The sequence below is a fragment of the Leisingera sp. NJS204 genome (genome assembly GCF_004123675.1).
Lineage (GTDB): Bacteria > Pseudomonadota > Alphaproteobacteria > Rhodobacterales > Rhodobacteraceae > Leisingera.
On sequence record NZ_CP035417.1, the window covers coordinates 2178907 to 2292728 of the forward strand.

Consider the following 113822-nt stretch of genomic DNA (forward strand, 5'->3'; position numbering starts at 1 on the left):
GCAGGTCCGCGATCAACGAAGCAAGCACCACGGGTTTCACCCTCATGGTCAACTTTTCAATCATGGGGTATGAGCACTTTGAATGTTCCTTCCACGAAAAATGGAAGGAACAGTATGACCGGGAAAACTACTTCCTTCATGACCCTGTATTCAATTGGGCACTGAAGAACGAAGGCGCCATACGCTGGTCGGCCATTCAGCTGCCCGATCCTCTGCAGATACTCGAAAAGTCTCAGCGGTATGACTTGGTGTTTGGCGCTGCCTTTGCGGCTCTGACGGGATCAAAAAGATCGATGGTGTTTGTTTCCCGGCAGGACAGGGAGCTTTCGGATACCGAGATGCGCAGGCTGAGCATGGTTGTCACGGAGTTTTTTGACTCGCTGCTTCCCCCCCCGTCCCTTTCCGGGAAAGAACTGGAGATGCTGCGTCTGCATATCCAGCAGGAGATGTCTTATGATGAGATCGCCGAGCAGTTCACGCTTTCTCTATCAGCAGTGAAAACCAGCTTTCTGCGGATGCGGCAAAAGTTCGGCTGCAAGTCCACCGCGCGGCTCGCCTATCTGGCCAAAGAGCGCAACCTGTTTGGGGTAGAGCCGCCCTAACCTGTTGACCGGAATCAATAAATAATCCGGAGACCGTTTCAGAACGAACAATGCAGATTTCCAGGAATTTCACCAAAGCTGCCGCTCTCGTATATCACAGGATCCGGCACCTTGGAGTCGATCCTGCCGCCCGCTGTAATGAGAACAGGCCAAGCAAAGGCAGCTATCCAAGACGGCCCAGCCACACCGGAACATAGTAAGAATAAATTCAAGGGTATAAAACATAGCGCAGAACACTCGGCGCGCTAAGTTTGTAAAAATTCATCTGTAAAATCAAATTGGTGCGGGTGAAGGGACTCGAACCCCCACGCCATAGGCGCCAGAACCTAAATCTGGTGCGTCTACCAATTCCGCCACACCCGCACGCACACAAAATGCTTTGTGTGACGCGGTGACTATCAAAGGACAGCGGCGGATGCGAGCGGAAAACGCGTCCTCGGGCGCCATGTGCAAAACAGCAACAATCCGTCCGCATAATTGCAACAATGAACAGGCTTTCGCCGGAAAAGGCTGGGCCTGGAATCCGGTTCTGGCATAGATTCACAAAAAAGTCTGAGGCAGACAGAGCGAGTAACAACATGAAACCGTTTGGTAATGCGGCATTACGCGCGCAATTGGCGATGCGCGGCCAAGCACAGCCCCGGCGCCTGTATCAGGGCAGCCAGAACATCAGCCTGCTGCGCGGCACCCTGGTACTGACCCGCGAGGGCGAGCGCGCAGCGGAAGAAGTTAAAGCAGGCGGCAGCCTCATCACCCGCACCCAGGGCATGGCCCGGGTAGAAGCGGTCCGCACCCGCCGCGCCATGCTGCAAGCCGTATGCATTTCTGCCGGATCGCTTGGCGACACCCGCGCAGACAGCGACTTGACCGTCCCTTGGGACCAGCGGATCCTTGTCCGTGATTGGCGTGCCAAGGCAATGTTCGGCCAGCCGCAGGCAGTGGTGCCGGCCTATGAGCTGGTGGATGGCGAATTCATCCGTGATCTGGGTCTGCAGATGATGGATCTGACGATCCTGGAGTTTTCCCGCCCGCATGTGATTTATGCAGGCGGGTTGGAACTGGCCGCGGCCGCCGCACCGGACGAAGATCTGCGCCCGGCGGCCTGAGCCGGAGCGTTACAGCCCCAGCCTGCGGAACACCGCGGGGACCTGCTCTGGCAGGTCCTCGGCAATCAGTCCGGGGCCGAATTCCAGCGCGCATTCCACATGGACATAGGCGGCAGTTTCGGCGGCCTGCATTGGAGAGAACCCGCGCGCCATCAGCCCGGTGATGAAACCTGCCAGCACATCGCCCGACCCGGCGGTGGCCAGCCAGGGCGCGGAACGTTCGTAATGGGCTGAGTTGACCGAGCAGCGGCCGTCCGGCGCGGCAATCACCGTATCCGGCCCCTTGAACAACACCACGCAGCCCGCGCGTTTTGCCGCATCCCGGGTCGCATCGACCTTGGAATAGGCCGGGCCTGCGACGGCAGGCGCATTCAGCTTTTCCGCGAGGTCCGGGAACAGCCTGGCAAATTCGCCTCCATGCGGGGTGATCACACAGTCTTCATGCAAAGCCTCAAACAGCACCTCCGGCTTCATCTCGAACCGGGTAAGCGCATCTGCATCCAGCACGGTTGCCCGTTTTTCCTTCAATGTGGCGAACACCATCGCCTGCGTATCCGCGCCGCGCCCCATACCGGGACCAAGGCAAATAGCGCTGAGCCGTTCGTCTTCCATCAGCTCCACCAGCCCATGTGCTCCGTCGATCTGGCGCAGCATGATGGCGGTGAGATTGGCAGCATTTTCAAACATCGCCGAGCGCGGTGAGCCGACAGTGACCAGCCCGGCCCCGATCCGCAAGGCTCCGCGGGCGGCCAGCCGCGCGGCGCCGGTTTTGCCATGGCCGCCGGAGAGGACGAGGGCGTGGCCGTGGGAATACTTGTGCTCTTCTCTATTTTTGGGCAGTAAATCTGACCGCCGGTGATCTACGAGGTTTACAAAACCCTCGCCGCTCGTCCCGCCGCACTCATTCATTCCAAGGAAATCATCTTGCTTGGCCAGAAAGCCCTTCCTGGCTTCAAACCCGGCCAGCCCAATATCTACAGTGCGCAGGCTCCCGCAGTAACCCGGCCCATCGTCAACGAAATGCCCAATACGGGGTCTATGGAAAGTGACTGTAAGCCAGCTCCAGTTACCACCATATTCCAGGCACAAAGCACGGCCACTGTTCAAGCAAAGACCCGTTGGCGCATCAACCGCTACCATCCGGTTCAAAGTTCTGCCCTCGGTGTATAGTTTGGTCAGCGGCTCAAGGACAGAACTGTCCGGTGCACGCGACAATCCGGAGCCAAAAATTGCATCCACGAAAAGGCTCCCTTCCGCGTTACCTACAGCTTCCATACTCCACGGCTGTACAGTGCCCGCAGCCAAACGCTCATAATTCACCTTCGCGTCCGGCGGCAGCTTGTCCGGGTCTCCATACAGAAACACCTCCACGTCCCAGCCGCGCTCCTTCAGCAACCGGGCGACCACAAACCCATCGCCGCCATTATTGCCAGGCCCGCACAGCACCACGGTCCGCAGCGGTTTTTCATCTTTCTCCAAATACTCCGGGGAGTGCGAGGGGCCGGCCCCTCGCCCGCTTTCAACAGGCTCCGCAAGTTCCGGCCACTCCTCAAAGATGGCCTCAACCACCCCCTGACCGGCCCGCTCCATCAGTTCAAGGCCTGTCACTTCGCCGGTTGCGATGGCGGCCTGTTCGATGGCCCGCATCTGGGCGGCGGTCAGCAGTTCGGTCATTTCGTCTTCTTTCCCGATTCAATTTTGCGCAATCCTTGGGCGCAGCGCTTAATTTTTAGGCGGTGACGATCAAATCCTGGCCACAATTGCCGCAGCTGCAGCCTCGCGCATTGCTGCCTTCATTTAGAAGTGAAATGACACCCTCAACAAGCTTGCGAGGAGCCATTCCGATGAAAAAGATCGAAGCCATCATCAAGCCTTTTAAACTGGATGAGGTGAAGGAAGCGTTGCAGGACGTCGGCGTGCAAGGCCTTTCAGTGATCGAGGTCAAAGGCTTTGGCCGTCAGAAGGGCCACACCGAGCTGTACCGCGGTGCTGAATATGTGGTCGACTTCCTGCCCAAGGTGAAGGTGGAAGTGGTGCTGGACGACGATCAGGTCGACCAGGCGATCGAGGCCATCGTCGATGCCGCCAAGACCGACAAGATCGGCGACGGCAAGATTTTTGTCTCGCCCGTCGAGCAAGCTATTCGCATCCGCACCGGCGAAACCGGCCCGGACGCATTGTAAGTTAACAGCAAATCTCCAAGACATCTCTAAAGAAGGACTAAGGGAATGAGCGTAGACGCAGTTCTCAAGACTCTCCGTGAAGACGACGTCGCCTATGTCGACATCCGTTTCACCGACGTGCGCGGCCGCCTGCAGCACGTGACCGTGGACGTGGACCTGGTCGACGAAGACTTCCTCGAAGAAGGCTTCATGTTCGACGGCTCCTCGATCGCCGGCTGGAAGTCGATTGAAAACTCCGACATGAAACTGATGGCCGACACCACGTCCGCCTATATCGATCCGTTTTATGCCGAGAAAACCCTCTGCATCCATTGCTCGATTGTTGAGCCCGACACCGGCGAAGCCTATGAGCGCGACCCGCGCGGCACCGCCCAGAAGGCTGAAGCCTACCTGAAGTCCTCCGGCATCGGCGATGTGGCCTATATGGGCCCCGAAGCGGAATTCTTCCTGTTCGACGACGTGCGTTACTCCAACACCATCAACAAGGTGTCCTATGAGGTCGACGCAACCGACGGCTCCTGGAACACCGACGCCGAGTTTGAGATGGGCAACATGGGCCACCGCCCGGGCCTGAAGGGCGGCTACTTCCCGGTCAACCCGACCGACGAAGCGCAGGATCTGCGTTCGGAAATGCTCTCGACCATGAAGCGTCTGGGCATGAAGGTCGACAAGCACCACCACGAGGTTGCCTCCTGCCAGCACGAGCTGGGCCTGATCTTTGACAGCCTGACCAAGCAGGCAGACGAGCTGCAGAAGTACAAATACGTGATCCACAACGTGGCGCACGCCTATGGCAAATCGGCAACCTTCATGCCGAAGCCGATCTATGGCGACAACGGCTCCGGCATGCACGTGAACATGTCGATCTGGAAAGACGGCAAGCCGCTGTTTGCAGGCGACAAATATGCTGATCTCAGCCAGGAAGCGCTGTATTTCATCGGCGGCATCCTGAAGCATTCCAAGACCCTGAATGCCTTCACCAACCCGTCCACCAACTCCTACAAGCGCCTGATCCCGGGCTTTGAGGCCCCGGTTCTGCGCGCCTACTCTGCCCGCAACCGTTCCGGCTGCGTGCGGATCCCGTGGACCGAAAGCCCGAAAGCCAAGCGCGTCGAGGCCCGCTTCCCCGATCCGGCGGCAAACCCCTACCTGTGCTTTGCAGCACTGCTGATGGCCGGCCTGGACGGCATCCGCAATAAGATCGATCCCGGCGAAGCCATGGACAAGAACCTGTACGATCTGCCGGCCGAAGAGCTGGAAGGCATCCCGACCGTCTGCGGCAGCTTGCGCGAAGCGGTTGACGCGCTGGCCGCCGACCACGACTTCCTGCTGCAGGGCGACGTGTTCACCAAAGATCAGATCGACGGCTATATCGAGCTGAAAATGGAAGAAGTGCACAAGTATGAGCACACACCCCATCCCGTCGAATTCGGCATGTACTACAGCTGCTAAGCTGCACAGCCGTGACTTTGAAAGGGCGTCCTTCGGGGCGCCCTTTTACTGTTTCATGAGCGTGCTCAGTGGATCGGGGTTTTCCTCCGCCCCGCGCTTCTGGCGGCAGTGCTGCTTTTTCTTGCTCTTGTATTGCGGCTGCTGTATCCCGGCCCGCTCCCGCCTGTGAAAGGAGCCTTTTCCATGACTGCCCCCAACACCCTTGGTATCGACTTTGGCACCTCCAATTCGGCGGCGGGGATTGCCGTGGCCGGCCGGCCCTGGCTGGTTGAGATGGAACCTGGCGAGCAGACCCTGCCCACCGCTGTGTTCTTTGACGAGGACAGCCGCAGCATGCGGATCGGCCACAGCGCCACGCGGGCGCTGATCAACGGTGACGAGGGGCGCTTCATGCGCGCCTTGAAAAGCCTGCTGGGCACACCGCTGCTGCATGAGGAACGGCGGCTGGGCGGCGAGCGGATCAGTTTCGGCACCCTTATCGCCCGCTTTCTGGCCGAGATGAAGCAGCGGGCCGAGACGGCGACGCATATGGAATTCACCCATGCGCTGTCCGGCCGGCCGGTACGGTTTCATTCCAAGGACGAGGACCGCAATATCCAGGCCGAAAAGGACCTGCGCGCCTGTTACCTGGAGGCAGGCTTTCAGGACGTGCTGTTCCTGTTTGAGCCGGAAGCCGCCCTGCGCGCTGCAGCACCTGCGCCGGGCTGCGGGCTGATTGTCGATATCGGCGGCGGCACCTCGGACTTCACCGCCTTTGAACAGGACGCAAACGGCGCCACCCGCATCCTGGCTTCGCATGGGGTGCGGCTGGGCGGCACTGATTTTGACCGGCAGCTGAGCATCCACCATGTCATGCCGCTGCTGGGGCGCGGCAGCCAGATCCGCAACAGCTTTGGCGGCGGCACCCTGCCTGCGCCGAACCGGCTGTTCAACGATCTGGCCACCTGGCAGATGATTCCTTTCCTTTACAGTCCGGAAAGCCGCCGCGCCGCCAAGGATCTGGCCGCCAATGCGGTTGAGCCGGACAGGCTGGCCCGGCTGGTTGACGTGCTGGAAGATGAGCTGGGCCACGAGCTGGCCTTTGCGGTTGAGCGTGGCAAGATCCAGGCCAACACGGCAGGCGGCGCGGCGGCGATTGATCTTAAGCTGCTGCAGCGCGGCCTGTCCGTACCGCTGCCCGCCGCAGAAATGAACCAGACACTGGCAGAACAGACCGCTGCCATCGGGGCCTGCGCTGCCGAGACTCTGGCGCAGGCCGGTCTTCCTGCAGCCAGCGTGGACCGGATCGTGCTGGTCGGCGGCTCTTCGCTGCTGGGGGCGGTTCAGGCGCAAATGCGCAGCATCTGTTCAAACGCCCGCGTTGAAACAGGAAATGCCATGACAGCGGTGGCGGACGGGCTTGCCCTGGCCGCCGGAACAGCCTTTGCTTAGGTAAATGGGAACCATGCACGGCTTTTCCCGTTAGACACGCGCGGCCAGCACGTTAGGCTGAAGGCTACGAGCCACATTTGAGAGATTCTTTCATGCGCCGCCTGCTGGCCCCTGCCCTGATTTCCGCCCTGCTAGCTTCCCCTGCCCTGGCCGCGCCTTGCGGCAATACCTCATCCGGGTTTGACGCCTGGAAGCGGGACTTCCAGAACGAGGCCAAGCGCGCAGGTGTGCGTAAGGCGGGGCTGCAGGCGCTTGCGGCCGCGCAATATGCCCGCCGCACCATTTCTGCTGACCGCAACCAGAAGAGCTTCAAATACTCGCTGGAGAAATTCATGCAGATCCGCGGCTCGGCAACCATCGTGGCGCAGGGCCGCAAGCGAAAGGCGCGCAACCCGGACTTCTATGCCGCACTTGAGCGTAAGTACGGCGTGCCCGCCGGCGTTCTGATTGCAATCCACGGGATGGAGACCGCGTTCGGCAACTATATGGGCGACAGCCAGGTGGTTTCCGCCATCGTGACGCTGACCTATGATTGCCGCCGCTCCGATTTTTTCCGTCCGCATGCGCTGGGGGCGCTGAAGCTGGTGGACCAGGGCGCCATCACCCCGGCCACGCTGGGCGCCAAGCACGGCGAGCTGGGCCATACCCAGTTCCTGCCCGGCAATGCGCTGCAATACGGGGTGGACTGGGACGGCAACGGGCGGGTGGATTTCTACAATATGGGGGATGCGATGGCCTCCACCGCCAATTACCTGCGCCAAAAAGGCTGGAAGCCCGGCAAGGGATACCAGCAGGGCGAGCCGAACTACCGGGTTCTGAAGCAATGGAACGCCGCAACTGTTTATCAGCAATCGCTTGCAATCATGGGGCGGCAGATCGACGGCTAAGCCGCAACCAGGCAAATATCAGGCAAGGTTGCTGCCCGCTCCTTTGGCTGTTTTGCGGCTGCCTTCTTGACCGCCAGGAACAGTGAAGATGATTCCCGCGTCATTGTAGGCTCTAGGGCATCAATGTGTCCGCCGGCCGCCGCAATTGGGCCGTAATCCAGCCATCCAAATCGAGCCCCTCGAATTAAATCAATTAAAAACAAGAGCTTCAACAACACCCTGTTTCCTGCAACTCTGTTCACGCTGTTTCGCAGGACGCCGTGTTTTCCGCCCCACTTTCAACTCGTTCAAATTTTATCCTTCTTTTATCGGCACCCTGAATGGAGGATCCGGACGGTGGCAGAAAAAGTGCAGTATACAGGCAGGCTCGGACTGGAGGCCCGCGATACCGGGACCCTTTCAGCAGCGGTTTCGGCTGTTGTGGACACGCTCGAGGATTTCGGCCATCCGGCAGAAACAATTGAGGCGCGGGCAGAAAATACAGCCAAAATTCAATGTGACCATTACCTGGTGACTGTACGGTTGCGCAGGGTTCCATTGCGGCGCGCCAGCCGGCTGACAAACGCGATGCTGCAGCCCGCGGCACTGCTGGAACTTTCGCTGACGCCCGCCTTTCCCGATTATTGCGATCAGGAGATTTCGGAACTGTTTCTGGCCGAAATGCTGCGGCGGCTGCTTCCTGCTGTTGAGGCAACTTCGGTTGAATGGCTCGAATCCGATGTGGCGCTGACGTGCGAGCAGTTCCTGAGCGTGTTCGAACCCAATCCGGAAAACAGTCTGCAAGCCACACCCGAGCCAGCCGAAACCCGGCGGGAACACCCCGCTCCTGTCAGGCTGCGCGGCCGGGCATGTTTCACTCCGGTTGATCAAGCTGCGCTGGCTCTTGATGCCCACTGCGATCAGGCGTTCCAAGCCGTCAGGCTTACCCAAAGTGAACCAGAAGAAATCCAGAAAGCAGATCTCGCTCAGGCCAGGGCCCGCAAACCGGAACAGGCTCAAGGCCCCTACCGCGGCTGGGCGCATCAACTCAGGTCGACGGCGATTGCGGCTTTCAGCATTGCGGGCACCCGCCGGTTGCGTTTCATCAGCCATCTTATGCTTCTGACAGCATTGCTGCTGTATATGGAAAGTGCCGGAATGGTGCAGGCTGCCCGCCCGCTGGTGCCTTAAGCCCTGTGTTTGAACACGGGCCGCCACGTTTGGTCCCCCCCCTTCACGGTTCACATTGTCCGATACCCAAGGGTCAGAAACGACTGTAGAACCCGTCGTTTTCTGCAGCGCTTCCGCCAGTAGACGGCTGCACACTGGACAAACCTGTGCAGCGACGGAGGCCACGCATGAACGAGCATTACCGCGACATCCGCAAAATTGATCCAACCCGCGGCGCCAATCTGGGCGACAACACCCCGAACAACAATGACCGGGTTGAGATCGGACCGACCCAGCTGGCTTTTGGCGAATGGGCCGAGGCCGGATTGCAGCTGCCCGATTTGCAGGCAATGCGCAAATTCCGCTGGGAGCGGCTGACCCGTTTCATCAACGACCGCGGCTATGCCGGCCTTCTGGTGTTTGACCCGCTGAACATCCGCTATGCCACCGACAGCACCAACATGCAGCTGTGGAACACCCATAACCCGTTCCGCGCCCTGCTGATCTGCGCTGACGGCTATATGGTGCTGTGGGATTACAAACAGTCGCCGTTTCTCAGCGAATTCAACCCTCTAGTGCGCGAACAGCGCGCTGGCGCCGACCTGTTTTATTTCGACCGCGGCGACAAGGTGGATGTGGCGGCCGACGTGTTCTCCAATGAGGTGCGCAAACTGCTGGAGGAACACAGCGGCAGTAACAAGCGCCTGGCAGTGGACAAGGTCATGCTGCACGGGCTGCGCGCGCTGGAGGCGCAAGGCCTGGAGATCCTCCCCGGCGAAGAGCTGACCGAAAAATGCCGCGCGGTGAAAGGCCCGGACGAGATCCTGGCGATGCGCTGCGCCCATCACGCCTGCGAAACCGCTGTGGCGGAGATGGAGAAGTTCGCCCGTGAAAATGTGCCCGGCGGCAATATCTCGGAAGACGACGTCTGGGCGGTGCTGCACGCGGAAAACATCCGCCGCGGCGGCGAGTGGATCGAAACCCGGCTGCTGGCCTCAGGCCCGCGCACCAACCCGTGGTTCCAGGAATGCGGCCCCCGCATCATCCAGAACAACGAGATGATCAGTTTCGACACCGATCTGGTCGGCTCTTACGGCATTTGCATCGACATCTCCCGCAGCTGGTGGATCGGCGATCAGAAGCCGCGGGCAGATATGGTCTATGCCATGCAGCACGGGGTCGAACACATCCGCCATAACATGGAGATGCTGAAGCCCGGCGTGAACATCCAGGAGCTGTCACGCGGCTGCCATGTGCTGGATGCGCAGTTCCAAAAGCAGAAATACGGCTGCATGATGCACGGCGTCGGCCTGTGCGATGAATGGCCGCTGGTTGCTTATCCGGACCAGATGGTCGAGGGCGCCTTTGACTATGACCTGGAACCGGGCATGGTGCTGTGTGTCGAGGCGCTGATCTCCCCCGAGGGCGGCGATTTCTCGATTAAGCTGGAAGATCAGGTTCTGATCACCGAAGACGGCTACGAGAACCTGACCAAATATCCGTTCGACAAGGCACTTATGGGGGAAGCCTGACCTGAACCGCCGGCCCCGCCTGTACAGGTGGGGCCGGGATATCCTGCGGCGCCGTCAGGCGCCTCCGCTTAAGAACAGCGCGAGCTTTTCACGCAGCACCAGTACACCGGGCGTCTCCGTCACCTCATGCAGCCGGTTCAGCGGCACCCAGGCCAGTGCATGGGATTCCCCGCTCACTGCAAAATCCCCTGCCTCTGCTTGAAACAAGTACCGAACGTCATAATGCAGATGCTCGCAGTCCTGCGCATTTTCCGGGATTGCGTGAATGTCCACATCAAACACCTGATCAGACAGCGGCTTGATCCGCGGCAGCCCGCTTTCCTCATAGGCTTCTTTCAACGCCACAAAAGCCGCATCTGCAATGCCGTCGCAATGGCCGCCCAACTGCAACCAGCGATCCAGCTTCCGGTGATGGGTCAGCAGAACGCATTTCATGTCCGGTGACAGCACAAAGGCGGAACCGGTAACATGACCTGTCTCAGGGTTACGGCCAAAGGCCTGAGGTTCACTTTCGCAAAAGGACCGCAACTGCCGCCACATTTCCCTGTCGCGTGCCGTTTGAGGCGTGTAAATGCCAATTCCGGCCAGACTTAATGCACTCATCTGCCTTCACCTTCACGTGACGTTGCGGGCCGCCGCCTTGTTCCTGTGCCAACGAGCGCTCAATCTAAACGGAACACCCAACAAAGGCCACGCCCATGCCCGCTGAACGCATCTCCTTCCCCGGCCATGCCGGAAACACCCTTGCTGCCCGCCTCGACCTGCCTGAGGGACCGGTGCTTGCAACGGCGCTGTTTGCCCATTGCTTTACCTGTTCCAAGGATATTCCGGCCGCGCGGCGGATTGCCGGACGGCTGGCGGCGATGGGGATCGCGGTGCTGCGGTTCGACTTTACCGGTTTGGGGCATTCCGAAGGGGAATTCGAAAACACCTCCTTCAGCTCCAATGTCGCGGACCTGATCATGGCGGCGCAGTATTTGGCCTCGCGCGGCATGGCGCCTTCTTTGCTTATCGGCCATTCGCTGGGCGGCGCGGCGGTGCTGCGGGCACGGGCAGGCATCCCGTCTGTCAAAGGCGTGGTGACACTGGGCGCGCCGTTTGATCCCGGCCATGTCTCGCACCACTTCGACGCTGCCTTGCCCGAGATAGAGGCCAAAGGCCGTGCTGAAGTCTGCCTGGGCGGGCGGCCTTTTGTCATTGGCAGGGAATTCGTCGACGATATCAACGCCGAAGCGCTGGAGCCTGCAATTACCGGCCTCAAGGCTGCACTGCTGGTGCTGCATGCCCCGCGGGATGAAACAGTAAGCATCGACAATGCCGCCTCGATCTTTACCGCGGCCAAACACCCCAAAAGCTTTGTCACCCTGGATGATGCCGATCACCTGATCACCCGTGCTGCGGATGCGGAATATGCCGCCGAAGTGATTGCCGCCTGGGCCGGGCGCTATGTCAGAATGGCCCCGCCCGCGCCGCCGCCCGGTGCCCCCGAAGGCATCCTGCGGGTGACCGAGGCGGACCCGGAGGGATTCCTGCAGGATGTGCAATCCGGTCCCTATCACCACACCTTTGCAGATGAGCCATTGGCCTATGGCGGCACCAATCGCGGCATGTCGCCTTACGGCTTCGTGGCGGCGGGGCTGGGCGCCTGCACCTCGATGACGCTGCGGATGTATGCCCGCCGCAAGGGCTGGCCGTTGGAGGGGATCAGCGTCGATGTCAGCCATGACAAGGTGCATGCTCAGGATGCTCAGCCGACGGGACCCGCCAAAATCGATCAGTTCACCCGTGTGATCCACCTTTGCGGCCCTTTGAGCGGGGAACAGCGGGCCAAGCTGATGGAGATTGCAGACAGATGCCCGGTGCACCGGACATTGGAGAGCGGCGCCAAGGTGGTGACGCATCTGGAGACCACACCCCAGGCGGCTACCGCGTAACTTCAATACTCCCGGATCTCCCGTGCCCGGCCCCTGCAGGAAACCTGCAACGGCAGCGGCCTTGGGCCCGGCGCCGCGCCTTGGCGCGGCGCCGGGCCCAACTGCGGCAGGCCTTCGCCTGAAGGCCGCAGCGCAGGCGGGAGACCTCCCTTGCCGTTATTCAGAGTAGCGGCCAGTGGTGATGTCACCGCTTTCATCCACAAACCGCAATGCCGTTCCATCGCTTTCCAAAACAAAACAGGCCCACAGGTCCGACGGCGGCCAGGTGGAGCAGTATTTGCCGTCCCGCACGCCCCAGTATCCCCAGCTGTCATGGCCGGCATTGTACAACGTCCGTCCCGACGCCCGGAATTCCTGCCAGGCGCCGCTGCCATAGGTCAGCTTGCGCCCTTCCAATGCTGCCTGCACGTCCTCTGCGCTCAACGCCCGCCATTCCGCCGCCGCAAGCGGCGAAACGGTCAATGATACCGCAATCATCAGGGCAATGTGCCTCATGTCCGTCTCCCAGCCTTGCTGTCACGCCTTACCTGATCTAATAGGCCCGGCATCTGCTGCACAATCACATAAAGGTGCTTTCGCCCATGATCCCGCGCTATGCCCGCCCTGAAATGGTCGCCATCTGGTCGCCCGAAACCAAATTCAAGATCTGGTACGAGATCGAGGCCCATGCCTGCGAAGCCATGGCCAACCTCGGCGTGATCCCGCGCGAAAACGCTGACGCCGTGTGGAAAGCCAAGGACGTCGAATTCGACGTCGCCCGCATTGACGAGATTGAAGCTGTCACCAAACATGACGTCATCGCCTTCCTCACCCACCTGGCTGAGCATGTCGGCGCTGAGGAAGCCCGTTTTGTGCATCAGGGCATGACTTCGTCGGATGTGCTGGACACTTGCCTGAACGTGCAGCTGGTGCGTGCTGCCGATATTCTGCTGGACGGCATGGACAAGCTGCTGGCGGCGCTGAAGAAACGTGCGCTGGAGCATAAGAACACCGTGCGCGTCGGCCGCAGCCACGGCATCCACGCCGAGCCCACCACCATGGGCCTGACCTTTGCCCGTTTCTATGCCGAGATGGACCGCAACAAGAACCGCCTGGAAAAAGCCCGCTGGGAAGTCGCCACCGGCGCAATCTCCGGCGCGGTCGGCACCTTTGCCAATGTTGACCCCGCGGTTGAGGATCACGTCTGCGAGCAGCTGGGCCTGCGGCCTGAGCCGATCTCGACCCAGGTGATCCCGCGCGACCGCCACGCGATGTTCTTTGCTACCCTCGGCGTCATTGCGTCGTCGATCGAAAACGTTGCCGTGGAAATCCGCCACATGCAGCGCACCGAGGTGCTGGAGGGTGCCGAATTCTTCTCGATGGGCCAGAAAGGCTCGTCGGCGATGCCGCACAAGAAAAACCCGGTGCTGACCGAGAATCTGACCGGCCTGGCGCGCCTGGTCCGCATGACTGTGATCCCGGCGATGGAGAACGTGGCGCTGTGGCACGAGCGGGACATCTCGCACTCCTCGGTCGAGCGCGGCATCGGCCCGGATGCGACTGTCACCCTCGACTTTGCCCTGAACCGCCTGGCCGGTGTTGTCGACAAGATGCTGGTGTTCCCGGAAAACATGCTGGACAACATGAACAAATACCCCGGCCTGGTGATGTCGCAACGCGTTCTTCTGGCGTTGACCCAGGCAGGCGTCAGCCGCGAAGATGCCTATTCCATGGTGCAGCGCAACGCCTTGAAAGTCTGGGAAGACCGTGTTGATTTCCGTGAATTGCTGCTGGCGGATGCCGATGTGGTTGCGGCGCTCGGCGAAGAAGCGATCAACGAGAAGTTCGACATGGGCTATCACACCAAACATGTCGACACGATCTTCCGCCGAGTGTTCGGCGAATAAGCTGCAACCGCTTGCGAGCATCTGCGCCCCGCCCTTGGCGGGGCGCTTTTCATTCAGCATTCATGAAAGGCGTGCTACAAGTTTTACGAATGCACAAACGTCCTTAATCATCCGAAGAAATTCTGACGCTCCTATTCGCCGATTTTGACGAAACGCTTGTACGCAACTGCATTGACGAATTCTCTGCCGCAACCAGTATCAGGGATGCATTTTCCATATCTTGCTTGGACCGGTCAGCCACCTTCGGCAGTGAACGCATGGTGTTCACCCTTGTTCGATCCAAAGGGAAACCCCTTGTTCTAAAGCTGGACCTGGCTGAAGGAACCAAGAGACTAATCTAAAAGTACCAAGTCATTGGAAAGCTCAGCGGCCATTTTGAATCCGGGTCCCAGGCCGCGTTAGTCAAGCCGGCTTATCTATCGCCAACAGGCCGCTTTCAGCCACGGGGATTTTCATGGCGGCAATCTGGTGCTGGGACGCGGTGTAAGCTACGGTCTGGATTTTACTGAAGCCTGCACAAAACTTGCCGTCTACGACATTGTCGACTTCCTTAAAATGAATGTATTTCTGCCAGCAGAACCTTCCGAAGTCGGCGCCTGCGGGATCAGAAACCAATCAAATGAAATGTTTATAAAGAAATACCGTCAGAAAGTGAACTCCGGATTTCTGACCTGTGCATTGCGGGGCCGGCTACTGATCGAGTGGGCGAAAATCTCCCGTGAAGCCTTTGAACGCAGTGCATTCATGCGCAAGAAGTTCGCCTTCCTGGAAAGGCGCCTCTCTATCGCCTTTGCGCAGCCTCTTGAGGGATGACTATTTTCATCTCCCGCAGTTTTGATGTGAATAAATTGGCGGGCCCGCGGGTTGTAAGGGTACATTGATCACGACTTTATGCATCAGGAGATGACGACATGCGTTATTTTGCTCTCGCCGCTGCCTTGACCCTGCCGATGACGGCTTATGCCGCAGGCGGCAATGACTGGAACCCGCCGAAACCTTCCGAGACCACCAAGACCTGCAAGGGCAAGCGGATCTGGGACCCAAACAAGAAGCGCTGCGTGCGGCCCAAGAAGTCGTCCCTGAACCAGCAGGACCTGCTGAATGCAGCGCGCGAGCTGGCCTATGCGGGCCGCCAGCAGGATGCACAGGCAGTGCTGAGCGCCGCGCCGGACCAGCAGGATACCCTGGTGCTGACTTATTGGGGTTTCACCCACCGCAAACTGGGCAATTTGGAATTGGCGCAGGCCTATTACGATCAGGCGCTTGAACAGGATCCGGATAACATACTTGCCCGCTCCTATATGGGCCAAGGCCTTGTGAAACAGGGGAGATACGGCGCGGCCCTGATACAGTGGAAAGAGATCAAGGCACGGGGCGGTGATGGCACCTGGGCCGAAGCTTCGCTGCGCAACGCTTTGGAAACAGGTGCAACTTTCAGCTACTAGCTTCAGTCTTTCTTTACGGCTTGCGGCCTATCCTGCCCTCGATGATCAAGAAGAATCTTTGGTAGGGTGCGAGAATGCCTCAAGACAATTTGCTGGCGCTTCCAATGGCTTCAGGCGGGCCGGATCTGGGCGGGTTCGGTGCCCCGGCCCCTCTGGGCGGCGGGGGCAGCAGCGGGCTGAGCGGCAAGGCAAAGGCCGCAATTATCGTCCGGCTGCTGTTGAATGAAGGCGCAGAAATCCCGCTGGAGGAGCTGCCGGACGACTTGCAGCTGGAGCTGACCCAGCAGATGGGCAAGATGAGCATTGTCGATCGCGATACGCTGAATACGGTGGTCGGCGAATTTGCCGATCTGCTGGACAACGTTGGCCTGCATTTCCCCAATGGCCTGGCCGGTGCGCTGAATGCGATGCAAGGCAAGATCAGCCGCCACACCCACAGCCGTCTGCGCAAGGAAGCCGGTGTGCGCCAGTTCGGTGACCCATGGGAGCGCTTGAAACAGCTGCCGCCCGAAGATCTGGCCGGTCTGGCCGAGGCGGAAAGCACCGAAGTGGCCGCGGTTTTGCTGTCCAAGCTGGACACCGCCAAGGCGGCGCAAATGCTGGTTCATCTGCCCGGCCCGATTGCCCGCCGCATCACCTATGCCGTCAGCCACACCGCCAATGTGACGCCCGACACCGTGGACCGGATCGGCCTGTCGCTTGCCGCCCAGGTCGAAGCCCGGCCCGATCTCGCCTTTGATGAGACTCCGGGGCAGCGTCTTGGCGGCATTCTGACCGAAGCGGCGGCCGCCAAACGTGATGAAGTGCTGACAGCGCTGGATGAAGAAGATGAGGATTTTGCCATCAAGGTGCGCAAAGCGATCTTCACCTATGCGCTGATCGGTGAACGGATGCAGCCGATCGACGTGCCCAAGCTGATGCGGGTGCTGTCGCAGCCGGATCTGGTCACTGCCATGGCCTTTGCCACCGACGAGGAAGACGTGGCAACCAACGAATTCCTGCTCAAGAACATGTCCAGCCGGATGGCAGACAATATCCGCGAGGAAGTGGGCGAGCGCGGCAAGGTCAAGCGCAGCGATGGCGAGGCGGCGTTCAGCATGATCATCTCGGCGATGCGCGATTTGGTGGCAACAGGCGAAATTGATCTGAAATCCGACGAGGATGAGGAGGACGGCGGTTAAGATCCGCCACTTACACCGGGACGGCAGGCGCGCAGGCCAATCTGCCCGCGCCTGCGAGCGGCTTGTACCTGCCGGTCCGGCTGCGTATGATGCGGGCTTCCGGGCGCATTCCCGCGCCGCAGCCACCCAGATGCCATGCCCGTAGATCCTTCCGAGCTCTCCACCTGGAGCCATGTCAAATATTATGGCAGCAACCTGTTTCTGCGCGGGCTGCTGGTTGGCACCCGGCTGATCCCCTATGGGTTGAGAGTGCCGATGATGGGCCGGCTGGTCACGGCCATGGGCCGCCTGGCCGGATTTCACAAACGGGTGCGCAGCAATCTGGATCTTGTCAGCCCCGAACTGGCGGAAATTGATCCCCGCGCGCTGTACCGGGACGTCAGCGATAATGCGGGCCGGATGATAGCCGAAATCTATGCCGGCGCCCCTTTTCACGACCGCGCCAGGGCTGCCCCCATTACCGGCCCTGGCCTGAAAGCGCTGGAAGAGGCCCGCGCAGAAGGACGACCGGTTCTGCTGGCAACGGCGCATTTCGGCAACTACGATGCCGCCCGCACGGCACTGTTTGCCCGCGGTTTCGAGATGGGGGCGCTTTACCGCCGGATGGCCAACCCTTATTTCAATGACCATTACGTGGCGGCCATCAAGGGCAACGGCGAGCCCCTGTTCGAACAGGGAAAGCGCGGCATGGTCGAGCTGGTCCGGCACCTGAAAAAGGGCGGCATCGCCGCCATCGTCACCGACCTGCACGCTCAGGGCGGCGAATTGATCGACTTCTTCGGCAAGCCTGCGGTCACCTCCACCGTGCCGGCCGAACTGGCACTGAAATTCGGCGCTGCTGTGATCCCTGTTTACGCAGTGCGGCAGGACAACGGTCTGGACTTCGAGATCGTGATGAGCGCCGAGATCCCGCATTCCGATCCGCTCACCATGACCAAATCCCTCAGCGCGGATCTGGAAGCCATCGTGCGCAAGCACACCGGCCAATGGTTCTGGATCCACCGCCGCTGGAAACCCTATGTGCCGCTGCCAAAACCCGGCAGGAAGGCAAATCCCGAGGCGGGCTGATCCAGGCGGCTATTCGGCGCGGGCAGCGGCAATGATACGGCCATAGGACGCCTCTTGCACCACGACGGCAGCAGGCTGGCGGCCTGGCACCGGGACTGTCAGTTCCAGATCCCCTGCCCCGTCCCATTCCGCAGCAATCTGCCAGTCATCCACCACATTGGCATAGCTCAAGGTCTTACCGGCCAATTCACCGCGGGTGATATTGACGGTCCGTTCTGGCGTATAGCGCACCAGCTGCACCAGCAGCCTCGCCTCCCCCATCTGTGCCCGTGGCTGCAACCGGATCACCAGTTCCTCCCCGTTCCGCTCAACCGACAGCGTGACCGGGCGCGGATGGGATTGGTGTTTGCCGATGGCATCGGCCACCTTCATTGCATCGGCGCCAACCACATCATCCTGACCCATGATGATCATTTGCGGCGTGTAGATCATCCTGCGGCCGCCCGCATGCGCATAGCCCTTTTGCCGCTTGGTATGGGACGGCTTGGCAAATTGATCCTTCCAGCCGATGTAATCCCAGTAATCGACGTGCAGCGCCAGCGGCAGCACATCGTCGCGCGCTGCCAGCTCATGCAGCAGTGCATCGGCCGGCGGGCAGGACGAACACCCTTGCGACGTATAAAGCTCCACCACCACAGGTTCCGCGGCAGATTGGCCGTATACCGGCAGGGCCAGGCCCCACGCTGCAATGATCGACGCCAGAAGTTTCATGAATCGCCCGCTTCGTTTGTTAGGCTTCTGGTCTAAAGATGTGCCTGCAAATACGCCAATCAATCATTTTTGAGCCGGGTTTGAACGAAGCAGGCCCGTTGCACCGCAAAAAATGTGTACTATCGCATACAAATGTGCCCCCTGCGGCGATTGGGCTATTGAATGCTTAATCTTCCTCATGCATTTAGCAGGCAGCGAATTCCCCGATTTCAAATCCTTGAGGGAGGCCAAACATGCCTATCACCGTCGGACAAGACAATGCCAAAGCGCGCAAAACGCTCAGCGTCAACGGCAAGTCGATCTCTTTTTACTCCATCCCCGCAGCCACCGAAGCAGGCTTTGGTGATTTCTCCAAGCTGCCCGCCGCGCTGAAGGTGGTGCTGGAAAACATGCTGCGCTTTGAGGATGGCGGCTTTTCGGTCTCCACCGACGACATCAAGGCCTTTGCCGAATGGGGCGCCAATGGCGGCAAGAACCCCCGCGAAATCGCCTACCGCCCTGCCCGCGTGCTGATGCAGGACTTCACCGGCGTTCCCGCCGTTGTCGACCTGGCCGCCATGCGCGACGGCATCGTCGGCCTGAAAGGCTCCGCCGCCAAGATCAACCCGCTTGTGCCAGTTGACCTGGTCATCGACCACTCGGTGATGATCGACGAGTTCGGCAACCCGCGCGCGTTCCAGATGAACGTCGACCGCGAGTATGAGCGCAACATGGAGCGCTATCAGTTCCTGAAATGGGGTCAGAACGCGTTCAACAACTTCCGCGTTGTGCCGCCGGGCACCGGCATCTGCCACCAGGTGAACCTGGAGTATCTGGCCCAGACTGTCTGGACCGATACAGACCAGAACGGCGAGGAAGTCGCCTATCCGGATACCCTGGTCGGCACCGACTCCCACACCACCATGGTCAACGGCGCCGCGGTGCTGGGCTGGGGCGTTGGCGGCATTGAGGCTGAGGCCGCGATGCTGGGCCAGCCGATTTCTATGCTGATCCCCGAAGTCATCGGCTTTGAGCTGACCGGCCAGATGGTTGAAGGCACCACCGGCACCGACCTGGTGCTGAAGGTGGTGGAAATGCTGCGCGCCAAGGGCGTAGTTGGCAAGTTTGTCGAGTTCTACGGCACCGGCCTGGACCGTCTGCCGCTCGCAGACCGCGCCACCATCGCCAACATGGCGCCGGAATACGGCGCCACCTGCGGCTTCTTCCCGATCGACGACGAAACCCTTCGCTACCTGCGCAACACCGGCCGTGATGAGGACCGCATCGCGCTGGTCGAAGCCTACGCCAAGGAGAACGGTTTCTGGCGCGGCGCAGATTATGCACCGGTCTACACCGACACCCTGTCGCTGGACATGAGCAGCATCGTTCCGGCAATCTCCGGCCCGAAACGCCCGCAGGACTATGTGCCGCTGACCAACGCCAAGGCTGCTTTCCGCCAGGAGATGGAAGAGACCTTCAAACGTCCGATGGGCAAGGAAGTCGCCGTCAAAGGCGAAGACTACACCATGGAATCGGGCAAGGTTGTGATTGCTTCGATCACCTCCTGCACCAACACTTCGAACCCTTATGTGATGATCGGCGCAGGCCTGGTCGCGCGCAAGGCAGCCGCCCTGGGCCTGGACCGCAAGCCCTGGGTCAAAACCTCGCTGGCACCGGGTTCGCAGGTCGTGTCCGCCTATCTGGAGGCCGCAGGCCTGCAAGAGGATCTGGACAAGATCGGTTTCAACCTGGTGGGCTACGGCTGCACCACCTGCATCGGCAACTCCGGTCCGATCCAGCAGGAACTGTCGGAAGCCATCGCCGAGGGCGATCTGGTGGCAACCTCGGTGCTGTCCGGCAACCGCAACTTTGAGGGCCGCATTTCGCCCGACGTGCGCGCCAACTACCTGGCCTCGCCGCCGCTGGTGGTGGCCTATGCGCTGGCCGGCACCATGGACATCAACCTGGCGTCCGACCCGATTGCACAGGACAAGGATGGCAACGACGTCTACCTGAAAGACATCTGGCCCTCGACCCAGGAAGTTGCGGAACTGGTTGAGCAAACCGTCACCCGCGAGGCGTTCCTGTCGAAATACGCCGATGTCTTCAAGGGCGACGAGAAGTGGCAGGCGGTCGAGACCACTGACGCGGAAACCTATGACTGGCCCGCAGCCTCGACCTATATCCAGAACCCGCCCTACTTCCAGGGCATGGGCACCGAGCCGGGCACCATCTCGAACATCGAGGGTGCCAAGGTTCTGGCGGTTCTGGGCGACATGGTCACCACCGACCACATCTCGCCCGCGGGCTCCTTTGCCACCACCACCCCGGCGGGCCAGTATCTGCTGGAGCGCCAGGTGCAACCGCGCGAGTTCAACTCCTACGGTTCGCGCCGCGGCAACCACGAGATCATGATGCGCGGCACCTTTGCCAACATCCGCATCAAGAACGAGATGCTGGCCAAAGAAGACGGCAGTGCTGTTGAGGGCGGCTACACCAAAGGCCCCGATGGCAAACAGACCTCGATCTTTGATGCCTCGATGGCGCATCAGGAAGCAGGCACACCGCTGGTGGTGTTCGGCGGCGAACAGTACGGCGCGGGCTCCTCGCGCGACTGGGCGGCCAAAGGCACCGCTCTCTTGGGTGTCAAGGCTGTGATCGCCGAAAGCTTTGAGCGTATCCACCGCTCCAACCTGGTTGGCATGGGGGTGATCCCGTTTGAATTCACCGGCGGCGACAGCCGCAAATCGCTGGGCCTGACAGGCGAGGAAACCGTCTCGATCTCCGGGCTGGACACCATCCAGCCGCTGCAGGACGTGCCCTGTGCGATCACCATGGCGGACGGTTCAGTGAAAGAGATCACCCTGAAGTGCCGCATCGATACCGCACCCGAGATCGAATACATCGAACACGGTGGCGTGCTGCACTATGTGCTGCGGAACCTGGCCAAGTCGTAAGACACCAAGTTAAGCGAAAATGTGAAAGGGCGCCCCGCCGGGCGCCCTTCTTTAGTCAGCGTTGCTGCAGACAGTCCCGTCCCGGCTACGGGGCGATGGTGCTGCTCAGGATCTCTGCAATCGTTCCATCTGCCTGCAGTTCGGAAGTCGCCCGGTTGAACACATCCAAATAGGCATCTGCGCCAGCACTCCGCGACAGGCCAAAGTGCGAATAAGTGCTGGAAATCGGAGTGGCAACAGACGCAATTCTGTCCTGCCAGCCGTTTTGCACGACGTGGTAGCGTCCGACCGCATCATCAATTGCGATAAGATCCAGTTGATCAAAAAGCAGCATTTGCATCAGGCCTTCCACATCGCCGCCGCGAACGATCCGGTTGTTGTTTTCAAAGGCGCGTTCCATCTCCTGATCAATGACGCTGCCGTTCACCATCCCCAGCCGCAGCCGGGAAATCCGCGCATATCCCTCGTCAAGATCCAGCCCTTGCGGATAGCGCTCGCGGTTGTACCAGAATGTGTTGGCCTGCAGAAACGCCGGGCCAGTGAAGGCCAGATAAGAAGCGCGGCCGGCTGATTTAAACAATGGGAGGATGCCGTCGATTTCTCCGGCTTTTGCCCGCGCCTGGCAACGCTGCCAGGGCAGCAGAACAACCACAGCCCTTAGCCCGTCAATCCGGTCCGTCACGGCCTCCAGCAGCTTGACCTTCAACCCGCCGTCGGGAATGCCGCCGGATCCCAGCGTGTAGGGCGGATAGGGATCATAGCAGAAGGTCAGCACAGAGTCGGCACGCGCAGTGTCAGCCAACCCGCTAAGGGCAGCAAAGCATGCCAGCAGCACTTTGACGAACCCAGTCGGCTTTTCCACTCTTCTGGCCTTTTCCATACGGGCGGTATTCAGCTTGGCGGGATTGCAAATTACCGCTCCCGCTTGCCTCATTCTTCCGACCTATCCCACAGTAAAATGAAAGAACCTGTAATGGCATTGCCAGCGATCTTCCGAATTGGCGCATGAACAACCAAAGCGATACTTCCCTGACGTCAATACCTGCTATACCGCCCGGTTCAGCTGTGTAAACATTATGCGTGAATACACCTTTTACCCCTCGCGACACTCCTTGATTGACCGGGCCCAATATCATGAAAGAAGCTGTAATAGCAGTCGTTTACCCGGATGTGGACACATTTGACGAACACGTTGAGGCAGTTCTGGAAATGCTTCCGGAAACGAGGCGTTTTCCTGGCTGCATAGAAGCCCATGCCGGCATTAACCGCGCGCGTTTTGAAATTGCCGTTTTCCACCTATGGGAGTCGAATGACCATTTGGAGCGCTATTTGGTCTGGCGTGCCGACCGCGGCGATTTGGACGCCCGCAGCGCCACCATGCGGCGGGAGCAGGACTTCCGGACTTTTTCGGTGCCATGAGACCCCGGCCTTCGTATTGAAAGCACGGCATGGCACCCGCGCCGCCGGGTTCTGCCTTTCATTGCACATTGGCTGTTCGCAATCTGCAGATTGTCTTGGACGGACACCTTGGAAAAAGTGGTGGCATGAAACATACAGACAGCATCACAGGCTATCACGCCCACATCTACTTTGACGAAAACACCGTTTCGCAGGCCCGCGCTCTTTGCCAGCGTGCTGCCGAACTCTTCGGGGCAGAAATGGGGCGCATGCATGAAAAACCCGTCGGACCGCATCCCAAATGGTCCTGCCAGCTGGCGGCCGGCCCGGAGCAGTTTGCCACGTTGCTGCCCTGGCTGGCATTGAACCGCGATGGGCTGATTGTCTTTGCCCACCCGGAAACAGGCGACGCCCTGGCGGATCATCGGGATCACGCGATCTGGCTGGGAACAGGCCTAGCGCTGGATCTTAGCATTTTCGGCTGATGCTTGCGTAAATTTACCGGAAATTTCCAGTTGCCCGTCAAGCTGACCCAGCCCGCTGAACATGGAGCGTTTCGTGACGGAAGCCGTAATCATTCAACTGCACCCGCTGCCCGGTAAATACACTGAGCTGACAGTTCTTGTGAAAAAGATGGTGGAGGCGGCTCGCGGTTTTCCGGAATGCCAACAAGCCGAAACCCTGCTCGCCCCGGACCGGGACGAGATTTCGGTCTTTCAAAGATGGACTAGCGCGGAGGCGTTCAGCGAGTATCTGATTTGGCGTTCCAGGCAGGAAGACCTAAAGCTTGCCTTTGCGCTGTCGTCGAAGGAACCTGATCTCCGCAGCTTCACCCTGCATGATCCTGGCTAAGGTGCTGCCGCATGTTTACTGACCTGCCGCCTTTTCCATCGCCGGGCGCAGGGTGTTTTCGATCACCCGCTGGGTAATCGGTCCGGCCCAACGCAGCACGATCTTGCCTTCGCCGTCCACCACATAGGTTTCCGGCACGCCGTACACGCCCCAATCGATCCCCAAACGGCCCTTTTCGTCGCGGCCAATCGCTGCGTAAGGGTCGCCCAGCTCGTTCAAAAAGGCCTCGGCATTGGCCAGCTGGTCCTTGTAGTTGATGCCGTAAACCGGGATGCCCTCGTTGGACAGCGCTTCCAGGTTCGGATGCTCGGCCCGGCAGGGCGCGCACCAGCTTGCCCAGTAATTCACCAGCTTCACACTGCCATCGCGCAGGGTTTCGTCTGTGAACATCTCCTTGCCAGGAAAATCGTCCAGCGCTAGCGGTGGCGCGGGCTGGCCTTCACGCGCGGACGGCAGGCTGTTGGGGTCTTCGCGGAACATGCCAACCAGGGCAAGGCCGACAAAACCAGCAAACACAATACCGGGGACCGCCATCAGCGGTGAGATCTTAGCCATTGCGCTTCATCCGGGTTTCAAGGGTTTCCATTTCCCGGCGCACCTTGCGGCCGCGCAGGATTGTCAGCACCACCAGCGCCAGCAGCAGCAGCAGCGAGGCACCATAGGCCGACAGCACCGTTTCGGCGTATTTTCCAAGATCGGGCATCAGGCCTCCAGCCGTTCGCGCGCCATCAATGCCTTGATGCGGCGGGCGCGGATTTCAGTTCCGGTGCGGTAGAACACCAGCGCAAGGAACAACAGCACAAAGCCGCCCATGCAGACATAAAGCGGATTGGAGAACGCATCAGCCACGTTTTCCTTTTCGTCAAGCGACAGCGACGCCCCCTGATGCAGCCCCTGATTCCAAAAGTTCACCGCATAGCGGCTGAGCACGGCAAAGACCGACCCGACCAGGCACAGGATCGAGGTGAGGTCCGCGGCGGTGTCGGGATTGTCGATCGCCTCCCACAGGGCGATATAGCCGAGATAGAACAGGAACAGCACCAAAAAGGACGTGAGGCGCGGATCCCAGGCCCACCAGGTGCCCCACATCGGCTGACCCCAGATCGCACCGGTGACCAGCGCGATAACCGTCATTACGATACCCACGGGCGCCGCAGCACGGGCGGCCAGCGCGCTGACGTGATGGCGGCGGATCACCCAGACGAGCGAGGTGACCAGCATCATGAACCAGGCATTAATCGCCATTAGCGCTGCAGGCACATGCAGGAAGATGATCTTGACGGTGGAGCCTTGGCGGTAATCGTCAGGCGTGAAGAAAAAGCCCCAGATCAGCCCCGCGCTGATCAGCACGGCAGAACTGATCCACAAGACCGGCATCACCTTTTCGGTGGTGGTCAGGAACTTCTTCGGGTTGGCGTATTCCCAGATCGACATGTTGGCTATTTAGCTCTTGTTCTCGGGTTTCTCAATTCACGGCTCGTTGAAACCGCCTAACGCAAATTGACGCGCAGGACAGCGGCGCTGGCAAAGGGCAGCAAGGCGATGGAGGCGGCGGAGATGCCGGCAAGCAGCAGCATCGGTGTTTGGACAGCCATGCCTTCAGCCCCGCGGCGGGCCACTTCGGACCCGAAGATCAGCGTCGGCACGTACAGCGGCATCACTAACAGAGACATCAGCAGCCCGCCGCGTTTCAGCCCCACGGTCAGGGCGGCACCAAAGGTGCCAATGACGGACAGTGCAGGCGTGCCCAGCAACAGGGAAACCACCAGCCATTGAAAGCCTTGGACCGGCAGGTTCAGCAGCACCCCCAGCACCGGTGCGGCCATCACCAGCGGCAGGCCGGTGGTAATCCAATGCGCCAGCGCCTTGATCGTCACGGTGCTTTCCAGCGGCAAGGGTGCTGTGGCCAGCAGGTCGAGCGAGCCGTCCTCCCAATCCAGCGCCAGCAGCCGGTCAAGGGACAAGAGGCAGGCCAGCAGCGCGCCAAGCCACAGAACACCCGGTGCGATTTTGGACAGCAGGTCCGATTGCGGGCCAACGGAAAACGGCACCATCACGGTCACGATCAGAAAAAACGCAAGGCCCAGGCCAAAGCCGCCGCCGGCCCGGAAGGCCAGCCGCAGATCCCGTATCAGCAGCGCAATCACAGAAAGCCTCCGTCAAAGTCATCCAGCGCCAGCGGTTTGGCCTTATAGGGGCCGGCATCCAGCACCCCGGCCTCCAGCCCCAGATCGATGTGGGTGGCAATCAGCGCGGAGCCGCCCTGCCCCAGATGCATCCGCACGGCGGCCGCGAACATCGCAACCGAGGCTTTGTCCAAACTCACCGTTGGTTCATCCATGATCCAGATCGGGCGGCCTGTTACCAGCATCCTGCTCAGGCCCAGGCGGCGTTTCTGCCCCGCAGACAAGGCGCCCGCTTGCCGGTCGCGCAGGGCTTGCAGGTCAAACCCGTCCAGCGCCTGCTCAATCCCGTTGCGGCCAAAAACACTGGCCCAAAATGTCAGATTTTCTGCCACCGTCAGTGTCGGTTTCAGCCCGTCGGAATGGGCGGCATAGGCGATCTGATCCTCGGCGCCGTCCACCCGCCCCTTCAGCGGCGGCTGCAGCCCGGCGACGGTGCGCAGCAGCGTTGTCTTGCCGATGCCATTGGGGCCGCGCAGGATCAGCGCCTTGCCGGGATCCAGCGAAAAGCTCAGGCCCTCCAGCACCGGGATACCGCCGCGCGCCACGCTCAGATCCGTCACAGTCAATGTCATGAAGTTCGCTTATCCCGTTATGCCCGCGCATCAAAAGACCAATCATCCGCATCCCGCTTTGCGGCAGGTCAAATACATCTTCAGAAAATCAGACCGCCAGCGCCGCCATGGCAATCCTGCGCCCCTCGGACAGCAGCACATTATAGGTGCGGCAGGCGGCGGGCGAGTTCATTATCTCAACCCCCAGCCCTGCCTCTTCCAGCGCTTTGCGCAAATCTGCCGGAATATGCGCGATTTCCGCGCCGGTGCCGATGAACAGCACGTCGGCCTCCCCCGCCAGTGCCAGCAGCGGCCCGGTATCCGCATAACCGCCCCAGGCCGCGGTGCCTGCTGCCGATGTCAGCACCGCCCCCTGATGAACCTGCCCGCCGATGCGGAAGAAGCCTGCGCCATAGCCATCAATCGGCTGCGCGTCGGAAAAACTCACTTCATTCAAGCGCATATGGGGGGTCCTTTCAGTCAAACACCGGGAGGCTGGATAACACGGCCAGCGCAATCACGGAATAGGAGGCAAAGCGATAGAGCTTCTCCAGTTTGGGATCAAACAGCGCCTTGCCGGTCAGCGTGGTCACAACATAGGGGATGCCCAGCAGCGCGGCCAGGATCACCGCCTGCAGGCTGGCCAGCCCGCCAAAGATCAGGTTGACCGCAATCACCACATCAAGGGCTGCCAGAAACACGATTGTATTGGCCCTGACCCGCGCCACGTCACGCACATTGGCAAGGTAGAAGACGATGATCACCGGCCCTGTCAGACCGGTCATGCCGCCGACCATGCCAGCCGCCCCGCCGATGCCGAAACGGCCCGGCCAGCCCAGCCGCCCCTGCCAGCGCCAGCCGGAAACAACTGCCGCCAGCGTCACCCCGATCACCGCCGCCGCCAGCCAGCGCAGTGTCAGCGGATCCAGTTGCGACATGACCCACAGACCAGCGGGCACGGTGACAGCTGCGGCCATTGCCAGCGCGCCGACTTCGGCCTTGTCGGCCTTGCTCCAGGCCTGCGGGAACAGGGTGATGGTGGAGAACACCCCCATCAGCACCATCAAAAACACCACATCCGCAGATGGCAGGAATTGTGCGCCGACGGGGACAAAAATCATCGCGGTGCCAAAACCAGTGAAGCCGCGGACTAATCCCGCGGCTCCAATAGTCAGCAAAAGCCAGACCAGCCCCGGCGTGGCCAGGGCTGCCTGAAAGGCCTCAAGCATCGATGTTCGAGAACTGATTGCCGGTGGTGTTTGCCTGTTTCGACCAGTCGCGCTTCACCCCCAGTTTCAGCAGGATGGTGGAAGCCACAAACACCGACGAATAGGTCCCGACCAGCACACCCCAGATCATCGCAAAGACAAAGCCGCGGATCACGTCGCCGCCCAGCACATAAAGCGAAATCAGCGCCAGCAAGGTGGTGACCGAGGTCATCACCGTCCGGCTGAGGGTCTCGTTGATCGAGATGTTCAGAACCTCGGCCAGATCCTTCTTCTTGTAGCGGCGCAGGTTCTCGCGCACCCGGTCGAACACAACCACCGTATCGTTCAGCGAATAGCCGACGATGGTCAGCAGTGCCGCGATGATGGCCAGGTCGAACTTGATCTGCAGCTCCGAGAACACACCGATGGTCAGCACCACGTCATGCACCAGCGCTGCCACCGCGCCGAGAGCGAACTGCCACTCGAACCGCAGCCAGATGTAGACAAGCACGGCGCCGATAGCGAGCGCCACCGCGTAAATCGCCGTGGTGATCAGCTCACCCGAGACTTTGGGACCAACGGATTCGACGGACACAAACTTGATGCCCGGTGCCACCGCGTCCAGCGAAACCTTCAGCGTCTCGACCATATCGCCCGAGATCGCCTCGCCGTCGTCCTGTGCCTGGATGCGGATCATGGCGACGTGCTGGTCTTCTTCGAATGTCGGGTCGAACACCTCGGTGATCGACACATCCCCCAGCCCCAGCGGCGAAAGGGCATCACGGTAAGCGCCCACATCCACGGATTCAGACGCTTCGGTCCGGATGGTGGTACCGCCGCGGAAGTCGATACCGAAGTTCAGCCCCTGCAGCAGGAAAGACGCAAACCCCACCACCATCATCAAGGCAGAGATGCCCAGCCACAGCTTGGCGCGTTTGAAGAAATCGAATGAGGTCTTCTGAGGAACAAGTCTTAACCGCATATCACACCTCAATCGTTTTCGGACGGCGCCGTTCAAACCACATGATGATCATCAGCCGGGTGACAAAGATCGCGGTGAAAACCGAGGTCAGAATGCCCAGCCCCAGGGTGATCGCAAAACCGCGCACCGGGCCGGAGCCCATGGCGAATAGGATCACCGCGGTGATGAATGTGGTGATGTTGGCGTCAAGAATGGCGCTCAGCGCCTTGGAGTAGCCTTCGTCAATCGCCTTGGCCGGGCCGCGGCCCGCCTTCAGCTCTTCGCGGATGCGTTCAAAGATCAGCACGTTGGCGTCCACCGCCATGCCGACGGTCAGAACGATACCGGCGATGCCCGGCAGTGTCAGGGTGCCGCCGATAAGGCTGAGCATACCAAAGATCAGCGCGATGTTCAGGATCAGCGCCACATTGGCAAACAGACCGAACAGCCCATAGCTGAGGCCCATGAACACCAGCACCGCGATAAAGGCCACGATGGTGGCGATCTTGCCCGCATCAATGCTGTCCTGGCCCAGCTCGGGGCCAATGGTGCGTTCTTCCAGGAACTCCAAGCCTGCCGGCAGTGCGCCTGCACGCAGCAGAACCGCAAGGTTGGTGCTTTCTTCGATGGTGAAATTGCCGGTGATGATGCCCGAGCCGCCCGGGATGTGCGACTGGATCACCGGAGCAGAGACCACCTCGTCATCCAGCACGATCGCAAAGGGGGAGCCGATGTTTTCGGCGGTGTAGTCACCGAACCGGCGCGCACCCGAGGTGTTGAAGCGGAACGTCACCGCAGGCCGGCCGTTCTGGTCGAACGAGGGCTGCGCATCCACCAGGTCCTCGCCGGTCACAACCGCAGCGGCTTCGATAGTGTAGTAAATGCCGCTTTCATCCAGTGACGGGATGATCTTATTGCCGATCCCCGGTGCAGCACCGGCATCGCTGCCACGGCCCGCAACCGGGTTGAAAGTCAGCTGCGCGGTTGTGCCGATAATCGCCTTCAGTTCCGAAGCAGAACCAATCCCCGGCACCTGGATCAGGATGCGGTCGGCGCCCTGGCGCTGAATAGTCGGCTCGCGGGTTCCCACCTCGTCGATCCGGCGGCGCACGATCTCCAGCGCCTGGCGCACGGTGCGGTCGTCCGAGGCGATCTTCTCCGCCTCGCTCAAGCGCACCACAAGGATATCGGCTTGGGCGGAAACCTCAATGTCGTTGGCGCCTACACCGGTCAGTGTGGTAATCGGATTGGCCAGCTCGCGCACCGCTTCCAGCGCCCGGGCCATGCCTTCGGGCTTGGTGATTTTCACCCGAATCTCATCCGCCTGCCCCGGCTGGCGGCGGAACGTGCCAACAGTGCCGCGCTCGGGCCGCAGCGCATCACGCACCTCCGGCCACAACGCATCCATCCGCGCCTCGTAGACGTCGCTGACCTGCACTTCGGCCAGCAGATGCGCGCCGCCGCGCAGGTCGAGACCCAGGTTCACCAGTCCGGACGGCAGATAAGACGGCCATTGGCCCGCTGTTTCCAGCCGATCCGGCGTCTCGCCCTTGGCGATGATATCAGCCGCGGCGTCGTTAGCCTGTTCAACGCGGGTGTAAAATCCGTTTGGCAGGGCAAGCATCAGGCCGGCCGCGCACACCAGCCAGATCAGCACCCTCTTCCAGAGATCAATTTGCAGCATTGCCCTGCCTTTTCAGTTTGTTAGAGGTCTAAGCTTACGACACAGGGTCGGTTTTGCTCAGCACCTGGGCAATGGTCGCCTTGATGACGCGCACTTTCACACCATCGGCGATTTCAACTTCAATCTCGCCGTCTTCCTTGACCTTGGACACCTTGCCGATCAAACCGCCCTGGGTCACCACCTGGTCACGCACCCGCAGCTGGTCGACCATCTTCTGATGTTCTTTCACCTTCTTCTGCTGCGGCCGGATCAGCAGGAAGTACATGATCGCGAAGATCAGGATAAGCGGGAGAAATTGGGCGATTGCGCCACTGTCCATGGGATTTTCCTTCTGTCAAAGCGGCATGAGGTTTCACGCCGGAATTTTGCAGCGGAACCTATGCGCTGGGGGGAAGGGTTGCAAGGCTGCCGCAAAGCAAAAGCGCAGCCGGGATAGGCCGTTGCAGGATTGCGTGGATGCCGCGCCGGGAAAGGCCGTCCAATCCGCTTGCCTGTGCCCGGCATCCCCAAGTTGCACATAGACCGCGCGCGCCCCTTCCCCTTTGTTCACCCTTGCGTCATAGGATGGGCCTACTGATTCAAACCACGACCCAACGCTAGGAGAGACTCTCATGCATGACATCCGCGCTATCCGCGAAAACCCTGCCGCATTCGACGCCGCTGTGGCGCGGCGCGGGGATGCGGGCGTGTCATCCGAGATCCTGGCGCTGGACGAGGCGCGGCGCGCCAAAATCCAGGCCGCAGAGGCCGCCCAGGCCCAGCAGAACAAGGCCTCCAAAGAAGTCGGCGCCGCCAAGGGCCGCGGCGATGAAGCCGAGTTTGAACGCCTGCGCGCACTGGTGGCCGAAAAGAAGGCCGAAGTGGCAGTGATGAACACCGAGGCCAAGGAGTTGGATCAGCAGCTGACCGATATGCTGATGACCATCCCGAACCTGGCCTTCGATGAGGTGCCGCTGGGCGAAGATGAAGACGACAACGTCGAAATCCGCCGCTGGGGAGACCCAAAGGAACTCGGTTTCGACGCCAAGGAGCATTTCGAAATCGAAGGCGTGAAGCCCGGCATGGATTTCGAGACCGCGGCCAAACTCTCGGGCAGCCGCTTTGTGGTGCTGTCGGGTGCGGTTGCCCGTATTCACCGCGCGCTGGCACAGTTCATGATCAACACCCATGTGGACGAGAACGGCCTGACGGAAACCTGGACCCCGGTTCTGGTGCGCGAAGAGATGATGTACGGCACCGGCCAGCTGCCCAAGTTCGGCGAGGACAGCTACAAGACCACCAACGGCTGGTGGCTGGTTCCGACTGCCGAGGTCACGCTGACCAATATCGTCAATGGCATGACGGTCGAGGAAGGCTACCTGCCGCGCCGCTATGTGGCGCACACCCAGTGTTTCCGCTCTGAGGCGGGTTCGGCCGGCAAAGACACCTCCGGCATGCTGCGCCAGCACCAGTTCGAGAAGGTCGAAATGGTCTCGGTCACGCATCCGGACAAAAGCGGTGAAGAGCATGAGCGCATGACCCGCTGCGCCGAAAACATCCTGGAGCGGCTGGGCCTGCCCTATCGCACCATTGTTTTGTGCACTGGCGACATGGGCTTCGGCGCCAGCAAGACTCACGACATCGAAGTCTGGGTGCCCGGCCAGAAAACCTACCGCGAAATTTCTTCGGTGTCGGTCTGCGGTGACTTCCAGGCCCGCCGGATGAATGCGCGCTTCAAGCCCGGAGATGGCGGCAAGCCGCAATTTGTGCACACACTGAACGGCTCCGGCCTGGCGGTGGGCCGTTGCCTGATCGCAGTGCTGGAGAACGGCCAGCAGGCCGACGGTTCTGTGAAGCTGCCCGAGGTGCTGGCCCCTTATCTGGGCGGCAAGCTGACCCTGACCGCGGATGGCGCACTGGCCTGATCCAAACGCCCGCACAAAGCAGAAACCGGCTCCCAAAAGGCGCCGGTTTTTTAATATACTCAACGCCTTGAGGCTATTTCTTCACCTTTTTCCTGCCGGCACCTTTGGCGGCAAGAATAGCCTGGGCCTTTTCCTTTTCTTTCTCGATGGCCTTTTTCGCTTTCGCTTTGACCTTCTTGGCCTTCTGCTTGGCTTTTATTCTTGCCGCTGCAAACTCCACCGCCAGCTGCGCCGCTTTCCGCTTGGCTTTACGGGCCTTGGCCTGCGCCTTGGCGGCCTTATCCTCCGCTGCCCGGCGCGCGGCCTCGGCGGCTTCCAGCTGGGCGTTCAGTTCACCCTGCAACTTATCAGAAGCCTTACCTTCCGAAGATCTGACCACTTTCTTGTCTGGAATCTTTCCGCTCACGAACCGGTTCTCCTTGTATTTAGGCACGCAAGGCCCGGCAGCTGAAGCCGTCAAAGCCTTGGCAGCCTCCAGCAGTACCACCGCAGGTCTGGTTACGATACCCGTGATGCTGTGCAGCAGCAGTTTCCCCGCGCGGGCCAGACCAGATGAAAATGGGCCGTCAGTACTGGCTGCGCCCCCTTAAAGCAGAGCCCCCCTCAGCCCGGGAAGGGTACCAGGCATTTTTTGTCCTCATCCCACAGCTTCAGCGTCAGCGCCCGCACTGCTTCGCCAAATTTAATCCGGCGCAGCCCCAGTTCCGGTGGCAGGCTGTAATGGCACTGGCGCAGCCGGTAGGACGGGATCCGGGCATTGTAGTGGTGAATGTCATGCAGGGTGATATTGGCCACCGCCATGTCGAAGATCCAGCCGAAATCCAGGCAGGAGGACCCCTGCAGCGCCGCCACCTGCGGGTTCAGGTCCGGGCGGCGGTCCCAATAGGTGTCCTCAAAATTATGCTGCAGGTAGACTAGGAACACCCCGATCATGCCGCCCAGGAACGAGAACGCCAGCCAGACCCAGATGCCGGTTATCCCTGCTGCCCGGTACAGCAGCGCCAGCATGGCCACGATCACCAGATTATGCAGGACCACCCCCAGCGCCCCAAACCGCCGGGTGTTCTTGGGCCAGCGATAACGGATGAAGTAGGTGAATGCCGCACCCAGCGGCACCAGCACAAACGGATTGCGGTACAGACGGTAGGCCAACCGGTCCCAGACCCCTGCCTTGGCCCATTCCCGTACGGTCATGGTGTGGATCTCACCCGTCTCCCGGTGTTCCAGATTGCCGATGTTGGAATGGTGCAGGTTGTGGTTCTGCTTCATCACCTCGAACGGCGCAAAGGTGAAGGGTGACAGCACATGGCCGGCAATCTCGTTCTGGATCCGGGTTTCAAACAGGGAATGATGCCCAGTGTCATGCTGCAGTACATACAGCCGCACTGCGGCAAAGGCAAAAACCACACCTGCCGGCAGCATCGCAAACCACTGGTCCGCATAGGCGATGGCCACGGTAAGCGCCGCAAAGTAGACCGCAAATGTTCCAAAATAGCTGAGCGACGCCAGCCGGTTGTCCTGTTGTGTGAATTGACGCGTATGTGTCCTCAGATCCATGAACCCGTCCCTAAAGCCGATGCGTGACAGCTGTGCAAAACGCGCATCCCGTCCAAAGTAAATTTCCAGATAACTCCGCCTTGTGCAAAAACAAGGTTACCACCGGATAATCCATTCAACTTGAAAGGTATCAATCTGCAGCTGCGAAGAAAACACAGAGCAGCGAAGCCCCGCATGAGGCAGGCAAAAGGCCGCTCAGCCCCGCGCAACGCAAAAGCGCCGCCCGTCAGGGCGGCGCCGGGCCCAACAGGCCTAGGTATTTTTTGGAAATGCCGCAGGCTGGGCGGGAGCGCCCTGCCCTAGCTGGATCCGCCGCCGCGCTTATTCAAATGCTTGGCCAAAGCGCCGGCATTCTTGGCGCGCTTGCCCTTGTAGGGGTTCTTGTCGCCCTGGCCGCGCATATACAACCGGATCGGGGTGCCGGGCATATCGAAATCTTCACGCAGGCCGTTGACCAGATACCGGTTATAGCTTTCCGGCAGCTTGTCGGGATGCGAGCACATCACCACAAACCCCGGCGGGCGGCTTTTGGCCTGGGTCATGTAACGCAGCTTGATCCGCTTGCCCTGCGGCGCTGGCGGCGGGTGCTGTTCCAGCATGCCAACCAGCCAGCGGTTCAGCGCCGCGGTCGGCACCCGGCGGTTCCACACAGTATAGGCGCGCATGATCGCGTCATGCAGCCGGTCCAGCCCTTTGCCTGTCTTGGCCGAAACCGTCACCAAAGGCGCGCCGCGCAGCTGCGGCAGCAGGCGGCCGAAGGCTTCCTTCAGATCGCGCAGCTTTTCCTGCTTGTTGTCTTCGATGTCCCATTTGTTGACTGCAACCACAACCGAGCGGCCCTCGCGCTCGGCCAGGTCGGCAATCCGCAGGTCCTGCTGCTCGAACGGGATATCCGCATCCAGCAGCACCACCACAACTTCGGCGAACTTCACCGCGCGCAGGCCATCGGACACAGACAGCTTTTCCAGCTTTTCCTGCACCTTGGCCTTCTTGCGCATGCCGGCAGTGTCAAACACCCGCATCGGCACGCCGTTCCAGTTCATCCGCAGCGAGATCGCATCGCGGGTGATGCCGGCCTCGGGTCCGGTCAGCAGCCGGTCCTCGCCCAGGATCTTGTTGATCAGCGTCGACTTGCCGGCGTTGGGGCGGCCCACAACAGCAACCTGCAGCGGCTTGGCATCGGTCGGCTCGGGGATGCTCTCGACCTCGTCCTCACCGATTTCCTCGTCCAGCACCACATCGGTGACCGGCGAATGATCCACCGCCTCGGATTCAAACTTCTCTGCCAGCGGCATCAGGACCGAATACAGATCCGGCATCCCTTCACCATGTTCCCCGGACAAGCGCAAGGGCTCGCCCAGACCAAGGCTGTAGGCCTCCAGAACACCGGCTTCGGCGGCATTGCCTTCGGCCTTGTTGGCGACCAGGATCACGTGGGCGGATTTGCGGCGCAGGATGTCGGCAAACAGCTCATCCGTCGGTGTCACGCCGGTGCGCGCGTCGATCATGAACATGCAGATATCGGCCATATCCACCGCCCGCTCGGTCAGGCGGCGCATGCGGCCCTCGAGCGAGTTGTCAGTGGCATCCTCCAGACCCGCGGTATCAATCACCGTGAACCGCAAATCGCCCAGCCGCGCCTCGCCCTCGCGCAAATCGCGCGTGACACCCGGCTGGTCGTCGACCAGAGCCAGTTTTTTGCCCACTAGGCGGTTGAACAGGGTGGACTTGCCCACATTGGGACGGCCCACGATGGCGAGGGTAAAGGACATCAGACCAGCTTTCTGCGATTCAGACGCGGCTCATAACGCATCCGGGCGGCATCCGCCACCCGGAAACACGGATCAGCGGTATGCCAGCAATTCACCCTTGGAGGAAACCACGTAAAGCGTCCGCCCTGCAACAACCGGTGCGGTGGTGGCGCCGCCCGGCACTTCAATGGTTCGGGTCAGGCTGCCGTCCTGCGGGTTGAAGAACCGCAGCAGGCCGTCGTTGGAGGCGACAATGATCTGCCCGCCCGCCAGAACGGGGCCGTAATGCACATGGATCCGGCCGCGCTTGCCGGGCTTGTCCTTCAGAAACCCAGGCAGATCCACTGCCCAGACCACCTCGCCGCTGCCGCCGTCCAGACGCAGCAGCCGGTTCTGGTCGCTGACCTGGAACAGGCTGCCGCCCGCGGGCCATGCGGTTCCAGAGGCACCTTCGTGCGCGGTCCACAGCCGGTCACCGGAGTTCAGATCGATCGCAACGGTGCGGCCCGAGTTGTTGCCTGCGTAAAGGCGCTTGCCCGAAACCACCGGTGCACCGGTCACATCGCTGATCCGCGATAGGGTCTGACCCGTGCGCTGACCGGAGACGGACGCGCTCCAGCGCCGCAGACCGCCGCGGCGGAAAGTGGCGATCAGATCGCCGGACCCAAAGGCAAAAACCGCCAGATCGTTGGTCACCACAGGCGCAGGCGCGCCAAGGATGTTCGACGCCGAGGGCGAGGCTTCGATCTGCCAGGCAATGCGGCCGTCCTTGGTTTTGACCGCCCAGCCGGTGTCATCGCCAGCCACCAGATAGACCAGTCCGCCGCTGACCCGCGGCTGGCCGGATCCGGTGGCGTCCAGCTCCTGGCGCCAGATCAGGCTGCCGTCGGCGGCGTTCAACGCCGTCAGCACGCCATAGCCCGAGGAGATGTAGAGCACGCCATCGTCATAGGCCAAACCGCCACCGGTTGCCTGGCCCTCGTCATCTGCTGCCGGGATCAGCGTGCTGCGCCACAACACCTGGCCCTGCTGCGATACCGCCGAGACCTGTGCTGCGCTGTCCAGCGCGTAAATGCGCCCGCCGCCGACAACCGGCGTTGCGGTGATACGCTGGCGCCGCCCATCGCCGTCTCCGATGGACGCGGACCAGATCCGCTGCGGCGCGGCCGACAGCGCCGGATGCGATGTGCGGGTGGCCTCGGCGCCATGGCCCTGGGCCCAGCTTGCATTTGCCACCTGTTTGGGCAAGGAAATCGCGCGGGATTGATTAACCACCTCAATTGCGGCCTCTGGACGGATGTCCTCGCGTTCGCCGCGCAGGATGATCTCCTCCTCGGAACAGGCGGCCAGAATTGCCACCGCTGCGGTGCCGCACAAAAATGCCCGTGCCCGGGAGAAAGTTCTGTTTTTTGTCATTGCCCTGCCCTGTCTGCCGTTCGTGTTCCGCAAGTTCCCATCCGCGGAGCGCCTTACCCCTCAGGCGCAGAGGCATCCTCAACGGAGCCGCCAAGCGCCACAATCACCTGAGTTGCCCGTTCTTTCAAGTCCGCACTCACAGCCGCATCCGCCGCAATCCCGCGAAGCCGGGTGATTGCGGCAGCGCTGTTGCCCTCTTCAATCTCCAAAAGCGCCAGCTGTTCCGAGGCCAGCAGTGCCAGCGGCGCGCCCGGCTGGGCCAGCGCCTCATATTGCAGGCGGCGGTCGTCGGCGCTCAGGGTTCCGGACTGCAGGGCCAGCGCCTTAAAGCTGGCAATATGGCGGTAAATCAGCGGCAGTTCGCCATTGACCGCCACGGCTTCCAGCCGCGCCACGGCCTCAGCGGTGTTACCCGCGTCCGCCAGCGCACCGGCTTCAAGCATCTTCAGAATAGCCGCGCCGCCTGCGGTTTCGGCTGAAACCGCAGCCAGCGCTTCGGACCGGCTGCCGCTGCCGTCAATCTCCAGCGCCGCGGTGATCGCATCCCCCAGCGCTTCGGCCGCCGCCTGGTCCTGTGCTTTGCTGTACTCACGGAACGCCGCGCCGCCGACGATCAGCACCACCACAGCACCGCCGATCCAGCCGTAGCGTTTCAGCATCAGGAAAAGCCGGTCACGGCGGACCTCTTCGGTCACCTCGTCGATAAAGCTGTCGGTATCGCTCATGAAAAGCCCCTGATATGCGCCGCCCGGACGTTCCGCCCGAACCGGTATTGAATGCGTTGCGCCCCTCTTAACCCGGCTCAAAGCCCAAGCCAAGTGGCCCGTTTGCACCAGAAACGCCGGCAATTACGCCAGAAAAGCAAGAAATGTGAACTAAACCACTTAGTTTAGAATGGACATCTCCTATATCAGGCTTATCCATACGCGCGACTCCCGTTGTGAGCAGGCCCCGCCGTATTCTGGCTATGGCTCATTTTGCACCCGGGACCAGACAAGAAACAGGAAGACCCGATATGCGTATCATTCCGATGCTGACTGCAGTGGCTGTGACGGCCGGCCTCTATCTGGTGGTGATTGAGCGCGACGATCTGATGGCCTTCGCCCGGGGCGAGAATGCACCGGAGGCAGCCGAGGCCGAAACCGGCATTGATGACGGCCAGGCGCTGACCCAGGCCGCGGACACGCGCGTTGGCGTGGTGGCGCTGCAAAGCAAGGCGCGCACCATTGGCAGCGCGGTCATCCTGCGCGGCCAGACCCAGGCAATCCGCCAGGTCGAAGTCCGGGCCGAAATCACCTCGACTGTGATTTCCGAACCTCTGCGCAAAGGGTCGCATGTTAAGAAGGGCGACCTCTTGTGCGAACTGGACCCCGGCACCCGCCCGGCCATGCTGCTGCAGGCGCAGGCCCAGCTGAAAGAAGCCCGGATCAACCTGACCGCCTCCTCTAAGCTGTCCCAGGGCGGATACGCTTCGGAAACCCGGCTGGCTTCCTCCGAGGCCGCAGAGCGGACGGCACTGGCTGCCGTAGCTACCGCAGAAAAAGAACTCAGCCATCTGACCATCACCGCGCCGTTTGACGGTCTGCTGGAAAGCGACACCGCCGAGCTGGGCAGCCTGCTGCAGCCTGGCAGCCTGTGCGGGACCGTGATCCAGCTCGACACCATCAAGCTGGTTGGCTACGTGCCCGAGGCCGAGGTGAACAAAGTGACCCTGGGCGCCACGGCAGGCGCCGAGCTGGCAACCGGCCAGCAGGTGCAAGGGGAAGTCACATTCCTCAGCCGTTCTGCCGACCCGAACACCCGCACGTTTGAGGTGGAAATCACCGTTCCCAACCCGGATCTCAGCATCCGGGACGGCCAAACGGCGGATATCGCGATTTCTTCGGCCGGCCGGCTTGCGCATAAGCTGCCGCAATCGGCGCTGACGCTGAACAACGAAGGCAAGCTGGGTGTGCGTGTTGTCGGGTCCGACAGCACCGTGGTATTCTACCCCGTGCAACTGCTCAGGGATGAGGCCGACGGCGTTTGGCTCGGCGGCCTGCCCGAAACCGCGGATGTAATCGTGGTGGGGCAGGATTTTGTGACCGAAGGCGTCGCCGTGGCGGCCACCTACCGGGAGACTGAACAGTGATTGGCATTGTCGATTGGGCTGCCGGCCGTGCCCGGATGGTCCTGGCCTTTATAGCAATCTCGCTGCTTGTCGGCGGCGTCGCCTATTCAATGCTGCCCAAAGAGGGCGAGCCGGACATCGAAATCCCCGCCCTGTTCATCTCAGTCCCATTCCCCGGCATTTCCGCCGAAGATTCCGAATCCCTGATGGTCAAGGTGATGGAGACCGAGCTGGCCGATCTCGACGGGCTGGACAAGATGACCTCAACCGCCGCCGAGGGTTATGCCGGTGTGGCGCTGGAGTTTGATTTCGGCTGGGACAAGACCGCGATCATGGCCGACGTGCGCGACGCCATGGACAAGGCCGAGGCAGAGTTTCCCGAAGGCGCCGAGAAATACTCGATCACCGAGATCAACTTCTCGGAATTCCCGATCGTCATCGTGAACCTGACCGGCGCCGTTCCGGAACGCACGATGGCGCGCATTGCCAAGGACTTGCAGGACGATCTTGAAGCGCTGGACGCCGTGCTGGAGGCCGGGATCGCAGGCAACCGCGACGAAATGGTCGAGGTGCTGATCGACCCGCTGCGGCTGGAGGCCTATAACGTCACAGCACTTGAGCTGATCAATGTTGTCCAGAACAACAACCAGCTGATTGCGGCGGGTGAAGTGGAAACCGCACAGGGCACTTTTGCGGTCAAGATCCCCTCCTCGTTCGACGAAGTGAAGGATATCTATCAGCTGCCGGTCAAAACCAACGGCGACCGTGTGGTAACCCTTGGGGAGCTGGCGCAGATCAATTTCACCTTCGAGGACCGGGTCGGCACTGCCCGGTTCAACGGCGGCGACACCGTGGCGCTGCAGGTGGTCAAGCGCAAGGGCTACAACGTTATCGACACCGTCAACCTGGTGAAAGAGACGCTGGAAGCCTCCAAATCCAAATGGCCGCCGGAACTGCAGGCCGCGGTTGAAGTCGGCACCTCCAACGACCAAAGCCGCGTTGTCGGCTCGATGGTCAGCCAGCTTGAAGGCTCGGTTCTGACCGCCGTGGCGCTGGTGATGATCGTTGTTCTGTCCGCACTTGGCAGCCGCGCAGCACTGCTGGTCGGCTTTGCGATCCCGACCTCGTTCCTCTTGTGCTTTGCCTTCCTGGCGCTGATGGGCGTCACCATTTCCAACATGGTGATGTTCGGCCTGATCCTGGCCGTGGGCATGCTGGTGGATGGCGCCATTGTCATCGTGGAATACGCCGACAAGCGCATTAAGGAAGGCACCGGCCCGATGCACGCCTATGTCGAGGCGGCGCAGCGGATGTTCTGGCCGGTGGTGTCTTCCACCGCGACCACGCTCTGTGCCTTTTTGCCCCTGCTGTTCTGGCCTGGTGTGCCCGGTGAATTCATGGGCATGCTGCCGGTTACCATGATCTTCGTGCTATCTGCCTCGCTGGTGGTGGCGCTGATCTACCTGCCTGTCATGGGCGGTGTCACCGGCCGCATCAGCCGCACGTTTGAGGGCGCCTCCCGCGCCTTGCGCATGGTCGCGCCCTGGTGGCTGCGCGCCGCCTTGGTGCCGGTGGCCATGTGGGGAATGTTTGCAGGCGCCATGCAGATGCTGAACCCGTCCTACCTTCTGGGCGGCGGAGCCGGCGGATTGGGCGGCGTGCTGTTTGGCGGGCTGGTCTTTACGCTTGCCTCCTTTGCCGCCTCCATCACCCTGAGTGCGGTCAAGATCGAGCGCGAGCAGAAAGAGGTTACCCCCGGTTACCACCACACGCCTTTCGGCCATGTGATCAAATTCATCGCCGGCAACCCGGTAATGCCCATCGTGACCATCGCCGTGGTGGCATTTTCCATCATGACGGTGTTCAAAACCTTTGGCGAAAACAACCTCGGCGTTGAATTCTTCGTGGATTCGGAACCGGAGCAAGCCACCGCCTACGTCCGCGCCCGCGGCAACATCTCGTTGCTGGAAAAGGACGAAATGGTCCGCGCCGCCGAAGACATCATCCTGCAGCACCACGCGGTGATCAACGTCTTTTCCTTTGCCGGCGACGGCGGGTTGAACACCGACAGCTCCGGTGCGCAGCTGCCGCCCGACACCATCGGCCAGGTCCAGTTCGAGATCATCCCCTGGGAAGACCGCCCCACCGACAGCGAGCCGCTGGACGGCTGGTTCGGCGGATTGCTGAGCAAGTATCTGGGTTTTGAAAAGGAACTCATTGCCGAGGAATACGACGGCAACACGGTTCTGGATGAGCTGAACGCCGAAATGGTCAAGCTGCCCGGGTTCGAAGTTGAGGTCCGCGCTCTGGCGCAAGGTCCGGCCTCCGGCAAACCAGTGCACCTGCGCCTGCGCGGTGACGGCTGGGAGGATCTGACTTCCGCCACCCTGGCCGCACGGGCGCACTTTGAAAACACTCCCGGACTGATCCTGATCGAAGACAGCCTGCCGCTGCCCGGCATTGACTGGCAGATCGACGTCGATGTGACAAAGGCCGGCCGCTACGGCGCCGATGTGGCAACCGTTGGCGCGATGGTGCAGCTTGTGACACGCGGCGTGCTGCTGGGTGACATGCGGATGGACAGCTCGGACGAAGAAATCGACATCCGCGTCCGCCTGCCGGAGCAGGACCGGGTGCTGTCAACGCTCGATAACCTCAAGGTCCGCACTGCCGACGGGCTGGTGCCGCTGTCCAATTTCATCACCCGCCAGCCGGTGCCGAAACTGGCCCAGATCAACCGCATCGGCCAAGAGCGCTATTATGACGTGAAGGCCGACGTGGACGCGGGTCTGAGCAAGGCCGTGATCGAAGATCCGGATACCGGCGAAATGACCCGCTTGGCGCTGCTCAAGGACCTGCCCGAAGGCACGCAGGCTACCGGAGAAACCATCGTCTCGCCCAACGGCAAGATCCTGCAGCTGGTCCAGCTGACGGGTGCCGAAAGCCTCGAGGCGCTGAAGGCAGCACTTGAGGATGGTGCCAGGGTCAGCCCGGTGAACCCGAACGAGCGGATCGCCGTGATTACCGAGTGGCTGGAAAGCGACCCGCTGCCGCGCGGTATCGGCTGGGAATGGACCGGCGACCAGGAGGAGCAGGAGGAGTCCGGCGCCTTCCTGTCCAAGGCGTTTGCCGGCGCGCTGGCGCTGATGTTCGTGATCCTGCTGGCCCAGTTCAACAGCTTCTACAACGCGGCGCTGGTGCTGCTGGCGGTGGTTCTGTCCACTACTGGCGTGCTGATCGGCATGATGGTGATGCAGCAGCCGTTCTCGATCATCATGACCGGCACCGGCATCGTGGCGCTGGCGGGGATTGTGGTGAACAACAACATCGTGCTGATCGACACCTATCAGGAGTTCGCCCAGCAGATGCCGCGGATCGAGGCGATCATCCGCACCGCCGAGGCGCGTATCCGCCCGGTGCTGCTGACCACCATCACCACGATGGCCGGCCTCACCCCGATGATGTTCGGCGTCAGCCTGGACTTCATCGACGGCGGCTACTCGATCGACAGCCCCACTGCGCTGTGGTGGAAACAGCTGGCAACCGCTGTGGTATTCGGCCTGGGCATCGCCACGGTGCTGACCTTGGTGGTCACCCCCTCGCTGCTGGCCATCCGGGTGTGGTTCGCCACCTACATGCGCGCCTTGGGCCGGGCGCTGTCGCGGATCACCCGCGGCCGCTCCAGCCGCATCGCGCAGGACTCGCGCCTGTTCAAAAAGGCGCGCCAGCTGCCGACGACGGAAATCCAGTGGGTCGAAAGCGCGCCCCCCGAAACGCTTGAAGCCCAAGCGGAGGAGGGAGAACCCGAACCGCCCGCACCGCAGGGCCGCCTGCGCGCAGCCGAATAACCGGCCGCAAAAAAAGCCCCGCTCCGGCGGGGCTTTTCTTTGCAGCAGCCGGGGCGCGCCCACCCATTGCCTGGATCAGTCGGTAAAGGTGTATTCACCCAGATCACACAGATCGAGACCAAAGTCTTCTGCTTCGGATCCATCATCAAAGCTGCCGCGGATGTCGTAGACGCAGGTGGTTGCACCGTCGGCAATCACCACACCGATCTCATAACCAGGCGCCAGATAGCCGCCATCCATCAGATTGTCTTCCCAATCGCTGGAAGACGCCGGGGATACATTGAACTCAACCAAATCGGCGCTGCTGTCATTGATCAGCAGGAATTCCAGGTCCTCGGCAAAGGCAGGAGCCTGAAAAGCCAGGAGGGCAGCCGCGGCGGCGGCAGGTAGAAGGGTCTTCATCTGATTGTCCTTTCGATCAGGTCAGCCGGCGCCCGTGCCGCTGATCCCGGAATGACAGCACTTTAGGTACGTCGCTTTACCGGTCAATGGGGAAAGCTGCTTACGGCTTCCCCAGCGTAAACTTCTGCCTGGCAAGGCCGCGGCGCTGTTCACGGTTCCGCAGGAAAGTTATGCATATTCTGCCGGTAGACGAGGATAAGTCCCGGAAGGCAGCACATGGCACGGCAACTTGATCTCCGGAAAGGGTTCGCCTGGGCCGCGGCCCTGTTGTTTCTCACCGCCGGCACCTGTCCCGGACAACCGGATGCGCGCGGGCTGCAGCCATCCGCGGTCATAGCTCCGGACGGCAAGGAGGCCCGCTCGACAGCGCTGATCATCACCGGCGCCGAAGGCTGGAGCAAAGAGCTGGCCGCCCGGGCGCAGCGCCTGTCGGACATGCATACCCTGGTTATCGGCGTGGACGGGCGGGCGCTGCTGTCGCAGGCGGACGGGGATTGTGCTGCTGCCGCACCGCTTTTGTCCGGCCTTTCCCGCCGCACCCAGCAGCAGCTGGGCGCCCTGGCCCGCACTCCGGTTCTGTCCGGCTATGGCGAGGGCGCGGCCATCGCCCTCCACGCCGCAGGCGCCGCACCCAACAGCTTCAAGGGGCTGGTCACCGTGCACTTCGACGTGTCCCCTGTGCTTTGCGCAGGCAATGCGCTGACAGACGCACAGGCGGGAAAAGCCCCGGTGCGATGGTTGGACATCGCGCCGCCGGGAACCATCTCCGCCGCCAGCGGTATTGCCGGCGCCACTGTGGTCGATCCAAAATCCGATCCGCGCCGCGCGTTTTATCAAAGCTACCTGCGCCTTGCTGGCACCGATCACGCCTTTGACACGCAGACCGCCGCCGCAGGCTCCGGCTTGGACGGTCTGCCTCTTACTATTCACCAGGATGCGGATGCGCCTGCCAGCGGCACCTACGCCATCTTTCTGTCCGGCGACGGCGGCTGGGCCAATTTTGACGAACAGGTGTCCGACCGGCTGGCAGCACGGGGCATTCCGGTGGCCGGCATCTCCAGCCTGCGTTACATGTGGCAGGAGAAACGCCCGGAACAGATCGCCGCGGATCTTGTCCGCATAGACGCACATTACCGCACTGTATTCGGGCGGGACAAGCTGCTGCTGCTGGGGTTCTCGCTTGGCGCCAACACCCTGCCCTTCGCCGCCGCTGAGCTGCCGGAGCGTTTCCGGGCACGGCTGGCAGGTGTCGGCCTGATTGCGCCGGAGACGCACACCGGTTTTGAAATCGTTGTTGGCGGCTGGCTGGGCCGGAAGACCGGCTCGGTTGAGGTGGCCCCGGCCATTGACGCCTTGGCCGCCAGCCTGCCGCCCGAGCGGATTTTATGCCTGTATGGCCGCAAAGAGACCGTCAGCGCCTGCCCGGCTTCCAGCCTGCCTGGGCGGCAGCAGGTGGTATTTGAGGGCGGCCACCATCTAGGTCATGACCACGCCCGCATCGTTCGCACCCTTTCAGTACTTGCCGGGACTGGCAACTAGGCGCCAGATTGGCCCGGCCTGCTGCGGTTTGGCCAATGGAACAGTTGCAGCCAGACTTCCATCGGAAAGCGTCTGTTTAGCTGCAGAAACCTCGTCCCTCCCGCAGTTCACAAAATCTTATTCCCCACATGCCATAGGTGTATTAAAGCGGAATCGCATCCCGCTTTGCGTGTTTTTTTGTTGAGGAAATGAAATGTCATTACGATCGCAAATCCTGGCACTTATCGCTATCCCATTCATCGCGCTCGCCGGTATCGGAAGCTTTAAGGCTCTGTCGGATTGGGACCGTTACCAAAGTGCGCAATCCTCGCGGTCACAGACCAGCGAATCCGTTGCATTGATGAAGGTCATCCACTTCCTGCAGGTTGAGCGCGGCCTGTCCGCAGTTTATCTGTCCTCGGACAACCAATCCGGTGCAGCTGACCTGAACAGCACCAGAGCCGAGGTGGACGGGGCGGCGCAAAATGTGCCGCAGACAGCAGCCTCCACGCTGAAGCATTTGGAGCAACTTGCCGCACTGCGTGACTCCGTCACCGCTCAAACATTGACACCGGGTCAGATGGGCGCGCGCTATTCCGCAATGATTGCCAGCCTTCTGCGGGATACCAGCGCACAGCTGCTGCAAATGAAGAACGCACAAGTGGTGCAATACAGCGCCGGCCTGGTCAGCCTGGCCTACGCCAAGGAAGCTGCAGGCCAGCAACGGGCTGCGGGGGCATCCGGCTTTGGCGCGGGCAGTTTCAATTTGAACCTCTACCGCTGGTTCACCGAAACCACAGCAGTGGAGAAACAGCTTCTCGACATCGCAAACCTTGCCTTTGACGGGTTGATGCCGGAGCTGGGTATCCGTGGGGGCCTGGAGGCAACCGGGCTGCCAGGCATCCGCACCGAAGTTCTGGATGCAGGCCCGGGCAACCCGGCACCAGGGTACACGTCGCAAAACTGGTTTGACCGGGCAACCCGCTGGGTCAGCTCTCTCAGGGATGTGGAAAACACTGTCACCGGTGCAATGATTGCCCTCACAGTTGAGGAAGCAAGCAATGCCCGCCAGGCGCTGATCCTCACCCTGGTTGCGGTCGCCGTGTCGCTGGTTGTCAGCGGCACCATCGGTCTGCGCCTGATCATGGCCTTCACCAAGCAGTTCGGCGCCCTGCAGGCCGACCTGGACAGACTCTCCCGCAAGGAGTTTGATTTTGAGCCGGCGTATCTGCAGTCCAAGACCGAAGTCGGCAAGCTCAGCCGCGCAATGGAACAAACCCGTGCTGCGCTGGCGGAAGGCGAAGACAAACTCGCCTCCATCGAGGCCAGCCGCATTGCCGACCGCGGTGCCGTCGTCGGCAAGCTTGAAGACAATCTCGCCCGCCTCTCCAACCGCGATCTCGAATGCACCATCGTCGAGGCGTTCCCGGAAGAATATGATCAGCTGCGCCAAAGCTTCAACACCACAGTGTCAACGCTGAAGGAAACCATCACACAGGTGATCTCGGCCACCAGCAGCATCCACAACGGCGCAACCGAAATCAGCACCGCCTCGGATGATTTGTCGAACCGCACAGAAAGCCAGGCCGCCACGCTGGAAGAAACCGCTGCCGCGCTGGAACAGCTGACCTCTTCGGTAAAATCCTCAGCCGAGGGTGCCCGCGACGTCGAGAACACGATGCAGGAAGCCCGCCAGGAGGCCGAAGGCAGCAGCGAAGTGGTGCGAAACGCGGTTGCCGCAATGAACGAGATCGAGCAGTCGTCGGTCAAGATCTCACAGATCATCTCGGTCATCGACGATATCGCTTTCCAGACCAATCTTCTGGCCCTGAATGCAGGTGTCGAGGCCGCCCGAGCCGGGGAAGCCGGCAAGGGTTTTGCCGTTGTCGCGTCCGAAGTCCGGGCTTTGGCTCAGCGCTCTGCTGATGCGGCAACCGAAATCAAGACACTGATCGGCGACAGCTCCAAACATGTGAAACAAGGGGTCGATCTGGTTGGTGAAACCGGCGTGGCGCTGACCAGCATCGTGGACCGCGTCAACACTGTTTCGGAACTGGTGTCCAACATTGCCGAAGGCGCTGCCGAGCAGTCGACCGGCCTGAGCGAGATCAACACCGGCGTCAGTCAGCTGGATCAAGTCACCCAGCAAAATGCCGCCATGGTGGAAGAAGCCACCGCTGCCGGCCACTTGCTGCACACCGATGCGGGTAAGCTGGCAGAGGTTGTGGCTCAATTCAAAATTGCCGGACTGGCCGCCCCGGCCGCGCCCAGCACATTCGCAGACACGGCGCCGGCAGGTCCCAGCGCACATGGTGAAGATATCGAATTCGATTCAGCAGTTCCGATGCCTGCCAAAGCAGCAAACGCAAGCTGGGACGATTTCTAGGTCCGGTTTTACACTGCACGAAACAGGAAAGGCCGGTTGCTGAACCGGCCTTTTTCCATGAGCGATTTGCCTTCGCTGCCCTGTCCGCAGCTTGCCGTCAGGCCGTGTCCTTTTCCGCCTGCTGGCGCTGCCACAGCCGGGCATAGCGGCCATCCTGCGCCAGCAGTTCGTCATGCGTGCCGGTCTCGGAAATTTCCCCCTGTTCCAGCACCACAATCCGGTCCGCTTCAGCAATGGTTGACAGGCGGTGGGCAATGGTGATCACCGTGCGCCCCTGCCCGGCCCGCGCCAGCGCTTCCTTGATCTCCTGCTCTGTGTCGGTGTCCAGCGCCGAGGTTGCCTCGTCCAGCAGCAGCACCGGCGGGTTCTTCAGCAATGTGCGGGCAATGCCAACCCGCTGCTTTTCGCCGCCCGACAGTTTCAGTCCGCGCTCACCAACCTGGGTGCCGTAACCCTCTGGCAGGGCTGCGATGAAGTCATGGATTTGCGCGTCGCGCGCCGCTTGCTCCACGTCGGCCTGAGTGGCCCCGTCGCGGCCATAGGCGATGTTGTAACGGATCGTGTCGTTGAACAGTACGGTGTCCTGCGGCACCACACCAATCGCGTGGTGCAGGCTTTTCTGACTTACATCCCGCACGTCCTGCCCGTCGATCTTCAGCGCGCCGCCGGTGACGTCATAAAAGCGGAACAACAGCCGTCCGATGGTCGATTTTCCTGATCCGGTAGAGCCGACAATCGCCACCGTCTGCCCAGGCTCCGCCTCCAGCGAGACACCTTTCAGGATCTCCCGCCCGGCATCATAGGAGAACCGCACATCCTCCAGCGTGATCCGGCCGCCATTGACCTCCAGCTCGCCAACTCCGGGACGGTCGCTCACATCGGCCGGTTGCTCCAGAAGATCGAACATCTCGCCCATGTCCACCAGGCTTTGGCGGATTTCGCGGTAGACAGTGCCAAGGAAGTTCAGCGGCACGGTGATCTGGATCATATAGGCGTTGACCATGACAAAATCGCCGACCGTCAGCGCCCCCCGCTCCACGCCGATCGCGGCCATGACCATGACACCGATAAGGCCCGCCGTGATAATCATACTCTGGCCGAAATTCAGGGCTGCCAGCGAATAAGCTGTTTTCAGCGCCGCCTGCGCATAGCCCCGCATCGCCCCGTCATAACGCGCCGCCTCGCGCTCTTCGGCGACGAAATACTTGACCGTCTCGTAGTTCAGCAGGCTGTCGATGGCTTTTTGATTGGCGTCGGTGTCCTGCTTGTTCATCTCGCGGCGCAGTTTCACCCGCCATTCGGTCACCGCAAAGGTGAACCAGACATACAAAGCAATGGTCCCGGCCACGACCGCCAGATACCAGGCGTCGAACAGCACCGTCAGGATCACCGCCACCAGCGTCAGCTCCAGGATCAGCGGTCCGATGGAAAACAGCATGAACCGCAGCAGAAATTCGACGCCTTTCACCCCGCGCTCGATGATCCGGCTGAGGCCCCCGGTCTTGCGGGTGATGTGATAGCGCATCGACAACCGGTGGATATGGGTAAAGGTCTCCAGCGCCAAACGCCGCAAGGCGCGCTGCCCGACCGGAGCAAAGATTGCATCGCGCAGCTGTTGAAAGCCAGTGGTCAGGACCCGCGACATGCCATAGGCCACCGTCAGCCCGACGGCGCCCAAAGCCAGCGGCGGCACGCCCTCCCCGGCGAGGCTGTCGACCGCGTCCTTGTACAGCATCGGTGTGTAAACCGCGATCAGCTTGGCCAGGACCAGCACCGCAAGTGCCAGCACCACCCGGACCTTCACGGCCCGGTTATCCTTGGGCCAAAGATACGGTCCCACCCTGCGCAAGGTGCGCAGGCCGGAGCGGCGTTCGTCTTCGGCGGTATCGGCTTGCAACGGCACGGCGGCCTGGTCTGTCTGGGTCATGGCGGTTCCTGGCTTGACCCCTTCAGATATTCACCTGCTCACGGATTTGCGAGGGGCGGACAGGAAAAACGCGCCGCAGGGGCGCGGTTCTCTGGCGTTACTCCGGAACAGTAAAGACTTGCCCCGGATAAATCAGGTCGGGATTTCGGATCGCGCCGCGGTTGGCCTCAAAAACCCGGACATACAGAAAGCCGCTGCCGTATTTCTGCTGCGATATGGCCCAGAGCGTATCGCCCTTCTGCACTGTTACCGCCTGAACCAATGGCACTGGCTGTTCCGGCGTTGCGTCGCCGCCCGGTTGCGGCAGCGCCTCGGGCGCTTCGCGTTTGAAGGGGGTTTCCAGACGGCTGACCACAGCGCCGGTTGCCGGTTCGACCTCGTCCAGGCGCAGGGTGTAAATGCCTGGTGCCACATCCTCCAGCCGGCCGCTCCAGCGCCCGTCTGCCGCGGCGCCCAGCTCGGCCACCGGCCGGTTGTCGACATAGACCCGCACCTGTGATTGCGGCTGCGCCCGTCCCGACAGCTCAACCCCGCCGCTGCCATTGTAGCTGATTGAATCCAATGCCACTTCGTCACCCAACCCTGGGTCAGCAGGAATTGCGGGCTGCACCACCTCGATGCCCTCCGCGTCAGCCCTCAGAACCGCCACAGCCTGCCCCTGCGGTTGCGGCGTTCCGGGTTCGACGGCAGGCGCGGGATCTGCTGCAGACGGAACCTCGGCTGCAGCATTGGCTGTTGTCTGCCCGGCGCTGGCAACATCTTCGCCTGCGTCCGCCGTTCCTGCATCTGAGCTTGCGGGTTGATCCAGGGAGGCCGCTGGGGCTTCAGTCCCGGATTGTTCCACCAGGGCATTCTCTGCAGGGTCCAGGGTGGCAACTTGTTCCGGCGCAGGCGCTGTGACGTCTTGTTCCGCACCCGTTGCGCGCGAAGCCCCGGTTTCCGCGGCCTGCGCCGATTGGGCGGCCTCGCCCGCCGCCGCGACCGAAACCGGGCTGGCCGGCGCCAGAATAAAGGACGCCCCGGAGGCATTTTTCTGCCCTTCATGTTCGGCCAGAAGCGACACCACCCGTGCATCGGTGCTTGGTGTGATCGTGGTCAGAGAGACGAATTCACCGCCCGCTGGCACTTCCAGCTGCTCCAGCACTTCGCCGTCCAGCAAGACCGAAATACGCACCCCCGCCTGGGCGCGCCCTGCAATCACCGCAGAGCCCTCGTTGTCGACACGCACCAGGTCCAGCTCGGGGGCTTCCAGAACAAAGATGCCTTCGTTGACATCCGGCGCCAGCGGTGCTGCTTGACCGGTGCCCTGTACCTCGCCGCCAGGTTCGGCCAAGGCGATTTCATCCGGCCGCGCCTCTGCTTCGGCAGTTTGATCCGAGGATGTTTCGGTTTCAGTTCCGGCCGTTTCCGGCTGGCCTTCAGAAACCGCTGTTTCACCAAGTTCCCCTGCCGCAGCCGCCTCCGGCACCGGTTCCGGACCTGCCTCCGGATCCGCAACCGTCAAGGCCGCTGCCGGCGCACCTGTTTCTGCCTCAGCTCCGCCGGTGTCTGGAACAACAGCCGCCGTTTCAGCTTTGGTTCGTGCCCGGTTCTGCAGCGGCTGACCGGATTCATCGCCATCCCCTAAAAACGCACCGCTCCCGTTTGCCGCCTGGCTGCCCGCCTGCCCGTCCGCCGTCCCGCCGCCTGGCTGGCCGCTGCCGAACACCCCAAGCTGGAACAGCGCCACGCCGCCCAGCATCACGGCCACGCCGGCAATACCGCCAATTGTGAGGGCCCCCAGGCCCCCGCTTCCAGATGCTTCCGCCATTTCGATCCCTTCGGCATTTGCGGAATGTTGCCTTCCGCTTAGTTGAGCAAACCTACCAATCCCGCTATCACGGGTCAAAACACCAATTGCGTTTCACTTTGAAATTCCACGGAAAGGCTGGCCAATGAGCATCAAATCCGTCTGTGTCTATTGCGGCTCCCGTGCCGGAGCGCTGCCAGATTATACCCAAGCCGCACGGGATCTTGGCACTGCACTGGCTGAAAACGGGATGCGGCTGGTCTATGGCGCCGGCGATGTCGGACTGATGGGAGAGGTCGCACGCGCCGCCCAGGCAGCGGGCGGCGAAACCTTTGGCGTGATCCCCGGCCACCTGGAAAAGCGCGAAGTCGGCAAATCCGATCTCAGCACCTATGTTGTCACCGAGACCATGCATGAACGTAAAAAGGTCATGCTGTGGAACGCCGATGCGGTGGTGGTTCTGCCCGGCGGCGCCGGGTCGCTGGATGAATTGTTCGAGGCGCTCACCTGGCGCCAGCTGGGCCTGCACGGCAAGCCCATCGTGATCCTGAACACCGCTGGTTACTGGGACAAGCTGCGCGACCTGCTGGACCATATCGTCGGCCAGGGCTTTGCCGGTCAGGACACCGCGGATTATCTTATCTGGGCTGACACCCCGGTGGCGGCCATTGCCGCCCTGCGCGACGCCCGCTCCTGACGCAGGGCCGAGAATGAAAACACCGCAACCGCGCTCCAGATCAGCGCAAAGGCGGCGCTGTGCCAGGGGGTGAACGGCTCGGCAAAGACCAGCACCGCCACCAGGAACTGCAACGTCGGGTTCAGGTACTGCAACACCCCCACCGTCCCCAGCCGCACCCGTTTGGCGGCATAGCTGAACAGGATCAGCGGCAGCCCGGTCAGGATGCCGGAAAACGCCAGCATCACAGCGGTCGAAGTGCCGTCCAGAAAACCTGCGCCGCCGGTGAACCAGATCACCGCCAGCGCCACTGGCAGGATCAGCAGCACTTCGGCGGTGACAGACACCACCGGACCCAGCAAAATCTGTTTCTTCGCAACGCCATAAAGGGCAAAGCTGATCGCCAGCACCAGCGGGATCAGGGGCGCTGCCCCCAGCCCGAAGGACAGCACCGCAACCGCCAGCACCGCCAGCCCGACAGCCGCGACCTGCGCCCGGCTCAGCTGTTCGCCGAAGACCAGCCGCCCCAGCAGTACGCTCAGCAACGGAAAGATATAGTACCCCAGGCTCGCCTCGGTGGCGTAACCGGTCTGCACTGAAGAGATGAACACAAACCAGTTGAGCGAGATCATCGCTGTTGCGAGAACCAGAAACAATATGCTCCGCCTGCTGGTGAAAGCTGCCGTTAAGGCGCCGATCCGGCCCTGAAACAGCAGCACGCCGGCAAAAAACAGAAACGACCACAAAGCCCGGTGCGACAGAACCTGCTCAGGCGGCACATGCGACAGAGCATTGTAGTAGATCCCCGACAGCCCCCAGACCACGCAGGCCGAGACCATTGCCAGTATGCCCTTGGCTGCCTCTGTCATCACCGTTCCCCCAGTTCCGGCGGGCCGTGCGCAATACGCGCCAGCCGTCGGTCCAAACAAGAAACGCCCGGTCGGGTGACCGGGCGCTCCAGAATTCATGCCGCTCAGGACTTACATCCGCGAGGCGACGTTTTCCCAGTTCACCAGGTTGTCCAGGAAGTTGGTCAGGTAAGCCGGACGCTTGTTGCGGAAATCAATGTAATAGGAGTGTTCCCACACATCGCAGCCCAGCAGTGCGGTCTGGTTGAAGCACAGCGGATTGACGCCGTTTTCGGTTTTGGTCACTGCCAGCGACCCGTCGGCGTTCTTAACCAGCCAGGCCCAGCCGGAACCGAACTGGCCGGCGCCTGCTGCGGAGAACTGCGACTTGAACTCGTCAACCGAGCCGAACGACTCGACCAGCGCCTTTTCCAGCTCGCCCGGCATTGCGCTGGCGCCCGGGCCCATCATTTCCCAGAACTGGTTGTGGTTCCACAGCTGCGAGATGTTGTTGAAGATACCGTTCTGGGCAACGGAACCGGCGTCATAGGTGCCTTTGATGATCTCTTCCAGCGACTTGCCGTCCCACTCGGTGCCGGCAATCAGCTTGTTGCCGTTATCGACATAGGCCTTGTGGTGCAGGTCGTGGTGGTATTCCAGGGTCTCGGCCGACATGCCTTTGGCAGCCAGGGCGTCGTGTGCATAAGGAAGATCGGGAAGTTCAAAAGCCATTTGGGCCCCCTGTAAAAAAGATTGCGTTCCTGCGCAGATACATGCTGTGCGCGCGCTATCAGGTCAAGTGCCAAGGCCCCATTTCCGCGCAAGGCCTATGTGCAGATTTCCACCTAACCGACATCCGGCCATGGCAATAAGGAGGTACAGCTCCATTCCGCGCACGGCTGTTACGTTCATCGTCGAACTGGAGTCCTTCCCGTCTGAGCCCTAACCCCGGCAGACCAGCCCCACGGAATCCGGACCTCGTCTACTGGAAGGCGCGAGGCTGCAATGAACAACCGGGGCAGATCTGCAAGGCTACCCTTTTTTGACCTTGCACTTGCCCCTGCCGCGCGGTTCGTTGCCAAACTCGGAGAGCAACGCACGCACCGACAACGTGTTGTTTTTCTTGTTCAGAATACCTGAATACTGTGCCTTTGCGGTCGTATTGACATTCCCCACTGGAATACCTTCCACACGCCAATTCAGGAACAGCGATTTTTCATCCCGCGGCTTCACTTCAGCAGATTGTGGTTCGCCGTACACTGTATGAATGATTCCGTCATAAACCTGCGCAGTCTGTTCCAGATTGTCGACAACAACGATGACTCTTGGGGGAATCCAACCCTTGTTTGTAAACGACTTGACCTCGCAGTCATATGTGGTGGTGCCTTTACTTCCCGCTGCTGCGGAGGACGCTGCTGCCAGCACAATGGATGCAGCCGTTAGATATCGTTTCATTCAGATGGGTCCAATTTTGATGCAGCGCAGTGATGCAAGGATACCGGTTTCAATGCAATGGCAATCTGCAGTTGCACCGCCTGAACAAAGAAACCCGCCAAGTCAGTACACGCGCTTAGTTCCATCCAATGTGGTTCTGGGCCAGCCGTGACAAAGACGGCTCCCGGCGGCAGGTCCCCGAACCGCGCGGCGGCTGTTTTGTGCCGCTTGTTCGGGTCGATTGAATGCTCATCTTCAAGTTTGCGGTGTTCAGAACGGCCCTGAAGCGCGGCTTTGCCTGCCCGCTGTCCGTCAGTACCGCAAGCCCCGGCAACGACCAGCTGATCGCATAAGTTGTCTCGCTGCGTTGCGAAACCTTAGCTGAAACAGACACACCAAACGCCGCATCAGTGACCTTTGCAGTGGTGAAATCATCGGAAAAATGCACGGTAATCCGGCCGGGAACCCAAGTGACGCCGGAAATCGGTTTCAGATTGCAACGAAAGCTGGTTTCCGCCAGAGCGCCTGCCCCGGTCAGCGTCAGAACCAGTGCTAAAATACTACATGCCGGCAGACTCATCGGCCGCTCCCTGAAACATCGTTAATAAACCTCCCCCACGCCAGAGAAAGGTAATAAATTCAAACAGATGCAATCGATACAAAAAGCGAGCTTCCTGGCAAGCCAGAATAAAAAAGGTGCCCTGGAAAGGTCTCCGGGGCACCGTAAATGACGCGCGATGGCGTCACAAGCAAAAAGCGAGTGAAAACTTTAGTAAACACCCACCTTGGACTGCGGATGCGACGCTGTGCTTAGCAGTTTGAATACATATTCACCAACCGAACGGAAGCAGACGATGTAAAAGCTGCCGTCCTCGTTCAGCCAGAAGGCGCCTGCCACCTGCGCCAGGCGCGAACGGCGGAACCGGCCTGCCTTGAATGCAGCTGCGTCAAAGTCCACCGGGCTCACTTTGCCCAGCACCTCGCGCGCGCCTTCGCCCGACACGCGGAAGAAGGCACGGGCGTCAGAGACATTCGCCGCCAGCGCATGTTCGCCTTTCAGCGCCGCGGACAATTCCGCGGTTTTGGCAACGGCATCCTCATAGGGCACCAGCAGCAGCAGCTCGTCCGGCGACATCCAGGCAGCGGCACCGTTTTCGGCAACCGTGATAGCCCCCCGGGCTGGAACTTCGGCGCCGGTGGCGGCCTTGACAGCCGCCTTCAGAACCGATGACTCCAGATCGCCGCGCAGGGTGATCATGCCCTGCAGGCCTGCGTCCTCGACCTTGGCCAGGCCGGAGAACTGCGCGCCGTTCAGTACGGAAACAGCCTTAGACATTCTGCTTTTCTCCTTCCTTGTCGTAGAAGACCGGATCAACGATCTTGGCCTTGTAGGTCTTGCCGTCAGTGCCCGGGAATTCAACCACTTCGCCCATCCGCTTGGTGCCGTGCTTGATCAGGCCCATTGCGATACCGCGGCCCAGGGTCGCGGAATGATAGGTTGAGGTCACCCGGCCGATCATGTTGCGCTGGCCGTTGGCGTTGACGCCTTCGCCCAATGCATAGGCGCCGTCGGGCAGCACCGAACCGTCCACGGTTTCCAGGCCAACCAGCTGCCAGCGGTCCGGATCCGCCATGTGGGAGCGCAGCTGCGCGCGCTTGCCCAGATAGTCTTCCTTCTTCTTCGACAGCGCCCAATGCAGACCCAGATCCTGCGGGATCACGGTGCCATCGGTCTCGTCGCCGATCATGATGAAGCCTTTTTCGGCGCGCAGGATGTGCAGGGTCTCCGTGCCGTAAGGCATGACGCCGAACTCCTTGCCTGCCTCCATCAGCGCATCCCAGAACGCCTGGCCCTCCGAGGCCGCAACCGCGATCTCATAAGACAGCTCGCCCGAGAAGGAGATCCGGTAAGCGCGGGCATCAAAGCCGCCGATCTGACCGTCGCGCCATTCCATGAACGGCAGCGCCTCTTTCGACAGATCCATACCGCCGCCCGCTGCTGCGTTCAGCTTTTCCAGCACCTTGCGGGCGTTGGGGCCGACCACGGCGACCTGGGCGTACTGCTCGGTCACATTGGCAACATAGACTTTCCAGTCCCACCATTCGGTCTGCAGCCATTCTTCCATGTGGCCATGGATGCTTTCGGCGCCGCCGGTGGTGGTGTGGCACAGGAAGGTGTCCTCGTCGATGCGGGCAACAACGCCGTCGTCGATCAGGAAACCGTTCTCCGAGCACATCAGGCCATAGCGGCATTTGCCGACCTTCAACGTGGACATCATGTTGGTATAGAGCATGTCCAGGAACTTGCCCGCATCCGGCCCTTTGACAATCAGCTTGCCCAGGGTCGAGGCATCCAGCAGGCCGAGGTTTTCGCGGGTGTTCTTCACCTCGCGGTTCACCGCAGCATGACGGTCCTCACCGGGTTGTGTGATGGCAAACGGGCGGCGCCACTGGCCAACCGGTTCCCAATCCGCACCGTTCTTGTCCATCCAGTCATAGATCGGTGTCTTGCGCACCGGCTGGAAGATCTCGGCCCGTGCTTCCCCCGCGATCGCACCGATCGAGATCGGGTGGTACGGCGGACGGAAGGTGGTGGTGCCCACCGACGGGATTTCCGAGTTCAGCGCGTCCGCAAGGATCGCCAGACCGTTGATGTTGGACAATTTGCCCTGGTCGGTCGCCATGCCCAGTGTGGTGTAACGCTTGGTGTGCTCGACGCTTTCATAGCCTTCGCGCGCAGCCAGCTGCACGTCAGAGACCTTGACGTCGTTCTGATAGTCCAGCCAGGACTTCATGCGCAGTTTGATGTCCGCTTTGGCCGGCATCAGCCAGACCGCTTCCATCTGCGCCTCATTCTCAGAGACACCCTTGGCAGCCGCCACGGATTTCGCCGGGAAGCCGGCAGCCTCAGCCGCTTTGGCACCAGCCGCAGCCGCGTCTTCCAGCAGCGCGCCCAGGCCGAATTCGCCGTTTGCGGCACCGGCCGGAACCACAAAGCCGTTACCGTCATGGCCCAGCGGCGGACGGGAGGCATCGGGGCGGAAGTTGGCGTTTTTGTCATCCCAAGTCAGCTTGCCGCCGCAGTGGGACCACAGATGGACCACCGGCGACCAGCCGCCGGACATGGCAACTGCGTCTGCTTCGACGTCTTCGCGGGCGCCGCCTTCACCGTTCTGGGCGCAGATGGAGACCTGGGTCACGCATTTGCCGTCCTTCACCTTGGCAATGGCACGGCCCAGCTCAACCCGGATACCCTTCTCGCGAACAGCTTCCATCAGTTCGCCGCCGCCGGTTTCGCGAGTATCAACCACGCGGACCACTTCAACGCCGGCTTCATGCAGCACCAGCGCGGTGCGGTAGGCGTCGTCGTTGTTGGTGGCAACCACCACCTTCTGGCCCGGGTTCACACCCCAGTTCACCACATAGTCACGCATCGAACCGGCCAGCATCACGCCCGGCACATCGTTGCCCGCAAAGGACAGCGGCCGTTCAATAGCGCCGGTTGCGGTGACGATCTGGCCGGCCCGGACCCGCCACAGACGGTGGCGCGGACCGCCCTGGCCCGGCGCGTGGTCGGTCAGACGCTCATAACCCAGGGCATAGCCGTGGTCATAGACGCCGGACCCCATGCAGCGGTCGCGGAGTGTGACGTTGTCCATCGCATCCAGCTCGGCCAGGGTCTTGGCGATCCAGGCGTCAGGCGCTTCACCGTCGATGGTGCCACCGTCGACCGGTGCGCGGCCGCCCCAATGGTTGTTCTGCTCCATCACCAGCACCTTGGCACCGGTGGCCGCAGCCGCCTTGGCCGCCTGCAGGCCGGCAACGCCGCCGCCAATGACCAGCACATCCGCAAAGAAGTAGAAGTGCTCGTATGTGTCGGCATCCTTCAGCTCGGCGTCAGGCGCATTGCCCAGACCGGCGGTTTTGCGGATGATCGGCTCATAGACATGTTTCCACAGCGGACGCGGGTGGATGAACATCTTGTAATAAAAGCCAGCCGTCAGGAACCGCGACAGCTTGTTGTTGATCGACAGAACGTCGAACTCCAGGCTGGGCCAGTGGTTCTGCGAATTCGCCGACAGCCCCGAGAACAGCTCGGTGGTGGTGGCGCGCTGGTTCGGCTCGTAACGGTCACCGGTGCCCAGCTGCATCAGCGCATTGGGTTCTTCCGAACCGGATGCGACAACGCCGCGCGGGCGGTGGTATTTGAACGAGCGGCCCATCATCACCTGGCCGTTGGCCAAAAGAGCGGAGGCCAATGTATCGCCGGCAAAGCCCTTCATGGTTTTGCCGTTGAAGGTGAAGGCGATCTGTTTGGAGCGGTCGATCAGCCGGCCGTGCTTGGCAAGACGCGTGCTCATGTGCGCAGACCTTTCAAAAGAAAAGCGGGTGTTTCAGTCAGGCGGCGGATCATTTCTGACCATCCGAGAATTCGCGCCAGGTCCAGCCGGGGCGTTTTGCGGTGATCTTGTCCATGATCTCCTGCGTCGGCACAGAGGTCTGGGCCGTGTAGGTGCCAAAGACCTCCAGCGTCATGGTGCAGCGGGCGGCATGGAACCACTTGCCGCAGCCATTGGCATGGCGCCAGCGTTCAAAGTGAACGCCTTTGGGGTTTTCGCGCATGAACAGATAGTCATGGAACTCATCATCCGAGGAGCCGGGACCAAAGCGCTTCAGATGCGCTTCGCCGCCCGCGGCCAGTTCGGTTTCTTCGGCTTTGACGCCGCAGTAAGGGCATTCAAGGATCAGCATTGTGCGGACCTCTCCAACTGGGGGCCAAGGATTTTCAAAAATCCTTGGCAAAATTCTTCGAAGAATTTTGCGGCGGCGCGCGGCATCAGTGTGCCACCCCCGCAGCGACGCTCTCGTCGATGAACTTGCCTTCTTTGAAGCGCATCATCGAGAACTCCTCGGTCAGCGGCGAATGGCCGGTGGCCATCAGTTCCGCCATCGCCCAGCCAGAACCCGGGATCGACTTAAAGCCGCCGGTGCCCCAGCCGCAGTTGACAAAGCAGTTCTGCACAGGCGTTTTCGAGATGATCGGCGAGCGGTCGCCGGTCACATCCACAATGCCGCCCCACTGGCGCAGCATCTTGAGCCGCGACACCATCGGGAAGGTTTCGACCAGGGCGCGCACGGTTTCCTCGATATGGTGGAAAGAGCCGCGCTGGGTGTAGTTGTTGAACCCGTCAGTGCCGCCGCCGATCACCATCTCGCCCTTGTCGGACTGGGACATGTAGCCGTGCACGGTGTTGGCCATCACAACCACATCCATGCAGGGTTTAATCGGCTCAGACACCATCGCCTGCAGGGCCACCGATTCCATCGGCAGACGGAAACCCGCCCGCTCGGCCAGAACCGAAGCATTACCCGCCACGATCATACCGATCTTGTCGCAGTCGATCGCGCCTTTGGTGGTGTCGACACCCACGGTGCGGCCGTTCTCGGTGCGCACACCGGTGACTTCACATTGCTGGATGATGTCCATGCCCATGTCGGAACAGGCCCGCGCATAGCCCCAGGCCACCGCATCGTGACGGGCGGTGCCGCCGCGTTCCTGCCACAGGCCGCCCAGAACCGGGTAACGGGGGCCGTGCAAGTTGATGATCGGCACCAGTTCCTTGACCCGCTCAGGGGTGATCCACTCAGTCGGGACACCCTGCTGCAGGTTGGCATGCGCGGTGCGCTTGTAGCCACGGATCTCATGCTCGGTCTGGGCCAGCATGATCACCCCGCGCGGGCTGAACATCACGTTGTAGTTCAGGTCCTGCGACATCGTCTCATACAGGCTGCGCGCCTTTTCATAGATCGCAGCGGACGGGTCCTGCAGGTAGTTCGAGCGGATGATGGTGGTGTTCCGGCCGGTGTTACCGCCGCCCAGCCAGCCCTTCTCGATGATTGCGACATTGGTAATGCCGAAATTCTTGCCCAGGTAATAGGCAGTGGCAAGGCCATGCCCGCCCGCCCCGACGATGACAACATCATAATGGCGTTTGGGTTCAGGCGAGCGCCAGGCGCGCTCCCATCCGGTGTGATAGCGCAGGGCTTCCCGCGCGACGGCAAAAGCTGAATAGCGTTTCATGAGCGAATCCGATGGTTCGTGTCTGGTAGCGGGTATGCCTGAAATGCACAACAGACCAGTGCCGTTTATCGCCCTGTTTCTGCGTTATTGCGACATAAGAAACGGTCGCAATCCGACGCTAGGCGTCCGGGCGCGGCAGTTTGGCTCTTTTGTTCACCCGCCTCCGCATATAGATGCAACCCAAACTTCGGAGACGGCATGATTTTCTGGACAGTCACCGCCCTTATCGCGTTCTCGGCAGCCTTTCTGCTGGCCATGATCCTTATTCGCGCCCGCAACACCGGCGAACCCGCCGCGGCTTATGACCTGCGCGTCTACCGCCAGCAACTGCGCGAGGTGGACAAGGATCTGGCCCGCGGCGTCATCAATGCAGGCGACGCCGACCGCATCCGCACCGAGATTTCCCGCCGCATCCTGGCCGCCGACACGCAGCTGCAGCAGGCGCAATCGGGACGCTCACAGCCCAAAACCCTGTCGTTGGTCTTTGGCATAGCAACAGCGCTGCTGATCACCGGCGGCACCCTGGGGATCTACTGGCAGCTGGGCGCGCCGGGCTATGGCGACCTGGGCCTGAAGGACCGTATCCAGCTGGCAGGCCAACGCGCCGAAAACCGCCCCTCCCAGGCAGAGGCTGAGGCTGAGGTGCCCGCCCTGCCCAAGCCGCAGGTCGAAGAAGGATACGTCACACTGGTGGAGCAGCTGCGCAAGACTGCTACTGAACGCGCGGACGACGCTCAGGGCCAGGCCCTTCTGGCCCAGCACGAGGCGAACCTTGGCAATTTCCAGGCTGCCTATGCTGCCAAAACCAGTTACATCCGGCTGGCTGAGGGTCAGGTCAATGCCCACGACTTCACAGAGCTGGCCGAGTTGAAGATCATGGCCGCCGGCGGCTATGTCTCTCCCGAGGCCCAGACCGACCTGCAGAAAGCACGCGCCATTGATCCCGCACACGGGCCCGCCCGTTATTACTGGGGCCTGATGCTGGGCCAGATCGGCCGTCCGGACCTGGCTTACCGCGAATGGGCCGCAACCCTGCGGGCAGGTCCGGCAGACGCCCCCTGGATCAAAGGCATCCAGGGCCAGATCGAGGAAATGGCCTTCCGCGCCGGGGTAGAATACCGCCCGATTGCGCCCGGCGGCAGCACTGCCCCCGCCCTGCCCGGCCCCAGCGCCGAGGATATGGCCGGCGCCAGCGAGCTGAGCGCTGAGGACCGGCAGGAGATGATACGCGGCATGGTCACCCGTCTGTCGGACCGTTTGGCAACCGAAGGCGGCTCGGCCGAAGAATGGGCCCGGCTCATCGGCGCCCTTTCGGTCCTTGGCGACACCGACCGCGCCCGCACGATTTACGGCGAGGCCCGCGACGCCTTTGCCGCCGACCAGGAAGCCCTGGCTCTGCTGGAAACCATCGCTGCACAGGCAGGGCTTGCAGAATGATCCACGATGTTTTCGAAGATTTCGCCACCTCCCTGCCGCCGATGCACGCGCTGATGGGGCTGGACCTTGGCACCAAGACCATCGGCGTTGCCGTTTCCGACCGCATCGGCGCCGTGGCCACACCGCTGGAAACTGTAAAGCGCAAGAAGTTCACACTGGACGCCGCCCGCCTTATGGAAATCATCACGATGCGCGACATCAGCGGTATCGTCCTTGGCCTGCCCCGCAACATGGACGGCACCGAGGGGCCCCGCTGCCAATCCACCCGCTCCTTCGCCCGCAACCTGGGGCGGCTCACCGATCTTCCTATTGGTTTCTGGGACGAACGCCTCAGCACCGTTGCGGCAGAAAAAGCGCTTCTTGAGGCAGATACGACACGCAAACGCCGCGCAGAGGTTATCGACCATGTCGCGGCCTCCTATATTCTTCAGGGTGCATTGGACCGGATGCGGCATTTGAAGAACAGGTGAATGATGACTGACGACGTATGGAAACGGGACGAGATCCAAAGCCCCTGCATCAAGATCTGCGTCGTCCACCCGGAATCGCGCATCTGCACCGGTTGCTACCGCTCTATTGACGAGATCCGCGACTGGTCCAAGATGAGCAACGAGGAACGCGCCGGCATCATGAACGACCTGCCGGAACGCGCCAGCAAACTGGTCAAGCGCCGCGGCGGCCGCGGCGCGAGATTAAAGCGCAGCTAAGCATGTCGCTCAAAAGCGGGAACCGGTTTTGAGCTTCTCGGACATGCGTAGTCTAAAAATCAACGCGGCGCGCGGCGGGGTAAGGCTCTGTAAATCATGCGGAATAAGCACTGACCCAATGTTTCGCGCGCGAAACATTCAGGCAGAATTACTGACCTATTCGAAAAGCCTGCACTTTTAGCCAACCCAGACTAATTTACTATAAAAACCAATGTGCTACCAAGACACGCCATCAAATCAGAGGGCGAGCGCCTGCCCGTGGGATGGTGCTTCAAAGATTGGATACTGCCGCTTTATCCCTGCAAAGCAAATCCCCGGCTGAAATGCCGAACCGCCCTCTCAAAAGCGCCAGCCCGCCGGGACGGGCAGGCGCTCGCCCGGCGCCTACGGCTTGTTCCGGGCGAGAAAAGCAAATTGCCTCACGTTACTTAAGTTCCAGAAATTCGGCGCAGAGGTCATATGCTTTTACCCTGCGCTCCAAATCGCTAACACCTAATTGCAATTCGTGGTAACGAAGAAGAGAAGCCTCTACGACAAGTTCAACGTCAGTAGAAATCCGAGTTTTTGTCAGCTCTTCAATTTGCTCTAAAGAAACCTCTCCACGCTCCAAGAGAGGGCCAAACTTGTACATAAGCTCAGCAGCCTGCTGACATTCATACTCACTTGCAGACGCAACAGACGAAATAGCCGCGCAAACAATCGCCAATAAATACTTTTCCATAGAAACTCCGAAATCTCTGCAGGCAGATCAATGGCGGAAACTTGAAGACGCCTACCCCTCGGCCAGCCACCCCTTGGTCCAATCCGCCAGCTCAGGACGGAAATAGGCGATCATGCGGCCCTCTTCCGGCGCGGATGCCCCCTCACTCCAAGGCGCAACCCCATGCAGACACAACCGGTGCATCAGATAAGACTCACCGGGCTTGGCATGCACTGTGATCCGCGGGCAGGTCTCGAACACCTCGGCACGCGCAGCCGTGTAGGCGTCGGTCACATCCACATCCGCCCAGTCCTCAGGCGATAACCCCTCAAACGCGGCAGCAAAGGCGCGGCGCATGATGTGGTGGCTGCCCTCCCAGATCACCAAGGGCGCGGCATCGGGGCTGCTTTCATTCAGCGGTATTCCCAGCACCCAGGCATGCGGCTCCTCCACCTTGCGGCGGCGGTGCTCGCCAAACATTTTCACCCCGTCCACATGCGCCGCATCACGTTTGATGCGGTAGCGGAAGGCAGCATCGCCCTCGCCCGGACGCGGGCGCGGATAACCTGGAAAGACCGAAGACACCTGCGCCCGGTGCAGATCCGAGATGGGGCCGAGGTGCTGCGTGATGAACTCCACCGGCGCGCCAGCCAGCGGCGGCCCGTCCGGCAACCGCCCGGAGGCATCATTCGGCAACGCATCGACCCCAATGAACCATGTCCCTTCGCACTGGAACCACTCAGCGCAGGCCGGGTCGTCCAGCGACCGGATGCCATGCTGCAACGCATCAGCAGCCCAGGCGGCCACTTGGCGGTCCTGAGCGAAGCGCACCCAGCCCTTGTCCTGAAACTGTTCGAATTGCCTGTTCATTGCCTTCAATATCCAAATGCCTTGCGCAGCATGTTGAGCCCCACCAGCACCAGAAACGCCCCGAACACCCGCTTCAGCGGTTTGGGATCCATTGCATGGGCCAGCTTCACGCCCCAGGGCGCGGTGATCAGCGTCATCGCGATCACAATGAAAAACGCCGCCAGATTAACGGCCCCGACGGTGAACGGAGGCCGCGTGGCCGGGTCCAGATCCAACAGCAGGAACCCCGCGACCGACGGCACCGCAATGATCACGCCAAAGCCTGCGGCGGTCGCCACAGCCCGATGCACCGCAACCCCGTGCAGGGTCATCAGCGGCACCCCAAAGCTGCCGCCGCCGATGCCCATCAGCACCGACAGAAACCCCACGACAGGCGACAGCACCAGCCGCTTGCCGCCCTTAGGCATGGCTTCAGCCAGCCGCCAGTCGGCGCGGCCCAGCCCCAGGTAGCAGCCGATCACCAGTGCCAGCCCGCCAAACACCCCTTGCAGCACGGCGGAGCGCAAGGAGGACACTGCCAGAACGCCAACGATCGCCCCCAGCGCAATGCCGAAGCCCCAGCCGCGCAGAATCTGCCAATCCACCGCGCCCTTCTTGTTATGGCTCAGAACCGACCGCAATGAGGTCACGATAATGGTCGCCAGCGAGGTCGCGAGGCACATCTGCATCAGCTGATCGCCGCCATATCCAAGAGTTTGAAAGGCATAGAAGAAGCCCGGCACCAGCACGATGCCGCCACCAACCCCCAATAGCCCTGCCAGAACCCCGGCGAATGCGCCGATCACCAGCAGCAGCCCTGCCATCTGCATCAGCAGCGCAGGCGAGGGCAATAGGGCGGTGGTCAGGGCAGGATCAGTCATGCAGGGCACCTCAGGGCTGGCTTCACCGGCAAAGGGTTAGCCGCCGCAATCCGCTTGCACAAGGCTATAGCCTGCAAGCTGCCGCGTCATGCAGCCGCGCGGTCCGCCACTTGCGCCAGCGCCTGCTCCACCAGTTCCGGCCCGGCCCCGGCGCGGCAGGCCCCCTCGGACAGCATCCGCCGCCATTGCCGCGCGCCGGGGCGGCCGGCAAACAGCCCCAGCATATGCCGGGTGATCTGGTTCAGCTTAGCGCCGTTGCCGAGCCGTTCTTCGATGTAAGGCAGCATAAGCATCACCGCCTCAGCAGGATCGCTTGCAGAACCCGTCCCGAAAATTTCCGGATCCGCCGCACACAGCACATCGGCAGGCTGGTGATAGGCCGCACGGCCCACCATCACCCCGTCCAGACCGCGGTCCAGATGCGCCTTGGCCTCGGTCAGCGTCGCAATACCGCCGTTGATCGAGATATGCAGGTCAGGAAAGGCCGCCTTCATCCGGTGCACCAGATCATAATCCAAGGGTGGAACGTCCCGGTTTTCCTTAGGCGAAAGCCCCTTCAGCCAAGCCTTGCGAGCGTGGATCGTCACCCGCTGGCAGCCCGCCGCGCGGATCTTGTCCAGAAAGTCCGGCAGCACCTCTTCCGGCTCCTGCTCATCGACACCGATGCGGCATTTGACAGTGACTTCGGCCTTCACAGCTGCCCGCATCGCTGTGACGCAATCTGCCACCAGTTCCGGGGTCTGCATCAGCACCGCACCAAACGCGCCGGATTGCACGCGGTCACTGGGGCAGCCGCAGTTGAGGTTGATCTCGTCATACCCCGCCTGTTCGCCCAGCCGCGCGGCTTCTGCCAGTTCGTCCGGGTCAGACCCTCCAAGCTGCAAAGCAACCGAATGCTCGGCGGTATTGAAGTCCAGCAAGTGCAACGCCCCGCCGCGCACCAGTGCCGGCGCGGTCACCATTTCGGTGTACAGCAGCGCCTCCCGGCTCAAGAGCCGGTGCAGATACCTGCAATCGGACGTCGTCCAATCCATCATCGGTGCCACGGAAAGGCGTGCAGCACGCCGAACTTCGGAAAACCTTGAATTTTCATGGTTTTTTAGATCCGCCATTTTACGCGCTTTCCCCGATCCGGCCTGCCTTAGCCCCGTTTTTGAGTGCCGTGCTGCAGAATGTAGCACCAACGGGGCCGTGTAGCACTTTTTTCGCGCCAAGTTCCAGCGCCCCTAGTCACGCGGTGCCGGGTCACCACCATACCGGTGCCGCCATGACCTCGGTTTCTATCCTATTGATGACCGGCTCAAATACGTTCATGGCCCGGCCGCACCAGTCCAGCAGCGTGCCGTCCGGAACGTCCGCGCCCATGCGGGCGTAGATCCCGTTGAGGTGGAAGAGCGGCCCGTGGTCATCAAACTTGGAGACCAGCACATGTAATGCCCGGCAGGCGGTTGCGCAGCAATCTGCCGCGAGGGGTCAGCAGGCCCGGTCCTACTTCCCGGGATATTCCCTTGGGCGAGGCTCAAATCCTCCTTTGGCACCGCATCCCTGTCTCGATGTGCCGTGATCTTTCGCATGCACGCTCGAGCCAATGGCGCTGCACATGCTCAATGTTCAGCGTTGACAGGCCAACACCCGGATCATCAGCCCGCTGTTCAGAGCAATAGGCGAATATTAAGACATATCGAATATGCTGAATTCAACTAACAGTATTTTTGCAGCAAGGATTCAGACTATGAGTATGCGATTTCTAGGGCATCTGCCGGTCAAAGCAAAGATCGCCATTCTGGTGGCCGCCCCGCTGATGCTCTCACTGTGGTTCATGGGGCAGACACTGCTTCAGCTGAACAAAAACGCCCAGGTCAACACTGCCGAGGCAGGCGAAGTGATCGAGCACATGAGCAGCCTGGTTCACAACTTGCAACTGGAGCGCGGCCTCAGCGCTTCCTATCTGGGAAGCTCTGCCACCACTGCGCCGGACAAACTGGTCCAGGTCCGGTTGCAAAACAACACCGCGATGGAGGCCTATCTGGCCGAGATCAGCCACATTGATAAATCCCTCCTCCCGATTGAGGCGGTGCAAGCCATCCAGTTTGCCCGCGCCGAACTGGCCAAGAAAAAAGACATCCGCAAAAAGATCGACGGGCACACGCTCTCGCTGGATCGGACTATGGCCTACTACACGGATCTGAACGCGGCCCTCATTCAAACCGGGCTGTCGCTGGCACAATCCATTGACAATCCGGTGATCTCGCAAGAGGCCGTCGCGCTGTCCTTCTTCATGCGCGCAATCGATGCTGCCGGGCTGGAACGGGCTGCAGGCGCTGTCGGCTTCAAGCATGGCTGGAAGCCGGCCGACCGGGAGATCTTTGTCGCCTATCACGAACAGTTCAAGGAACGCCTGTCGATGTTCATGGACTTTGCAATTGCGGAAGACCGTGAAACCGTCCAGGGGCTGTTCACCTCCCCTGAGATGAAAAAGTTCGAGGACACCCGCAAGGCCATTCTAAGCGGCAGGATCCAGACAGAAATGACGGCTGAACAATGGTTTACGGCCGCCAGCAAAGCGCTGAAGGTGTTCCAGAAAAAGGAGGGGATCCTGATCGAACACCTGAAACGGGACATGCAGGCATTCGATGCGGACAACAAGTTTCTGCTGGCGGAAATGGCAGTGTTCACAGCTGTGCTTCTGACCGTTGTTCTGGGCCTCAGCGTGACTATTGCACGGGACATGACCAAGAGCCTTTCGGTTCTGAATGTCGCGTTGAAGAAACTTGGCAGCGGTGAAACAGACGTTGACGTGCCGGGTGCAAACCGCCGGGACGAGATTGGTACGGTGGCCCGCAATGTGGTGGATCTGCGCTCGGTGACGCAGCGCAAACAGGAAGAGCGTATGGAGGAGGAAAAGCAGCGCCGCGAAGAGGTCATGACTGTTGCGCGCCGCATCGGCGAAGCGCTGATGGATCTCCAGCACAAGCGTTTGGACAAGCCGATCACAGAATTCTTCCCGGAGGAGTTCAAATCGATTCGGATGGATATGAATGACTCGCTGAATGCCTTGAGCGTGTCCATCTCCAATATCGGCGAGCTGACCAGCAGCGTGGACGAAAGCACCAAGTCCATTGCCGAAGCCTCTATGGACCTGGCACACCGCACCGAAGCGGAATCGGCAACGCTGGAAAAGACCACCCATTCGATCAGCGAGCTGACTGCCAATGTTCAGCAGTCGGCAGATAATGCCGGCCGGGCGGAACAGTTGGCGGACAGCGCCCAGAACGGGGTTAAATCCTGTGATGCGGTGGTCAAAGATACCATTGCGGCCATGGACAAACTGCAGGAATCCTCACAGGAAATCTCGCAGATCACCAAGGTGATCCAGGATATCGCTTTCCAGACCAATCTTCTGGCACTGAATGCCGGGGTTGAGGCTGCTCGCGCCGGCGAAGCAGGCCGCGGGTTTGCTGTGGTCGCCAGCGAGGTGCGGATGCTGGCGCAGCGCTGCGCTGATGCAGTCCAGCAGATTGACGGGCTGACTGCGCGCAGTTCCGAACAGGTCAAAAACGGTGCTGCACTGGTGGATCAGGCCGGCACCGCAATGTCGGAAGTAAACGACCAAGTCGCCGAGATTTCCGGTCTTGTCATTGAGATTGCCAGCAATATGAAGGAGCAGTCTTCGCAAATGGGCGACGTCAACACTGCCGTTGGCGAGCTTGAGATGATGGCACAGCAAAATGCCGCCATGGCCGAGGAAACCACTGCAGCAACCACCTCGCTGTCCGAGCAGGCCCAGGAGCTGCGCGAACTGGTCCAGCAGTTTGCCGTCGGCGAGATTGCGCAGTCCGGAAACGCGCAGGCCGGACCGGGATCCTATGCGCCTCCGGCGCCCGCAATCGACTTTGATGCAGATGATTGGGACGATCAGGATTTTGGCGGCAGCGCCGCAGCCTGATCCGCTAAGGACCGGCGTTAGGATATCAATGAATCGGGCAGCCTCTGCGGCTGCCCTTATTGCTTTGCGGTATTGTTTTCCGGTCTCAGGCCCCGGCGCCGCGCAGCACCTCCAGCACCTTTTCAGGCGGGACGTCTCCGGTTACAAACGCTTCGCCAATGCCACGGGCCAGGATAAACCGCAGCTGACCGGCAACAACTTTTTTGTCTTGCCCCATCAGATCCAGCAGCACCTCTGCCCCTGGCAGATCGCCTGGAATGTCAGCCAGATCGGTCTTCATGCCCATCGCCTTGAGATGCGCCCGCACCCGGCTGGGGTCCTCTTGCGAGCACAGCCCCAGCTTGGCCGACAGCTCAAACGCCAGGGCACAGCCGATGGCCACGCCTTCGCCATGCAGCAGCCGGTCCGAATAGCCCGTGGCCGCCTCCAGCGCGTGGCAGAATGTATGGCCCAGGTTCAACAGCGCCCGGTCGCCCTGCTCGGTTTCGTCGCGCACGACGATATCCGCCTTCATCTGAACCGAACGCGCAACCGCCTCAACCCGCGCTGCAACATCGCCTTCGGCCAGTGCAGGGCCATGCTCTTCGAGCCAGGCAAAGAACTCCGCATCGCCCAGCAGCCCGTATTTCACCACTTCGCCGTAGCCGGACAGGAAATCACGCGGCGTCAGGGTTTCAAGAACGGACGTATCAGCCAGCACCAGCGAGGGCTGGTGAAACGCTCCGATCAGGTTTTTGCCCTGGGGCGCATTGATGCCGGTCTTGCCGCCGACCGAGCTGTCGACTTGCGCCAAAAGCGAGGTCGGGATCTGCACAAACCGCACACCGCGGCGCAGTACCGCCGCCGCAAATCCTGCCAGGTCGCCGATCACACCGCCGCCGAAGGCCACAACAACATCGCCCCGCTCGACCTTCTGCTCCAGCAGCCATTCAACCGCGCGGGTGAACTGCGGCCAGCCCTTGGTCGCCTCTCCCGGCGGCAGCGCCAGCGCGGTCATCTCAACGCCTGCCGCGGCCAGCCCGGCGCGTAATCCTTCCAGATGTTTCTCCGCCACGGTCTCGTCAGTCAGCACCGCCACCTGCGGCCGCTTCAGCAACGGCTTGATCCGCTCGCCCGCCCGCGCCAGCAGGCCGGGGCCGATCACCACATCATAGGCGCGTTCGCCCAGAGGCACATGAACCGTGCGCTCCATCAATTCCACTCCAATACATCGGGGCGTGCCTGCAAGGCTTCCAGCACCCGGTCAACCATGGTTTCAATTGCCGCCTGGCCGTCGGAAACAACGGTCAGATCCGCCTTGGCATAAAGCGGCACCCGGTCGCGGAACAGGCCGCTAAGGGTCGCACGCGGATCGGCTGTGCGCAGCAGCGGCCGGGTGTCGCGGTGGCGCACCCGGTTCCACAGAACCTCCAGATCGGCCTGCAGCCAGACAGAGACCCCTTTGGCGGTAATCACATTGCGGTTTTCCTCAGCCAGGAAAGCACCGCCGCCCGTCGACAGGACACCGCGCTCTTCCTCCAGCAGGCGCGCGATCACCTGCCGTTCCTTTTGGCGGAAGAACGGCTCGCCGTCGCGGGCAAAAATCTCGGGGATCGTCATGTTGGCAGCGGCCTCGATCTCGTGGTCGCTGTCCAGGAAAGGCACATCCAGCCGGGCTGCCAGCGCCCGCCCCACGGCGGTCTTGCCGGCGCCCATCATGCCCACCATCACGATGGTCTTCTTCAGTTTCCCCGGCACCGGGCCTGCTGCCTTCTGGCCGCTGCTTTGCTCTTTTTCGCTCATTCTTCAGTGAATGACGTGATCTTGCGGAAAAGGGAATATATAACTTGGGCAAAAGAGCAGGAAACAGGCTTTGGATATACCATGGGGCGATTGATTAAGTATCTGGTCTATTTGGCGGTTCTGGCGGCTATCGGGCTGGTGGGCTATGCCTATGTGGGGCCTTGGTTTGGTGCGGATTTCCGCGCGCCGGCCACCGAGGTGCGCAAACCGGTGGTGCTGAATGCGGATTAGGGCGGCTGCCGCCGGGGTGGTGATGGCGGGCAGTGCGCTTGCAAATGAACCCCTGGCGGCGATTGACTGGCTGAACCAGCCGCAGCCGCGCAACGGGCTGCCCGGAACTGTGCTGCTGGAGCCGCCAGTGGCAGGCACGGCTGCATTTCCGTCCGTTTCGGTCACAGCTTTGGAGACGCTGGTGCCCCCCATCGGGCTGGTTCCGGCCTCGGCAACCGGCCTGCCGGCCGATCTGTGGCGCGGCAGCAATGCCGATGATGTGTCCCATCTGATCGAAACCGTTCCGGTGCGCGGCAGCCCGGCGATGCAGGCGTTGCTGTTTACACTGCTGCTGTCGGAATCCCGGCCGCCGGCCGCGGCAGGCGACCGGATTCTGCTGGCCCGGCTAGACCGGCTGCTGGCGCTGGGGGCCACGGATCCCTCCCAGGCTCTGGTCGAACATGCAGGCCCCACGGACAACAAGGACCGCTTCACACGCTGGTTTGACGCCACCCTTTTGACCGGCAGCGAGGACGCCTCTTGCGCCGCCCTCACCGCCTCGCCGCATCTGTCGGACAGCTATGCCGCCAGGATCTTTTGCGCGGCGCGGCGCAGCGACTGGCCCACGGCGGCGCTGATGATGGAAACCGCCCACGCGCTGGAATTGCTGCCCGAAAACCAGATGCAGCTTCTGGACCGCTTTTTGAACCCCGATCTGTTTGAGCTGGCGCCGCCGCTGCGCCGCCCGCCCGACCCGGATCCGCTGACCTTCCGCCTGTTCGAGACCATTGGCGAAGCGATGCCCACCGCCCCCCTGCCGCCAGCCTTTGCCGCGGCAGATCTGCGCGACATTGCCGGCTGGAAGGCGCAACTGGAGGCGGCGGAGCGGCTGGCGCGTGCCGGGGCGCTCAACCCCAATCAGTATCTTGGCCTGTTCAGCGCCCGTAAACCCGCCGCTTCCGGCGGCATCTGGGACCGGGTTGCGGCAGTCCAGCAGTTGGAAAGCGACCTTGGCTCCGGCAGTGCAGACGCCATCGCCCGCTCGCTGCCCCGCGCCTGGGATGCAATGCAGCAGGCGGGCACCGAAACCGTGTTTGCCGACCTCTTTGGCGAGCCGCTGGCGCGGGCAAGCCTGAGCGGCCGGACCGCCGCGCTGGCCTGGCGCATCCGCCTGTTGTCGCCGTCATATGAATTGGCCGCGCATGATGCCCAGGCTGCCGGTGCGAATGACCCGTTCCTGGCAGCACTGGCCCAGGGCCGGCCTGGTGACGCTGCCGCCCCGTCACCGATGGCCAAAGCCATAGCATTGGGGTTTGACACAACGGCCCCGGTGCCGCCTGCGATCCGGCAAATGCTGAACAACGGCCAGCTGGGCGAAGCGATCCTGCGCAGCATGGTGCTATTTGCCCAAGGTGCCGACGGCAATCTGGGCGACCTGACCGCAGCGCTGGCCGCGTTCCGCGCTGTCGGGCTGGAGGACACCGCCCGCCGCGCCGCCTTGCAGCTGATGCTGCTGGAGCACCAGTGACATGGCGCGCCCCCGGGACAATTTCCAGTGGATCTCAACCTTCCTCGACGCCCAGGCGGCCGAAGCGGGCGCCTCGCAGAACACGCTTCTGGCCTATGGCCGCGACCTGAAGGACCTGACCGCCTGGCTGGAACACCGCACCCTGGATTTTCTGACTGCCCGCCAGGACGATATCGAGGCCTATCTGATCAATTGCGACGCGCAAGGACTGGCCCGTTCCACCCGGGCGCGCAGGCTGTCAGCGGCCAAGCAGATCTACCGCTTTGCGTTTGAGGAAGGCTGGCGTGAAGACAATCCGGCGATCCAGATCCGCGGCCCTGGACGCGAGAAGCGCCTACCCAAAACGCTGGAAGTCATCGAGGTCGACCGCCTGCTGGATGCCGCGCGCCAAACCGGCCGCAGCACCGCAGACCGGCTGCGCAACACCTGTTTGATGGAGCTGCTCTATGCCACCGGAATGCGGGTCACCGAGCTGGTCTCGCTGCCGGTTTCCGCCGCCCGCGGCGACCCGCGGATGCTGCTGATCATGGGCAAGGGCGGAAAGGAGCGCATGGTGCCGCTGTCGCCGCCTGCGCGCGAGGCGCTTGCGGTTTGGCTGTCCACCCGCGACGAGGCCGAGGCGCAGCGCGAAGCCAAGGGCCATCCGTCCTCGCGGTTCCTGTTCCCCTCGCGCGGCAAATCCGGCCACCTGACCCGGCACCGCTTTTACCTGCTGATCAAGGAGCTGGCAGTCACCGGCGGTGTTTCTCCGGACAAGGTCACACCGCACACGCTGCGGCACGCCTTTGCCACGCATCTGTTGGCCAATGGCGCCGACCTGCGCGCAATCCAGGCGCTGCTCGGCCATGCCGATATCGCCACCACGGAAATTTACACCCATGTGCTGGACGCCCGCCTGCAGGAACTGGTGCTGGAGCATCACCCGCTGGCCAAGGATACGCGCTGACGCGCTGCTAGAACTTGAAGCGCCTGCGGCAAACCCCCATAAATGCAGCGAACATTCAACTGACCGGATCTCTGGACCTCTCATGGACACTGCCTCCACCGTACTCGACAGCGCCTTCTGGACCACTGCCGGGGCCATCGTGCTGCTGCTTGTCCTGTCCGGATTCTTCTCCGGCTCGGAAACTGCACTGACCGCCGCCTCGCGCGGGAAACTGCGCAGCCAGGCCGATAAAGGCTCGCATGGCGCGCAAAAGGCGCTCAGCGTGACCGAAGACAGTGAAAAGCTGATCGGTTCCGTGCTGCTGGGCAACAACCTGGTTAACATCCTGGGCACGTCGCTGGCGACGGCCCTGTTCACCCGTGCCTTCGGCGAAAGCGGTGTCGCCCTGGCGACACTGGTGATGACCGTTCTGGTGCTGGTCTTCGCCGAGGTGCTGCCCAAGACCTATGCCATTTCCAACGCCGAAAAGGCCGCTGCGGCTGTTGCCCCGGTGATCGGCGTTCTGGTCACCCTGCTGGCGCCGGTGGTTGGTCTTGTCCGCCTGCTGGTGCGCGGGGTGCTCGCCATCTTCGGCGTGCGGATTGATCCCGACAGCCACATCATGGCGGTGCGCGAGGAAATTGCAGGCGCGCTGCATCTGGGCCACTCCGAAGGTGTGGTCGAAAAAGAGGACCGCGACCGCATTCTTGGCGCACTGGACCTGTCTGACCGCTTTGTCGAAGAAATCATGCTGCACCGCTCCCATATCGAGATGATCGACGCGAACGCCGAGCCGGACACTATCCTAATGCAATGCCTGCAAAGCCCCCACACCCGGCTGCCGGTGTTTCGCGGCGAGCAGGAAAACATCATCGGCGTGGTTCACGCCAAAGACCTTTTCCGGGCGATGTATGAACAAGCCGGCGGTGCGGATGGTGATGCCGGCAAGCTAAAGTTCTTTGATATCTCAGGGGTCGCCAAGGCCCCGTATTTTGTGCCCGAAACCACTACGCTGGACGAGCAGATGCGCCAATTCCTGCGGATGCGCTCGCATTTTGCGCTGGTGGTGGATGAATACGGCGCGCTGCAGGGGCTGATCACGCTGGAGGATATTCTGGAAGAAATCGTCGGCGAAATTACCGACGAATTCGACCCCGACGAGGAAAGCATCGTCAAGAAGACCACAGATGGATCTTATCTGGTCGATGGCGTCACCACCATCCGCGACCTGAACCGCGCCACCGACTGGAACCTGCCCGATGAGGAGGCCAACACCATTGCCGGCCTCGTCATCCACGAGGCCCAGATGATTCCGACCACAGGCCAGGTGTTCTCCTTTCACGGGTTCCGCTTTGAAGTGACTGAGCGCGAGGGCAACCGGGTGACGGGCCTCAAGATCCGGCCTTTGTCTTGACAGGGATCCACGCATGACCCGTGCGGCGGGGCTGGCCTGGGGCTGGTTCGACAGCATCATCCTGGACCTGTTCCGCCAGCTGCGCTGGTCCTTTCTACCGCCGCTGCTGATCTATTTCGCCTATGGCGCGCAGGGCATCACCACCGTCACCGCATCGTTCTTCGTCAAGGAATACCTGGACTTTTCCGCCGCTTTTCTGGCGGGTCTGGCATTTTGGGTCGGCCTGCCCTGGGCGCTGAAGATGCCGCTGGGGCACCTGGTCGATCTGATCTGGCGCTGGAAATACCTGCTGATCCTGCTTGGTGCCGGTCTGATGGCCGGCAGCTATGGCATCCTTGCTGCCATCGTGCTGGAACCTGCGATGATGGACGCTGTGATGCCGCTGGGCGCCTGGTATGTCACCGCCGCGCTGCTGGCTCCTTGCGGATATGTGCTGCAGGATGTGGTGGCTGATGCCATGTCGGTCGAGGCCGTGCCCCATGCAGATGACCACGGCCGCCCCCTGCCCGAGGCTGAAACCAAATCCCTGCACACCACCATGCAGACCTTTGGCCGTATCGCGCTGATCGGCGGCTCCAGCGCCGCTGCCGCGCTGAACGTTGCCCTATTCGATGGCGCCGATGCGCTGCCTCAAGCGGCAAAGGGCGCGCTTTACGGTTTTGTCTTCACCCTTGCCCTGCTGATCCCGGTCATTTCCCTGTCCGGTGTGGCCCTGGCGATCTGGCAGAAGTGGCGCAAGGCCGCTGCGCTGCGCCGCGCCGGTGTGTCCGAGGCAAACATCCGCGCCCGCATCGAACTCCCGCGGGAGCCGGTCACCCCCAACCACTGGTATTTCATCGGCGGCGGCGGCTTTGTGGCGCTCTCCCTCGCCGTGGGCCTGGGCGATGTGCCCTATTCGCAGGAGATCGTCTTTGCCGGTTCCATGGCCATCGTCCTGTTTCTGATGCGCCAGCTGGTCTCGGTTCTGCCAACGGACCAGGCCCGCGCCCTGATCGGCACCGCCATCATCATCTTTGTCTATCGCGCCACGCCCCTGCGCGGCCCCGGCGCCACCTGGTTTGAAATCGACGTGCTGGGGTTCGACCAGCAGTTCCTGTCAGTCCTGGCCCTGATCACTTCGCTGCTGACGCTGGCCGGCATGCTGATTTTCCGCCCGATGATGGCCAGCCGCCCGATCACCTGGATCGTCGCCTTCCTTGCCATTACCGAGGCCGTCCTCAGCCTGCCCAACATCGCGCTTTATTACGGCGCCCACCACTGGACCGCGGCGATGACCGGGGGCGTGGTTGACGCCCGCTTCATCGCCATGGTCGACACCGCCGTCGAATCCCCGCTGGGCCAGGTCGCGATGATCCCGATGCTCGCCTGGATCGCCCGCAACGCGCCCTCGGGGCTGAAAGCCACTTTCTTTGCGGTCATGGCCTCCTTCACCAATCTGGCGCTGTCGGCCTCCAGCCTTGGCACCAAATACCTGAACGAAATCTTCGAAGTGACCCGCGAGGTCACGGATTCGGCAGGCACTATTACCACCCCAGCCGATTATTCCCAGCTGGGCATGCTGCTGATCACTGTTGGCGTGATCCTCCTCCTGGCACCGCTCACTGCAATATTTGTCTTTCAGAACAGCCGCTTCCGCACATCTGAGTAACGAAACCGCAGCCTGACTGCTCATAAGCGGCACGCGGTGCCGTTTTTCTGCTGGACTACTGTTCACTTCTGTACAGAATGCAGGCAACACCTACTCAGGGGAGGCCCAAATGAAAACCACCACCCGCGTGGCAGTTATCGGCGGCGGCGTCGTCGGCTGCTCAGTTCTGTATCACCTGACCAAGCTCGGCTGGTCCGACGTCATGCTGATCGAACGTTCGGAGCTGACCAGCGGCTCCACTTGGCACGCGGCGGGCGGGTTTCACACCCTCAATGGCGACACCAATATGGCGGCGCTGCAGGGCTACACCATCAAGCTTTATAAAGAGCTGGAAGCGATCACCGGCATGTCCTGCGGGCTGCATCACGTCGGCGGCGTCACCCTGGCCGAAACCCAGGAACGCTTCGACATGCTGAAGGCCGAACGCGCCAAGCACCGTTTCATGGGGCTGGAGACCGAAATCGTCTCCCCCGAAGAAATCAAGAAGATCGCCCCCGTCACCAACACCGACGGCATTGTCGGGGGCCTGTACGATCCGCTCGACGGCCACCTCGATCCTTCCGGCACCACCCACGCCTATGCCAAGGCCGCGCGCATGGGCGGCGCCACGATTGAAACCCACTGCAAGGTGGTTGAGACCAACCAGCGCCCCGACGGCACCTGGGATGTGGTGACGAACAAGGGCACCGTCCACGCCGAGCATGTGGTCAACGCAGGCGGCCTCTGGGCGCGTGAAGTCGGCGCCATGGCCGGCGTCTACATGCCGCTGCACCCAATGGAGCACCAGTATATCGTCACCGACGAGGTGCCGATGATCGCCGAGATCATCGACGGCGGCGGCGAGCACCCGCATGTGATGGACCCGGCCGGCGAAAGCTATCTCCGGCAAGAGGGCCGCGGCCTCTGCATCGGCTTCTATGAGCAACCCTGCAAACCCTGGGCGGTGGACGGCACACCGTGGGACTTCGGGCATGAGCTGCTGCAGGACGACTTCGACAAGATCGAGGATTCCATCAATTTCGCCTACAAACGCTTCCCGGCGCTGGAGGCTGCGGGCGTGAAATCAGTGATCCACGGCCCCTTCACCTTTGCCCCCGACGGTAACCCGCTGGTGGGCCCGGTTCCCGGCATGCGCAACTACTGGTCCGCCTGCGCCGTCATGGCCGGCTTCAGTCAGGGCGGCGGCGTCGGCCTGATGCTGGCCCAGTGGATGGTGGAGGGCGAATGCGAGCGCGACACCTTTGCAATGGACTGCGCCCGCTTCGGCGGTTGGATCACACCCGGCTACACCCGCCCTAAAGTCATTGAAAACTATCAGAAACGCTTCTCCATCGCCTACCCGAACGAGGAGCTGCCCGCGGCCCGCCCGTTCCGCACCACGCCGATGTACGACATCTTCGATGGCATGGGCGCGGTCTGGGGTGCGCAATACGGCATTGAAGTCCCGAACTACTTCGCGGAAGGCGACGAGCCGCGCTACGAGACCCCGTCCTTCCGCCGCTCCAACGCGTTTGAGGCCACCGCGCGCGAGGTCAAGGCGGTCCGAGAAAACGTAGGCATCAACGAGGTCCACAACTTCGGCAAGTACCTGATCAAGGGCACAGGCGCCCGCGCCTGGCTCGACCGCATCATGGCCGGCCGGGTGCCGCAGCCGGGCCGTCTGTCGCTGACACCGATGCTGTCGCCCAAAGGCCGCCTGATCGGGGATTTCACTATCTCCTGCCTGGCGGAGGAAGAATTCCAGCTCACCGCCTCCTATGGGAGCCAAGCATACCACATGCGCTGGTTCCTGCAGAACCTGGACGATGGCGTCAGCCTCGAGAACATCTCCGACACCCGCAACGGCTTCCAGATTGCAGGCCCCAAGGCGCGCGCGGTGCTGCAAGCCTGCACAAGGGCCGACATTTCGGACATGCGGTTCATGGATGTGCGCCGCCTGACCGTGGGCATGGCCGACTGCATCGTGCAGCGGGTCAGCTACACCGGCGATCTGGGCTATGAAATCTACTGCGACCTGCCCTCGCAACGCGCCCTGTGGGATGCTCTTTGGAATGCAGGCCAGCCGCACGGTATGAAACCCTTCGGCATGCGGGCGATGATGTCGCTGCGCCTGGATAAATTCTTCGGCTCCTGGCTGCGGGAATTCTCGCCCGACTACACCGCTGCCGAAACCGGGCTGGACCGTTTTATCTCCTTCAAGAAGAACGCAGATTTCATCGGCCGCTCCGCCGCCGAGGCTGAACGCGACACAGGCCCCGCGCGCCAGCTTTGCGCCTTTGAGGTAGAGGCAGACGACGCAGATGTGGTCGCCTATGAACCGATCTGGCTCGACGGCGCCGTCGCGGGCTTCTGCACCTCCGGCGGTTACTCGCACCACGCGCAGAAATCCGTCGCTCTAGGCTTTGTTCCAACGGACCGCGCCCAGGACGGCCTTGAGGTGGAGATCGAAATCCTTGGCAATATGTACAAGGCCCGCCTGATCACTGAACCGCTGTTCGACGCCGACGGCGCCCGGATGCGCGGCTAATGCCTCCAGGCAGGTCAGCAAGCCTGACCTGCCTGCCCCCTGTTGCCAGGCCTGCGCACGCGGCCCCAGAGCAGTTCCGCAACGGATCGGTCAGCGTCTCTGACCTAGCGGGTTTTCCCTGGACCCGTCCTTTCATCTTTCCCAAAATACTCCCGCCGGAGGCATCCGACCTTGCGGCCCAATGCAAAGGCCCGGAAAACCATGACCGCCATCGCCATTCTCCTGCTCGCAGCCGGCGCCTCATCCCGGATGCATGGCCGTGACAAGCTGATGGAGGATGTGGACGGCCAGCCTCTGCTTGCCCTGATGTGCCGCCGGGCGGCGCTTACCGGTCTGCCGGTGTTTGTGACCTTGCCCAGCGAAACCCATCCCCGTGCGGCCGCAACCGGCAGCGCGATCCCGGTCCCGGTTCCCGACGCGGCTGAGGGCATGGCCGCCTCGATCCGCCGCGGAATCGCAGCACTGCCTGAACAGACTAAGGCCGTGATGATACTGCCTGCCGACATGCCGGAGGTTGAGACGCAGGACATGCTGCATCTGGCCGCGCATTTCCCTGGTGATGGCAGCCCGGTCCTGCGCGCTGCTTCAGAGGACGGCATCCAGGGCCACCCGGTGCTGTTTCCGCGCCGCTGTTTTGCCGCCCTGAAAACCCTCCGCGGGGACCAGGGTGCCCGCAGCCTCCTGAAATCCGAACCGCCGCAGATGGTGCCCCTGCCAAAGAACCATGCGCTGACCGATCTGGACACGCCCGAGGACTGGGCCGCCTGGCGCAACCGCCGCTGATCACCAGCATCACCCCTTCCAACGCAGAGAAGGCAGGGCCCAAGGCCCTGCCTTCCTGCGCTTTGCTCTTCTCTGCTGTTTCCCCCAAAACAGCAGCAGCATTTCTCAATGCACGAGCAGATGCGCCTCGTGTTTCCGCAACGACCGTCGTGCCGCGGAATAAGCCGCCCGGCCCTTCTCCGACTTAAGATCCGGGAACAGCTCGAACAATTCGTTGCGCTGTGCGTTATCCAGCCCGCGCAGCGACTGGTCGCCCGGCTGAAAGCTCTCGGTCCAGGCGCCATCGGACAGCACAACCTCGTGCTGGTCGAACATGAAGTGGATATACGTCACCTCGGTGGTCTCCACTGAGTCGACGCCCGCCAGCCCGGTCAGATGCTTGGCCGCCACCAGAACCTCGCGGTCCTCGAAATACAGCGCCGTCTTATCATTGGCGACCAGTACCCGGTGGTTGGGACTGACCATCATGTCGCGCTCGGGCAGACCATTGCCCAGGGCGCCCTGGCGGATCAGCACCGGTTGCAGATGCGCGGCGCTGTTCAGCTCGCGGCCCTGCAGCGTGCGGGTACCGATCCAGCGGATTTCCTGAATGCCGTTGTCGCGGGTGATCACCCGGTCGCCAGCCTGCAAATCTTCGACCCGGCGTTCCCCCAGCGGGGTGGCGATCAGCGTGCCGGGCGTGAAGCAGGGAATGATCTGCTCAATCTCGCCAAAGGTCATCGAGCCGGTCACAGCCCCGTCGCCATCAAGGAAGTTGACGGTTCCCGAGATGCTGTTGCCGTCTGCATCGACGGTGACACCGCTGAGTTCAAACGGGCCGGTTCCTGTCAGGTCCAGGGTGTCGAAATCGTCACCGCCCGAGCCGCCGTCAACTTCGTCGCCGGCATTGCCGCCCAGGAAGGTATCGCGCCCGGCGCCGCCGGACAGGGTATCGGCGCCCTGGCCGCCGGTGATCAGGTCATTGCCGGCCCCGCCGCGGACGATATCGTCATCAATACCGGCATCGATGGTGTCATGGCCTGAGCCGCCGGAAATGTCGTCGTCATCGTCCTGGCCAAAGATCAGGTCATTGCCCGAGCCGCCGTCAATCGTGTCCATGCCGTTGGTCGGGTCCGGATCCGCCGGGCGGTCGTCGCTGCCATCATCGGTGATGTTCAAACCATCCGGGAACCCCGGGTTCAGCCCGCCATAGATGGTGTCGCTGCCGCCGCCGCCCAGCAGGCTGTCGGAACCTTCGCCGCCGGTCAGAACATCTGCCTGGGAGCCGCCGTCGATGGTGTCATCGTCGATGCCGCCGTCAATCACGTCCATGCCCGAACCGCCGTCAATCAGGTCGGCATCATCCCCGGTAGAGATGGTATCATTGCCGGCGCCGCCCAGAACGGTATCGCGATCGTCAAACGGATCGGCATCCGCCGGGATAAACGGAATGTCGGGGTCGGTGCCGGTGTAACCCGGAAAGCCGCGGTCCGGCAGCGGAATGCCGCTGTCCTTGGAGGTGTCGATCACATCATCGCCGTCGCCGCCCTCAACCGAGTCGGAGCCGTCACCGCCGTCGATGGTGTCATCGCCGCCGCCGCCAAGAATGGTGTCGTCACCCTCGCCGCCGGTCAGACTGTCGTCGCCCGGCACAACCGGGTCGGCCGGATCGGAGGAATAGTCGAAATGCGCATTGTCGAGCGTCGTGCCCGAGGTACCCAGGTCCACGATCAGCTTGACGTCGTTGAAGTCCCTGTCGCCCAGGTTGCGAATATCCTCAAATCCCAGCTGGACAGAACCGTCCGGGAACTCAAAGATCCCCTTGGTATGGTCCAGCCCGTCCGGGTTCAGATCCGCGTTGTCGCCATAGCCGGACGAGTAATACGTGCCATGCGGGCTGACGATGCCGACACCGACAACCGCGCCTTCGGGCGCATCGTAACTATAGGTTTCGCCGACATCCGCGTTGGCGTTCTGCGACAGCATCACGACATTGCTGATCTCGCCGGTCGACGGATCAATGGTGTAGGCAAAGACCTTGTTCTGGAAGGCCGCGCTGGTCGAGGAGATGGTAATCTTGACCGGTTCATTGGCGCCGGAGACGCCATCGCCCAGGATCAGGTCATCGCCGCTGCCGCCGTCGACAGTATCATCGCCCGCGCCGGCATAGATGCTGTCATTGCCGCTGCCTGCGATGATGACATCATCATCCGGCCCCGCCGCCGGGCCGGTGGCATCGGCGTTATCAACCATATCGCCTTCCGGATCGCCGGTGTAAGCCGCATTGATCAGGTCATCCCCCGAGGTGCCCTCAACAATTCCGTTCAAGGCCGCATTCGGCATATCGGTACTCTTCGCCATCACTCTCTCCTCACCGGTCTGGCCCCAAACCCACCGTTCGGGCCAGCCGGACAGCCGCACAGCCATGCGGAACTTCGCAGTCAAAACACCAGCCCAAGCGGAGAGAGGGCCAGAACGCGCAAACGCTCTGGAGTGCACGCCGGAACAGCGCACAGCCGATAAGCAAAAGCTCTCAGATCAGTGGCAAGCAGGCATCATCAGCCCAAGGACTTAAGCTAAATTTTAGCAGTCCACCACAGTCCAGCAGCTTGCAGAACTCGCCCCCCCAATGGGCTAGAACATGCATACGTTAGGTACCTCCGGCCACAAAGCCAAAAAATTGCCTAAAATTCCCCCCATTGCGCCATTCGAGGCAATTGAGACGGCGCAAGCCGGTGCCGGATAATGATGATTGTCTCGCAAACCGGATACAATCCGAGGGCCAAACTTGCACTTCCGGCACAAATTTCCCGCACCCGTTGTTTGAGGGAGTGAAATTGTTGCCAAATCCGAAACAAGGGCAAAATACGGCGGCACCACCGGTTTTCCGCTCCCTCAGCAAGCTGCCCTTAGGGAAATGGTGTGGAATTGATTTCAATCCTTGCCGTTTGCAAAGTTTGTTTCTCAATGCGGCGGGAATGCCGGACAGATCTTTCGAATCGGGCGGCCTATGCGGAAGGTCATCGCAGCCGTGCGGAAAAGTAAATAACGCTGAAGAGTTTATTCAATCCACAGGCATTTGTCCGCTGACCGGCCTGCCCTTGATGCAAGAACAGCCGCTGCAACCCGCTCTTCATCGCCAATTTGGCCATGCCTGAAGCAACTGATGTTCGTTTACAATGTGGGTTATGGCGGAGAGACAGGGATTCGAACCCTGGAGACGGTTTCCCGCCTACACACTTTCCAGGCGTGCGCCTTCGACCACTCGGCCACCTCTCCGTGAGGGGGCTTTTGAAGGATCACAGGGGGAAATGCAAGGGCCGAAATGGCAAAAAATGCACTCCGGCCCGCATTCTTTTTCAAGTCTCCAGATGGAGATAGACGCGGCGGTTCTGCTTGCCCTTTTTCTCCACCTTGCCAAGGCGGATTTTGCCGATTTCTGCGGTGCGTTTGACATGGGTGCCGCCGCAGGGCTGGAGATCGATCTGCTCGTCCGGGGTGCCGATGCGGACTAGGCGCACCTGCCCTGCCCCGCGCGGCGGCGAGACGGACATGGTTTTCACCAGCTGCGGATTGGCATCCAGTTCCGCGTCGGTGATCCAGTCCTCGGTCACCTCAAGATCACGGTCAATGAGCGCCTGCAGCTGGTCCTGCAGCGCCTGTTTATCCGCGGGCGCCTCAAGCATGTTGAAATCGAGCCGGCCTTTGTCTGCGCTGATCGAGCCGCCGGTCACCTCCAGCGGAATCACCACTGACAGCAGGTGCAAAGCAGTGTGAACCCGCATGTGGCCGTAGCGGCGGTCCCAGTCGAGCACCTGGGTGACCGTGGTGCCTTCGGCAGGCAGCGGTTCATTCTCATGCGGAACCAGCACAATTGCGTCGCCCTCACCCTTGACGGTGGTGGCAATGGTGCATTGACCATCGCCCCACAAAAGCTGGCCGCTGTCGCCCGGCTGGCCGCCGCCGGTGGCATAGAACAGGCTGCGGTCCAGGATCAGCCCGCCCTGTTCTGTATGGGCCAGGACCAGTGCTTCGGTCATCCGGGCATAGGCGTCCTTGCGGAATAGCAGGTCACTTGTCGGCATCGGCATCTCCATCAGCATCTTCTTCGGGGTCCTGCTGCACATCCGCCAGATCCGGCTTCAGCGGAGCAGATGCGGGTGCGGAAGCGGACGCCGCGGCAGAGGGTGCCGGTTTGTCCGGGGTCAGCGCCTCGGGGTTACGGATCCAAATGTCGCGCTGCATAAAGGGGATTTCGATCCCTTCTTCGTCGAACCGTTTGGAAATCTCGTAATTCATGTCGGATTTCACCGACAGAACCCAGTTCACATCGCGCAGGATTGCCCGGATCTCAAAATCCAGACTGTCGGCGCCAAAGCCCTGGAACACCACGCTGGGCGCCGGGTTGAGCAGCACCATCGGATGTGCCTTGGCAACTTCGTTCAGGATCGCCTCCACCTTGCGCGGGTCGGTGCCATAGGCAACGCCCACCGGCACAATAACCCGCCCCACGGTGTTGCCGCGGGTATAGTTGGTGACGGTGCCCGAGATCAGGTCCGAGTTCGGCACGATCACGTCGGAGCGGTCGAAGGTTTCGATCCGGGTGGAGCGCACCGAGATGTCGCGCACATAGCCCATCAGCCCGCCAACCTCGATCCAGTCGCCCTTGGAGATCGGGCGTTCGATCAGCAGGATGATGCCGGAAACGAAGTTCGACACAATGGTCTGAAGGCCAAAGCCGATACCAACCGACAGCGCACCAGCAACGATGGCGAGTGACGACAGGTCCAGCCCGGCCATCGAGATCGCCACCACCGCCGCCAGGAAGATGCCGACGTAGCCAAGACCCGAGGTAATGGCGTTCTGGCCGCCAGGATCGATCTTGGTCTTGGGCAGCAGCGAGTTGCGCAGGGAGCCCTGGATCAGCCGCGTCAACGCGTAGCCGACGGCAAAGACTACCGCAAACGTCAGGAAAGCGGTTGGAGAGATCTTTGTGTCGCCGATCTGGAACCCTTCCAGGAACTGCGACCACAGCTCAGTCAAATCTGCAATCCGTGCGCCCCAGATCAGCGCCAGCAGCGGCAGAGCCAAGGCGGCGAGCACAAAGCCGATCATCACTGCAAACAGGGACTCCCGCGCTTCGGACCCTCTGCCGGAGAGCCAGCCGTAGAGGTCGCCCAGGAAGCGCTGCAGCACCAGCAGGGCAGCCAGCAGCGCCAGGGTGGAGACCGCGGGATAAATCAGCGCCTCGGCTGCGTTCACATAGCCAAAGGCCGCCAGTACCGGAGACACAAAGCCCAGCAGATAGGTGGCACGGCGCACCAGACTCATGATCCGGTTGGCGCCGGCCGCTATGGCACCGTCCTCATCAGACTCATCGCTGCTTTGCTGCTGACGGCGCTTGGCGCCGATCCGGTGCAGGCGCAGCAGAACCAGGGCCGCGCCCATAATCAGCGGGAAGCTGGCCACCGCATGGGCCTCAGCCGGGATGCTGTCGATGTTTTCCAGCTGTGTCAGCGCATCCTGCAGCACCAGGATCACCGCCAGGATATCGACCATCAGCCGGGTTTCATTCAGGCGGCCCTCCTGCACCGGGACCAGATCGTTTTCGATGCGGCTGGAGAACAGCTGGTTGCCCAGCCAGTGGAACGACAGCAGCAGCAGCGCCCAGCCGGGCACATAATCCAGCAGGATCGAGCCGCGGATGCCAAGCACCCCGGACAGGTCCACCGCTGCAGTCAGGCAGATGATGCCGATAAAGGGCAGGATCACCTCAAGCAGCGAGACGACAAAACCCCAGACACCGCGGCCCGAGCTGCCGAACTGGCGCAGGTAATCGCCCGCCGCATGGGCCCAGGGCCGGCCGCGCAGCACCAGCAGCGCTGCAATCAGCAGCAGCAGCAGCAGTGCCGGCAGGCTGTTCTGAATCCGCTCAGCCGTGGTGGCGCTGCCCACCCTGGAGGCGGTTTCGTTCCACAAAGAGCCGCCCGAACGGGTCAGCGAGCGCACAGCGCCGGCCCAGTTTTCCGGGTTGAACGGCGAGGGTCCGCGCTCCAGCAGCCTGCGGGTGCGGCGCTCGCGGATGATCTTGTCTATCTCGGTGATCAGCCCGTTTGCACGGCTGTAAGCCTCTTCTGCAACGATGCGCGGAACCTTGAGGTCCTTCAGCTGCTGTTCCAGCGAGCGGCGCAGCTGGGCAATATCCTCGGGCTCGCTCTCGCCCTCGCCGGGCGCCGGGCCAAGCGCGCCAAGCTGACCTTCGAGCGTCTGAATACGGTCGCCGTTATCGGTGCGCGCCGCCAGGAAATTCTGCCGGTAGGTGGTAAGCTCTTTGCGCAGCGCTTCCATAGCGGCGCTGGAGGCCCGTCTGGCGTCGATGACCTCTTCCGCCCGGTTGGCGGTCTTAAGCCAGTCCTGATAATAGGCACGCGATTCAGCAGTCAGCTGAGCCAGTGCAGGCAAAGCCAGGCCGGCCGCAAAGGCCAGCCCAAGCAAAGCAGTCCGCAACGCGGTTATTATGGGTGTCATACGTCCTCAAATACGCCTGGGATAGACGCGGGCGTGTGGGTCATCCACTCCGGCACCGGCAGGTTCTTCTCGCGCAGGAAATCCGGATTGAACAGCTTGGACTGGTAGCGGGTGCCATAGTCGCACAAAACGGTGACAATGGTTTTGCCCGGACCCATGTCCTTGGCCATACGCACAGCGCCTGCAATGTTAATGCCCGAGGAGCCGCCCAGCACCAGGCCTTCCTCGTGCAGCAGGTCAAAGACATAAGGCACCGCCTCGGCGTCCGGCACCTGATAGCTGAAGTCCGGCGTGAAACCCTCCAGGTTCTTGGTGATCCGGCCCTGGCCGATGCCCTCGGTGATGGAGCTGCCTTCGGAGGCCAGCTCACCGGTGGTGTAAAACGAATAAAGCGCAGCTCCCAGCGGATCGGCCAGACCGACCTTGACGCCTTTGGGCTGCAGTGCTTCGGCCACCCCGGCAAGAGTGCCGCCGGATCCGACCGCGCAGACAAAGCCGTCTACCTTGCCGCCGGTCTGTTCCCAGATCTCGGGACCGGTGGTTTCCACATGGGCCTGGCGGTTCGCCACATTGTCGAACTGGTTGGCCCAGATCGCACCGTTCGGTTCCGTCTTGGCCAGTTTTTCCGCCAGACGCTGGGAATAGCGCACATAGTTGTTGGGATTGCGGTACGGCGCCGCAGGAACCTGAACCAGCTGCGCACCGGCCAGGCGCAGCATGTCCTTTTTTTCCTCGGACTGGGTTTCCGGGATCACGATCACCGTCTTGAACCCCATCGAGGCGCCGACCAGCGCCAGACCGATGCCGGTGTTGCCGGCGGTGCCTTCGACAATGGTGCCGCCGGGCTTCAAATCGCCGCGGGCAATGGCGTCCTTGATGATATAGAGCGCGGCGCGGTCCTTGACCGACTGGCCCGGATTCATGAATTCGGCCTTGCCCAGGATCTCGCAGCCGGTCTCTTCGCTGACGCGGTTCAGGCGGATAAGAGGTGTGTGGCCGATGGCATCAGCCAGATCGCGTGCAATGCGCATGATATCCCTTTCGATCGTTCCCCCAAGGTGTAACTAAGCGCCCCGGCGTTCACAAGGCGCGAAGCGGTCAGGACGGTGCGTTGCGCAGCCGCTCACGATGGCGTGACAGCCACAGTGCAGCGGTGACCAGCGGCATGTCCTGATAGATCTGCGCATCCACGCCCTGCATCAGTTCGTCATAGCTGAGGATCCGGCTGCGGATATCCTCCCCCTCACCGGCGACGCCGCCACCGCCATTGATGTCAGAAAGGTCTGATATGCCGATGAAAACATGGATGAATTCTGCCAGCGCGCCGCTGGACGGGTAGACCTGCGCCACTGGTTCCAGGCGCTGGACAGTAACGCCTGCCTCCTCCTGCGCTTCGCGGATCGCGGTATCCTCGGGCGTCTCGCCGGGGTCGATCACGCCTGCGACCGGCTCCCACATCCAGGGGTGCGCTTCGCCCATGATAAAGGGCGGTGCGCGGAATTGCTCCACCAGCAGCACCTGATCGCGGATCGGGTCATAGGGCAGCAGCACCGCCGCATGGCCTGCCATCGCAGCCGAACGCTCCATAACCGGGCTGAGACTGCCGTCAAAGCGGCGGTACTGCAGGTTCATTTCTTCCATCGCAAAGAAATTCAGGTAGGCGCGGTTGTGGTTGTGGACAATCACATCCTTTGACAGGTCATGCTCCGGATCACCGGGGCGTGCCTGCGCTGCCAGCCAGGCGGCGGCGCGGCGGCGGACTGAGGGGAAGCAGCGGGCCACCTCTTCGGCGGTCATTCGGCCGTGATAAGACATCACCTCTTCGGCGGCGCGCAGAGACAGCGCACCCCATTTCCGTACCCAGGCCGCCATATCCCAGGGCTCAGCCGTTTGCCAGAGACCGGGTTCGGGGAAATAGACCTCCGCCGGGGCGGTGCCGCCGTCCTCCAGCTGAACCGAAACCGGTTTCAGCGCATAGCCGAAGCCGCCCTCGTAAAAGTTGAGCGCATCCAGATCTGCGGGCGACAGGCCCTGTACCAGAACGCCGTCAGCCGTTGCGCCCTCGCGGGCTTCGATCGACGGGAACGGCTGGCCGACCACCTGATAAACACCATGGCCGGACAGTTTTGCACCCTGCGCTTTCAGCGCCGCACCGCTGCGGCCCAGCACCAGTTCAAGCAAAGGGATATGGCGCAGCGTGCCAAAGAAAAAGAGATCAGCCACGGATTATAACCTGTTGTTAAGAAAACGTTTCAGCGCCAGCGGCGGGAGGCGTTCTCGGTCGCGAGACCGGCAAGAACCCCGCCCACGGCCAATGGCACCAGCACAGATGGCACAGCGATAACAAAGAAATACTCCAGTGCAATCACAAAGATCTGCGACAGTGCCTCAAACGGGCCGCCGTAGCGGTGGCGCATGGCCAGACGGAACATTTCCCAGGTGCCTTGGATGAACAGCGCCCACAGTACCATGACCGCCATACCGGTCAGGCCATTGTTGATACCGGGCACCAGCCCGCGGCCGGCGCGTTTGCCCATGAATATCCAGCCGCTCAGCAGCCCCAGCGCCACATTCACATGCACAAAATAGCCAAAGTCCGTGCCTTCGGGCATCAGCGGCATAACCAAGAAGGACACAAAGAACGCCACCAAGGCAAGGCAAAAGGCGGCGGTCAGTCGGGCTCCGGTGGGCATGTCTGGTTACGATCCGTGCGGCCAGTTCAGTCAGCGATGCGCAACTGTAATCTGCGTCACGTCGCAATTGCCAGTCTTAAAGGCCGCAGCACAGGAAGTGAGGTAAAAGTTCCACATCTTGCGGAAGCGGTCATCAAATCCCATGCGGGCGATCTGATCCCAGCGCGCATTGAACGTGTCGTGCCAGCGCCGCAAAGTCTGGTCGTAGCTGTCGCCGAATTCAATCGACCGCACCACGCCCAGCCCTGCCCGTTCGATCTGGTCGCGCAGGACATTCGGGGACGGCAGCATGCCGCCGGGGAAGATGTGTTTCTGGATGAAATCGACGCCCTTACGGTAGATCTCCCAGCGCCTGTCGGCAACGGTGATGATCTGCAGCGTCGCCTTGCCGCCGGGGTTCAGCCGGTCGTGAATGGTACTGAAATACGCGGGCCAGTATTTCTGCCCCACCGCCTCGAACATCTCGATTGAAGCGATGCCGTCAAAACTGCCACGGCAATCGCGATAGTCCTGCAGGCGCAAATCAACTTGATTGGAAAGTCCTGCCTTTTCGATACGTTGCCGGGCAAAGTTCAGCTGCTCCTGACTGATAGTCAGACCGGTGACTTTCAGCCCCCGCTGACTGGCGGCATATTCCGCAAAGCCGCCCCAGCCGCAGCCGATCTCCAGCACATGGTCGCCGGGCTTGACCCCCATCTGATCCACCATTGAGGCGTATTTGGCGGTCTGCGCCGCCTCAAGGCTGTCCTGGCCGCTGCGGAACAGGGCGCTGGAATAGGTCATCGTGTCATCCAGCCACAACCCGTAGAAATCATTGCCCAGGTCGTAGTGGTACGAGATGTTTTTTTGCGCCTGTTTGCGGTGATTGCGGTGCAGCCAGAAGCGGAAGCGTTCATAAGCGCGTGCCAGGCCCTGGCCCGGAAAACCGTCATAGACGGTATTGGCGCCCATATGCACCAGATCCATAAATGCCTGCAGGTCTGATGTGCTCCACCAGCCTTCCAGGTAAGCGTCGGCAAAGCCAAGATCGCCCTCGCGGATCAGCCGGGCAAAACAATCCGGATTACGGATGTGCAGATCAGCGGCGGGACCGGGATCGCGCCCGTTTGCGGAAAATATTCGCCCGTCCGGCAGGTGGATATCCAGCCGCCCGACCTCCATGGCCTTCACCTTGGCAAACACCGCAGCAAAGTAGCGCGGCAGATCTTTCTGGCCCTCAACGGACGTGTGCTTCATGCGCTTCCCCCTGTGAGACACGGACTGGCTACAGGGAAAAAGCTAGGCCGCAGGGGGCCTTCCGGCAAGAAAACTATGCGTTAGCGGTTTTCACGGGCACCGTGATAAGCCGCGAGCGCACGGTCGCGGCCCTCTTTCAGGCTAATGACCGGCTCTGCGCGGGGAGTGTCCGGTGAGAGGTTCCAGGACAGTGGCGCAGCGTCGAAGAAATCCAGCGCGGATTGCGGTGCATTGCCTTGCCCCTCGGCAATCCAGCGTCGCGTGTAAGCACCTGATGGGTCGAATTTTTCCAGCTGGCCACTGGGGTTGAAGACACGGAAGAAAGGCGCTGCATCAGGACCGGAGCCAGCCACCCACTGCCAGCCCATGGCATTGGCGGCCGGGTCCCAGTCCACCAGCGTTTCCGCAAACCAGTTCATTCCGATTTTCCAATGCGTCATCAGATGCTTGGTCAGGAAACTTGCCACGATCATACGGGCCCGGTTGTGCATCTTGCCGGTCACATACAGTTCGCGCATGGCGGCATCTATGAAACCGTACCCTGTCTGCCCCTGCTGCCAGGCCTGGACCTGGCGCGTGATGTCCTGCGACCAGGGAAAGGCCTGCCATTCGCTGCGCCAGCTGGCCGTCAGCATATGCGGCGAGTGGTACATCAGGTGATAGGCGAACTCGCGCCAGGCGACCTCTTTCAGGAAATGTTCCGCGCCCTGGCTGCCGCGCTCCATCGCCGCGCGGCCCAGGTGCCACATGCGGTGCGGGCTGATTTCCCCCCAGGCAAGGTTCTCCGACAGGCCGGAGGTGGCCTCCTCGCCCGGATAGTCGCGGCGCTCTTTATATGCGTCCACAGAATCTTCGAGGAATTCGTCCAGACGGTTTAGCGCAGCGCCTTCGCCGACACGGCAGTAGCGGGCGACCACATCCGCGCCGCGGCGCATGGCGGCGCCCATATTCCAAACGGAGATATCTTCACTGGCGGGCCAGTTTGCCGGTGCTGGCAACGTGGCGGGTGCTGGCAGTAGGCTGGTGACGCTGCGGCCCCGCACGGCCTTCCAGAATGGGGTGTAGACTTTGTACATACCGCCGGTCTTGGTCTCGACCGTCCAGGGTTCAAACAACAGCCGACCGCCGTGGGATTTGGCCGTGATCCCCTGTGCCGGGAGCTGCTGTTTCACTTCGGTGTCGCGGGCAATGGCCTGCGGATCATAAAGGCGGGACCAATGCACGGCCCCTGCCCCGGTTTCAACGGCCAGCTGCTGCAGCACGTCCAGCGCCCTGCCCCGGCGCAGGATCAGACGGGAGCCGGCCCTGGCCAGTTCCCGTGCGAAATGCTCCAGCCCCAGCCCAAGGCGGAACTTGGGCGCTGCGCCCAGCGCTTCGTCCTGTTCGTCGAGGATATAGACTGGAAGAACGGGCGCACCGGACGCGGCAGCAGCCGTCAGAGCCGGATTGTCACAAAGACGGAAATCCCGCCTTATCCACCAGATCACCGGGGAACTGCTGATCATGCTGCTATCCTTGCCTTGTCTGCGTTACAGCACCCGGTCCAAGACCTCAATCAGCTTGGCCACTTCTGCCTCGGTCGTGTAGTGGGTGAAGCTCATACGCAGCACGCCCTCGTTTGGATCAACGCCCATGGCGGAAAGGGCGCGCACAGCATAGAAATCGCCGCCGCCGGCCATGATGCCATATTCCGACATGGCCGCAGCAACCGGTTCCGCCGGGCGGTTCAGGGCAATCGCAACGGTCGGCGCGCGGGTTTCTGCAGTCGCAGGCCCTAGCAGGCGCACATTATTGCGGTCCTTTACCGCGTCCAGCAGCGGCTGCAGCAGAGCAGCCTCATGCGCGCGCATCAGATCGTGGACAAAGGCGCCGGTTTCGGCAGCAGTGCCCGCGTGACCGTGATGAGCCGCCAAGGTTTCAAAATAATCCGCCATGCCGGCCGAGGCCGCCACCTGGGCATGATCGGGGCCTGCCGGGGTGAAGCGTTTATAGAGTGTGTCCGCATTGAAGTAATGCGCTTGGTTCGGCAGCAGTGCGCCCAGCGCCTTGCGGATCACCATGATGCCCTGATGGGGGCCATAGGTCTTGTAGGCAGAAAACAGGTAGATATCAGCGCCCAGGTCATCCACATTCGGCAACCCGTGCGGTGCATAAGACACGCCATCAACACAGACAAAGGCACCGGCGGCATGGGCCATGGCGGTGATCTCAGGCACCGGGTTGATCTCGCCCACCACGTCGGAACAATGCGGGAAGCAGACCAGGCGGACGTTTTCGTCCAGCAGGGTTTCCAGCCGGGCCGGGTCCAGATGGCCGGTCTGCGGGTCGATCTGCCATTCGCGGATCTCGATCCCTTCCTCGGCCAGACGGCGCCAGGGGCCGGAATTGGCCTCGTGGTCCTGATTGGTGACGATGATGGCTTCACCGGGCTTCATGAAGCTGCGGAAGGCCTGCGCCAGCACATAGGTGTTCTGGGTGGTCGAGGGACCAAAGCTCAGCTCCTCAGCGGCAACACCCATCAGCGCGGCCAGACGGGCGCGGGCCTCGTCCATCTCGGCGCCGCCAAGGCGCGAGGCCTCATAGGGGGCATAAGGCTGCACCTTGCGCTGGGTATAGAACCGGGTCAGCCGGTCAATCACCTGGCGGCAGGTATAGGAGCCGCCCGCGTTTTCAAAAAACGCCTGGCCCTGAAGGCCGGGTTCGCCAAAGGCCGGGAACTGGGCCCGGACAAAATCAATATCCAATGCGGTCATTGCTTTTCTTTCTCCTCAATCGCGTACCGGTCAGATGACCCTGGTTCTTGGCAGCTGTTCCGGCAGGGCTGCGCTCCTGCGTAAGGATTGAGGGAACAGCTGCGGCCCTGCAAGCTGGAAATTTCGAATAAAACGCCGTGTACAAAGCCTGCCTGCCGGAGATGTTCCGGACCGCAAGCTGATGCCAGAAACTGGCAACAGCGCCTGTCATGCTGACCGCAGGCAAACACGGAGGATTTGATATGGCCTATACCCCCAAGGATTTCCTGGTCTGGGGCGAGCTGCCCGTCAGCGATTTGGACGCAGCAGTGACGTTTTATTCCAAGGTGACAGGTGCCGCGTTGAGCATCGACACCAGCGGTCCCAACCCGATGGCAATGTTCAAGCCTGCGGATCAGGCAACCGGCGTTGCCCTGCATCTGTATCCCGGCAAACCGGCAGGCGACGGACGCGGACCGACATTGCATCTGACCGCTGAGGGCGAGCTGGAAGATGTGATGGAGCGGGTCACGGATGCCGGCGGCAAAGTGGTCTCCCCCACTATCGAGATCCCGCCCGGCCGGTTCTTCTATGCCACCGACCCGGATGGCAACTCGGTGGGTTTCTTCAAATACAATGACTGACAAGCAACAGGCCCCGGAAAAGCACCGGGGCCTTTTGTTGCCATTCGGTCAGGTCTCAGCCGTTCACATCAACCACAACACGCCCCTTGACCTGGCCCTTGAGGATATCCGCCCCCAGCTGCGGCAGATCGCTCAGGACAGCGGGTTGGATCATTGCCTCCAGCTTGTCCATCGGCAGATCTTTGGCGATCCGCTCCCAGGCGCGCAGGCGGTTGTCATAAGGCTGCATGACGGAATCGATACCCAACAGGTTCACGCCGCGCAGCAGGAAGGGAATGACGGTAGCAGGCAGCCCGGCGCCGCCCGCAAGGCCGACAGCGGATACCGAGGCACCGTATTTCATCTGCCCCAGCACCCGTGCCAGCATGGCGCCGCCAACCGCATCGACACAGCCCGCCCAGTTTTCGCTTTCCAGCGGGCGTTTGGTGGTCTCGTTGATCTCATCGCGGGGCACAATCCGGGTGGCGCCCAGGGATTTCAAATAGTCTGCGGTTTCCGGGCGGCCCGTGACGCCTGCCGCCTCATAGCCGAGATTCGCCAGGATCGCAGTGGCCACCGAACCGACACCGCCCGCGGCACCGGTGACCAGAACGGGACCATGCCCGGGCTCCAACCCATGATCCTCCAGCGCCATCACCGCCAGCATCGCGGTAAAGCCCGCAGTGCCCACTGCCATCGCCTGGCGGGTATCCAGCCCATCAGGCAGCGGCACCAGCCAGTCGGCGCGCACGTTGGCCTTTTGGGAATAACCGCCCCAATGCGCCTCGCCGACGCGCCAGCCGGTCAGCACCACCTTGTCGCCGGGTTTGTAGCGGTCATCCGAGGACGTCTCGACAGTACCGGCGAAGTCAATACCCGGCACATGCGGGTACTTGCGCACCAGCCCGCCGCCCGGGCCGACGCACAGGCCGTCCTTGTAGTTCACGGTGGAATACTCCACCGCCACGGTCACTTCTCCCTCGGGCAGGTCTTCCAAACTAAGCTGCTGTACCGCGGCTGAAGTCTTGCCGCTGTCTTCGTCCTTGTTCACAACCAGTGCATTGAACATTTCACATTCCCTTTCCAAAAACACAGCCAGATCCCATGTTCATCTGGCTAAAAACATCCCGGGGGAGCCGCGGCCTGCCGGGGCGTTGGCAGCGCCCCACCCTTCCTACCGCCAGAACCTCTCCTGAACGGTTGCGGGCAGCATTCCCGCCGGGGTCTCCACTTCCATCACCGTGCCCGGCACCCAATGACTGCGGTCCACCATGCCAATCGCCGCATTCACCCCGAATTCGGGGGAGAAAATGGCTGATCCCACCTGACCCACCTGACGGCCATCTGCAAAAAGCGGCCAAGCGTCCAGACAAGGCGGGATCGCTCCACCGATCACCAGCGGGCGGATCTGGCGTGCGGGACCGTTTGCTGCCTGTTCTGCCAGTACGGCCTTGCCGATATAATCCTCGGGCGAATTGCAGAACTTGCCCAGCCCGCATTCATAGGGCGTGTTGCCGCGGGTCATGTCGTTGCCATAACTCAGCAGCCCGCTTTCGATGCGTTCAATGGTGTTCGGGCAGCCTGCACGGACGTGCATGTCCTCCCCGGCGGCAAACAGCGCATCCCACAGCGGCATACCCAGATCCGCCCCTTCCACATAAATCTCAAATCCGCCCTGCTTGGACCAGCCCGAGCGCGCCACCACCAGCTCGACGCCCTGGAACGCCAGACGCTTGTAGCGGAAAAAGCGGATATCGCGCACCGCATCGCCAAACACCCGCGCCATCAGATCATCCGCCTTGGGTCCTTGAACAGCCAGCGGAGAGACATCCGGCTCCTCGATGTCGACATCAAAGCCCTTGGCGATGGCGATCCCCAGCACGAATTGCAGCAGGTCGCCATCGGCCAGCGACAGCCAATAGTGGTCCGCCGCCAGTTTCACCGCCACCGGGTCATTCAGCATACCGCCGTTGTGATCCACCGTCGGCACATAATAGCACTGGTCATCCGCCATCCGGTCCATGTCGCGCGGGCTGATCAGCTTCATCAGCCGCAGCGCGTCCGGCCCTTTGATGCTGACCTGCCGTTCGCAGGACACATCCCAGACCTGCACATGCTCCTTCAGATGCGCGCAGTCGTATTCAAGACTTTCAAACACTGTCGCCAGCAGCATGTGGTTGTAGACAGTGTACCCCTTGACGCCTGCGGCCTCGACCCCTTTGAAAAAGGGCGTGCGCCGGATGCGGCGGGACGGAAAAATGTTCGCCAAACTCAAGTCTCCATATGAGCGTTACACAGTATAGTTTCCCAATAGCGGAGCCGGCCGGAGCCGCCCCGCCAGCTTCGCCTTTGCTTGGAACCGGACCAATCAATCGGGCAGATTTCAGCGGGTTTGCCGCCAATGTCCCAAACCCGGCCATAATCACGCACCCGCGGTTTAAGGCCCGTAGCCGCGATGATATCCGGCCCCATGCCGGTGCTCACGGAGTACATCATCCGCCAGGACACCAGAATGGCGGTAAAAAACCCAAGCCACAGACCTTGCGCATGGATGATCCGAGCATTGCTTTCTCCCGACTCACGCCTTACGTTTTAAATGTCAGACTTTTAAATGTCAGACAAATGATTTTTTGCCGGGGCACCTCCGGCGTAGCGCCGCGTAAGGGCCCTGAGAATGAAGATTGACCCCAACAGTTCCGCTGATCTTTCGGTTCAGATAGCGCAGGCAATCAAGGATGCCATCATCTCGGGCGCGCTGATCGTGGATGCACGGCTGCCCTCTGAAAGCGAGCTGTCGGAGCAGTTTCAGGTCTCCCGTTCCACCGTGCGGGAAGCGCTGAAGCGATTGGCGGCGCAGTCCTTGATCCGCACCCAGCGCGGCGCGACCGGCGGGGCGTTTGTAAACCGGTTAAGCTTTGAGGACGCCTATTCGCAGCAGATCACCACCTCGACCCTGTTGCTCAGCATGAACGCGGTGAGCTTTGATACCGCCTGCGAGGCCCGGTATGCGCTGGAACGCTCTTGCGCGCCGCTTTCTGCGCAGCGCCGCACCCCGGATCAGCTGGCCACCATGCGGACGGAGATCTTCCGGCAAAACCAGCCCGGCCTGACCGATGAGGCCTTCTGCGCCTCGGACGTGGCGTTTCACCGGGCATTGGTGGATGGCGCGCACAATCCGGTGCTGTCCTACCAGCTGGCCGGTGCGGTGGAGGCCATGCAGCCGCTGATGAACATGATCACCTTTACCGCCCGCGACCGGGAAGTGATCACCGGCATCCACACCCGGATTGCCGATGCCATCCAGGCAGAAGACGGCACCACCGCTGCCACTGGCCTGCAGGAGCTGGAGAGCGAAACCCGAAAACTGGCATCCGACGTTTTTGCCAAGCGGGCGCAAAGGTAAGCGAGCAACGATTTATCAACCGTGCTCCGGCAATCTTTCCCAATGGGGCACAACTGTGAGTCGCCCTCCGCGCCGCAGCTCAGCTGGTCCGAAGAACCAACCGGAACTTGCCGCCAACAAGTGATGAAGCAAAGCGCGCGCAGGCATGCCAATCGCGGCGCAGAACGACGGAAACGCAACAGATGAATTTCCTGAACAGCCTTTCTTCCGCAGTACTGGCCGTGGCTGCCGGCGTCATTCCGGGGGTCTTCACCATTTTGCCCGCTGCAGCCGAAGGCATGTCTGTTGACGCAGTCATGACCGTGTTCAAGCAGCAACGCATCGGCGCGCTGGTGGTGTACACACCGCAAGCCCCCGCCCCAGCGGCGGACAACAGCCACGCCCCGGCGGTCTCCATGTCCTACACGCTCGGGCAAATGGGCGGCATGCAGACAGAAGAGCTGATGCGGATGATAGAGCAGCAGAGGATTGGCAGCCTCGTCGTCATTTCCCAGCCGCTGTCGTCCTCCTATGACCTGACTGCTGCAATGGCTGAAACCGCGGTGCCGCCATCGGAACCGCGTCCGCAGATCAACGTCTTTTTTGAATTCGGATCTGCAAGCATCGGGTCTTCGCAGCTCCCCGTGATCCGCACCGTCTGCAGCGCAATGAATGAGATGGGCGGCGGCGGCTTTGACCTGATCGGGCATTCAGACAGTGCCGGCGAACGGGACTACAACGATGTGCTTTCCCTGCGGCGCGCCATCAGTGTCCGCCGGGCCATGGAAAAAGAATGCAATGTTACCGGGAAGGGTATCAGCGTTGCAGGGGCCGGCGCGCGGACACCACTGGAACAGGATGATCCGGAGGGCGGCATGAACCGGCGCGTCGAAATCCGCGCGGCGCCTGTTGTTCAGGCAATGACGGCCACGGGCGCGATGACACTGCTGCAAAACATGGACACCCCCGGGAATTCCGGCCAGCAGTAAGGCCAGCAACCCGGACAGCAAGCTGGCGCTTAGGAACCGGCCGCCAGGTGTCCCAGCCCCCGAAGTCCCTGGAAACCGCCTGTCCCCAAGTGTTCTGCCTTAGGGGCCGCTGGTAAAAACGCATGTTCTTCGGGCAGCTTTCACAAGTTCCCCGACCTGCCCCTTTTCATCCGGAAATTTCCTGCCTATATATGAGCCGTTCCCTTGTGGAACTATGGACATAAACGCGCTCGTAATAAACGGATCGGACCCGGGGGCGGTACCCGGCGACTCCACCAAACATCCTTCATTTGGGGATCATGGGGTCGAAACAGGATCGACGGACGTCTAAAGGGGTTAGCTTTGTCTCGGCGGGGTGCCACCGTACCGGCCCAAACAGTACAATTGCAAATGACAATCGTGCTCCGGCAATGGCAGTAGCAGCGTAAGCTGTTAATGTCGCCGAAACTAAGCCCTTGCGCCTAGCAGCGTAAGGCGGGGTTCGCAGGTACCTGGCAACAGAAACCTGCACTTTCCGCCGTGTGTTTATGCTGCCGTTACGGCACCCTGCCAAAAATCACCTTTTTGGCGCTTTAAGTCTGCTTGCAGCACCTGTAGCAGGCGCATCTGAACAGCAGCCTTTCTGCAGGCAGCCTGCCCTTGATGCCGCCTGCCCGGCCCCAAACACACACCGGACTGAATGACCAACCCTATCATTGAACCCGAGATTACCGCAGTATCCCCGCGCCGGGCGGCGCCTGCGCACGATCTGCCGCAGCATTCAGCCGAGTGCGCCCCGGCCATGGCGGTCCCTTTTGACCCCGCATGCCCGGCTGAAATGCCGTTGACCCGGCTGCTGCATTACTGGTTTGAAGAGGTTTGGTGCAAAGGCAATATGGACGCTGTTGCCGAGGTGATGACACCGGGAACGCTGATTTACGGCGCAATCTCTGCCCTTGCGGAACCGGATTGCGACTATGGTGAAGTTGTCGCAGCGCTGCGCAACCTGCTGGGGCCGATGACCGTCACTTTCAGCCATGCAATGGAAACCGCAGACTGGGTGTCCGTCCGGCTTTTGGTCTGCACCAGCAACCCAAGCGATGGTATGCCCTTCCAGATCACCGGCCAGGTGATGGCGCGGGTGGCGGATGGCAGGATTGCAGAACTGCACTCCAACATGGATTACTTCCGGATGTTTGAGAAGCTGGGCCAGTTGCCGCCCGAGGCCCTGGCGGTTTGCATGACCGGCGAACGGTTGAAGTGACGGCGCATTGCCGGCCTGCGCAATCTTGACAAAGCTGCCGTAAATGCGGTTCTTAGGATGCATGGGGACAACCGCGAACGCCCCGTGAGGCGACAAGCCCAAGGTTCGCATGTTAACCTTGCTCGCGAGGAGACATGCTTATGGCTGCCCCGAATGAAATCACCCCTGCCCAGCTCTTGCGTCTGATCGGCACGCCGAATGCGCCGGTTCTGGTGGATATCTGCATTGACGAAGACTTTGCCGCGGATCCTTTTCTGATCCCCGGCTCTTTCCGCCATTCCCATCTGGATATTGATGGCCTCAAGGCCCGCCTTAACAGGCGGCGCTGCGTGCTGATCTGCCAGAAGGGCATCAAACTGTCGCAAGGCCTGGCGGCCTGGCTGCGCAATGACGGGATCGAGGCGGAATACCTGCAAGGCGGCATGTATGCTTGGCGCGATCTGAAAGATGCGCCGCGGATTCCGGCCAGCGCCCTGCCGACGCCGGTGGGCGGCAGCAGCCTGTGGGTGACCCGCCACCGGCCCAAGATCGACCGCATTGCCTGCCCCTGGCTGATCCGCCGCTTTGCGGATCCTGACGCCCGGGTCCTGTTTGTCTCGCCGTCTGAAGTTGCCGGCGTTGCCGACCGGTTTGGCGCCACGCCGTTTGATGTTGAGGACGTGCTCTGGTCGCACCGCGGGCCGCTGTGCACCTTTGACACCATGCTGGATGAGTTCGGCCTCAGAACGCCTGCGCTTGACAGGCTGTCCCGGGTTGTGAGAGGCGCCGACACCAACCGGCATGATCTGGCACCCGAGGCGGCGGGCCTGTTGGCCCTCTCGGTCGGATTGTCGCGCCAGTTCAAAGACGACCATCAGCAGCTTGAGGCAGGCATGAACCTATATGATGCGCTATACCGCTGGGCCCGCGATGGCCAGGGCGAAGGCCACGACTGGCCTGCGGACCGTAAGGCATGAGTCACCCCAGCTGGACGGAGATGTTCCGTGTCTTCGGGCGCATCGGGGTGCTGAGCTTTGGCGGCCCCGCGGCGCAGATTTCGGTGATGCACAAGGAGCTGGTTGAAGACCGCCCCTGGCTGAGCGAGGACAGCTTTCTGCGAGGGTTGTCCTTTTGCATGCTGCTGCCGGGACCGGAGGCGATGCAGCTGGCGACCTATACCGGCTGGCGGATGCGCGGCACCGCCGGCGGGCTGCTGGCGGGGCTGTTGTTTGTGCTGCCGGGTGCGGCTGTGATTGCGGCGCTGGTCTGGCTCTACGCGCAATACGGCACCCTGCCTGCGGTGCAATCCGCATTTCTGGGGGTCAAGGCGGCGGTGGTTGTCATCATCCTGCAGGCGCTGCGGCGGCTGGCGGGCAAGGCCCTGCACCATCCGCTGGACTGGGCGCTGGCGGGGTTCGGCTTTGCCGCGCTGTTCCTGTTCAACCTGCCGTTTCCGCTGGTGGTGCTGGCCGCCGCCTGTTTTGGCATACTGCGCAAAGACGTCAGCTCCGGCGGTCCTGCACACCGCCCCCCTGCCCGCAATGACAGCACCCTGCGCACAATTGCAGTCTGGGGCGGATTGTGGCTGCTGCCGCTGATAGCCCTGTCGCTGTCCGGGGCGGGGTTTCTGGCGGACATCGGCTGGTTCTTTTCCAAACTCGCCGTGGTGACCTTTGGCGGTGCCTATGCGGTGCTGGCCTATATCAGCCAGACCGTGGTAAGCCAGTTCGGCTGGATCACTGCCGGGCAGATGATTGATGCCCTGGGATTGGCCGAGACAACCCCTGGCCCGCTGATCCTGGTCACCCAGTTTGTCGCCATGCTGTCAGGTCTGACGCAGGGCGGGTCCGGGCTGTTCCTGGCCGCAGGCGCGGTGGCGCTTTGGGCGACCTTCATGCCGTGTTTTCTGTGGATCTTCGCCGCCGCGCCTTATGTAGAGCGCATCGCCGCGCATCCGCGGCTTGGCATGGCGCTAAAGGCGGTAACGGCCACGGTGGCCGGTGTCATTCTGAACCTGTCCGTGTGGTTCATGATGCATGTGGGTTTTGCCGGAACGCAGGTGATCGAAGCCGGCATTCTGCACATGCCTGTTCCGATCAGGAGCAGTATGAACAGCACTGCGGTTCTGCTGGTTCTGCTGGCACCGTTTGCCGCCTGGATGGTTCGCGGCAATATGCTGTTGCTGCTGGCGGTGATGGCAGCGGCCGGCCTGGCCGTTGCGGAATTCCCGTTTGCAATCAGCTGACTGCCGATACCTGCAAAGTACCGTCAGCCGCAATAAAATTTGATCCTGCGAAAAGGCTGCCCTTTTGTTTCCGCCAGAATCTCCTATGCTGGGAACAAATGAACAAAGGGTGACTGCATGTCCCGTGAAATCGACTATGGCAACCTGATGCACTCTGCCATGCGCGGCCTGATCCGGACCGTGCTGCAGGATATCTCCGACAATGGCTTGCCCGGTAACCACCACTTTTTCATCACCTTCGACACAGCCCACCCGGATGTGGAGCTGGCCGATTGGCTGTCCGACCGTTATCCCGGTGAAATGACCGTTGTCATGCAGCATTGGTTCGACAATCTGACCGTCGATGAAGACGGCTTTGCGGTCACGCTGAATTTCGGTGATTCCCCGGAACCGCTCTATATCCCCTATGACGCGATCCGCACATTCGTGGACCCGTCGGTGGAATTCGGACTGCGGTTTGAGTCTGCCGATGAAGAGCCGGAGGGCTTTTCCGCGGTCACAGATGCGGCTGAGGAACAGGACGGCGCCGAGGAGCCTGAGGAAGAAGACAAGAAAGACGCGGATGTCGTGTCGCTGGACAGCTTCCGCAAATAGGCGGGCTGACCCATCGCGCAGTACAGTATCGGGCAGCCTGACCGGCTGCCTTTTTCATGTCCCGCCTGTTCTTTGGCCTATTGCCTGGCCAGGAAGGTCTCCAGCCGCCGGCGCGGTTCGCCGTTCAGCCGTGAAATGTAAACCAGATCCAGCCCGCCATCGGCCAGGGTCCTGTCATACTGCTGCATCTCGTAGTCGCCGTTCGGGTGAATAAACAGCGAAAAGACCGTCAGCGTTTCGCCGGTCAGCCGGCCCCAGACGAAGGGTTCGCCTTCCATCGGGTTCAACGGCACCGCATGGCCAAACACATTGCGTGTCATTGCAGCTGAATAGACACCATTGCGCCCGCTATGCTGGAACTCGATCTCATAGGTCTTGGTCTTTTTGCGACCGTCATCCTTTTCAGTGGTCGAGGTCCATTTGATGGTGAACCCCTTCTTCATCTCATGGATGATAACGCTCATGTCCCGGGGGTCGGTGTCGCCATCTGTCTTGACGACGTCGACGCTGCCGGAATATTCGCCGGCAAACTGCGCAATACCGGCGGCGATCCCCTGCACGGCCCCGCACAGCAGCACGCAGGCGGCCAATGCAGGCACGGCCAGGGATTTCAGTGACAGAATTTTATACTGACGGATTGGCACGTTCTTTTCCTTTCCGGATGCAAATTACCCGTCCCACGCCCCGCCCCACGCACTGTAACCATAGCATAGATTGAGACAATGGCATGGATTGGATTGCGCCAATTCGACACTATACCTTACCTGCCATTTGGCTATGCTGCGCGCAACTGGCCAATTGCGCCGCATTGCGGCACAGGCTACACGGCATACAATCGCATACTCAACGGAGAGAAGACGGATGTCCGAAACCCGCACCGAAACCGACAGCTTTGGCCCGCTTGAGGTCCCCGCAAACAAGTATTGGGGCGCTCAGACCCAGCGGTCGATCATGAACTTCCCGATCGGCTGGGAAAAGCAGCCTGTCGCCATTGTGCGCGCGCTGGGGGTGATCAAACAGGCCTGCGCCATGGCCAACAAGGCCTCGGGCAAGCTGGACGCCCGGATCGGCGATGCGGTTATTCAGGCCGCCGGCGAGGTGGTCGCGGGCAAATTCGACGACAACTTCCCGCTGGTGGTGTGGCAGACCGGCTCCGGCACCCAGTCCAACATGAACTCCAACGAGGTGATCGCCAACCGTGCGATTGAAATTCTGGGCGGCGTGATCGGCTCCAAGGACCCGGTGCATCCGAACGATCACTGCAACATGGGCCAGTCTTCCAACGACACTTTCCCCACCGCCATGCATATTGCCACCGCAATGTCCGTTCGCGACGTGCTGGTGCCGGGCCTGACCAAGCTCGCCGAAGGGCTGGAGGCAAAAGCCGAGGCGTTCAAGGACATCATCAAGATCGGCCGCACCCATACCCAGGACGCCACCCCGCTGACGCTGGGCCAGGAGTTCGGCGGCTACGCGCATCAGATCCGCCAGGGTCTGGCCCGGGTCGAGGCGGCGATGCCCGGCATCTATGAGCTGGCGCAGGGCGGCACTGCGGTTGGCACCGGACTGAACACGCAAAAAGGCTGGGGCGAGACGGTCGCTGCCAATATGGCCGAAATCACTGGCCTGCCCTTTGTCACCGCTCCGAACAAGTTTGAGGCACTGGCCGCCCATGACGCGATGGTGTTCCTGTCCGGCGCGCTCGCGACCATCGCGGGCAGCTGCTACAAGATCGCCAATGACATCCGCTTCCTCGGCTCCGGCCCGCGCTCGGGCCTGGGTGAGCTGATCCTGCCAGAGAACGAGCCGGGCTCCTCAATCATGCCGGGCAAAGTAAATCCGACACAGGCAGAGGCACTGACCCAGGTGGCCGCCCATGTGATGGGCAATGATGCCGCGATCAAATTTGCAGGCTCGCAGGGTCATTTCGAACTGAATGTCTACAACCCGATGATGTCCTACAATCTGCTGCAATCCATCCAGCTCTTGGGCGATGCGGCGGACAGCTTTACTGAGCGGATGCTGAACGGCATCCAGGCCAATGAGCCGCGCATCGACAAGCTGATGAAAGAGTCGCTGATGCTGGTCACTGCACTGGCGCCGACCATCGGTTACGACAATGCCACCAAGGTTGCCAAAACCGCGCATAAGAACGGCACCACGCTGAAGGAAGAGGCGGTCGCGCTTGGCTTCGTGGACGAGGCGACCTTTGATGCCGTGGTCCGTCCCGAGCAAATGATCGGCCCCAAGGACTGATGGCTGGTTCCGGTTCAGGCCCGGTCAATCTGAACCGGTATCGCAAGGAAAAGGCGCGGGCTGAGAAAAAGGCCCGCGCCGACCAGAATGCCGTGACCTATGGCCGGACCAAAGCGGAAAAGGAATTGGACAAGGCACGCAATGTGCAAGACGTCCGGCGCCTGGATGACCATAAGCGCGACGAATGAACAGCCGCCCCAAGAAGCACTCTCTGACCTTGCGCGGGCACCGGACGTCGGTGTCGCTGGAGGATGACTTCTGGGATGCCTTCCGCGAGATTGCCGCGCAGGACGGCCGTGCAATCAATGATTTAGCGGCCGGAATTGATGAAGCCCGCGGCGAGGATTGCGGATTGGCCTCAGCGATCAGGCTGTTTGTGCTGCACCGGTTGAGGGCACGTTAACCACGGTTTGGCATCGTGCTGCTATGCAAGTGCCTGTGCCTCTCACCGCTGATGCCTGGATACAGCAGCTTTTCCAGTCCCAAGCTGCTGCAAAAGGCGGTGTTGTCCGCCGCCAGAAGCGCGACATTGAACGGCTGCTTGGCTGGGACCGCTTTCACTACGAACTAAAGCGCCGTGGATTCCGAGCCGTCGAAAACGCAGGTCAGGTTGTCATCTTCTGCAATCAGGACACCGTGCGCATCATCCAGTGATGCAAATTTCTTCGAAGAAATTTGCCAAGAAAATTCGAATTTTCTTGGCTAACGCCGCGCCAGCTGCAGCCAGATCCCATTCTTCGACCGCACCGTAAGATGCGCCACGGGCACCGGCGCCTGCGCCGCAACCGGAACCACACGGAACGCGCGCAGGATCATCGACAGGATCAACGGTCCTTCCACCATGGCAAACCCAGCGCCGGTACAGACACGTGCTCCGGCCGAGAAAGGGATGTACGCGTCCCGCTGGCACTGCTTGCCGTTCTCCGTTTGCCAGCGGGAAGGGGCAAACCCATCCGGGTTCTCCCACAGCCGCTCATGCCGGTGCAGATGCCAGGGACTGAGCACCATCTGCGCGCCCTTTGGCACGCCTCGGTCACGGAATTGCTCTGGACAGGCTGCCTCGCGCACCATCATCGGCACCGGCGGATACAGCCGCAGGGTTTCGCGGAACACGTCCCGGCTGACCCTCAGCTTTGAAACCGAGGCAAAGCTTTCATCCGTCAGCGCCTCAGCCTCAGCAGCCACCTTCTCTTGCCAATCAGGGTAAAGCGCCATCAGATACAGCGCCCAGGCCAATGCCGAGGCGCTGGTTTCATGGCCCGCAAGAAAGAAGATCGCGACCTGATCCACCATTTCGGCGGTATCAAAGGTGCTGCCTGTTTCCGGGTCCCGGGTGGTCATGATTTTAGTGGCCAGGTCATCCGGCGCCGTGCCCGCCTTGATGGCATCCATTCGTTCGCGGGTCAGCTGTGCAATCAGTGTCCGGATCACCTCAGCGTTCCGGCGGGTGCCGCGGCGGAAGAACCGTGGCATCCAACGCGGCAATGGGACAAAGGCAGCCAGATTCAACAGCGGCTGGCTGCGCTGGTAGTCGCGGAACCGGCTAAAGACCTGTCCCGCGACCTGATGCTCGATCGGGATCGAGAACAGCGTGCGAAAGATTACATCCGCCGCTGCGTGCGACGTTTCCTCCTCGATCTCGACAAGTCCTTGCCGCGCCTTCAGCCGTTCCACTGCGGCCTCTGCTGCGGCGCGCATCGCCGGGTACGTGTCCTTAAGCCGTCCGCCTTCAAAGGCCGGGTCGATAATCCGCCGCTGCCGTTTCCAGGCCTCGCCATTGGTCAGGAAAACGGAGTTCCCCAGCAAAGGCTTCAACCCCTCGGCAATCCGGTCCGACTTGGGGAAATCTTCGGGTCGCTCCTTCAGCAGCACTTTCACAAGCTCCGGCTGGTTGACCAGGAAGGACCGGAAAAAAGGCGTGCGGAACTCGGCCATCCAGGCGCGGTACAGACGCGCGGGCTGGGCCGACAGAATATCCTGACGGAACAGTTTCACATAGCGCCACAGCGAGACGCGGTCCGGGCGTGCGGGCGGTTTCGGCGGCAAGGCTTGTGTCATTCAGCGACCACCGAGGTGAACTTCGAAACAGCCGCATCAATACGGGACTGCGAGGGCTTCCGGTCCTTATAGCGTTCCGCCAGCGTCAGCGGTCCGGCGGTGATGCGGAAGTAATCATAGTCGCCCGGCCGGTCGAAGGCGCAGAGATACTGAAAGTGCAGCCGGAAAAACCGCCAGCGCAGCTGTTGCCAGCGTTCCGGGCTGAGGGTCTGGGTGAAGGCGGCAGAGAACACCAGCGGCCAGCGCTTGCCCTCAACCGCGACGCCGCTGACCGACACCGGATCGCACAGCGCAAAGGCGCAGCCATCACCTGGTGCAGTGACATCGACCCAGGCCAGCTCGTGCCGCTGGGACAGATACTGCAGATCAGCCCTTAAACGCTCGGCCCGCGGCAAAAAGGACACCATGGGCACAACCTGCCCCAAGGTCAGAAACCCCAATGCCGGCCGGTTCAACGGCAGCCCCGCGCGGATCAGATCCGCCAGGACGGACACACCGACATGAGCGCCGGAGGAATGCCCCGCCACCAGCACCTCGTCCAGATCCGGATCTTGCAGCGCCTCCGAGATCAGCGCGCGGAACTCGCGCATCCGCGCTTCCATTTCCGGCGGGATGGCACCGCGGGAGGCCGCGGAATGTGCATAATCGTGCATCAGGTAATAGGCGAAGAACTTGCCGTCCCGCTTTTTGAACCAGCGCAGCAGCGCGTAGCCGCAACCAAGACCCAAGACCCAGCCAATGGCCAGCGCTACCGGACCTGAAAGGCCGGCGGGACCGGCCACCGCCCCAAAGGCATAGGCAACACCCCACGCAAGCAGCAGCGCCAGAAACGCCTGCAAAAGCAGCATCCCCACCGGGTAAAGCGCGGCGATCACCGGCCCTTTGCGCAGCCGCATCAGCCGCCGCAGCGCTCCAGTAGAGATATAGATCCAGGCAGTGCGCAACAGCTGCCAATAGGTGCCGGGAATGGTTGCTTCCATACTGCCGCGGACGATGTCGGACCAGACCAGCACCTCGATGTCAGCCTCGGTCCGGCGCCCCTCCATCTCTGACACAACGTGCCAGCCATAGGGACCTTTGGTCTGCTTGGGGGACAGTGACAGGCTGTAGCCGGAAATCCCGGCCTGCGCTGTGCCTTCCTTGCGGTACAGCTCGCGGTAACGGCGCGGGTGAATCGGATCATAGCCGGGTATGTAGAATACCCGCCGCTTGCGCACCTGCTGTTGACCATGCTCCTGCTGTGTCACGCCTTGGCCTGCATCCTTGTTCTGCGGCCAGACTAGCCGTGCATTCCGGCAAGAGTAAGGCCAGGATTGGAAAAGAAAAAGGGGCCCGAAGACCCCTTTGAACATCTCAGGCTCAGCCCAGCGTTGCCAGCGCCGGGAATGTTTCCAGCAGCCACCAGGAGAAGGTGGTGAACAACCCGGTGACCAGCATAACGCCGACACCCAGCAACAGCCCGCCCATCACTTTTTCAATCAGTCCCATATGGCGCTTCATCTTGTTCATCAGCACCATGGAACGGGTGAGAAACATCGCCGCCAGCAGAAAGGGAATGCCCAGGCCTGCGGCGTAAACGCCGAGCAGGATTGTGCCGCGGCTGACTGATGCTTCCGAGGCGGCAAGCGACAGGATCGCGCCCAGCTGCGGCCCGATGCAAGGCGTCCAGCCAAAGGCAAAAGCCAGCCCCAGAACATAAGCCCCCAAGGCGGAGCCGCCGGATTCGCCCGCCTCCATCCGCGCCTCGCGGTCCAGCAGCGGAATGCGGAACACAGACAGGAAATGCAGGCCGAATATGATCACCACCACACCTGAAACTTGCGCAAAAAGCTCCTGATTTTTCAGCACGAATGCACCAAAAACCGAGGCGGTGAAGCCCAGCAGCAGGAACACGGTGGACAGTCCCAACACAAAGAACAGCGCCGCAATGACCGCTTTGCGCCGGGCTGCACCGGTGCCTTGCATCTCGCCGATGGTCACTCCGCTCATATAGGCCAGATACGGCGGCACGATCGGCAGGACGCAGGGCGACAGAAAACTGATCACGCCGCCTAGCAGCGCCACCAGCATGGCAGGGAGCAGCCCTGCGTCTATGATCTCGATTCCAAACATGTCCCACACTTATGCCAGCAATTGACCAACGTCACGGGGCGGGTTGGTCACATCCTTGTGGACAGCATGAAACATCCCGTTTATCTGCACACCATGACCGAGATCAATGAGACATTGGACGCCATCGGGCTGCTGTGCCCCCTGCCCGTCCTTAAAGCCCGCAAGCGGTTGAAATCGCTGCAGCCCGGCCATGTGCTGCAACTGCTGGCGGATGATCCGGCAGCGGTGATCGACGTGCCGCATTTCTGCAATGAGGCGGGCCATGAATTCCTCGGCCACAGCGACGGTGCAGGCCACCAGGTCTATCTGATCCGCAAGGGCAGCTAAGACCAAAGCCGCCTTGGCGCCCTGTCCGCACAGCTGCGGAATTCGACACGAAGTGCGGCGTTGATACCGCGTGGTTTCCGAACCGAGTCACGCGCCAGGATGCCCTTTCCTGACACACCGGCGGCAGCGTTGCCATCGCCGGCAATACCGCCAAAAAAGAAAGGCAGGCGCTTTGGCCTGCCTCTCCCATTAGTTATCACTTAGCAATCAGCTGCCCACCGACCACCAGCCGCGGCGTTTCGGCTTGGGCGGTGCTGCCGGTTCCGGGTCAGCCGCAGCAACGGCCATCGCAGGTTCCGGCTGCTTCTCCTGTTCCGAAGACGTCTGCTCCGGCTGGGCGGCCTCTTCTGCAGCAGGCTGTTCCGCCACCGCCTCGGCAGCCGCATCAGGTGCTGCCTCCACAGGTTCTTTCTCCGGTACAGCCTCGGCTTCAGCGGCAACCGGTTCTGCCGGCGCAGCTTCCACTTCAGCAGCGGTGACTTCCGCCGGAGCAGTGGCTTCTGCCGGAACAGTGGCTTCCGCCGGAGCGCCATCTTGGGCTTCTGCAGCACTGTCGGCGGCAGGCTCAGCATCCGGGGCAGCAGCGGCTGCTGCGCCTTTCGCAGCGTCTTCAGACGGCGCCTGTGCAACGGTTTCCGCTGCAGGGGCCTCCTCAGCGTCAGCCGCGGCCGGGGCGTCCTGCACAGAGGCTTCGGCAGGCTCAACAGCGGCGGGAGCCTCTTCTGCGGTCTCTGCCTCAGCCGGTTTGGCCTTCGGCTTGCGCGACCGGGTACGGGTGCGGCTGCGGGAAGGTTTCTTTTCCTTCACCTCTTCTGCGGCTGCGCCTTTGTCTTCGGCGGCAGCCTCCGCAGGCTCAGCTGCGTCATCCTGCTGCTTCGGCTCGTCAGACGCCTCATCGCCGTTTTCACCATCCTGGCCTTGCTCGCCATTGCCGGATTTCCGGCGGCGGCGGCGGCGGCGCTTGCGCTTGGGCTTGTCGTCCTGCGCAGCATCGTCATCGGTGCTGGTGGCCTCCTCAACGGCTGCAGGCGCTTCTTCTTCGTCCTGGGTGGCTTCCTCAGCGTCCACCTGATCCATGATCGAGGTATCAACGGACACCACCGGAGCAGTCGCAGCAGGCACCACGCGGGATGCGGTTTTGAACTTCTCCAGCACAAAATCCGGGCTGACCAGATGCGGATCGCCTTCGATGCGCACGGACAGGCCGTAGCGCGCCTCGATCTGGGCAATGTGCTCGCGCTTCTGGTTCATCAGGAAATTGGCGATGGAGACCGGGCAGCGCACCAGCACTTCGCGGGAGCGGCGGCGGGTGCCCTCTTCCTCGATCTGGCGCAGGATCGACAGCGCCATCGAGTCGTCGGAGCGGATCAGGCCGGTGCCGTGGCAATGCGGGCACGGCGCGGTGGTCGCCTCGATCATGCCGGGGCGCAGGCGCTGGCGCGACATTTCCATCAGGCCAAAGCCCGAGATCCGGCCCACCTGGATGCGGGCACGGTCGGTCTTCAGCTTGTCCTTCATGCGCTTTTCGACGGCGGCGTTGTTCTTGCGCTCGTCCATGTCGATGAAGTCGATGACGATCAAACCGGCAAGGTCGCGCAGACGCAGCTGGCGGGCGACTTCTTCAGCCGCCTCCAGATTGGTGTTGAGCGCGGTTTCCTCGATCGAGCCCTGTTTGGTGGCCCGGCCCGAGTTCACGTCGATTGCCACCAGCGCTTCGGTCACGCCGATCACGATGTAGCCGCCGGATTTCAGCTGCACGGTCGGGTTGAACATGCCTGCCAGGTAGCTTTCCACCTGGAAGCGGGCAAACAGCGGCAGCCCTTCCTGGTAGTTCTTCACGTTCTTGGCATGGGACGGCATGATCATTTTCATGAAGTCCTTGGCGATGCGGTAGCCGCGCTCGCCCTCAACCAGAACTTCGTCGATCTCGCGGCTGTAAAGATCGCGGATCGAGCGTTTGATCAGGTCGCCTTCTTCATAGATCTTGGCCGGCGCGATGGATTTCAGTGTCAGCTCACGGATCTGTTCCCACATCCGCTGCAGGTATTCATAGTCGCGCTTGATCTCGGATTTGGTGCGTTTGGCACCGGCGGTGCGCACGATCAGGCCCGCGCCGGTCGGCACGTCCAGTTCGGTTGCGATATCCTTCAGCTTCTTGCGGTCATCCGCGTTGGTGATTTTGCGGGAGATGCCGCCGCCGCGGGCAGTGTTGGGCATCAGCACGCAATAGCGGCCGGCCAGCGACAAATAGGTGGTCAGGGCCGCACCCTTGTTGCCGCGCTCTTCCTTGACGACCTGCACCAGCAGGACCTGGCGGACCTTGATGACTTCCTGGATCTTGTAGCGGCGCGGACGCGGCTTGCGCGGCGGACGGATGTCCTCGCTGTCGTCCTCATCAGCAACGGATTCGATGCTGTCATCTTTGGAGGTTGCATCGGCACGGCCGGTTTCGCCCGCGTCTTCATCGCTGTCGCCGCTGTCTGCGGAGTCAGCACCGGCATTGGCAGATGCGGCCTCCGGAGCAGCCGTTTCTGCATCGTCCTTGGCTGCTTCGGCGGCTGGTTCGGTGCCGGCATTTGCTTCGGCTGCAGGCTCATCCGCAGCTTCTGCGGGTGCCTCTTCAGCAGCGGCGGCCTCAACTGCCGCCCCTTCAGGTGCTTTTTCGCCAGCAGTCTCAGCGGGTCCGGCAGCCACTTCAGCTTCGGCTGCCTCAGGTGCAGACGCATCATCGTCTTCCGGCTCTTCCACCGGCGTTTCCGCGACATGCTCCACCGGCGAGGACCCTTCCGGCACGTCCGCCAGATCATCCCCGGCCTCAGCACTGTCGCTCAGGTCGATGGTCTCCATTCCGGCGATTTCAGCGGTCTTCTCCTCAGAGGCCTCAACCTCCTTGGTTTCCACCGCATCATCGGAAGAAGTCTTGGCAGCCTTGGCGGCGGATTTGGAGCGGCGCGACCGTTTGGGCTTGGCCGGTTTTTCGTCGTCTTCCTCGTCGCGGGCGCGCATCGCTTCGGCATAGGCGCGTTCTTCCTCCATCAGCGCCTCACGGTCGGCGACGGGGATCTGGTAATAATCCGGGTGGATTTCGGAGAACGCCAGGAAGCCATGACGGTTGCCGCCATAGTCCACAAACGCCGCCTGCAGCGACGGTTCGACCCGGGTTACTTTTGCGAGGTAAATGTTGCCAGCAAGCTGGCGTTTATTTTCGGATTCAAAGTCGAATTCCTCAACCTTGTTTCCATCCACAACCACAACACGGGTCTCTTCCGCGTGGGTGGCGTCGATAAGCATCTTCTTTGCCATGTGTCCTTGGTGCACCTGCCCTGTGCGTCCGCAAGCCTCTTGTTTCCAGGCGGCCGCGCACGTTTCGGGTGGTGTCTTGTCAGGGCGATCTGGGACGGCGCGGTGCAGCAGGTGGTCCCGGGATCGATGCCCGGCCTTCCTGCCTCAGTGCTTTTCGCTCTCGCGCGCGTCATCGCGGTTCTTCTCCGGCAGGCGGGTGCTGCCCGTCCCTGCCACATTATCCCTGCACCGGCTTAAATTCCGGCTTGGGCGCTAAACTGCCCTCCAAAGTTCGGAGGGCCAATCGGTCTGACTGCAGCTTTCTCGGATCATGCCGGACAAAAACCGCAGTCAGCGAAACTCATAAGAACGGGGGAACCATACACCGGTTTCCGGCCCGTTTGGTCAGCATAAGGCCTGTGGATAGGTAATGACAATGGACATTCGTCACCACGGGCATTGAAAATGAAACCTGCCGGCCCATAGCAGACAACGCATTAAATTATGGTAAGTTTTCAGCCGGCTGCCGGAGTTCCAATAGAACTCCGGCGCGCAAGCATTTGTTTTCCCGGCCGGTTCCCATGCCGAAAACAGCAGCGGCGGCGGTTACGCCAGATAGTCGGACCGCTGCAGGCCGTATTTGGCCATCTTCTCGTTCAGCGTCCGGCGCGGCAGGCACAGCTCGTCCATCACGCTGGCAATAGACCCTTTGTGGCGGCGCATGGTGTTGTCGATCAGCATCCGCTCAAAGGCTTCCACATATTCCTTCAGCGGCTTGCCTTCGGTGGTCATCACCGGCTGCATTTCCTCGTGATCGGACATCAAGAGCGAGGCAATGGTGCCTGACCCCCGGCGCGACTGCAGGACCGCGCGTTCCGCGATGTTGATCAGCTGACGCACGTTGCCCGGCCAGGGTGCCTGCAGCAGCTGTGCCGCCTCCTGCGCGCTGACCTGCGGCGCTTCGCAGCCGTATTCTTCCGAGAATTGCTCGGACAGGCGGGTGAACAGCGTCAGGATATCTTCGCCGCGCTGGCGCAGCGGCGGCACGGTGATGCGCAGCGCTGCCAGGCGGTAGAACAGATCCGGGCGCAGCGCGTCTTCGCAGGTCTTGCCCGCTTCCTGCAGGTTGGAAATGGCGATAATCCGGGTTTCTGCCGGGGTGCCCTGCTCATTGATCACACTCAGCAGCTTGGCCTGCAGCGTTTCCGACAGTGCATCGATATCTTCCAGCACCAGGGTGCCGCCGCGGGCTTCCTCGACCGCGGGCAGCATGCTGTCTTCGGGCAGCATCGGCCCGAACAGACGCTTGGCCAGTGCTTCTTCTTCCAAGGCGGCACAGGAGATCAGCACGAATTTCTTGCCCGCCCGGCTGCCAACCGCGTGCAGCGCATGCGCCACCAGGGTTTTGCCGGTGCCGGTCTCGCCGTCGATCAGCACATGGCCGTCAGCCTGCCCCAGATCCAGGATATCTTCGCGCAGGCGCTCCATCACCGGGCTTTGGCCGATCAGCTTCTTCATGATCTGGCCGCCATCCGACAGCTCGCGCCGCAGCGCCCGGTTGTCCAGCGTCAGACGGCGGGCACCGGTGGCGCGCTTGGCCAGTTCCGACATCCGGTCCGGGTTGAACGGTTTTTCCAGGAAGTCGAAGGCGCCCACGCGCATCGCCTCCACCGCCATCGGCACATCGCCATGGCCGGTGATCATGATCACCGGCAGCGCGGAATCGCTGCCCATCAGTTTTTTCAGGAACTGCATCCCGTCCATGCCCGGCATCTTGATGTCGGAGATCACGATCCCCGGGTAATCCGGCCCCAGCACCTTGAGCGCTTCTTCGGCGCTGGAGAAGGTCTCGGTGTCGTAACCCGACAATGCCAGCCACTGGCTGATCGACTGCCGCATATCCTGTTCGTCGTCCACGATCGCGATTTTCATAGCCTGGGCCATGCGCGTTCTCTCCTAATCTTCAGGGGCTGCTTCATTCCGCAGCCTCGATACCGTCCACCAGGACCGGCAATTGCATCTCAAAGACCGCGCCGCCGTTCTGGCCGTTGCGGGCAGTCAGCCGTCCCCCTAGGTCGTTGACGATCCCCGAGGAGATGGCAAGACCCAAACCAACCCCGTCGCCGGGCTGCTTGGTGGTGTAGAACGGCTCGAACAATTCATCGAAGTCGTTGATCCCCACCCCGTTGTCGCGCACCGACAGGGTTGCCGTCTCACCCGCGGCCAGCAGGATTTC

General features: G+C 61.6%; 104 protein-coding genes, 2 tRNA genes, 1 other RNA gene and 2 pseudogenes (2 of these 109 only partly in view). 49 read left to right on the plus strand and 60 right to left on the minus strand.

Annotation, left to right across the window (positions count from 1 at the left end):
• Positions 1-602 carry the 3' portion of an autoinducer binding domain-containing protein gene (locus tag ETW24_RS10675; RefSeq protein ID WP_129371044.1) on the plus strand. 79 nt of this gene lie to the left of the window's left edge, so only the last 602 of its 681 coding nucleotides appear in the window; its start codon lies off the left edge, out of view; its stop codon occupies positions 600-602.
• A gap of 279 nt (positions 603-881) precedes the next feature.
• Here the strand turns inward: ETW24_RS10675 and ETW24_RS10680 are convergent.
• Positions 882-965, minus strand: a tRNA-Leu gene (locus ETW24_RS10680).
• A 215-nt stretch (positions 966-1180) separates the two neighbouring features.
• Between ETW24_RS10680 and ETW24_RS10685 the strand changes: the two genes are divergently transcribed.
• Positions 1181-1708: a Hint domain-containing protein gene (locus ETW24_RS10685; protein WP_129371045.1), complete on the plus strand. Its 528-nt coding sequence runs from the start codon at positions 1181-1183 to the stop codon at positions 1706-1708.
• 9 nt (positions 1709-1717) lie between these two features.
• Here the strand turns inward: ETW24_RS10685 and ETW24_RS10690 are convergent, their stop codons facing one another.
• Positions 1718-3382, minus strand: coding sequence for an NAD(P)H-hydrate dehydratase (locus ETW24_RS10690; RefSeq protein ID WP_129371046.1), 1665 nt, complete (start codon positions 3380-3382; stop codon positions 1718-1720).
• Between the two features lie 170 nt (positions 3383-3552).
• Here ETW24_RS10690 and ETW24_RS10695 point away from each other — a divergent pair, with 170 nt between their 5' ends.
• The 4 genes from ETW24_RS10695 (at position 3553) to ETW24_RS10710 (ending at position 7661) form a co-directional block, all read left to right on the plus strand.
• Positions 3553-3891 (plus strand): P-II family nitrogen regulator, encoded by a 339-nt coding sequence (locus ETW24_RS10695; RefSeq protein WP_008554830.1) that lies wholly within the window; start codon positions 3553-3555, stop codon positions 3889-3891.
• Positions 3892-3936: 45 nt separating this feature from the next.
• Positions 3937-5343 carry a type I glutamate--ammonia ligase gene (gene glnA, locus ETW24_RS10700; RefSeq protein WP_129371047.1) on the plus strand — a complete coding sequence of 469 codons (1407 nt, stop codon included), beginning with the start codon at positions 3937-3939 and terminating at the stop codon, positions 5341-5343.
• 183 nt (positions 5344-5526) lie between these two features.
• Complete coding sequence (locus tag ETW24_RS10705; RefSeq protein WP_129371048.1) at positions 5527-6774, plus strand: Hsp70 family protein; 1248 nt, start codon at positions 5527-5529, stop codon at positions 6772-6774.
• Positions 6775-6866: 92 nt separating this feature from the next.
• Positions 6867-7661: a lytic murein transglycosylase gene (locus tag ETW24_RS10710; RefSeq protein WP_129371049.1), complete on the plus strand. Its 795-nt coding sequence runs from the start codon at positions 6867-6869 to the stop codon at positions 7659-7661.
• Here ETW24_RS10710 and ETW24_RS10715 read toward each other — a convergent pair.
• Positions 7658-7876, minus strand: coding sequence for a hypothetical protein (locus ETW24_RS10715; protein WP_164982731.1), 219 nt, complete (start codon positions 7874-7876; stop codon positions 7658-7660). The genes ETW24_RS10710 and ETW24_RS10715 overlap by 4 nt on opposite strands.
• A 121-nt stretch (positions 7877-7997) precedes the next feature.
• Here ETW24_RS10715 and ETW24_RS10720 point away from each other — a divergent pair, with 121 nt between their 5' ends.
• Positions 7998-8831, plus strand: a complete 834-nt coding sequence (locus ETW24_RS10720) for a hypothetical protein (RefSeq protein WP_129371051.1) — start codon at positions 7998-8000, stop codon at positions 8829-8831.
• A 167-nt stretch (positions 8832-8998) separates the two neighbouring features.
• Positions 8999-10342 carry a dimethylsulfonioproprionate lyase DddP gene (gene dddP / locus ETW24_RS10725; RefSeq protein WP_129371052.1) on the plus strand — a complete coding sequence of 448 codons (1344 nt, stop codon included), beginning with the start codon at positions 8999-9001 and terminating at the stop codon, positions 10340-10342.
• Positions 10343-10396: 54 nt separating this feature from the next.
• Here dddP and ETW24_RS10730 read toward each other — a convergent pair whose 3' ends face one another.
• Complete coding sequence (locus tag ETW24_RS10730) at positions 10397-10945, minus strand: NUDIX hydrolase (RefSeq protein WP_129371053.1); 549 nt, start codon at positions 10943-10945, stop codon at positions 10397-10399.
• 95 nt (positions 10946-11040) lie between these two features.
• Here ETW24_RS10730 and ETW24_RS10735 point away from each other — a divergent pair, with 95 nt between their 5' ends.
• On the plus strand, positions 11041-12276 hold the full coding sequence (locus ETW24_RS10735; RefSeq protein ID WP_129371054.1) for a bifunctional alpha/beta hydrolase/OsmC family protein: 1236 nt from the start codon (positions 11041-11043) through the stop codon (positions 12274-12276).
• Between the two features lie 156 nt (positions 12277-12432).
• Here the strand turns inward: ETW24_RS10735 and ETW24_RS10740 are convergent, their stop codons facing one another.
• Complete coding sequence (locus ETW24_RS10740; protein ID WP_129371055.1) at positions 12433-12771, minus strand: hypothetical protein; 339 nt, start codon at positions 12769-12771, stop codon at positions 12433-12435.
• 86 nt (positions 12772-12857) lie between these two features.
• On the opposite strand from ETW24_RS10740, the gene purB reads away from it, so the two are divergent.
• The 5 genes from purB to ETW24_RS10765 all read left to right on the plus strand — a co-directional run bounded on the left by purB (position 12858) and on the right by ETW24_RS10765 (position 17856).
• Positions 12858-14162, plus strand: a complete 1305-nt coding sequence (gene purB / locus ETW24_RS10745) for an adenylosuccinate lyase (protein WP_129371056.1) — start codon at positions 12858-12860, stop codon at positions 14160-14162.
• 468 nt (positions 14163-14630) lie between these two features.
• Positions 14631-14975: a hypothetical protein gene (locus ETW24_RS10750; protein ID WP_254695596.1), complete on the plus strand. Its 345-nt coding sequence runs from the start codon at positions 14631-14633 to the stop codon at positions 14973-14975.
• Between the two features lie 98 nt (positions 14976-15073).
• A complete protein-coding gene (locus ETW24_RS10755; RefSeq protein ID WP_129371058.1) occupies positions 15074-15607 on the plus strand; it encodes a tetratricopeptide repeat protein in 534 nt (177 codons plus the stop codon).
• A gap of 74 nt (positions 15608-15681) precedes the next feature.
• Positions 15682-16788 carry a flagellar motor switch protein FliG gene (locus tag ETW24_RS10760; protein WP_129371059.1) on the plus strand — a complete coding sequence of 369 codons (1107 nt, stop codon included), beginning with the start codon at positions 15682-15684 and terminating at the stop codon, positions 16786-16788.
• Positions 16789-16923: 135 nt separating this feature from the next.
• Positions 16924-17856, plus strand: coding sequence for a lysophospholipid acyltransferase family protein (locus ETW24_RS10765; RefSeq protein ID WP_129371060.1), 933 nt, complete (start codon positions 16924-16926; stop codon positions 17854-17856).
• Between the two features lie 9 nt (positions 17857-17865).
• Here ETW24_RS10765 and ETW24_RS10770 read toward each other — a convergent pair whose 3' ends face one another.
• Positions 17866-18567 carry a DUF1223 domain-containing protein gene (locus tag ETW24_RS10770; RefSeq protein WP_129371061.1) on the minus strand — a complete coding sequence of 234 codons (702 nt, stop codon included), beginning with the start codon at positions 18565-18567 and terminating at the stop codon, positions 17866-17868.
• 233 nt (positions 18568-18800) lie between these two features.
• On the opposite strand from ETW24_RS10770, the gene acnA reads away from it, so the two are divergent.
• Positions 18801-21503: an aconitate hydratase AcnA gene (acnA, locus tag ETW24_RS10775; RefSeq protein WP_129371062.1), complete on the plus strand. Its 2703-nt coding sequence runs from the start codon at positions 18801-18803 to the stop codon at positions 21501-21503.
• A gap of 85 nt (positions 21504-21588) precedes the next feature.
• Here the strand turns inward: acnA and ETW24_RS10780 are convergent, their stop codons facing one another.
• Positions 21589-22365, minus strand: a complete 777-nt coding sequence (locus tag ETW24_RS10780; RefSeq protein WP_164982732.1) for a substrate-binding periplasmic protein — start codon at positions 22363-22365, stop codon at positions 21589-21591.
• Between the two features lie 272 nt (positions 22366-22637).
• Between ETW24_RS10780 and ETW24_RS10785 the strand changes: the two genes are divergently transcribed.
• The 3 genes from ETW24_RS10785 to ETW24_RS10795 all read left to right on the plus strand — a co-directional run bounded on the left by ETW24_RS10785 (position 22638) and on the right by ETW24_RS10795 (position 23753).
• Positions 22638-22922 (plus strand): antibiotic biosynthesis monooxygenase, encoded by a 285-nt coding sequence (locus tag ETW24_RS10785; RefSeq protein ID WP_129371064.1) that lies wholly within the window; start codon positions 22638-22640, stop codon positions 22920-22922.
• Positions 22923-23047: 125 nt separating this feature from the next.
• Positions 23048-23386 carry a DOPA 4,5-dioxygenase family protein gene (locus tag ETW24_RS10790; protein ID WP_129371065.1) on the plus strand — a complete coding sequence of 113 codons (339 nt, stop codon included), beginning with the start codon at positions 23048-23050 and terminating at the stop codon, positions 23384-23386.
• A gap of 73 nt (positions 23387-23459) precedes the next feature.
• Positions 23460-23753 (plus strand): putative quinol monooxygenase, encoded by a 294-nt coding sequence (locus ETW24_RS10795; protein ID WP_129372900.1) that lies wholly within the window; start codon positions 23460-23462, stop codon positions 23751-23753.
• 15 nt (positions 23754-23768) lie between these two features.
• On the opposite strand, the gene ETW24_RS10800 is transcribed toward ETW24_RS10795, so the two are convergent.
• From ETW24_RS10800 to yajC, 10 genes are all read right to left on the minus strand, one after another.
• Entirely contained in the window at positions 23769-24308 is a 540-nt protein-coding gene (locus ETW24_RS10800) for a DsbE family thiol:disulfide interchange protein (protein WP_129371066.1), read from the minus strand.
• Entirely contained in the window at positions 24301-24456 is a 156-nt protein-coding gene (gene ccmD, locus ETW24_RS10805) for a heme exporter protein CcmD (RefSeq protein WP_129371067.1), read from the minus strand. The genes ETW24_RS10800 and ccmD overlap by 8 nt, the downstream gene beginning before the upstream one ends.
• Positions 24456-25187, minus strand: a complete 732-nt coding sequence (locus ETW24_RS10810) for a heme ABC transporter permease (RefSeq protein WP_129371068.1) — start codon at positions 25185-25187, stop codon at positions 24456-24458. The genes ccmD and ETW24_RS10810 overlap by 1 nt, the downstream gene beginning before the upstream one ends.
• A gap of 56 nt (positions 25188-25243) precedes the next feature.
• The gene (ccmB, locus tag ETW24_RS10815) at positions 25244-25900 is read right to left on the minus strand and encodes a heme exporter protein CcmB (protein ID WP_129371069.1); all 657 of its coding nucleotides are present in this window, start codon (positions 25898-25900) and stop codon (positions 25244-25246) included.
• On the minus strand, positions 25897-26511 hold the full coding sequence (gene ccmA, locus ETW24_RS10820; RefSeq protein ID WP_129371070.1) for a heme ABC exporter ATP-binding protein CcmA: 615 nt from the start codon (positions 26509-26511) through the stop codon (positions 25897-25899). The genes ccmB and ccmA overlap by 4 nt, the downstream gene beginning before the upstream one ends.
• 88 nt (positions 26512-26599) lie before the next feature.
• The gene (locus ETW24_RS10825) at positions 26600-26953 is read right to left on the minus strand and encodes an Mth938-like domain-containing protein (protein ID WP_129371071.1); all 354 of its coding nucleotides are present in this window, start codon (positions 26951-26953) and stop codon (positions 26600-26602) included.
• Positions 26954-26966: 13 nt separating this feature from the next.
• Positions 26967-27719 carry a TSUP family transporter gene (locus ETW24_RS10830; protein WP_129371072.1) on the minus strand — a complete coding sequence of 251 codons (753 nt, stop codon included), beginning with the start codon at positions 27717-27719 and terminating at the stop codon, positions 26967-26969.
• Entirely contained in the window at positions 27712-28680 is a 969-nt protein-coding gene (gene secF, locus ETW24_RS10835) for a protein translocase subunit SecF (protein WP_129371073.1), read from the minus strand. Before secF ends, ETW24_RS10830 begins: the two co-directional genes overlap by 8 nt.
• A 1-nt stretch (position 28681) precedes the next feature.
• Positions 28682-30343 carry a protein translocase subunit SecD gene (gene secD, locus ETW24_RS10840; protein ID WP_129371074.1) on the minus strand — a complete coding sequence of 554 codons (1662 nt, stop codon included), beginning with the start codon at positions 30341-30343 and terminating at the stop codon, positions 28682-28684.
• A gap of 34 nt (positions 30344-30377) precedes the next feature.
• The gene (yajC, locus tag ETW24_RS10845; protein ID WP_024089858.1) at positions 30378-30662 is read right to left on the minus strand and encodes a preprotein translocase subunit YajC; all 285 of its coding nucleotides are present in this window, start codon (positions 30660-30662) and stop codon (positions 30378-30380) included.
• A gap of 292 nt (positions 30663-30954) precedes the next feature.
• Here yajC and serS point away from each other — a divergent pair, with 292 nt between their 5' ends.
• Positions 30955-32247, plus strand: a complete 1293-nt coding sequence (gene serS, locus ETW24_RS10850; protein WP_129371075.1) for a serine--tRNA ligase — start codon at positions 30955-30957, stop codon at positions 32245-32247.
• Positions 32248-32320: 73 nt separating this feature from the next.
• Here the strand turns inward: serS and ETW24_RS24830 are convergent, their stop codons facing one another.
• The 5 genes from ETW24_RS24830 to ETW24_RS10875 all read right to left on the minus strand — a co-directional run bounded on the left by ETW24_RS24830 (position 32321) and on the right by ETW24_RS10875 (position 37696).
• Complete coding sequence (locus ETW24_RS24830) at positions 32321-32734, minus strand: hypothetical protein (protein ID WP_254695597.1); 414 nt, start codon at positions 32732-32734, stop codon at positions 32321-32323.
• Positions 32735-32850: 116 nt separating this feature from the next.
• On the minus strand, positions 32851-33804 hold the full coding sequence (locus ETW24_RS10860) for a fatty acid desaturase (protein ID WP_129371076.1): 954 nt from the start codon (positions 33802-33804) through the stop codon (positions 32851-32853).
• A gap of 299 nt (positions 33805-34103) precedes the next feature.
• Positions 34104-35576 (minus strand): ribosome biogenesis GTPase Der, encoded by a 1473-nt coding sequence (gene der / locus ETW24_RS10865; protein WP_129371077.1) that lies wholly within the window; start codon positions 35574-35576, stop codon positions 34104-34106.
• A gap of 72 nt (positions 35577-35648) precedes the next feature.
• The gene (locus ETW24_RS10870) at positions 35649-36971 is read right to left on the minus strand and encodes a PQQ-like beta-propeller repeat protein (RefSeq protein WP_129371078.1); all 1323 of its coding nucleotides are present in this window, start codon (positions 36969-36971) and stop codon (positions 35649-35651) included.
• A 53-nt stretch (positions 36972-37024) separates the two neighbouring features.
• Complete coding sequence (locus tag ETW24_RS10875; protein ID WP_129371079.1) at positions 37025-37696, minus strand: hypothetical protein; 672 nt, start codon at positions 37694-37696, stop codon at positions 37025-37027.
• A 290-nt stretch (positions 37697-37986) separates the two neighbouring features.
• Here ETW24_RS10875 and ETW24_RS10880 point away from each other — a divergent pair, with 290 nt between their 5' ends.
• Together ETW24_RS10880 and ETW24_RS10885 are read left to right on the plus strand one after the other, a co-directional pair.
• On the plus strand, positions 37987-39102 hold the full coding sequence (locus ETW24_RS10880; RefSeq protein ID WP_129371080.1) for an efflux RND transporter periplasmic adaptor subunit: 1116 nt from the start codon (positions 37987-37989) through the stop codon (positions 39100-39102).
• Positions 39099-42929 carry an efflux RND transporter permease subunit gene (locus ETW24_RS10885; protein WP_129371081.1) on the plus strand — a complete coding sequence of 1277 codons (3831 nt, stop codon included), beginning with the start codon at positions 39099-39101 and terminating at the stop codon, positions 42927-42929. The genes ETW24_RS10880 and ETW24_RS10885 overlap by 4 nt, the downstream gene beginning before the upstream one ends.
• Before the next feature lie 75 nt (positions 42930-43004).
• On the opposite strand, the gene ETW24_RS10890 is transcribed toward ETW24_RS10885, so the two are convergent.
• Positions 43005-43331, minus strand: a complete 327-nt coding sequence (locus ETW24_RS10890; protein ID WP_129371082.1) for a hypothetical protein — start codon at positions 43329-43331, stop codon at positions 43005-43007.
• A 216-nt stretch (positions 43332-43547) separates the two neighbouring features.
• On the opposite strand from ETW24_RS10890, the gene ETW24_RS10895 reads away from it, so the two are divergent.
• Together ETW24_RS10895 and ETW24_RS10900 are read left to right on the plus strand one after the other, a co-directional pair.
• A complete protein-coding gene (locus ETW24_RS10895) occupies positions 43548-44870 on the plus strand; it encodes an AcvB/VirJ family lysyl-phosphatidylglycerol hydrolase (protein WP_129371083.1) in 1323 nt (440 codons plus the stop codon).
• 193 nt (positions 44871-45063) lie between these two features.
• Positions 45064-47235 (plus strand): methyl-accepting chemotaxis protein, encoded by a 2172-nt coding sequence (locus ETW24_RS10900; protein WP_129371084.1) that lies wholly within the window; start codon positions 45064-45066, stop codon positions 47233-47235.
• A 97-nt stretch (positions 47236-47332) separates the two neighbouring features.
• Here the strand turns inward: ETW24_RS10900 and ETW24_RS10905 are convergent, their stop codons facing one another.
• Both ETW24_RS10905 and ETW24_RS10910 read right to left on the minus strand, forming a co-directional pair.
• Entirely contained in the window at positions 47333-49162 is a 1830-nt protein-coding gene (locus tag ETW24_RS10905) for an ABCB family ABC transporter ATP-binding protein/permease (protein ID WP_129371085.1), read from the minus strand.
• Between the two features lie 97 nt (positions 49163-49259).
• Positions 49260-50972, minus strand: a complete 1713-nt coding sequence (locus ETW24_RS10910; protein WP_129371086.1) for a LysM peptidoglycan-binding domain-containing protein — start codon at positions 50970-50972, stop codon at positions 49260-49262.
• Positions 50973-51096: 124 nt separating this feature from the next.
• Here ETW24_RS10910 and ETW24_RS10915 point away from each other — a divergent pair, with 124 nt between their 5' ends.
• Entirely contained in the window at positions 51097-51648 is a 552-nt protein-coding gene (locus ETW24_RS10915) for a TIGR00730 family Rossman fold protein (RefSeq protein ID WP_129371087.1), read from the plus strand.
• Here ETW24_RS10915 and rarD read toward each other — a convergent pair.
• The 8 genes from rarD to ETW24_RS10955 form a co-directional block, all read right to left on the minus strand.
• Positions 51585-52496: an EamA family transporter RarD gene (gene rarD / locus ETW24_RS10920; RefSeq protein WP_129371088.1), complete on the minus strand. Its 912-nt coding sequence runs from the start codon at positions 52494-52496 to the stop codon at positions 51585-51587. The genes ETW24_RS10915 and rarD overlap by 64 nt on opposite strands.
• Positions 52497-52607: 111 nt before the next feature.
• Positions 52608-53207, minus strand: a complete 600-nt coding sequence (locus ETW24_RS10925; RefSeq protein WP_129371089.1) for a superoxide dismutase — start codon at positions 53205-53207, stop codon at positions 52608-52610.
• A 300-nt stretch (positions 53208-53507) separates the two neighbouring features.
• Positions 53508-53930, minus strand: a complete 423-nt coding sequence (locus ETW24_RS10930) for a hypothetical protein (protein ID WP_129371090.1) — start codon at positions 53928-53930, stop codon at positions 53508-53510.
• 115 nt (positions 53931-54045) lie between these two features.
• Positions 54046-54489, minus strand: coding sequence for a hypothetical protein (locus ETW24_RS10935; RefSeq protein WP_129371091.1), 444 nt, complete (start codon positions 54487-54489; stop codon positions 54046-54048).
• 189 nt (positions 54490-54678) lie between these two features.
• The gene (locus ETW24_RS10940; RefSeq protein ID WP_129371092.1) at positions 54679-55245 is read right to left on the minus strand and encodes a sarcosine oxidase subunit gamma; all 567 of its coding nucleotides are present in this window, start codon (positions 55243-55245) and stop codon (positions 54679-54681) included.
• Positions 55238-58270, minus strand: coding sequence for a sarcosine oxidase subunit alpha family protein (locus ETW24_RS10945; RefSeq protein ID WP_129371093.1), 3033 nt, complete (start codon positions 58268-58270; stop codon positions 55238-55240). The genes ETW24_RS10940 and ETW24_RS10945 overlap by 8 nt, the downstream gene beginning before the upstream one ends.
• Before the next feature lie 49 nt (positions 58271-58319).
• Complete coding sequence (locus ETW24_RS10950; protein ID WP_024089839.1) at positions 58320-58661, minus strand: sarcosine oxidase subunit delta; 342 nt, start codon at positions 58659-58661, stop codon at positions 58320-58322.
• Between the two features lie 85 nt (positions 58662-58746).
• Complete coding sequence (locus ETW24_RS10955) at positions 58747-59991, minus strand: sarcosine oxidase subunit beta family protein (RefSeq protein WP_129371094.1); 1245 nt, start codon at positions 59989-59991, stop codon at positions 58747-58749.
• A 198-nt stretch (positions 59992-60189) separates the two neighbouring features.
• Here ETW24_RS10955 and ccmI point away from each other — a divergent pair, with 198 nt between their 5' ends.
• Genes ccmI through ETW24_RS10970 form a run of 3 tightly spaced genes read left to right on the plus strand, consistent with a single transcriptional unit; the run spans position 60190 to position 62135 of the window.
• Complete coding sequence (ccmI, locus tag ETW24_RS10960; RefSeq protein WP_129371095.1) at positions 60190-61428, plus strand: c-type cytochrome biogenesis protein CcmI; 1239 nt, start codon at positions 60190-60192, stop codon at positions 61426-61428.
• A complete protein-coding gene (ruvX, locus tag ETW24_RS10965; RefSeq protein ID WP_129371096.1) occupies positions 61425-61898 on the plus strand; it encodes a Holliday junction resolvase RuvX in 474 nt (157 codons plus the stop codon). Before ccmI ends, ruvX begins: the two co-directional genes overlap by 4 nt.
• A gap of 3 nt (positions 61899-61901) precedes the next feature.
• Positions 61902-62135 carry a DUF1289 domain-containing protein gene (locus ETW24_RS10970; RefSeq protein ID WP_129371097.1) on the plus strand — a complete coding sequence of 78 codons (234 nt, stop codon included), beginning with the start codon at positions 61902-61904 and terminating at the stop codon, positions 62133-62135.
• A 424-nt stretch (positions 62136-62559) separates the two neighbouring features.
• Here ETW24_RS10970 and ETW24_RS10975 read toward each other — a convergent pair whose 3' ends face one another.
• The 5 genes and pseudogenes from ETW24_RS10975 to ETW24_RS10995 all read right to left on the minus strand — a co-directional run.
• Entirely contained in the window at positions 62560-62856 is a 297-nt protein-coding gene (locus ETW24_RS10975) for a hypothetical protein (protein ID WP_129371098.1), read from the minus strand.
• Between the two features lie 51 nt (positions 62857-62907).
• A complete protein-coding gene (locus tag ETW24_RS10980) occupies positions 62908-63705 on the minus strand; it encodes a hypothetical protein (protein WP_129371099.1) in 798 nt (265 codons plus the stop codon).
• A 5-nt stretch (positions 63706-63710) separates the two neighbouring features.
• On the minus strand, positions 63711-64565 hold the full coding sequence (locus ETW24_RS10985; protein ID WP_129371100.1) for a sulfite exporter TauE/SafE family protein: 855 nt from the start codon (positions 64563-64565) through the stop codon (positions 63711-63713).
• An 86-nt stretch (positions 64566-64651) separates the two neighbouring features.
• A complete protein-coding gene (gene dusA / locus ETW24_RS10990) occupies positions 64652-65602 on the minus strand; it encodes a tRNA dihydrouridine(20/20a) synthase DusA (protein WP_254695753.1) in 951 nt (316 codons plus the stop codon).
• A 223-nt stretch (positions 65603-65825) separates the two neighbouring features.
• Positions 65826-65996 (minus strand): annotated as a pseudogene (locus tag ETW24_RS10995) (IS66 family transposase); the annotation flags it as partial.
• A gap of 301 nt (positions 65997-66297) precedes the next feature.
• Here ETW24_RS10995 and ETW24_RS11000 point away from each other — a divergent pair.
• Positions 66298-68511, plus strand: a complete 2214-nt coding sequence (locus tag ETW24_RS11000; protein WP_164982733.1) for a methyl-accepting chemotaxis protein — start codon at positions 66298-66300, stop codon at positions 68509-68511.
• 85 nt (positions 68512-68596) lie between these two features.
• Here the strand turns inward: ETW24_RS11000 and aroB are convergent, their stop codons facing one another.
• The gene (gene aroB / locus ETW24_RS11005) at positions 68597-69703 is read right to left on the minus strand and encodes a 3-dehydroquinate synthase (RefSeq protein ID WP_129371104.1); all 1107 of its coding nucleotides are present in this window, start codon (positions 69701-69703) and stop codon (positions 68597-68599) included.
• Positions 69703-70293: a shikimate kinase gene (locus ETW24_RS11010; protein WP_129371105.1), complete on the minus strand. Its 591-nt coding sequence runs from the start codon at positions 70291-70293 to the stop codon at positions 69703-69705. The genes aroB and ETW24_RS11010 overlap by 1 nt, the downstream gene beginning before the upstream one ends.
• Positions 70294-70374: 81 nt before the next feature.
• Here ETW24_RS11010 and ETW24_RS24275 point away from each other — a divergent pair, with 81 nt between their 5' ends.
• The 7 genes from ETW24_RS24275 (at position 70375) to ETW24_RS11040 (ending at position 79328) form a co-directional block, all read left to right on the plus strand.
• The gene (locus ETW24_RS24275) at positions 70375-70524 is read left to right on the plus strand and encodes a hypothetical protein (protein ID WP_164982734.1); all 150 of its coding nucleotides are present in this window, start codon (positions 70375-70377) and stop codon (positions 70522-70524) included.
• Positions 70514-72031, plus strand: coding sequence for a hypothetical protein (locus tag ETW24_RS11015; RefSeq protein WP_129371106.1), 1518 nt, complete (start codon positions 70514-70516; stop codon positions 72029-72031). Before ETW24_RS24275 ends, ETW24_RS11015 begins: the two co-directional genes overlap by 11 nt.
• 1 nt (position 72032) lies before the next feature.
• Entirely contained in the window at positions 72033-72977 is a 945-nt protein-coding gene (locus tag ETW24_RS11020; protein ID WP_129371107.1) for a site-specific tyrosine recombinase XerD, read from the plus strand.
• Positions 72978-73059: 82 nt separating this feature from the next.
• The gene (locus ETW24_RS11025; protein WP_129371108.1) at positions 73060-74370 is read left to right on the plus strand and encodes an HlyC/CorC family transporter; all 1311 of its coding nucleotides are present in this window, start codon (positions 73060-73062) and stop codon (positions 74368-74370) included.
• A 13-nt stretch (positions 74371-74383) separates the two neighbouring features.
• Complete coding sequence (locus tag ETW24_RS11030) at positions 74384-76018, plus strand: hypothetical protein (protein WP_129371109.1); 1635 nt, start codon at positions 74384-74386, stop codon at positions 76016-76018.
• Positions 76019-76127: 109 nt separating this feature from the next.
• Positions 76128-78545, plus strand: coding sequence for a GcvT family protein (locus ETW24_RS11035; protein ID WP_129371110.1), 2418 nt, complete (start codon positions 76128-76130; stop codon positions 78543-78545).
• A gap of 201 nt (positions 78546-78746) precedes the next feature.
• On the plus strand, positions 78747-79328 hold the full coding sequence (locus tag ETW24_RS11040; RefSeq protein WP_129371111.1) for a nucleotidyltransferase family protein: 582 nt from the start codon (positions 78747-78749) through the stop codon (positions 79326-79328).
• A 105-nt stretch (positions 79329-79433) separates the two neighbouring features.
• On the opposite strand, the gene ETW24_RS11045 is transcribed toward ETW24_RS11040, so the two are convergent.
• Positions 79434-81668, minus strand: coding sequence for a Hint domain-containing protein (locus tag ETW24_RS11045; protein WP_254695598.1), 2235 nt, complete (start codon positions 81666-81668; stop codon positions 79434-79436).
• Between the two features lie 479 nt (positions 81669-82147).
• Here ETW24_RS11045 and ETW24_RS11050 point away from each other — a divergent pair, with 479 nt between their 5' ends.
• The gene (locus ETW24_RS11050; protein ID WP_164982735.1) at positions 82148-82465 is read left to right on the plus strand and encodes a hypothetical protein; all 318 of its coding nucleotides are present in this window, start codon (positions 82148-82150) and stop codon (positions 82463-82465) included.
• A gap of 31 nt (positions 82466-82496) precedes the next feature.
• On the opposite strand, the gene ETW24_RS11055 is transcribed toward ETW24_RS11050, so the two are convergent.
• From ETW24_RS11055 to ETW24_RS11095, 9 genes are all read right to left on the minus strand, one after another.
• Positions 82497-82586, minus strand: a tRNA-Ser gene (locus tag ETW24_RS11055).
• Between the two features lie 80 nt (positions 82587-82666).
• Positions 82667-83392, minus strand: coding sequence for an alanyl-tRNA editing protein (locus ETW24_RS11060; RefSeq protein WP_129371113.1), 726 nt, complete (start codon positions 83390-83392; stop codon positions 82667-82669).
• Positions 83379-85835, minus strand: coding sequence for a DUF3772 domain-containing protein (locus ETW24_RS11065; protein WP_129371114.1), 2457 nt, complete (start codon positions 85833-85835; stop codon positions 83379-83381). The genes ETW24_RS11060 and ETW24_RS11065 overlap by 14 nt, the downstream gene beginning before the upstream one ends.
• Complete coding sequence (locus ETW24_RS11070) at positions 85832-86866, minus strand: cysteine synthase A (RefSeq protein ID WP_129371115.1); 1035 nt, start codon at positions 86864-86866, stop codon at positions 85832-85834. Before ETW24_RS11070 ends, ETW24_RS11065 begins: the two co-directional genes overlap by 4 nt.
• 67 nt (positions 86867-86933) lie before the next feature.
• Positions 86934-88058: an NUDIX domain-containing protein gene (locus ETW24_RS11075; RefSeq protein ID WP_129371116.1), complete on the minus strand. Its 1125-nt coding sequence runs from the start codon at positions 88056-88058 to the stop codon at positions 86934-86936.
• A 29-nt stretch (positions 88059-88087) separates the two neighbouring features.
• The gene (locus ETW24_RS11080; RefSeq protein ID WP_129371117.1) at positions 88088-88528 is read right to left on the minus strand and encodes a TrgA family protein; all 441 of its coding nucleotides are present in this window, start codon (positions 88526-88528) and stop codon (positions 88088-88090) included.
• A 30-nt stretch (positions 88529-88558) separates the two neighbouring features.
• Positions 88559-89764, minus strand: a complete 1206-nt coding sequence (locus ETW24_RS11085) for an SAM-dependent methyltransferase (RefSeq protein WP_129371118.1) — start codon at positions 89762-89764, stop codon at positions 88559-88561.
• Between the two features lie 80 nt (positions 89765-89844).
• The gene (locus ETW24_RS11090) at positions 89845-91269 is read right to left on the minus strand and encodes a cryptochrome/photolyase family protein (RefSeq protein WP_129371119.1); all 1425 of its coding nucleotides are present in this window, start codon (positions 91267-91269) and stop codon (positions 89845-89847) included.
• A gap of 24 nt (positions 91270-91293) precedes the next feature.
• On the minus strand, positions 91294-92517 hold the full coding sequence (locus tag ETW24_RS11095; protein ID WP_129371120.1) for an aminotransferase class V-fold PLP-dependent enzyme: 1224 nt from the start codon (positions 92515-92517) through the stop codon (positions 91294-91296).
• 242 nt (positions 92518-92759) lie between these two features.
• Here ETW24_RS11095 and ETW24_RS11100 point away from each other — a divergent pair, with 242 nt between their 5' ends.
• Positions 92760-93140 carry a VOC family protein gene (locus tag ETW24_RS11100; protein WP_129372902.1) on the plus strand — a complete coding sequence of 127 codons (381 nt, stop codon included), beginning with the start codon at positions 92760-92762 and terminating at the stop codon, positions 93138-93140.
• A gap of 55 nt (positions 93141-93195) precedes the next feature.
• Here the strand turns inward: ETW24_RS11100 and acuI are convergent, their stop codons facing one another.
• The 3 genes and pseudogenes from acuI to ETW24_RS25395 form a co-directional block, all read right to left on the minus strand.
• On the minus strand, positions 93196-94188 hold the full coding sequence (gene acuI / locus ETW24_RS11105) for an acryloyl-CoA reductase (protein WP_129371121.1): 993 nt from the start codon (positions 94186-94188) through the stop codon (positions 93196-93198).
• A 105-nt stretch (positions 94189-94293) separates the two neighbouring features.
• On the minus strand, positions 94294-95388 hold the full coding sequence (locus ETW24_RS11110; RefSeq protein ID WP_129371122.1) for a dimethylsulfoniopropionate demethylase: 1095 nt from the start codon (positions 95386-95388) through the stop codon (positions 94294-94296).
• Positions 95389-95471: 83 nt separating this feature from the next.
• Positions 95472-95591 (minus strand): annotated as a pseudogene (locus ETW24_RS25395) (DUF1326 domain-containing protein); the annotation flags it as partial.
• Between the two features lie 202 nt (positions 95592-95793).
• Between ETW24_RS25395 and ETW24_RS11120 the strand changes: the two are divergent.
• The 7 genes from ETW24_RS11120 (at position 95794) to ETW24_RS11150 (ending at position 101551) form a co-directional block, all read left to right on the plus strand.
• Positions 95794-96522, plus strand: a complete 729-nt coding sequence (locus ETW24_RS11120) for a FadR/GntR family transcriptional regulator (protein ID WP_129371124.1) — start codon at positions 95794-95796, stop codon at positions 96520-96522.
• Positions 96523-96704: 182 nt separating this feature from the next.
• Positions 96705-97490 carry an OmpA family protein gene (locus ETW24_RS11125; protein WP_129371125.1) on the plus strand — a complete coding sequence of 262 codons (786 nt, stop codon included), beginning with the start codon at positions 96705-96707 and terminating at the stop codon, positions 97488-97490.
• A gap of 159 nt (positions 97491-97649) precedes the next feature.
• Positions 97650-98002: a transfer-messenger RNA gene (gene ssrA, locus ETW24_RS11130) on the plus strand.
• A gap of 167 nt (positions 98003-98169) precedes the next feature.
• Positions 98170-98733: a nuclear transport factor 2 family protein gene (locus tag ETW24_RS11135; RefSeq protein WP_254695599.1), complete on the plus strand. Its 564-nt coding sequence runs from the start codon at positions 98170-98172 to the stop codon at positions 98731-98733.
• A 140-nt stretch (positions 98734-98873) separates the two neighbouring features.
• Positions 98874-99689, plus strand: a complete 816-nt coding sequence (locus ETW24_RS11140) for a chromate resistance protein ChrB domain-containing protein (protein ID WP_129371126.1) — start codon at positions 98874-98876, stop codon at positions 99687-99689.
• Positions 99686-100957, plus strand: coding sequence for a chromate efflux transporter (gene chrA / locus ETW24_RS11145; RefSeq protein ID WP_129371127.1), 1272 nt, complete (start codon positions 99686-99688; stop codon positions 100955-100957). The genes ETW24_RS11140 and chrA overlap by 4 nt, the downstream gene beginning before the upstream one ends.
• Positions 100958-101074: 117 nt before the next feature.
• Positions 101075-101551 (plus strand): SspB family protein, encoded by a 477-nt coding sequence (locus ETW24_RS11150; protein ID WP_129371128.1) that lies wholly within the window; start codon positions 101075-101077, stop codon positions 101549-101551.
• 77 nt (positions 101552-101628) lie between these two features.
• Here the strand turns inward: ETW24_RS11150 and ETW24_RS11155 are convergent, their stop codons facing one another.
• Entirely contained in the window at positions 101629-102195 is a 567-nt protein-coding gene (locus tag ETW24_RS11155; RefSeq protein WP_237455590.1) for a hypothetical protein, read from the minus strand.
• Between the two features lie 217 nt (positions 102196-102412).
• Between ETW24_RS11155 and fumC the strand changes: the two genes are divergently transcribed.
• Genes fumC through ETW24_RS11175 form a run of 4 tightly spaced genes read left to right on the plus strand, consistent with a single transcriptional unit; the run spans position 102413 to position 104461 of the window.
• Entirely contained in the window at positions 102413-103807 is a 1395-nt protein-coding gene (gene fumC / locus ETW24_RS11160) for a class II fumarate hydratase (RefSeq protein WP_129371129.1), read from the plus strand.
• Positions 103807-103995: a DUF4169 family protein gene (locus tag ETW24_RS11165; RefSeq protein WP_129371130.1), complete on the plus strand. Its 189-nt coding sequence runs from the start codon at positions 103807-103809 to the stop codon at positions 103993-103995. Before fumC ends, ETW24_RS11165 begins: the two co-directional genes overlap by 1 nt.
• Positions 103992-104210, plus strand: a complete 219-nt coding sequence (locus ETW24_RS11170) for a ribbon-helix-helix domain-containing protein (protein ID WP_129371131.1) — start codon at positions 103992-103994, stop codon at positions 104208-104210. The genes ETW24_RS11165 and ETW24_RS11170 overlap by 4 nt, the downstream gene beginning before the upstream one ends.
• 35 nt (positions 104211-104245) lie before the next feature.
• The gene (locus tag ETW24_RS11175; RefSeq protein WP_343328055.1) at positions 104246-104461 is read left to right on the plus strand and encodes an N-(5'-phosphoribosyl)anthranilate isomerase; all 216 of its coding nucleotides are present in this window, start codon (positions 104246-104248) and stop codon (positions 104459-104461) included.
• A gap of 48 nt (positions 104462-104509) precedes the next feature.
• Here the strand turns inward: ETW24_RS11175 and ETW24_RS11180 are convergent, their stop codons facing one another.
• The 3 genes from ETW24_RS11180 to ETW24_RS11190 form a co-directional block, all read right to left on the minus strand.
• Entirely contained in the window at positions 104510-105865 is a 1356-nt protein-coding gene (locus ETW24_RS11180) for a cytochrome P450 (protein ID WP_129371132.1), read from the minus strand.
• Positions 105862-107112 carry a hypothetical protein gene (locus ETW24_RS11185; protein ID WP_254695600.1) on the minus strand — a complete coding sequence of 417 codons (1251 nt, stop codon included), beginning with the start codon at positions 107110-107112 and terminating at the stop codon, positions 105862-105864. The genes ETW24_RS11180 and ETW24_RS11185 overlap by 4 nt, the downstream gene beginning before the upstream one ends.
• Positions 107113-107224: 112 nt before the next feature.
• Positions 107225-107977, minus strand: coding sequence for a cytochrome c biogenesis CcdA family protein (locus tag ETW24_RS11190; RefSeq protein ID WP_129371133.1), 753 nt, complete (start codon positions 107975-107977; stop codon positions 107225-107227).
• Between the two features lie 93 nt (positions 107978-108070).
• On the opposite strand from ETW24_RS11190, the gene ETW24_RS11195 reads away from it, so the two are divergent.
• Positions 108071-108304: a sulfurtransferase TusA family protein gene (locus ETW24_RS11195; protein ID WP_129372907.1), complete on the plus strand. Its 234-nt coding sequence runs from the start codon at positions 108071-108073 to the stop codon at positions 108302-108304.
• A gap of 207 nt (positions 108305-108511) precedes the next feature.
• Here ETW24_RS11195 and ETW24_RS11200 read toward each other — a convergent pair whose 3' ends face one another.
• The 3 genes from ETW24_RS11200 to ETW24_RS11210 all read right to left on the minus strand — a co-directional run.
• Positions 108512-111607, minus strand: coding sequence for an Rne/Rng family ribonuclease (locus ETW24_RS11200; protein WP_129371134.1), 3096 nt, complete (start codon positions 111605-111607; stop codon positions 108512-108514).
• A gap of 585 nt (positions 111608-112192) precedes the next feature.
• The gene (locus ETW24_RS11205; protein WP_129371135.1) at positions 112193-113530 is read right to left on the minus strand and encodes a sigma-54-dependent transcriptional regulator; all 1338 of its coding nucleotides are present in this window, start codon (positions 113528-113530) and stop codon (positions 112193-112195) included.
• Between the two features lie 31 nt (positions 113531-113561).
• Positions 113562-113822, minus strand: the end of a protein-coding gene (locus tag ETW24_RS11210; RefSeq protein WP_129371136.1) for an ATP-binding protein. 1512 nt of this gene lie beyond the right edge of the window; 261 of the gene's 1773 nt are visible here — the last part of the coding sequence; its start codon lies beyond the right edge, outside the window — the gene reads right to left on this strand; it ends in the stop codon at positions 113562-113564.

Excerpts from the sequence above, each read along its gene's own strand:
- ETW24_RS10685 (WP_129371045.1), top strand. The coding sequence starts at position 1,181 with ATGAAACCGTTTGGTAATGCGGCATTACGCGCGCAATTGGCGATGCGC.
- ETW24_RS10690 (WP_129371046.1), bottom strand. The coding sequence starts at position 3,382 with ATGACCGAACTGCTGACCGCCGCCCAGATGCGGGCCATCGAACAGGCC.
- ETW24_RS10695 (WP_008554830.1), top strand. The coding sequence starts at position 3,553 with ATGAAAAAGATCGAAGCCATCATCAAGCCTTTTAAACTGGATGAGGTG.
- glnA (WP_129371047.1), top strand. The coding sequence starts at position 3,937 with ATGAGCGTAGACGCAGTTCTCAAGACTCTCCGTGAAGACGACGTCGCC.
- ETW24_RS10705 (WP_129371048.1), top strand. The coding sequence starts at position 5,527 with ATGACTGCCCCCAACACCCTTGGTATCGACTTTGGCACCTCCAATTCG.
- ETW24_RS10710 (WP_129371049.1), top strand. The coding sequence starts at position 6,867 with ATGCGCCGCCTGCTGGCCCCTGCCCTGATTTCCGCCCTGCTAGCTTCC.
- dddP (WP_129371052.1), top strand. The coding sequence starts at position 8,999 with ATGAACGAGCATTACCGCGACATCCGCAAAATTGATCCAACCCGCGGC.
- ETW24_RS10730 (WP_129371053.1), bottom strand. The coding sequence starts at position 10,945 with ATGAGTGCATTAAGTCTGGCCGGAATTGGCATTTACACGCCTCAAACG.
- ETW24_RS10735 (WP_129371054.1), top strand. The coding sequence starts at position 11,041 with ATGCCCGCTGAACGCATCTCCTTCCCCGGCCATGCCGGAAACACCCTT.
- ETW24_RS10740 (WP_129371055.1), bottom strand. The coding sequence starts at position 12,771 with ATGAGGCACATTGCCCTGATGATTGCGGTATCATTGACCGTTTCGCCG.
- purB (WP_129371056.1), top strand. The coding sequence starts at position 12,858 with ATGATCCCGCGCTATGCCCGCCCTGAAATGGTCGCCATCTGGTCGCCC.
- ETW24_RS10755 (WP_129371058.1), top strand. The coding sequence starts at position 15,074 with ATGCGTTATTTTGCTCTCGCCGCTGCCTTGACCCTGCCGATGACGGCT.
- ETW24_RS10760 (WP_129371059.1), top strand. The coding sequence starts at position 15,682 with ATGCCTCAAGACAATTTGCTGGCGCTTCCAATGGCTTCAGGCGGGCCG.
- ETW24_RS10765 (WP_129371060.1), top strand. The coding sequence starts at position 16,924 with ATGCCCGTAGATCCTTCCGAGCTCTCCACCTGGAGCCATGTCAAATAT.
- ETW24_RS10770 (WP_129371061.1), bottom strand. The coding sequence starts at position 18,567 with ATGAAACTTCTGGCGTCGATCATTGCAGCGTGGGGCCTGGCCCTGCCG.
- acnA (WP_129371062.1), top strand. The coding sequence starts at position 18,801 with ATGCCTATCACCGTCGGACAAGACAATGCCAAAGCGCGCAAAACGCTC.
- ETW24_RS10785 (WP_129371064.1), top strand. The coding sequence starts at position 22,638 with ATGAAAGAAGCTGTAATAGCAGTCGTTTACCCGGATGTGGACACATTT.
- ETW24_RS10790 (WP_129371065.1), top strand. The coding sequence starts at position 23,048 with ATGAAACATACAGACAGCATCACAGGCTATCACGCCCACATCTACTTT.
- ETW24_RS10800 (WP_129371066.1), bottom strand. The coding sequence starts at position 24,308 with ATGGCTAAGATCTCACCGCTGATGGCGGTCCCCGGTATTGTGTTTGCT.
- ccmD (WP_129371067.1), bottom strand. The coding sequence starts at position 24,456 with ATGCCCGATCTTGGAAAATACGCCGAAACGGTGCTGTCGGCCTATGGT.
- ETW24_RS10810 (WP_129371068.1), bottom strand. The coding sequence starts at position 25,187 with ATGTCGATCTGGGAATACGCCAACCCGAAGAAGTTCCTGACCACCACC.
- ccmA (WP_129371070.1), bottom strand. The coding sequence starts at position 26,511 with ATGACATTGACTGTGACGGATCTGAGCGTGGCGCGCGGCGGTATCCCG.
- ETW24_RS10825 (WP_129371071.1), bottom strand. The coding sequence starts at position 26,953 with ATGCGCTTGAATGAAGTGAGTTTTTCCGACGCGCAGCCGATTGATGGC.
- ETW24_RS10830 (WP_129371072.1), bottom strand. The coding sequence starts at position 27,719 with ATGCTTGAGGCCTTTCAGGCAGCCCTGGCCACGCCGGGGCTGGTCTGG.
- secF (WP_129371073.1), bottom strand. The coding sequence starts at position 28,680 with ATGCGGTTAAGACTTGTTCCTCAGAAGACCTCATTCGATTTCTTCAAA.
- secD (WP_129371074.1), bottom strand. The coding sequence starts at position 30,343 with ATGCTGCAAATTGATCTCTGGAAGAGGGTGCTGATCTGGCTGGTGTGC.
- yajC (WP_024089858.1), bottom strand. The coding sequence starts at position 30,662 with ATGGACAGTGGCGCAATCGCCCAATTTCTCCCGCTTATCCTGATCTTC.
- serS (WP_129371075.1), top strand. The coding sequence starts at position 30,955 with ATGCATGACATCCGCGCTATCCGCGAAAACCCTGCCGCATTCGACGCC.
- ETW24_RS10860 (WP_129371076.1), bottom strand. The coding sequence starts at position 33,804 with ATGGATCTGAGGACACATACGCGTCAATTCACACAACAGGACAACCGG.
- der (WP_129371077.1), bottom strand. The coding sequence starts at position 35,576 with ATGTCCTTTACCCTCGCCATCGTGGGCCGTCCCAATGTGGGCAAGTCC.
- ETW24_RS10870 (WP_129371078.1), bottom strand. The coding sequence starts at position 36,971 with ATGACAAAAAACAGAACTTTCTCCCGGGCACGGGCATTTTTGTGCGGC.
- ETW24_RS10875 (WP_129371079.1), bottom strand. The coding sequence starts at position 37,696 with ATGAGCGATACCGACAGCTTTATCGACGAGGTGACCGAAGAGGTCCGC.
- ETW24_RS10880 (WP_129371080.1), top strand. The coding sequence starts at position 37,987 with ATGCGTATCATTCCGATGCTGACTGCAGTGGCTGTGACGGCCGGCCTC.
- ETW24_RS10890 (WP_129371082.1), bottom strand. The coding sequence starts at position 43,331 with ATGAAGACCCTTCTACCTGCCGCCGCCGCGGCTGCCCTCCTGGCTTTT.
- ETW24_RS10895 (WP_129371083.1), top strand. The coding sequence starts at position 43,548 with ATGGCACGGCAACTTGATCTCCGGAAAGGGTTCGCCTGGGCCGCGGCC.
- ETW24_RS10900 (WP_129371084.1), top strand. The coding sequence starts at position 45,064 with ATGTCATTACGATCGCAAATCCTGGCACTTATCGCTATCCCATTCATC.
- ETW24_RS10905 (WP_129371085.1), bottom strand. The coding sequence starts at position 49,162 with ATGACCCAGACAGACCAGGCCGCCGTGCCGTTGCAAGCCGATACCGCC.
- ETW24_RS10910 (WP_129371086.1), bottom strand. The coding sequence starts at position 50,972 with ATGGCGGAAGCATCTGGAAGCGGGGGCCTGGGGGCCCTCACAATTGGC.
- ETW24_RS10915 (WP_129371087.1), top strand. The coding sequence starts at position 51,097 with ATGAGCATCAAATCCGTCTGTGTCTATTGCGGCTCCCGTGCCGGAGCG.
- rarD (WP_129371088.1), bottom strand. The coding sequence starts at position 52,496 with ATGACAGAGGCAGCCAAGGGCATACTGGCAATGGTCTCGGCCTGCGTG.
- ETW24_RS10925 (WP_129371089.1), bottom strand. The coding sequence starts at position 53,207 with ATGGCTTTTGAACTTCCCGATCTTCCTTATGCACACGACGCCCTGGCT.
- ETW24_RS10930 (WP_129371090.1), bottom strand. The coding sequence starts at position 53,930 with ATGAAACGATATCTAACGGCTGCATCCATTGTGCTGGCAGCAGCGTCC.
- ETW24_RS10935 (WP_129371091.1), bottom strand. The coding sequence starts at position 54,489 with ATGAGTCTGCCGGCATGTAGTATTTTAGCACTGGTTCTGACGCTGACC.
- ETW24_RS10940 (WP_129371092.1), bottom strand. The coding sequence starts at position 55,245 with ATGTCTAAGGCTGTTTCCGTACTGAACGGCGCGCAGTTCTCCGGCCTG.
- ETW24_RS10945 (WP_129371093.1), bottom strand. The coding sequence starts at position 58,270 with ATGAGCACGCGTCTTGCCAAGCACGGCCGGCTGATCGACCGCTCCAAA.
- ETW24_RS10950 (WP_024089839.1), bottom strand. The coding sequence starts at position 58,661 with ATGCTGATCCTTGAATGCCCTTACTGCGGCGTCAAAGCCGAAGAAACC.
- ETW24_RS10955 (WP_129371094.1), bottom strand. The coding sequence starts at position 59,991 with ATGAAACGCTATTCAGCTTTTGCCGTCGCGCGGGAAGCCCTGCGCTAT.
- ccmI (WP_129371095.1), top strand. The coding sequence starts at position 60,190 with ATGATTTTCTGGACAGTCACCGCCCTTATCGCGTTCTCGGCAGCCTTT.
- ruvX (WP_129371096.1), top strand. The coding sequence starts at position 61,425 with ATGATCCACGATGTTTTCGAAGATTTCGCCACCTCCCTGCCGCCGATG.
- ETW24_RS10970 (WP_129371097.1), top strand. The coding sequence starts at position 61,902 with ATGACTGACGACGTATGGAAACGGGACGAGATCCAAAGCCCCTGCATC.
- ETW24_RS10975 (WP_129371098.1), bottom strand. The coding sequence starts at position 62,856 with ATGGAAAAGTATTTATTGGCGATTGTTTGCGCGGCTATTTCGTCTGTT.
- ETW24_RS10980 (WP_129371099.1), bottom strand. The coding sequence starts at position 63,705 with ATGAACAGGCAATTCGAACAGTTTCAGGACAAGGGCTGGGTGCGCTTC.
- ETW24_RS10985 (WP_129371100.1), bottom strand. The coding sequence starts at position 64,565 with ATGACTGATCCTGCCCTGACCACCGCCCTATTGCCCTCGCCTGCGCTG.
- dusA (WP_254695753.1), bottom strand. The coding sequence starts at position 65,602 with ATGATGGATTGGACGACGTCCGATTGCAGGTATCTGCACCGGCTCTTG.
- ETW24_RS11000 (WP_164982733.1), top strand. The coding sequence starts at position 66,298 with ATGAGTATGCGATTTCTAGGGCATCTGCCGGTCAAAGCAAAGATCGCC.
- aroB (WP_129371104.1), bottom strand. The coding sequence starts at position 69,703 with ATGGAGCGCACGGTTCATGTGCCTCTGGGCGAACGCGCCTATGATGTG.
- ETW24_RS11010 (WP_129371105.1), bottom strand. The coding sequence starts at position 70,293 with ATGAGCGAAAAAGAGCAAAGCAGCGGCCAGAAGGCAGCAGGCCCGGTG.
- ETW24_RS24275 (WP_164982734.1), top strand. The coding sequence starts at position 70,375 with ATGGGGCGATTGATTAAGTATCTGGTCTATTTGGCGGTTCTGGCGGCT.
- ETW24_RS11015 (WP_129371106.1), top strand. The coding sequence starts at position 70,514 with ATGCGGATTAGGGCGGCTGCCGCCGGGGTGGTGATGGCGGGCAGTGCG.
- ETW24_RS11020 (WP_129371107.1), top strand. The coding sequence starts at position 72,033 with ATGGCGCGCCCCCGGGACAATTTCCAGTGGATCTCAACCTTCCTCGAC.
- ETW24_RS11025 (WP_129371108.1), top strand. The coding sequence starts at position 73,060 with ATGGACACTGCCTCCACCGTACTCGACAGCGCCTTCTGGACCACTGCC.
- ETW24_RS11030 (WP_129371109.1), top strand. The coding sequence starts at position 74,384 with ATGACCCGTGCGGCGGGGCTGGCCTGGGGCTGGTTCGACAGCATCATC.
- ETW24_RS11035 (WP_129371110.1), top strand. The coding sequence starts at position 76,128 with ATGAAAACCACCACCCGCGTGGCAGTTATCGGCGGCGGCGTCGTCGGC.
- ETW24_RS11040 (WP_129371111.1), top strand. The coding sequence starts at position 78,747 with ATGACCGCCATCGCCATTCTCCTGCTCGCAGCCGGCGCCTCATCCCGG.
- ETW24_RS11045 (WP_254695598.1), bottom strand. The coding sequence starts at position 81,668 with ATGGCGAAGAGTACCGATATGCCGAATGCGGCCTTGAACGGAATTGTT.
- ETW24_RS11060 (WP_129371113.1), bottom strand. The coding sequence starts at position 83,392 with ATGCCGACAAGTGACCTGCTATTCCGCAAGGACGCCTATGCCCGGATG.
- ETW24_RS11065 (WP_129371114.1), bottom strand. The coding sequence starts at position 85,835 with ATGACACCCATAATAACCGCGTTGCGGACTGCTTTGCTTGGGCTGGCC.
- ETW24_RS11070 (WP_129371115.1), bottom strand. The coding sequence starts at position 86,866 with ATGCGCATTGCACGCGATCTGGCTGATGCCATCGGCCACACACCTCTT.
- ETW24_RS11080 (WP_129371117.1), bottom strand. The coding sequence starts at position 88,528 with ATGCCCACCGGAGCCCGACTGACCGCCGCCTTTTGCCTTGCCTTGGTG.
- ETW24_RS11085 (WP_129371118.1), bottom strand. The coding sequence starts at position 89,764 with ATGAAGCACACGTCCGTTGAGGGCCAGAAAGATCTGCCGCGCTACTTT.
- ETW24_RS11090 (WP_129371119.1), bottom strand. The coding sequence starts at position 91,269 with ATGATCAGCAGTTCCCCGGTGATCTGGTGGATAAGGCGGGATTTCCGT.
- ETW24_RS11095 (WP_129371120.1), bottom strand. The coding sequence starts at position 92,517 with ATGACCGCATTGGATATTGATTTTGTCCGGGCCCAGTTCCCGGCCTTT.
- ETW24_RS11100 (WP_129372902.1), top strand. The coding sequence starts at position 92,760 with ATGGCCTATACCCCCAAGGATTTCCTGGTCTGGGGCGAGCTGCCCGTC.
- acuI (WP_129371121.1), bottom strand. The coding sequence starts at position 94,188 with ATGTTCAATGCACTGGTTGTGAACAAGGACGAAGACAGCGGCAAGACT.
- ETW24_RS11120 (WP_129371124.1), top strand. The coding sequence starts at position 95,794 with ATGAAGATTGACCCCAACAGTTCCGCTGATCTTTCGGTTCAGATAGCG.
- ETW24_RS11125 (WP_129371125.1), top strand. The coding sequence starts at position 96,705 with ATGAATTTCCTGAACAGCCTTTCTTCCGCAGTACTGGCCGTGGCTGCC.
- ETW24_RS11135 (WP_254695599.1), top strand. The coding sequence starts at position 98,170 with ATGACCAACCCTATCATTGAACCCGAGATTACCGCAGTATCCCCGCGC.
- ETW24_RS11140 (WP_129371126.1), top strand. The coding sequence starts at position 98,874 with ATGGCTGCCCCGAATGAAATCACCCCTGCCCAGCTCTTGCGTCTGATC.
- chrA (WP_129371127.1), top strand. The coding sequence starts at position 99,686 with ATGAGTCACCCCAGCTGGACGGAGATGTTCCGTGTCTTCGGGCGCATC.
- ETW24_RS11150 (WP_129371128.1), top strand. The coding sequence starts at position 101,075 with ATGTCCCGTGAAATCGACTATGGCAACCTGATGCACTCTGCCATGCGC.
- fumC (WP_129371129.1), top strand. The coding sequence starts at position 102,413 with ATGTCCGAAACCCGCACCGAAACCGACAGCTTTGGCCCGCTTGAGGTC.
- ETW24_RS11165 (WP_129371130.1), top strand. The coding sequence starts at position 103,807 with ATGGCTGGTTCCGGTTCAGGCCCGGTCAATCTGAACCGGTATCGCAAG.
- ETW24_RS11170 (WP_129371131.1), top strand. The coding sequence starts at position 103,992 with ATGAACAGCCGCCCCAAGAAGCACTCTCTGACCTTGCGCGGGCACCGG.
- ETW24_RS11180 (WP_129371132.1), bottom strand. The coding sequence starts at position 105,865 with ATGACACAAGCCTTGCCGCCGAAACCGCCCGCACGCCCGGACCGCGTC.
- ETW24_RS11190 (WP_129371133.1), bottom strand. The coding sequence starts at position 107,977 with ATGTTTGGAATCGAGATCATAGACGCAGGGCTGCTCCCTGCCATGCTG.
- ETW24_RS11195 (WP_129372907.1), top strand. The coding sequence starts at position 108,071 with ATGACCGAGATCAATGAGACATTGGACGCCATCGGGCTGCTGTGCCCC.
- ETW24_RS11200 (WP_129371134.1), bottom strand. The coding sequence starts at position 111,607 with ATGGCAAAGAAGATGCTTATCGACGCCACCCACGCGGAAGAGACCCGT.
- ETW24_RS11205 (WP_129371135.1), bottom strand. The coding sequence starts at position 113,530 with ATGGCCCAGGCTATGAAAATCGCGATCGTGGACGACGAACAGGATATG.